This window comes from Paraburkholderia sabiae (assembly GCF_030412785.1).
GTDB lineage: Bacteria > Pseudomonadota > Gammaproteobacteria > Burkholderiales > Burkholderiaceae > Paraburkholderia > Paraburkholderia sabiae.
The window spans coordinates 975964-1091306 of record NZ_CP125296.1 but is presented as its reverse complement, the minus strand read 5'-3'; the positions used below and the strand labels follow the sequence as shown (position 1 = coordinate 1091306).

102 protein-coding genes and 2 pseudogenes (2 of these 104 only partly in view) are annotated in these 115343 nt (G+C 62.5%); 46 read left to right on the top strand and 58 right to left on the bottom strand.

All coding sequences use genetic code 11. The features are described from left to right. From QEN71_RS34655 to QEN71_RS34630, 6 genes and pseudogenes are all read left to right on the top strand, one after another. Positions 1-375 (top strand): annotated as a pseudogene (locus QEN71_RS34655) (cytochrome P450); it begins 1010 nt to the left of the window's first position. 308 nt (positions 376-683) lie between these two features. Continuing rightward, positions 684-1094, top strand: coding sequence for an IS66-like element accessory protein TnpA (gene tnpA, locus QEN71_RS34650; RefSeq protein WP_233471650.1), 411 nt, complete (start codon positions 684-686; stop codon positions 1092-1094). Beyond that, positions 1091-1432, top strand: a complete 342-nt coding sequence (gene tnpB, locus QEN71_RS34645) for an IS66 family insertion sequence element accessory protein TnpB (RefSeq protein WP_342965412.1) — start codon at positions 1091-1093, stop codon at positions 1430-1432. Before tnpA ends, tnpB begins: the two co-directional genes overlap by 4 nt. Positions 1433-1484: 52 nt before the next feature. Then, positions 1485-3077 (top strand): IS66 family transposase, encoded by a 1593-nt coding sequence (gene tnpC / locus QEN71_RS34640; RefSeq protein WP_201647896.1) that lies wholly within the window; start codon positions 1485-1487, stop codon positions 3075-3077. Between the two features lie 78 nt (positions 3078-3155). Beyond that, entirely contained in the window at positions 3156-3572 is a 417-nt protein-coding gene (locus QEN71_RS34635) for a helix-turn-helix domain-containing protein (RefSeq protein ID WP_201647893.1), read from the top strand. Positions 3573-3649: 77 nt separating this feature from the next. Next, positions 3650-3883: a SymE family type I addiction module toxin gene (locus QEN71_RS34630; RefSeq protein WP_201648099.1), complete on the top strand. Its 234-nt coding sequence runs from the start codon at positions 3650-3652 to the stop codon at positions 3881-3883. Positions 3884-3959: 76 nt separating this feature from the next. Here the strand turns inward: QEN71_RS34630 and QEN71_RS34625 are convergent, their stop codons facing one another. The 13 genes from QEN71_RS34625 to QEN71_RS34565 form a co-directional block, all read right to left on the bottom strand. Beyond that, the gene (locus QEN71_RS34625; protein WP_201647891.1) at positions 3960-4235 is read right to left on the bottom strand and encodes a DUF7710 domain-containing protein; all 276 of its coding nucleotides are present in this window, start codon (positions 4233-4235) and stop codon (positions 3960-3962) included. 15 nt (positions 4236-4250) lie between these two features. Then, a complete protein-coding gene (locus QEN71_RS34620; protein ID WP_201647889.1) occupies positions 4251-8639 on the bottom strand; it encodes an RHS repeat-associated core domain-containing protein in 4389 nt (1462 codons plus the stop codon). Continuing rightward, on the bottom strand, positions 8639-10012 hold the full coding sequence (locus tag QEN71_RS34615) for a tetratricopeptide repeat protein (protein WP_233471649.1): 1374 nt from the start codon (positions 10010-10012) through the stop codon (positions 8639-8641). The genes QEN71_RS34620 and QEN71_RS34615 overlap by 1 nt, the downstream gene beginning before the upstream one ends. 14 nt (positions 10013-10026) lie before the next feature. Continuing rightward, on the bottom strand, positions 10027-12267 hold the full coding sequence (locus QEN71_RS34610; protein ID WP_201647887.1) for a type VI secretion system Vgr family protein: 2241 nt from the start codon (positions 12265-12267) through the stop codon (positions 10027-10029). A 106-nt stretch (positions 12268-12373) separates the two neighbouring features. Next, positions 12374-12793, bottom strand: a complete 420-nt coding sequence (locus tag QEN71_RS34605) for a lysozyme inhibitor LprI family protein (RefSeq protein ID WP_233471648.1) — start codon at positions 12791-12793, stop codon at positions 12374-12376. After that, a complete protein-coding gene (locus tag QEN71_RS34600) occupies positions 12790-13290 on the bottom strand; it encodes a glycoside hydrolase family protein (protein WP_201647878.1) in 501 nt (166 codons plus the stop codon). Before QEN71_RS34600 ends, QEN71_RS34605 begins: the two co-directional genes overlap by 4 nt. Before the next feature lie 53 nt (positions 13291-13343). Continuing rightward, positions 13344-13757 carry a DUF3592 domain-containing protein gene (locus QEN71_RS34595; protein ID WP_201647876.1) on the bottom strand — a complete coding sequence of 138 codons (414 nt, stop codon included), beginning with the start codon at positions 13755-13757 and terminating at the stop codon, positions 13344-13346. A gap of 34 nt (positions 13758-13791) precedes the next feature. Then, complete coding sequence (locus QEN71_RS34590; RefSeq protein WP_201647874.1) at positions 13792-14901, bottom strand: type VI secretion system protein TssA; 1110 nt, start codon at positions 14899-14901, stop codon at positions 13792-13794. Beyond that, a complete protein-coding gene (gene tssG / locus QEN71_RS34585; protein ID WP_201647872.1) occupies positions 14894-15958 on the bottom strand; it encodes a type VI secretion system baseplate subunit TssG in 1065 nt (354 codons plus the stop codon). Before tssG ends, QEN71_RS34590 begins: the two co-directional genes overlap by 8 nt. Next, entirely contained in the window at positions 15958-17847 is a 1890-nt protein-coding gene (tssF, locus tag QEN71_RS34580) for a type VI secretion system baseplate subunit TssF (RefSeq protein ID WP_201647863.1), read from the bottom strand. Before tssF ends, tssG begins: the two co-directional genes overlap by 1 nt. Before the next feature lie 17 nt (positions 17848-17864). Next, entirely contained in the window at positions 17865-18401 is a 537-nt protein-coding gene (gene tssE, locus QEN71_RS34575; protein ID WP_233471647.1) for a type VI secretion system baseplate subunit TssE, read from the bottom strand. Further along, entirely contained in the window at positions 18398-19267 is an 870-nt protein-coding gene (locus QEN71_RS34570) for a type VI secretion system accessory protein TagJ (RefSeq protein ID WP_201647847.1), read from the bottom strand. The genes tssE and QEN71_RS34570 overlap by 4 nt, the downstream gene beginning before the upstream one ends. Next, entirely contained in the window at positions 19264-19911 is a 648-nt protein-coding gene (locus QEN71_RS34565; protein ID WP_201647845.1) for a TagK domain-containing protein, read from the bottom strand. Before QEN71_RS34565 ends, QEN71_RS34570 begins: the two co-directional genes overlap by 4 nt. A gap of 526 nt (positions 19912-20437) precedes the next feature. Between QEN71_RS34565 and tssH the strand changes: the two genes are divergently transcribed. From tssH to QEN71_RS34495, 14 genes and pseudogenes are all read left to right on the top strand, one after another. Continuing rightward, positions 20438-23164: a type VI secretion system ATPase TssH gene (gene tssH, locus QEN71_RS34560; RefSeq protein WP_201647843.1), complete on the top strand. Its 2727-nt coding sequence runs from the start codon at positions 20438-20440 to the stop codon at positions 23162-23164. Positions 23165-23201: 37 nt separating this feature from the next. After that, entirely contained in the window at positions 23202-23729 is a 528-nt protein-coding gene (gene tssB, locus QEN71_RS34555) for a type VI secretion system contractile sheath small subunit (protein ID WP_201647834.1), read from the top strand. Positions 23730-23790: 61 nt separating this feature from the next. Next, complete coding sequence (tssC, locus tag QEN71_RS34550; RefSeq protein ID WP_201647825.1) at positions 23791-25284, top strand: type VI secretion system contractile sheath large subunit; 1494 nt, start codon at positions 23791-23793, stop codon at positions 25282-25284. Positions 25285-25359: 75 nt separating this feature from the next. Continuing rightward, positions 25360-25722, top strand: coding sequence for a tlde1 domain-containing protein (locus QEN71_RS34545; protein ID WP_201647817.1), 363 nt, complete (start codon positions 25360-25362; stop codon positions 25720-25722). After that, positions 25719-26225 (top strand): hypothetical protein, encoded by a 507-nt coding sequence (locus tag QEN71_RS34540; RefSeq protein ID WP_201647815.1) that lies wholly within the window; start codon positions 25719-25721, stop codon positions 26223-26225. Before QEN71_RS34545 ends, QEN71_RS34540 begins: the two co-directional genes overlap by 4 nt. 93 nt (positions 26226-26318) lie before the next feature. After that, positions 26319-26801: an Hcp family type VI secretion system effector gene (locus tag QEN71_RS34535; RefSeq protein WP_201647813.1), complete on the top strand. Its 483-nt coding sequence runs from the start codon at positions 26319-26321 to the stop codon at positions 26799-26801. Positions 26802-26878: 77 nt separating this feature from the next. Next, on the top strand, positions 26879-27388 hold the full coding sequence (tssJ, locus tag QEN71_RS34530; protein ID WP_201647811.1) for a type VI secretion system lipoprotein TssJ: 510 nt from the start codon (positions 26879-26881) through the stop codon (positions 27386-27388). A 12-nt stretch (positions 27389-27400) separates the two neighbouring features. After that, positions 27401-28747 carry a type VI secretion system baseplate subunit TssK gene (tssK, locus tag QEN71_RS34525; RefSeq protein WP_201647803.1) on the top strand — a complete coding sequence of 449 codons (1347 nt, stop codon included), beginning with the start codon at positions 27401-27403 and terminating at the stop codon, positions 28745-28747. Between the two features lie 147 nt (positions 28748-28894). Further along, complete coding sequence (gene tssL / locus QEN71_RS34520; RefSeq protein ID WP_201647795.1) at positions 28895-30145, top strand: type VI secretion system protein TssL, long form; 1251 nt, start codon at positions 28895-28897, stop codon at positions 30143-30145. A gap of 24 nt (positions 30146-30169) precedes the next feature. Continuing rightward, entirely contained in the window at positions 30170-34180 is a 4011-nt protein-coding gene (gene tssM, locus QEN71_RS34515) for a type VI secretion system membrane subunit TssM (RefSeq protein ID WP_201647787.1), read from the top strand. Then, complete coding sequence (locus QEN71_RS34510) at positions 34180-34854, top strand: YdcF family protein (protein ID WP_201647783.1); 675 nt, start codon at positions 34180-34182, stop codon at positions 34852-34854. Before tssM ends, QEN71_RS34510 begins: the two co-directional genes overlap by 1 nt. A 74-nt stretch (positions 34855-34928) precedes the next feature. Then, positions 34929-35090: pseudogene (locus QEN71_RS34505) on the top strand (GNAT family N-acetyltransferase); the annotation flags it as partial. 117 nt (positions 35091-35207) lie between these two features. Beyond that, positions 35208-37028 (top strand): chloride channel protein, encoded by a 1821-nt coding sequence (locus tag QEN71_RS34500; protein ID WP_201647782.1) that lies wholly within the window; start codon positions 35208-35210, stop codon positions 37026-37028. Positions 37029-37055: 27 nt separating this feature from the next. Further along, positions 37056-37997 carry an SAM-dependent methyltransferase gene (locus QEN71_RS34495; RefSeq protein ID WP_201647781.1) on the top strand — a complete coding sequence of 314 codons (942 nt, stop codon included), beginning with the start codon at positions 37056-37058 and terminating at the stop codon, positions 37995-37997. Positions 37998-38026: 29 nt separating this feature from the next. On the opposite strand, the gene QEN71_RS34490 is transcribed toward QEN71_RS34495, so the two are convergent. The 8 genes from QEN71_RS34490 to QEN71_RS34455 form a co-directional block, all read right to left on the bottom strand. Beyond that, a complete protein-coding gene (locus QEN71_RS34490; RefSeq protein WP_201647779.1) occupies positions 38027-38395 on the bottom strand; it encodes a cupin domain-containing protein in 369 nt (122 codons plus the stop codon). Positions 38396-38425: 30 nt separating this feature from the next. Next, the gene (locus QEN71_RS34485; RefSeq protein WP_201647777.1) at positions 38426-39727 is read right to left on the bottom strand and encodes an NAD(P)/FAD-dependent oxidoreductase; all 1302 of its coding nucleotides are present in this window, start codon (positions 39725-39727) and stop codon (positions 38426-38428) included. A 184-nt stretch (positions 39728-39911) separates the two neighbouring features. Beyond that, entirely contained in the window at positions 39912-41126 is a 1215-nt protein-coding gene (locus QEN71_RS34480) for a porin (RefSeq protein ID WP_201647775.1), read from the bottom strand. Between the two features lie 162 nt (positions 41127-41288). Then, complete coding sequence (locus QEN71_RS34475; RefSeq protein WP_201647773.1) at positions 41289-42737, bottom strand: APC family permease; 1449 nt, start codon at positions 42735-42737, stop codon at positions 41289-41291. A gap of 249 nt (positions 42738-42986) precedes the next feature. Beyond that, a complete protein-coding gene (locus QEN71_RS34470; RefSeq protein ID WP_201647771.1) occupies positions 42987-43925 on the bottom strand; it encodes a helix-turn-helix domain-containing protein in 939 nt (312 codons plus the stop codon). Between the two features lie 147 nt (positions 43926-44072). Next, positions 44073-45572, bottom strand: coding sequence for an aldehyde dehydrogenase family protein (locus QEN71_RS34465; RefSeq protein WP_201647769.1), 1500 nt, complete (start codon positions 45570-45572; stop codon positions 44073-44075). Positions 45573-45736: 164 nt separating this feature from the next. Then, a complete protein-coding gene (locus QEN71_RS34460; protein WP_201647767.1) occupies positions 45737-46186 on the bottom strand; it encodes a hypothetical protein in 450 nt (149 codons plus the stop codon). A 15-nt stretch (positions 46187-46201) separates the two neighbouring features. Next, complete coding sequence (locus QEN71_RS34455; protein WP_233471667.1) at positions 46202-46903, bottom strand: helix-turn-helix transcriptional regulator; 702 nt, start codon at positions 46901-46903, stop codon at positions 46202-46204. A gap of 227 nt (positions 46904-47130) precedes the next feature. On the opposite strand from QEN71_RS34455, the gene QEN71_RS34450 reads away from it, so the two are divergent. Further along, positions 47131-47931: an SDR family NAD(P)-dependent oxidoreductase gene (locus QEN71_RS34450; protein ID WP_201647763.1), complete on the top strand. Its 801-nt coding sequence runs from the start codon at positions 47131-47133 to the stop codon at positions 47929-47931. A gap of 14 nt (positions 47932-47945) precedes the next feature. Here QEN71_RS34450 and QEN71_RS34445 read toward each other — a convergent pair whose 3' ends face one another. The 3 genes from QEN71_RS34445 to QEN71_RS34435 form a co-directional block, all read right to left on the bottom strand. After that, positions 47946-48749: an SDR family oxidoreductase gene (locus QEN71_RS34445; protein ID WP_201647761.1), complete on the bottom strand. Its 804-nt coding sequence runs from the start codon at positions 48747-48749 to the stop codon at positions 47946-47948. Further along, positions 48746-49612, bottom strand: a complete 867-nt coding sequence (locus QEN71_RS34440; protein ID WP_201647759.1) for a MoaF C-terminal domain-containing protein — start codon at positions 49610-49612, stop codon at positions 48746-48748. Before QEN71_RS34440 ends, QEN71_RS34445 begins: the two co-directional genes overlap by 4 nt. A gap of 135 nt (positions 49613-49747) precedes the next feature. Continuing rightward, positions 49748-50674 (bottom strand): LysR substrate-binding domain-containing protein, encoded by a 927-nt coding sequence (locus QEN71_RS34435; RefSeq protein WP_201647757.1) that lies wholly within the window; start codon positions 50672-50674, stop codon positions 49748-49750. A gap of 264 nt (positions 50675-50938) precedes the next feature. Here QEN71_RS34435 and QEN71_RS34430 point away from each other — a divergent pair, with 264 nt between their 5' ends. The 5 genes from QEN71_RS34430 (at position 50939) to QEN71_RS34410 (ending at position 56568) form a co-directional block, all read left to right on the top strand. Continuing rightward, positions 50939-52252, top strand: coding sequence for an MFS transporter (locus QEN71_RS34430; protein ID WP_201647755.1), 1314 nt, complete (start codon positions 50939-50941; stop codon positions 52250-52252). A 57-nt stretch (positions 52253-52309) separates the two neighbouring features. Beyond that, positions 52310-53773 carry an amidase gene (locus tag QEN71_RS34425; protein ID WP_201647753.1) on the top strand — a complete coding sequence of 488 codons (1464 nt, stop codon included), beginning with the start codon at positions 52310-52312 and terminating at the stop codon, positions 53771-53773. Between the two features lie 148 nt (positions 53774-53921). Beyond that, positions 53922-55124, top strand: coding sequence for a porin (locus QEN71_RS34420; protein WP_201647751.1), 1203 nt, complete (start codon positions 53922-53924; stop codon positions 55122-55124). 105 nt (positions 55125-55229) lie between these two features. Further along, positions 55230-55574, top strand: a complete 345-nt coding sequence (locus QEN71_RS34415) for a hypothetical protein (RefSeq protein WP_201647749.1) — start codon at positions 55230-55232, stop codon at positions 55572-55574. 10 nt (positions 55575-55584) lie between these two features. Beyond that, a complete protein-coding gene (locus tag QEN71_RS34410; protein ID WP_201647747.1) occupies positions 55585-56568 on the top strand; it encodes a helix-turn-helix domain-containing protein in 984 nt (327 codons plus the stop codon). Between the two features lie 21 nt (positions 56569-56589). Here the strand turns inward: QEN71_RS34410 and hpaI are convergent, their stop codons facing one another. The 9 genes from hpaI to QEN71_RS34365 all read right to left on the bottom strand — a co-directional run bounded on the left by hpaI (position 56590) and on the right by QEN71_RS34365 (position 65671). Then, entirely contained in the window at positions 56590-57393 is an 804-nt protein-coding gene (gene hpaI, locus QEN71_RS34405; protein ID WP_201647745.1) for a 4-hydroxy-2-oxoheptanedioate aldolase, read from the bottom strand. Positions 57394-57402: 9 nt separating this feature from the next. Further along, the gene (gene hpaH / locus QEN71_RS34400; protein WP_201647743.1) at positions 57403-58206 is read right to left on the bottom strand and encodes a 2-oxo-hept-4-ene-1,7-dioate hydratase; all 804 of its coding nucleotides are present in this window, start codon (positions 58204-58206) and stop codon (positions 57403-57405) included. 18 nt (positions 58207-58224) lie between these two features. After that, positions 58225-58623 carry a 5-carboxymethyl-2-hydroxymuconate Delta-isomerase gene (locus tag QEN71_RS34395; protein ID WP_201647741.1) on the bottom strand — a complete coding sequence of 133 codons (399 nt, stop codon included), beginning with the start codon at positions 58621-58623 and terminating at the stop codon, positions 58225-58227. 20 nt (positions 58624-58643) lie between these two features. Then, complete coding sequence (gene hpaD / locus QEN71_RS34390) at positions 58644-59507, bottom strand: 3,4-dihydroxyphenylacetate 2,3-dioxygenase (protein WP_201647740.1); 864 nt, start codon at positions 59505-59507, stop codon at positions 58644-58646. Between the two features lie 13 nt (positions 59508-59520). Then, entirely contained in the window at positions 59521-60978 is a 1458-nt protein-coding gene (gene hpaE / locus QEN71_RS34385; RefSeq protein ID WP_201647738.1) for a 5-carboxymethyl-2-hydroxymuconate semialdehyde dehydrogenase, read from the bottom strand. 17 nt (positions 60979-60995) lie between these two features. Continuing rightward, on the bottom strand, positions 60996-61754 hold the full coding sequence (locus QEN71_RS34380) for a fumarylacetoacetate hydrolase family protein (protein WP_201647735.1): 759 nt from the start codon (positions 61752-61754) through the stop codon (positions 60996-60998). Further along, positions 61751-62515: a fumarylacetoacetate hydrolase family protein gene (locus QEN71_RS34375; RefSeq protein ID WP_201647726.1), complete on the bottom strand. Its 765-nt coding sequence runs from the start codon at positions 62513-62515 to the stop codon at positions 61751-61753. Before QEN71_RS34375 ends, QEN71_RS34380 begins: the two co-directional genes overlap by 4 nt. A 187-nt stretch (positions 62516-62702) precedes the next feature. After that, complete coding sequence (locus tag QEN71_RS34370) at positions 62703-64037, bottom strand: MFS transporter (RefSeq protein ID WP_201647717.1); 1335 nt, start codon at positions 64035-64037, stop codon at positions 62703-62705. A gap of 62 nt (positions 64038-64099) precedes the next feature. Further along, a complete protein-coding gene (locus QEN71_RS34365; RefSeq protein ID WP_201647715.1) occupies positions 64100-65671 on the bottom strand; it encodes a sulfatase-like hydrolase/transferase in 1572 nt (523 codons plus the stop codon). Between the two features lie 146 nt (positions 65672-65817). On the opposite strand from QEN71_RS34365, the gene QEN71_RS34360 reads away from it, so the two are divergent. After that, positions 65818-66366 (top strand): MarR family winged helix-turn-helix transcriptional regulator, encoded by a 549-nt coding sequence (locus tag QEN71_RS34360; protein ID WP_233471646.1) that lies wholly within the window; start codon positions 65818-65820, stop codon positions 66364-66366. Positions 66367-66410: 44 nt separating this feature from the next. Here QEN71_RS34360 and QEN71_RS34355 read toward each other — a convergent pair whose 3' ends face one another. After that, the gene (locus tag QEN71_RS34355) at positions 66411-67751 is read right to left on the bottom strand and encodes an MFS transporter (RefSeq protein WP_201647713.1); all 1341 of its coding nucleotides are present in this window, start codon (positions 67749-67751) and stop codon (positions 66411-66413) included. A 45-nt stretch (positions 67752-67796) separates the two neighbouring features. Then, positions 67797-68765: a dipeptidase gene (locus tag QEN71_RS34350; RefSeq protein ID WP_201647711.1), complete on the bottom strand. Its 969-nt coding sequence runs from the start codon at positions 68763-68765 to the stop codon at positions 67797-67799. A gap of 160 nt (positions 68766-68925) precedes the next feature. Here QEN71_RS34350 and QEN71_RS34345 point away from each other — a divergent pair, with 160 nt between their 5' ends. Further along, the gene (locus tag QEN71_RS34345) at positions 68926-69489 is read left to right on the top strand and encodes a PAS and helix-turn-helix domain-containing protein (RefSeq protein ID WP_201647709.1); all 564 of its coding nucleotides are present in this window, start codon (positions 68926-68928) and stop codon (positions 69487-69489) included. A gap of 12 nt (positions 69490-69501) precedes the next feature. Here the strand turns inward: QEN71_RS34345 and QEN71_RS34340 are convergent, their stop codons facing one another. Further along, positions 69502-70227, bottom strand: a complete 726-nt coding sequence (locus QEN71_RS34340) for a haloacid dehalogenase type II (protein ID WP_201647707.1) — start codon at positions 70225-70227, stop codon at positions 69502-69504. 158 nt (positions 70228-70385) lie between these two features. Further along, positions 70386-71750 carry a purine-cytosine permease family protein gene (locus QEN71_RS34335; protein ID WP_201647698.1) on the bottom strand — a complete coding sequence of 455 codons (1365 nt, stop codon included), beginning with the start codon at positions 71748-71750 and terminating at the stop codon, positions 70386-70388. Positions 71751-72145: 395 nt separating this feature from the next. On the opposite strand from QEN71_RS34335, the gene QEN71_RS34330 reads away from it, so the two are divergent. Further along, positions 72146-73678, top strand: coding sequence for an amino acid permease (locus QEN71_RS34330; RefSeq protein WP_201647696.1), 1533 nt, complete (start codon positions 72146-72148; stop codon positions 73676-73678). A gap of 72 nt (positions 73679-73750) precedes the next feature. Here the strand turns inward: QEN71_RS34330 and QEN71_RS34325 are convergent, their stop codons facing one another. Further along, positions 73751-74530, bottom strand: coding sequence for an SDR family NAD(P)-dependent oxidoreductase (locus QEN71_RS34325; RefSeq protein ID WP_201647694.1), 780 nt, complete (start codon positions 74528-74530; stop codon positions 73751-73753). 187 nt (positions 74531-74717) lie between these two features. Between QEN71_RS34325 and QEN71_RS34320 the strand changes: the two genes are divergently transcribed. Beyond that, complete coding sequence (locus tag QEN71_RS34320) at positions 74718-75713, top strand: helix-turn-helix domain-containing protein (protein ID WP_201647692.1); 996 nt, start codon at positions 74718-74720, stop codon at positions 75711-75713. A 195-nt stretch (positions 75714-75908) separates the two neighbouring features. On the opposite strand, the gene glyA is transcribed toward QEN71_RS34320, so the two are convergent. The 14 genes from glyA to QEN71_RS34250 form a co-directional block, all read right to left on the bottom strand. After that, positions 75909-77159, bottom strand: coding sequence for a serine hydroxymethyltransferase (gene glyA, locus QEN71_RS34315; protein ID WP_201647690.1), 1251 nt, complete (start codon positions 77157-77159; stop codon positions 75909-75911). 289 nt (positions 77160-77448) lie between these two features. Continuing rightward, positions 77449-77763 carry a hypothetical protein gene (locus tag QEN71_RS34310; protein WP_201647688.1) on the bottom strand — a complete coding sequence of 105 codons (315 nt, stop codon included), beginning with the start codon at positions 77761-77763 and terminating at the stop codon, positions 77449-77451. A gap of 212 nt (positions 77764-77975) precedes the next feature. Further along, positions 77976-78683, bottom strand: coding sequence for a GntR family transcriptional regulator (locus QEN71_RS34305; RefSeq protein ID WP_028232493.1), 708 nt, complete (start codon positions 78681-78683; stop codon positions 77976-77978). A gap of 72 nt (positions 78684-78755) precedes the next feature. Then, a complete protein-coding gene (locus QEN71_RS34300) occupies positions 78756-79787 on the bottom strand; it encodes a proline racemase family protein (protein WP_201647686.1) in 1032 nt (343 codons plus the stop codon). Between the two features lie 12 nt (positions 79788-79799). Then, positions 79800-81281, bottom strand: coding sequence for an aldehyde dehydrogenase family protein (locus QEN71_RS34295; protein WP_201647684.1), 1482 nt, complete (start codon positions 81279-81281; stop codon positions 79800-79802). 2 nt (positions 81282-81283) lie between these two features. Next, positions 81284-82357, bottom strand: coding sequence for a proline racemase family protein (locus QEN71_RS34290; protein WP_201647682.1), 1074 nt, complete (start codon positions 82355-82357; stop codon positions 81284-81286). 22 nt (positions 82358-82379) lie between these two features. Continuing rightward, positions 82380-83669: an NAD(P)/FAD-dependent oxidoreductase gene (locus tag QEN71_RS34285; RefSeq protein WP_201647680.1), complete on the bottom strand. Its 1290-nt coding sequence runs from the start codon at positions 83667-83669 to the stop codon at positions 82380-82382. Beyond that, on the bottom strand, positions 83666-84682 hold the full coding sequence (locus tag QEN71_RS34280; RefSeq protein ID WP_201647679.1) for a 4-hydroxyproline epimerase: 1017 nt from the start codon (positions 84680-84682) through the stop codon (positions 83666-83668). Before QEN71_RS34280 ends, QEN71_RS34285 begins: the two co-directional genes overlap by 4 nt. A gap of 51 nt (positions 84683-84733) precedes the next feature. Continuing rightward, a complete protein-coding gene (locus QEN71_RS34275; protein ID WP_201647677.1) occupies positions 84734-85612 on the bottom strand; it encodes a dihydrodipicolinate synthase family protein in 879 nt (292 codons plus the stop codon). A 37-nt stretch (positions 85613-85649) separates the two neighbouring features. Next, positions 85650-86312 (bottom strand): amino acid ABC transporter permease, encoded by a 663-nt coding sequence (locus QEN71_RS34270; RefSeq protein WP_201647675.1) that lies wholly within the window; start codon positions 86310-86312, stop codon positions 85650-85652. 10 nt (positions 86313-86322) lie between these two features. Next, the gene (locus QEN71_RS34265; protein ID WP_201647673.1) at positions 86323-86994 is read right to left on the bottom strand and encodes an amino acid ABC transporter permease; all 672 of its coding nucleotides are present in this window, start codon (positions 86992-86994) and stop codon (positions 86323-86325) included. A gap of 8 nt (positions 86995-87002) precedes the next feature. Then, positions 87003-87836: an amino acid ABC transporter ATP-binding protein gene (locus QEN71_RS34260; RefSeq protein ID WP_201647671.1), complete on the bottom strand. Its 834-nt coding sequence runs from the start codon at positions 87834-87836 to the stop codon at positions 87003-87005. 160 nt (positions 87837-87996) lie between these two features. Continuing rightward, positions 87997-88719 (bottom strand): substrate-binding periplasmic protein, encoded by a 723-nt coding sequence (locus QEN71_RS34255; RefSeq protein ID WP_233471644.1) that lies wholly within the window; start codon positions 88717-88719, stop codon positions 87997-87999. Positions 88720-89259: 540 nt separating this feature from the next. Further along, complete coding sequence (locus QEN71_RS34250; protein WP_201647667.1) at positions 89260-89583, bottom strand: DUF4148 domain-containing protein; 324 nt, start codon at positions 89581-89583, stop codon at positions 89260-89262. 233 nt (positions 89584-89816) lie between these two features. Between QEN71_RS34250 and QEN71_RS34245 the strand changes: the two genes are divergently transcribed. The 9 genes from QEN71_RS34245 (at position 89817) to QEN71_RS34205 (ending at position 96885) form a co-directional block, all read left to right on the top strand. Next, entirely contained in the window at positions 89817-90152 is a 336-nt protein-coding gene (locus tag QEN71_RS34245; RefSeq protein WP_201647665.1) for a hypothetical protein, read from the top strand. Positions 90153-90274: 122 nt separating this feature from the next. Further along, positions 90275-90661, top strand: coding sequence for a hypothetical protein (locus tag QEN71_RS34240; protein ID WP_201647663.1), 387 nt, complete (start codon positions 90275-90277; stop codon positions 90659-90661). Then, the gene (locus tag QEN71_RS34235; RefSeq protein WP_201647661.1) at positions 90658-90798 is read left to right on the top strand and encodes a hypothetical protein; all 141 of its coding nucleotides are present in this window, start codon (positions 90658-90660) and stop codon (positions 90796-90798) included. Before QEN71_RS34240 ends, QEN71_RS34235 begins: the two co-directional genes overlap by 4 nt. 33 nt (positions 90799-90831) lie before the next feature. Beyond that, positions 90832-92226, top strand: a complete 1395-nt coding sequence (locus tag QEN71_RS34230) for an APC family permease (protein ID WP_201647659.1) — start codon at positions 90832-90834, stop codon at positions 92224-92226. 17 nt (positions 92227-92243) lie between these two features. Continuing rightward, positions 92244-92921, top strand: a complete 678-nt coding sequence (locus QEN71_RS34225) for a hypothetical protein (protein ID WP_201647657.1) — start codon at positions 92244-92246, stop codon at positions 92919-92921. Continuing rightward, entirely contained in the window at positions 92908-93195 is a 288-nt protein-coding gene (locus QEN71_RS34220) for a hypothetical protein (RefSeq protein ID WP_201647655.1), read from the top strand. The genes QEN71_RS34225 and QEN71_RS34220 overlap by 14 nt, the downstream gene beginning before the upstream one ends. 230 nt (positions 93196-93425) lie before the next feature. Continuing rightward, positions 93426-94556 carry an aminomethyltransferase family protein gene (locus QEN71_RS34215; RefSeq protein WP_201647653.1) on the top strand — a complete coding sequence of 377 codons (1131 nt, stop codon included), beginning with the start codon at positions 93426-93428 and terminating at the stop codon, positions 94554-94556. Positions 94557-94711: 155 nt separating this feature from the next. Beyond that, the gene (locus tag QEN71_RS34210; RefSeq protein WP_201647651.1) at positions 94712-96355 is read left to right on the top strand and encodes an APC family permease; all 1644 of its coding nucleotides are present in this window, start codon (positions 94712-94714) and stop codon (positions 96353-96355) included. Positions 96356-96396: 41 nt separating this feature from the next. Beyond that, positions 96397-96885, top strand: coding sequence for a hypothetical protein (locus QEN71_RS34205; protein WP_201647649.1), 489 nt, complete (start codon positions 96397-96399; stop codon positions 96883-96885). An 8-nt stretch (positions 96886-96893) separates the two neighbouring features. Here the strand turns inward: QEN71_RS34205 and QEN71_RS34200 are convergent, their stop codons facing one another. After that, entirely contained in the window at positions 96894-98765 is a 1872-nt protein-coding gene (locus QEN71_RS34200; RefSeq protein ID WP_201647647.1) for a sensor domain-containing diguanylate cyclase, read from the bottom strand. A gap of 66 nt (positions 98766-98831) precedes the next feature. Here QEN71_RS34200 and QEN71_RS34195 point away from each other — a divergent pair, with 66 nt between their 5' ends. Further along, positions 98832-100673, top strand: a complete 1842-nt coding sequence (locus QEN71_RS34195; RefSeq protein ID WP_201647639.1) for a histidine kinase — start codon at positions 98832-98834, stop codon at positions 100671-100673. Here QEN71_RS34195 and QEN71_RS34190 read toward each other — a convergent pair. The 5 genes from QEN71_RS34190 to QEN71_RS34170 all read right to left on the bottom strand — a co-directional run bounded on the left by QEN71_RS34190 (position 100670) and on the right by QEN71_RS34170 (position 106490). Continuing rightward, entirely contained in the window at positions 100670-101815 is a 1146-nt protein-coding gene (locus tag QEN71_RS34190) for a porin (protein ID WP_201647637.1), read from the bottom strand. The two genes, QEN71_RS34195 and QEN71_RS34190, sit on opposite strands and share 4 nt — an antisense overlap. Positions 101816-101950: 135 nt before the next feature. Further along, positions 101951-102544: a dimethylamine monooxygenase subunit DmmA family protein gene (locus tag QEN71_RS34185; RefSeq protein WP_201647635.1), complete on the bottom strand. Its 594-nt coding sequence runs from the start codon at positions 102542-102544 to the stop codon at positions 101951-101953. Between the two features lie 35 nt (positions 102545-102579). Next, complete coding sequence (locus tag QEN71_RS34180; RefSeq protein ID WP_201647633.1) at positions 102580-104259, bottom strand: APC family permease; 1680 nt, start codon at positions 104257-104259, stop codon at positions 102580-102582. Between the two features lie 188 nt (positions 104260-104447). Continuing rightward, on the bottom strand, positions 104448-105518 hold the full coding sequence (locus tag QEN71_RS34175; RefSeq protein WP_201647630.1) for a heme-dependent oxidative N-demethylase family protein: 1071 nt from the start codon (positions 105516-105518) through the stop codon (positions 104448-104450). Positions 105519-105533: 15 nt separating this feature from the next. Beyond that, a complete protein-coding gene (locus QEN71_RS34170; RefSeq protein WP_201647628.1) occupies positions 105534-106490 on the bottom strand; it encodes a PDR/VanB family oxidoreductase in 957 nt (318 codons plus the stop codon). A 501-nt stretch (positions 106491-106991) separates the two neighbouring features. Here QEN71_RS34170 and QEN71_RS34165 point away from each other — a divergent pair. From QEN71_RS34165 to QEN71_RS34140, 6 genes are all read left to right on the top strand, one after another. After that, complete coding sequence (locus QEN71_RS34165) at positions 106992-108104, top strand: aminomethyltransferase family protein (protein WP_201647626.1); 1113 nt, start codon at positions 106992-106994, stop codon at positions 108102-108104. A 188-nt stretch (positions 108105-108292) separates the two neighbouring features. Beyond that, positions 108293-110485: an oxidoreductase gene (locus QEN71_RS34160; protein ID WP_201647624.1), complete on the top strand. Its 2193-nt coding sequence runs from the start codon at positions 108293-108295 to the stop codon at positions 110483-110485. Positions 110486-110623: 138 nt separating this feature from the next. Continuing rightward, on the top strand, positions 110624-112786 hold the full coding sequence (locus QEN71_RS34155; RefSeq protein WP_201647622.1) for a heterodisulfide reductase-related iron-sulfur binding cluster: 2163 nt from the start codon (positions 110624-110626) through the stop codon (positions 112784-112786). Between the two features lie 21 nt (positions 112787-112807). Next, positions 112808-114364: a hypothetical protein gene (locus QEN71_RS34150; protein WP_201647619.1), complete on the top strand. Its 1557-nt coding sequence runs from the start codon at positions 112808-112810 to the stop codon at positions 114362-114364. Further along, a complete protein-coding gene (locus QEN71_RS34145; protein WP_201647617.1) occupies positions 114361-115161 on the top strand; it encodes an electron transfer flavoprotein subunit beta/FixA family protein in 801 nt (266 codons plus the stop codon). The genes QEN71_RS34150 and QEN71_RS34145 overlap by 4 nt, the downstream gene beginning before the upstream one ends. Beyond that, positions 115161-115343 carry the beginning of an electron transfer flavoprotein subunit alpha/FixB family protein gene (locus tag QEN71_RS34140; RefSeq protein WP_201647615.1) on the top strand. Its footprint extends 768 nt past the window's final position, so only the first 183 of its 951 coding nucleotides appear in the window; it begins with the start codon at positions 115161-115163; the stop codon falls past the right edge of the window. Before QEN71_RS34145 ends, QEN71_RS34140 begins: the two co-directional genes overlap by 1 nt.

The window sequence follows — 115343 nt, the reverse complement described above, 5'->3', positions numbered from 1 at the left end:
GATGAGCAGGGTCGCACGCGAAGACGATACGCTGGCTGGCGTGGCGATTCCTGCAGGAGCAATCGTCACGGTTGCGCCTTATGTGTTGCATCGTCACAAGACGCTCTGGAGCGACCCGTACGTCTTTGATCCCGAGCGATTCATGGGTGCGAGGCGCGAACGCATCGCGCGCCATGCCTATATCCCGTTCGGTGCGGGCGGGTGTGCATCGGGATGAGCTTTGCGATGACCGAGATGCTGGTGGTACTACGCTGCCTGCTCAGCCGGTTTCGCTTCGATCTGGCTCCCGGCCATTGCGTCGTGCCTCAGGTGCGCGTGGCAACGCGCCCGCAATACGGTATGAAGATGCATGTCTCTCTGCGCGAAGCTGTCTGACCTCGATGGCCAGCCCCACTCACCCTACCACGTTTGCTTTCTTTCCCGCTGGCGCTTCGTCTTCTGCCAGCGCATAGGTACGCTGTCGCAGTTCATCTATCAGTGCACGGTCGCTGCGGCATCCTGCGAGTTGCTCGAAAGACACTGGCGCGCCAATACTCGCAGTTACGGGCGAACCCATGCGTGCACCAACCTCGCGAAAGATCAGCGCAAGCTTGAGTGTCCGTAAGCAGTCAATGATTACCGTCTTGAAGGGATGACAGGCACTGGCCAGCATAGAGTCCGCCAAATAATTGGAGGACTCTAAAGTGGACGAACTGGACGAGGTGGTGACTGCGGCGCCCAAGCGCCCGAACTTTACGCCGGAGTTCCGGCAGTCGATTATCGAGATGATGCTCAAACCCGGGGCCTGCGTGGCGCAGATCGCGCGGGAACATGGGCTGAACGACAACATGCTGTTCAAATGGCGTCGGCGGTATCTTGAAGCACAGGCCCGGGGCACGGCGTCAGTGCCGACACTGACAGGCACGGTACAGGGCACGGACAGTACGTCGATGCTGCCGGTGAACATCATCGATATGCCGGTGTCGGCAAGCCAGCCTGCGGCCAGCGCCGCCGCCGTTTGCGAGGTGGAAGTCGAGGTGGGCAAGCGACGTGTGCGTATCCGGGGTGTGTCGCAGGAGTTCGCCGAGCGCTTCCTGAAGGACTGCTTGAAGTGATCCCTCCGAACACGCGCATCTGGATCGCGGCGGGTGTCACTGATATGCGCTGTGGCTTCAATTCTCTAGCCGCCAAGGTCGAGACGGTCCTGCGCAAAGATCCATACAGTGGCCACGTGTTCCTGTTCCGAGGCAAACGCGGCGATCTATTGAAGGCGCTTTATTGGTGCGATGGCGGGCTATGTCTTCTTGCGAAGCGTCTGGAGAAAGGCCGGTTTGCCTGGCCACGCTCCGACGGTGGTGTCGTTGCACTGACTACGGCCCAGCTCTCGCTCTTGCTTGAAGGTTTCGATTGGCGGCAACCAGTCGAAACCGTGCGGCCACACAGCGCTTTGTAAACGATGGTCAAGTGGCGTTCGCGCACAAGCAGAGTGCCCGTAAACTGCCTTCATGGAACCCCGCGCTACAGCCTTGCCCGACGACATCGACGCCCTCAAGGCGATGGTGTTCGCTCGCGACGAGCAGCTTCGCGAACGCGATGCGCGGGTTGCCGACCTGCAGGAGCAGCTCTCGTCGCGTGCTATCGAAATCGAACACCTGAAGCTGATGATCGCGAAGCTGCGCCGCATGCAGTTCGGGCGCAAGTCGGAGAAGCTAGATCGCCAGATCGAGCAACTTGAATTGCGGCTGGAGGATCTGCAGGCCGACGAGGGCGCTACCGACATGGCAGCGCCTCGCGCGGTACCCCGGCCACGGCGCGAAGGAGCCGGCCGAAAGCCGCTGCCTGATCATCTCGAACGTGAAGAGCGCGTGCATCTGCCGACGGACGACAACTGCCCGGATTGCGGCGGGCGGCTCAAGCCGTTGGGAGAAGACATCGCCGAGCAGCTCGAGTACGTGCGTGCGCACTTCCGCGTGATCCGTCACCGTCGTCCGAAACTCGCCTGCGCGTGCTGCGATTGCATTGTGCAGGCCGCGGCACCAAGCCGACCGGTTGACCGCGGCATCGCAGGCCCGGCACTGCTTGCGCATATCGCGGTGTCGAAGTTCGCTTACCACCTCCCTTTGCATCGTCAGGCCGTCATGTACGCGCGTGACGGCGTCGAGATCGATCCGGGCACGATGGGGTACTGGATGGGTAGCGTCTCGCAACTGCTCACGCCGCTGGTCGATGCCGTGCGCCGCTATGCGCTGGGTGGCTACAAGGTTCATGGGGACGATACGCCTCTGCCGGTACTGGCTCCAGGCAATGGCCGCACGAAGACAGGCCGTCTGTGGGTCTACGTTCGCGACGATCGGCCCTCCGGCTCCGAGGAGCCGGCGGCGGTCTGGTTCACCTACACGTCGGATCGGCGAGGCGAGCATCCGCAACAGCATCTGGCCAACTTCACCGGCGTGCTGCAGGCCGACGCGTTCGCCGGTTACGCCGAACTGTATCGCGGTGAGCGCATCCAGGAAGCGGCCTGTATGGCGCACGCGCGCCGAAAGATCCACGATCTGCACGCCGTGCGTCCCAATGCAGTGACTGAAGAGGCGCTGCGTCGCATTGGCGCGCTTTACCGGATCGAGGAGCAGATCCGCGGCAAGCCACCGGACGAACGCCGGCGCATGCGCCAGGCACAAGCGGTACCGCTGCTCGACGACATGAAGCGGTGGTTCGACGCGACGCTTGCCACGCTCTCTGCGAAGTCCGATACGACGAAGGCGATTCGCTATGCGCTCAATCGCTGGCCGGCGCTCGTCTATTACTGCACGGACGGTCGGGCCGAGATCGACAACCTGATCGCCGAGCGGGCGCTGCGCGGTGTGGCCCTCGGAAGGCGCAACTTCCTGTTCGTCGGTTCCGATTCCGGCGGCGAGCGCGCGGCGGCTATGTACAGTCTCATCGGCTCGGCGCGCCTGAACGGCCTCGATCCCGAGGCGTATCTCGCCTATGTGCTCGAGCGCATTGCCGATCACCCGGCTAACCGTGTCGAGGACCTGCTGCCGTGGAATGTTGCGCCGGCGCTGCCGTCCTCTGCACGTGTTGAACCCATCCGATAGCATTCCTCAGCTCCATCGTCAACGACCCGAGCTACGGTGATGCTTGGGCGCTTACATACAAATCGGAGGCTTACCATCATGGCGTCACTTCATGCCGGGTTCGCTACGATGAGTTTTTCTGCTCGCTTCATTGCGCTGCGCAAGGAGCGCGGCTTTACGCAGCAAAGTCTGGCCGAGGCCACCGGCATTCACGTCCAGCAGATCAAACGCTACGAAGCCGGTACCTCCGAGCCTTCCGCCGAAGTCCTGCGCAAGCTCGCCCGCACCTTCGCCGTCTCTACGGACTGGCTTCTTTTTGAGGAGGGAGAACGCGCCCCTTCCGACGACCTCGCCTTGCAGTTCGAAGCCGTTCAGCAACTCTCGGACGACGAGCGCGCCATCATCAAGGAAGTCGTGGAAAGCCTCATCATCAAGTACCAGACAAGGCGTTGGGATTCGGCCAGGTCGGCCGCACCCGCTGCAAAGAAAGCAGCCAAGGAAGGGAGAAGGAAGTAATGCAGTAAAGCGCGGGCCGCATGGGCGCCAACCCGCACGGCCCGCTGACCACCACCAGTTCAATGGAGGAACTGACTATGGCTGACGCCCATCTTAAAGCACGTCCACCCGTCACGGAACGATTCATGACCATTCAGCAGTCGCGACGATTCCAGCGTAACTGGCGCAAGCCTTGGCATCTGCGCACCGACCCGCCGCTTTTTCCGTGGTTCAAGCTTGCCGGACGGTGGATCGAGCAGGCGGGTTTCATGCCGGGACAACGGGTAAGGATTAACGTTGAACACGGGCGGCTTGTGATTACCGCCGAATAAAAACATAGGGCCGCTTTTCTGCGGCCCGGGCTACTTTCTTGACCTTAACGTTTTTAGAACGCTTTTCCGAATAAACTCACTCCTCTTTACCATCCTCGAAGTGAAGGTGCTCCATTGATGCGCAAGAGAACCTACCTATGAATTCAGGTGTCTTCTGAGCATCCTTAATTGGATCGAAGAATTGTTTTTCGATAGCCCACTCATAAACGCCAATGTTTATTGGATAGAGAGTAAGTACACCAGTCAGCCTATTACGCGCTATCCAGCCTTTTGCCTCTTCAAAATCCAAGAATACACCAGACGGAAAATTTCCTCCGGCACCGGAAAAAATCCATATCTTGTCAAGATTCACGATTCGCCTTCGAAATTAATATTTATTAAAAAACCGAAACCATCGTTGAATTTTATCCACAGCACGTTTTATCTTACATTTATTGGCAGACACAACCGCCTCTTGCTGAGAACTCAGCGGCGGTGACCCTTTGATTGGCTTTCCGTTCTGACCAATTTTCGTTTTTGGACCACCACCAGAAACGTGCAAGTGGGCGGGGCCGTGGTCGCCGCTTTTATAATTATGAACAATAGTTACGCCTCCCTGCTCTACCACTACTTTAGGTGGAAGCTTTACCTCGGTATATTTTCCGCCACCTTTTACGAGTAAATCGCCCGCCTCAACACTTAATCCAAGCGGATCAACCCATCCAAATACATTGAGCGCGAATTGGTAAGAATTCAAGCCACCCGCAAGCCCAATCGGATCTTGCGATATAAAGATGCCCGTCTGCGGATCGAAGTACCTGTACCGGTTGTAATGCAGGTTCGATTCTGCATCAAAGTACTGCCCCTGCATCCGAATAGGCTGTCCGACCCACTGCGCCTCTACATGATCGGCCTTACCAGTAACATTGTAATGCGCTTCCCAGGCAACGCTACCGGCGATTGACCGAAGCCTGACCGGTGCACCGTTCGGATCGTTCTGGTAATAGTACACCTGTGTTTCAGGTGCGACATTCTCATCATCGACGCGTGACAGCACCTGCATCGCGAGCGGCTCGAAGCTGTCCAGATGGTAGACAAAAAACTTTGCCTCGGCTGAAGGATCTGTCTGGCTGCGCGCAATATCATCGGCACAACTGCGCAGTTCGCCAACCAATGCATCGCCGTCCCATAAAAACCAGGTCTGCGCTCCACGCTCGCAATGCTCCACGCCAGGGATGCCACGCCGCACCTCGGCAGCTGCTTTCGCGAGCCGGCGGCCGAGGGCGTCGTAATGATACCGCCAGCACTCGTTGCGCGTGTTCTGGAAGCATTCGAGCCGACCAAACGCATCCCACTCAAGCCTCTGCACGCCCGTTTCACGACCTGTCCGCTCGACCAGTTGCCCAGCCTTGTCCAGGCGCCACTGCGCGCCATCGTCGTGCTGCAATACACGTCCCTGCGCGCTGGAATGCGAACTGAACCGGTCTCCGTGCGCGTCGTACGCAAAATGACGCAGACGTCCGGCCGGATCCGTGTGCGCGAGGATGCGGCCTAGCGGGTCGTACCGATACCGGTCCTCGCCCAGACGACTGTCGCTGCGAATGACCAGATTGCCGCTGGCATCGTAGTCATAGGCCGTGTGCCCATCCTGCCTGCCCGATCGGTGTGTCGCATGGCGGCTGAGTCGCCCCGCCGTGTCGTACCCGTACTGGTGCTCCAGTTCGGAACTCAGCTGCGCATGCGAGAGCCGGCCTGCAACGTCGTATGTAAAGCGGACCGGCTCATGATCGTCGATCTGCAGTGTCTTTGGCTGACCCAGGCCGTCGTAGGTATAGGCCACTGTCTGCCCGAAGCGCGCCGTACCCGTCAGGTCTTTCATCTGCCGGCGCTGCGTTTCGAGCCGCCCGGCCTTGTCGTAGACATAGTCCAGCGTCCCGGTGAGTCCGGGTTGATGCTGCGCTTCGGCAACCAGTCGCCCGTCGGCATCGTAGGTACGCTCAACCGTGCTGTGCGCGTTGCGGGCCCCGGTCAATTGACCACGCCGGTTGTACGCGTAGCGTTCTTCGCCTGCGAGCTCGTGCTGCGCGCCATCCTCTGCGCTGCTTCCTTCGAATTTCCGGCTGATGATCCGTCCCAGCGGATCGCACCTGACCGACAGCATCTGCCCGAGTGGATCGATCGTCCCGATCAGATGGCCCGCCGGATCGTACGTGTAGCGACGCGACTGCCCGTAGTAGTCGATTTCCTCCACGAGCTGACCGGCCGCATCGCGCTTGAGATGCCATGTCTGACCGAGCGGATTGGTGACGCCTGTCAGCTGCTCTTCGGTGTCGTAGTGATAGCGCGTGACACTGCCGTCGGGATCGACGCGGCTGGCTAGCTGTCCCTGTCCGTAGTAGCTGAAAGCGGTCGTATGGCCTGCCTCATCGTGATACCGCAGCAGGTTGTCTTCTGCGTCGTATTCGCAGCGCACATACCGCTCGCCTGGCAGCCGGCACGCCACGAGCCGGTCCTTTGCATCCCAGGTGTATGTTGCAGGTTCCTCGCCCGGCGCCTCACGCCGCACGAGGTTGCAGCGCGCGTCATGCGTGAAGCGGGTGGTACGACCGACCGCATCCGTCAGACTCGCCAGAAGGCCGAGAGGGTCATAGGACAGTGTGGTGATATGGCTGGCGGCATCCGTCACCTGCGCCAGTTGGCCGCGCGCGTCATATCCGAATTCCGTCGCGATGCCCAGCGGCGTGACCTGCCTGAGCAGGTTGCCGCGCGCATCCCACACCTGCTGCCAGACGCCTCCCTCAGGGTCAGTAATCGCGACTGGCCGGTGATGCTCGTCGTACTGCGTACGCACCGCACTGCGGTCCGGCAAAGTGTGGACCAGCAGATTCCCGTAATGGTCGTATTCCCACGTCGTCGTATTGCCGCCCGCATCCACTTCAGATTTCGTGCGCCCCTGACCATCGTACTGGTAGCTGCGCACCCCACCCAGCCCATCGATACGCGCAACCGGCAATTGCTGGTCGTTGTACTGGAGGATCGTCGTGTGACCGAGCGAATCGGTAAAGCGTGTCTCAAGGTGCTCGGTGTCGTACGTGAAGTGGTAGTCGTACAGCCCCCCGTCACCCCACGCGCGCTCGACCCGCCACACGCCGTCGTCGTGCCGGACGTGCTCGTAGTAGAACGACAGACCGTTGCGGTCCGTGTGCCGCACCATATGATGCGCACTCGCATATTCAAAGCTGTAGGGTTTGCCCAGGGCATCGAGGACAGCGACCAGCGCGCCGGTGCTGTCCTGCCGGTAGTGAGCGAGCGGATGACTAGCCCCCTGCGCATCGCGCAGGATGACCTTGCCAATGCATCCCTGTACATCGCCCGCAAAGCACTGGACGGCACGCCCCGTTTGTGCGCCGCTGGACCACTCGGTGAACTGCAGCACCGGCCCGGCCTGCCGGCCCTGGGAGTTGCGTTCGATCAGCCAGCCGTTGCCGTTCAGGTCGGACATCTGCGAGAGCGGCACGCTCAATGGATGTGCCTTGCCGACAGTCGGCACATGCTCACGCCACCTTTCCGGCAGCCTGAACCCGTACTCGATTCCCGAACGCGTTCGTACCACCAATATGGAGTCCTGAATGTAAAGAGCATGACCATGCTGGCGGTCGTAACGACGCTCTTCCCATCCGGACTGCACAGGCAGTTCATCGAACGCTGTCGCGTGATCCGGGAAGTAGACGGCCGCTCCAAACTGCTCACCATCGCGCACCAGTTCAATGCGAATATCGGCCGGAGACTGCCAGCCACGCCCGAGCGCACCGACGAACGTATCGTGGCTCGCGTAATAGCGGTCCCAGGTGAGGGGCAGGCGGCCCTCGACCGTAAAGTCATTCTGCTGGACGACGACTTCGCCGGTGATCGAGTTCACGGGCTCCGCGTCGAAAATCACGCACTTGATGTACCCCGACGGAAAGTTCTTGAACAGCTTTTTCGCGAGCTTCGAGCCCCGGAATGCCTTGAAGAGAGACGCGGCGACCGCCATCATGTTCATGATGGGCGGCCCGCCCACGAGTACCGGATTGCCGGCCGGGATCGGCAGCATGGTCGAGGTCGGCAGCGACAGATAGGAGCGGTTCGTGTGCGCGCTGTTGTGCCCCATCGGCTCCATCCCGACGAACCAGCAACTCAGCGCGGGCAGCGGGAGAAACGACATCGGATCGCCGTTGGCCAGCACGGTACGGCTACCCATGAACGACTCGGAATCCTGCGACGGTCCTGTTGCGTCGGTACCCGAGAACTCTGCCCCGAGCGGGAAGTGCAGACCGGGAACGTGATAGGTGTGCGTACCCGCGGTCGCCCGCATCAGTCCGTTGATCAGGATCGGGCGCCCGCCCCCACCATTGCCGACGTTGCCGCCCAGCGCGTCCGTCACGTTCTGCTGGACCTTGCTGACGGCGTTCATGGCGTCCATGCCCGTCTTGACGACGTCGCTGTTCATGACCGCGTGCACGGCGCCCGTCGCCGACTTCACGACGCTGCTGTTGGCAATCTTGTCGACATCGGCCTGATGGGCTTTCAGGAAGTCGGTAGCCTGCTCTTCGACAAAACTGAAGGCGATACTGCCGATCGCCGCCTTGGCTGCGCTGATGTATTCCTGCAGGTCCAGCACGAACCCGACATGCGGATGCGGCAGAGGAACGGGCGCCGGCGCCGGTGGAATGGTGATCACCTCATGCACATCGATGCCGATCACGGGCGTGAGGTGCGTGACTGCAAGCATTGTCATTATGTGTTTTCCTCACTGGTGCCGGCATGAACATCGGCGTTGTCACCAGCGGCGATCTGTCGCGACACGTCCTCCGCAGCCAGCGGCTTGATCGCCTCGGACCAGTTATCGCCATACAGCTGCTTCAGCCGCTGGATGAGTTCCGGGCGCCGCCCATGTGCACCCAAAAATCCCGTCTGATCGAGCATCCATTTCGTCACCAGCTGGAGATTGCTGTTCGCACGCAATGCCGGCTCGATCCACTCACCGCCATCCAGCGCTTTGAAACCCGCATCGAGGGCCTGCTCGTAACGACCTGCCTTGTCGAGACACCAGCCCTGCATGCGGCGCGCCTCGACGGTCAGGATGCCGTCCCGTTCCGCTTCCGTATAGAAAGAGGCTTCGCCGTAGCAGCGCGCGGCTTCGGCGTAATCACCCCGCATCAGGTGAACGCTTGCCTGACCAAAGAGACCGTTGACGACCAGTTTGCTGCCCGCGACGTGATCGATCTCCAGCGCCTGCTGGCCGCTGTGCGTGGCCTGCTGATACGCGTCGAGCGCCAGATTGTGCGATTGCCACTTGAGATAAGCCGCACCGGCGAGCAGATGAACGATGGCGCCCTGATCGAACCATTGCTGTTTCGTGGTGACTTCCAGCGCTGCGCGACGCAGAATTTCGAGCCGTTTCGGATCGTCGTGTGCAAGCGTCTCCGACAGTTCTGCGAAGAGTCGCCGGAACTGTCCCGAAGGCCCGCGTTCGCCCGATTGTGCGACCAGTTCACGCGGAACGGCGCGCATCTGGTACCGGCCGTGAACGACGCGAACGCGATCGGGCCACTGCGTGCGCAGCCACGCGAGCGGATCAGCGGCCGTGCCATACTGGACGAAGCGGAGCCGGTCAGAACGCCACGCGCCCTGATTCACTTCGGCGAGCAGCCTGTCGAGCCAGCGTTCAAAGTCCTGGTCCTTCGACACCGTCCCGGGCGCGAGGATCAGCACCATGCCGGGAAACACGTCCGGATGATGCGTCATCAGGCTATCTGTCAGCTTCAACAGATACTGCGTCGATGTTTCGGCACCCCGCCACGCTGGTGCCCAGTCAGCAGTCACGCCGCGAGCCGCAGAGCCCTCGCGACGGGCATCGTAAAAGTCGATCAGTTCCTTCGCCAGTGCACGTGAGTATTGCTCAGCGCTTTCGAAGGGAGAGGTCAGGCGAAGGACGGCGCTGGACAGTTCCTCCTGACTCTGGAAGTACGCCCTGACCAGTTCGATATCGGCTTCGTCCGTACGCCAGTAAAGCAGACGGGCACGCGGATTCTTTGCAAAGCGCAGCCAGTCTTCATGCGCCGTCATCAGGCGGCGCTCGACCGGATTGGTCGGTTGCCAGTTCTGCATGGATTGCGCACCTGTCATGGATTGAGCTTCAGGATTGCGCCCTGGACCGTGTTCTCGCCCGTGGCATTGCTGGTTACCGTTGAGCCATTGACGGTATGACTGGACGAGCCCGTGGACGTGACATTCACGCCAGTGATATTGATGTTGCCCGCCGCATCCATGACGATCTGCGAACTGCCGCAAACAAGGCTGATTTTTGTCGTCGAGGACACGACGACGTCGCCTGTGACATGCAACTCCTTCCCTTTGCCCACCTGAACCAGCTGGTGTCCCGTCACCATCACCGTATGATCGTTCAGCAGATTGGATGTCTTCGCCTGGTGGACCGTTTCCGTACCGGTACCCGTGACGGTTTCTTCCCGGAAGCCGGTGACACTCAGCGTGTCATTGCCGCCGACAATGCGGTCCCGGTTCGCCTTCACTTCATGGCGCTGGTTTCCCGTCACAGTCGTCGACTGGTTGGCGCCGATTTCGACCGTGTCGTTCGACGCGACTGAACGCGTGCGGTTGGCCTGCAGGGTAATGCTCTCGTCGCCTGTGACCGTTTCCGTCCTGGTTCCCTTGACGCTGGTCGTTTCGTTGCCGCCGACGGACTTGGTCCGGTTGGCCAGCACCGAATGTGACTCGTCGTTCTCGACCTCGGTGCGCATGTCCTTCTCGGCCTGCAGCCAGAGTTCTTCCGCGCCCGCCTTGTCCTCGAAACGGATGGCGTTCGCATTGCCCGCTCCGCCTTTCATCGAACGCGACAGCAGGCCGCTCTGTGTTGCACCACCAGGCAGTTCCCACGGCGGCATCGTCATCGCGTTATAAAGCCGGCCGACGACGATCGGCCTGTCCGGATCGCCGTTCTCGAAATCAACGATGACCTCGGTGCCGATACGCGGAATGTTCACGCCACCGAAACCGCCACCTGCCCACGGATACGACACACGTATCCAGCACGACGAGTTCTGGTCCATTACACCCGAGCGGTCCCAGTGAAAGCTCAGCTTCACGCGACCGTACTGGTCGGTCCAGATTTCCTGCCCGGCTGGCCCCGTCACCACGGCCGTCTGTGGACCGCTGGTGCGTGGCTTCGGATATCGCGTGCGAGACGGCCGAAACACCGTCGTCGCTGGCTGTACCACGAATGAACTATTGACTGAGTAGGCGCCCGAACCGCTGGTATCGCTAATCTCCGTCGCCGAAAACCAGGCGCTGATCACCAGGTATTCCTGGTTTGCCGCCTGATGAGGATAGCCCTCAAACTGGAAGGTCGTACCGCACACGACGTCGCGCACATTGCCGCTGCCAGACGCACGCTCACCGTGCGCGCGGACTTCTTCCATACGCAACTGCGCGAATGCTTCTCCATGCGACGGATCGGTGTAGTCCCCTGGCCACTCGTAGCGCTCGAAGTCGTTATGCGCTGTCTCCTGCGGCAGTTCGTTCTGCGCGATGAGTTGTGCCTTCGGCTTCTTGAAGTCGAAATCATTCGTTGTCCATCGACCTGACTGGAGACTGCCGCCCGTGTCGAACTGGCTGATGTATTCCTGATCGATCTTCTGACCCGGCGGGTAATATGGCAGCGTCTGGTAGGCAGCACTCTCAACCGGTTTGTGCGCACCCAGCTGATCGACCAGCACCATCCGGTGGAAGGTGTCCGAATGCTCGAAGAACCAGTAGATGCCATGCTCGGCCATCAGGCGCTGAATGAAGTAGTAGTCGGTCTCTCCATACTGGACCTGGTAGTCCAAGGCTGAGTACGTCCCGCTCAGACGCAGGTCGTAGGAATACATGTAGTTTCCGAACACCTCCTCGATAATTTCCACCACGGACTTGCGCTGGAATATTCTGAAGTCCGATCGCTGGTCAGCTAGCCAGATCCAGGGTTTCATCACCAGTTCGTAATTGCTCTGCCGGTTCGTCTGATCGACATAGCGCGCCTCTGTCACAATGCCGCTAATTTCCCGCGCGCCCGCCCCGATATTGGCCGCCCCCCCCATGCCCTGGATTCCAGCCATGAAGGTTCCCATGCCGTCCAGCTGGATCGTGACCGTGAGCTCCTTCCCGATCATCGATTTGAGATCGAGGTTGGCTGCGACCTCAGCGGGAATCTCGATCGGCGTCCGGCACGCCAGCGTGTACGCGTAGATTTCCGAAAGGGTTTCTTCGCCAGAGATACCCTTAAGTTCCAGGGCAGACCCGCCGAACGGCGATTCCGGCAACGCCGCACCGCTCATCGTTACCGTACGATTCGTTGAAAACATAAGCATAACTAAATGCACTCCATAGTCTTCTGACTGACACCACGACGCCTTCAGTGCGGCTATATCCTGATGCTGGTTCTGCGCACGATTCCGGAGAGATCCGGTACTCCGGCTACTGACAATGAAAGGCTTTTACCTTTCCTGTAATCCGTTGCGTTTCCTTCGTCACACAGATAGCCTGTGCCGCCTGATGTATCGATCCGTTCCCCCAGTCCTGTTGCGCTCCCTTCCGGCATGCAAGATCGCGCTGCCGCGTCCATCGGGCAGTCTGCTTTTCGAGGCGGCTCTTGCATGCCGGGAATTGCGTCGTCTTGTGCGATATCGCGAGCTGGAGATTCTGATCAGCCACCAGCTGGTCGCGCCATGCACAGAAGTTCATGCTGGTCTGGCTGACGTCGCAGTTCGTGAGCAGCGCAACGACCTCACTCGCGGGCAATCCGCTGCGTGTGGCAATTTCATCGACCGGGTTCATGGCGACTGCATTTAGCGATGTGCAGATCAGTCCGATGAAGAGCGCGATTGCGAGTTTCATCGGGCAGGCACCGGTGGCTGAAAGGGGGCTGCTTCTTCGCGACGCCTGTTGACCAGCCCCGCCGACCGGACAGGACGCAAACGCCGGCCATGCGCATCTCGCGGCACCACATTCACGTTCCGGTTCATGTGGGACACCACCTGGGCGTCCTGTCCGGCGTTTGCCGCCGAAAGCACCGGATGCGCACCTGTGGGCCCAGTGTTGTAGGTGTAGCTCACCAGCGCATCGAACTGATCCTGACTCAGTTCACGTCGCGGCACCTGCCGGCGTACCGCCGCCTCGGCACTCCGCACGCTGACCGCCAGCTGTGCATTGACGTCAGCAGCGTTCACGGGACGGCGCATTTCCTCGTCCGTGCACGGACCGTGATGCGCCAGTCCGCCCACGCCAAAAGTGCAGTTGTTCGCAATGTCGTTGTAGTAGTGAAGAACAGCTCCCTCTCGTGTTCGCAACGCGTTCAGGCCTGCCGCACTCATCTGTTTCGTCTCATTGGGCATCGCAGTTCACTCCTCTCTTTCCCATTGACCCGGCAACTTCGCCTGAATCGTTCTCACACCGTCCCCATACCGCTATCCGATGGACTGTTCCCGTTCTTCCTCGGCCAGCGAGTCAGGGCCGTCACGATGGCGCCACCGCCAATGGCTGCGAACGCGATTGTCGTTGACCAGATGGCGCCGAAAACATCGATGCGCGCGCTCGTGCGCGGGCGCGCTTCCTCGTAGCGCACGCTGACGCTCTCTCCCACCGTCATGCCGTAAATGAAGCCCCCCTGCGGATACGACACCGTCTCGCCTTGTCGTGTCACAAAGGTGATCCGGGGATGGCTGCCGCCAGCGTTCAGCGCGACGACCTTCCCGGGTACGGCCACCGACGCCTGCAGGAACGCGCGAGTGGATATCGCGCTGAACAGGGCGCCCAGAAGAAATGCAACACCAAGCGCGAATGTGAGGATGATTCTGAACATTGGACTCCTTTCGTTGCCAGCCCTTAAAGTCGTCTTATTCACCGTCCCACTGCACCAGCAGCTCTGGGGGAATAGTGTTCACCACTTCCGCGTACCGTTTGCCGACACACTGTTCGGCCCGCCGTAACAAAACGGGAATCGGACTGCTCGGTTCATGCTGTTCGAACCAGTGACGTGCTTCGCGGATGCGCTCCAGCGCCCCTTCCCGGCCAGTCACTGCTACGCTGGCGCGTGGGCTGCCTGTTACATCGACAGCTTGCTGTGGCACGTCGTGGCGGTCCGTAAGTGCATCGCCCGTCGACGCCCCCGCCGTTCCCGTATCGACGGACAACTCTTCCCCGATCTCCGGCACATCCAGCGTCGGCGCCACGCGAGGTCCATCGCCCACTACGCGTCGCAACAACCGCGTCAATGCGGACAGATCCGGCTGATACACACCCAGATGCGTCCTGCCCCATTCATCAATGGCCCCGAGACTCGCGAGCGCGCTGTCGAACCCGGCCAGCATCTCCGGCTGCTGTGTGCGCAGATCCTCGAGCTGCCGCGTGACCGATTCGGGCGCAAGTGCATCGCTCGGCCGCGGATGAGCGAAAGCACGCTCGATGTCGCGCACCTGGAGTCGTGCCGCCGTCGAGCGGGCAAGTGCAATCTCACGCACGTCCGACAGCAGTCCTTCCGTATCGGCCAGTGTCTGCAGTGCGTTCATGCGAATTTCCAGCGCCGCGTCGTGATCATCGTCGACACCCGGCTGCGGGTGAATCGTGTCGGGAAACGCGGTGAGCCATCCCGCGAGCAGACTGAGCCCTTCCGCAAGTCCGGCCGATGCGGCGAGCCTCGTGCGACCGCGCGCAAACAGCACACCAAGACGCATATCCTTGCTGCGTATCATCAGGCGCCGGCAATCGCGATCGACTTCGGTCCAGTTCACCGGCTCAGGCGAGCCGACGAAGTCGCCGTATTGCGCCGCGACCTTCGCCGCCATCTGCGACGACAGCACGACGAATTCCGGATCGTATTCAAGGTCGGCGCCGCACGGAGCGTTCTGATCGATGGGCGTCATCCAGTCGTGCGTCGCGGCCGCGGGTGAACCCGCTGTCGCCGCTTTTGGCGGCTTCGGCGCCCCCTGTTTCCTGCTGCTATTCATTGCCATCCTGCTCAAAATTGTTCACATACAGCTCGGGCTCGAAGCGCATGCCCGTAATCGGCTCACCGCTGGGCGAGCGGCCAAGCCATCCCGACCAGCCGAGCTGCTGCGGCCCGCCCATCACCGCGGGCGGTGCGCTTTGCGCGCGGATGCGCAGCTCGAGTTCCCAGTCGAATTCGCGACCGATGAAACTGCGTACCCAGTCGACCAGCTTCGGCAGATCCTCGCCGCGCGGCGTAAAGCGCAGGTACTCGTCGATATCGACCGGACCGATGACGATCCGGAAGCGATGCTGGCGGTCCGGCACCTTCTCGCCGAGCATCGCGCCGTCGCCCATCGTTGCGGCCTCACCCGCCTTGCCGAGATAGCTGTGATCCTCTTCCGCGACACCAATCCAGTGAAACACATACTCCTCGATCGCAACGGGTACACCGAAGAAGCGCTCGAGCGTCATGCGCAAGCCATCGGGTTCGCGTGCCTCGCGAACGAGATTGGCCGACGCTGCCAGCTGCGCATGGGCGGGCAGCGCACGCTGCGCGATCTCGGTCGTATCCTGCCCGCTCAGACTCGCGACGTAGAACGAAAACCGTTCACTGTCGGGCCCGGGGCGATCCAGCCCTGCCGTCGCCTGGGCGCTTGCCCACGCGCGGTACAGCAGCGTCAGATAACGATGGTGAAAGATGTCGAGAAAGTTAACCAGCGTCCGGTCGCGCCGGCTTTCTTCGCGCTCCCGCGCGATCTCCGTCATGTGAATGGGCAGCGCCCCGTTCGGCCCGAGCATGCCGAGCCCGAACAGGCGCACATGCAGGCGTCCGTCCAGTTCGCCCACGCTCGCGATCTCGCGCGGCGCAAAGGTTAGACTCGGTTTCTGTCCCAGCCGGAAGGGTTCGGCGCGCGGCCGCCGCGCGGCGCCGATCGGGTCGATACGCGTATCGGCGCCGATACGGCGCATCAGCGGAAAGAACCCGTACCGCCACGGCTCGGCCTGCAGGTGTTCGACCATTTCGGGCGACAGCGCTGCGTCGCGCAGCATCGACGTGAAAGGTGCCCGCTTCATCAGGCCACTCCGCGTGTGCCCATCCGCACGGGCCAGCGCATGACGCGGCCGCGCTGCATCGAGTGGAGTTCGGTCTGCGTGAACGAATTCATCGACACGTGCCGTGCGAGATAATGCTCGAGTATCAGGCCGAAGAGATACGGACTCGTGCCCGAAAACCCGTTCTCGTCGACGGTAAGCTGGCATTCGATGCCGCGCCCGAACACGAGCGGGCCGCCGCCGGGCAGCTTGCGTGCAACAGGCTTTGTCTTCACGCCCACGAGACTTTCGATCTGGCGCTGGTGCGTAGTGTCTTCAGCCGTGAGGAACAGGCGCAGCATGTCGCGCAGCCCCTGCCCGCCTTGCCGGTGATCAATGTCTTCGAGCGGCAGGTAGTTGAAGTTCAGTTGCCGGATCAGCCGCCACGCCGTCTCGCGCTCGGCGAACGGTGCACGCGGCGTGCTCGGCGCGCGGATCAGGCCGATACTGTCGACGGGCGTGTTCTCGATCGGCTTCAGATCTCTCACCCCGTTGCGCGGCACAAGGTTTGGCAGGTCTCGATTGGTGAGCCATGCGTCGACGGACAGGTAGCGCATGCCTTCGTGATAAGGCGCCTCGTGCTGATCGACCAGCGACACGAACACCTCGGTGCCGATATAGGGCGTGCGCGTACCGTAGCGGCGTGCCGAGTCCGATAACAGCCGCCGCTCGCGACGCAGCGAGAAATAGCGTCCGTGATTGCCTTCGTCATTGTTCAGGGTCTGATAGAGCGGCCGGAACTCGAGCCTCGTCGAATGCTCGCCTATCTGGCCATGCAGCGAATCGACCGCAAAGACCTCATAATCGAGCGGCTTAAGACGTTTCGGCAGCAGATGGAACTCGGTGCTGGCTTCCTTCAGTTCGATGCGCTCCGCCTTGCGCGGAAACAGGTTGATCACGGGTGTGCAGAACAGCGCGAAACGCGATGCGTCCACGAGCCCCGCCAGCCGGTCGGGCGACTGGTCGAGCAGGACGACGATCTCGACTTCGCGGCCCTTCGCTTTTTTCAGGCCCTCCGCGAGTCCCGTCAGGGTGAAGAAGTAGAAGCGGCTCGGGCACGCGAAGTATTCATGCAGCAGGTTGTGGCCGTGAAACTTCGACCACACGAGCGGCAACAGCCCCTGATCGGTACCCAGCCCCTCATGCACGACGGCATCGCGGGTGACGGCCGCGAAGGGCCGGTCAGCGTCGCCGAATGCGCCTGGCTCCCCCGTAATCGTGGCCACTCCGCCTGCGTGCAGCAACTCGAACAGGTGCGAGGCCACCTGTTCGTCACCAGCCAGATACACCGGAAGGCGATCCAGATTGCGCAGCTCGGAGATTTTCGCGTCTCCCGTCGCACGCAGGCGTAGACGCAACGCCCCACGCACCTGCGTGTGCGCCGGCACGTAGCGGTCAAGCATCGGAATATCCGGCGGGATACCCGTGAGCCGTGCATCGCTGATCTCGATCGGGTACAGCGTTACGTTCTGGCTGCTGCGAAACTCGCACTCCGTCTTTTCGCCAGGGGGTTCCCAGCTTTTTAGCGTGGAGTCCCGCGGCACCGTAAAACCCTCGACAAGATTGCCTTCCTTCGGGCTCGGGTAGAACCGTGCGACAGCCATCGACGGGGTCGGCGAAACATAGTTCGGAAAAATGACTTCGAGCAGTCGCCCAGTGAAACGCGGAAACTCCGCATCGAGCTTGAGCTGCATGCGCGCAGCCATGAGACCGAATGCCTCGATCAGCCGTTGCACGTACGGGTCGGCGACTTCACCCGCCTGCATGCCCAGACGCCGGGCGATCTTTGGATGTGCCTGTGCGAACTCGTCGCTGAGTTCGTACATGTAGATCAGTTCCCGGTTGTAGTAATCGAGTAGTCGCGGGTCCATGCGGGGTTCCTGTTTTCTCAGCGAGCGGTCGTCTGCAGACGGCTCGTTTCCAGATCAAGCGAGCTTTGCACCATGAATTCGAGCGGATACGGATCCATGCGGATCATTCCGTGAATCTCGAACGCGAGATGGTTGTAGTGGCCTTTGCCGTCGATCGCCGTTAACGGCACGACCCTTACGGAATCCGGAATCAGACGCGGCTCGAAATCGCCGATCGCGCGCCGGATGATCGTTTCAATGTCCCCCCAGTCGCGCGAGGCCGTGAAGGCTCCCGCAAGTGGCTGCACGCCGAAGTTGATCGTCGACGCCGCCGCGCGCGGATAACGCTTGCGGTCGATCTGGTCCTCGATGCTGGTGGCATTGAGCAGAAAGGCCAGATCACGCTGGATGATGTCGCGCATCTGCGAGCGCGTGACGGCGTATTCGCCCGGTGCCTCGGTCTGCCTGTGCGGCGCGTCATCACGCAGGCGGTCAAACAGGGTGGGCAGCAGATGTGTGTCGGCCCTGCGCGGAGCAGACGCTGGCTGATTCCGGTCATTGGGCTTGCGGCTCACAGCGATGCTCCCGACACAGGGTCGCCGTGTGTGCCCGCCACAGCTTCGGCATGCGAGGCAAATGAACAGTGAGCCAATTCGTACAGGTCGAAATCGCCGGCGCTGGTCGTCCATGTCTTGCGGCCTGAGGCAATCACGCCGGTGCGACCGAGCTCGCTCCATGTCGTACGTCGGGCCAGCAGTAGCGCATCCCGCTCGTGGCCATGCGCATCACTGCAGTCCGGATAACGTGCCGGCATAAATCCCCGGATATGCGTGCCATCGGTGAGTGTCAGCACGCACGGCGCCCAGATGAGATCGAGCAGGGTGTGAGGCCGTTCGATATGCCACGCGGTGATGTCCGCGAGCGACATCCATCGATAGCGCCCTGCCGTAATGAACTCGCAGACCGGCCCCAGCCGCGTATCGCTGTCGCCAATCCAGTCGAATGTAGTGTCGCCGCAGCCCCCAGCAACCAGTGGCGCCAGGTCGAGCGCGCGCAGCCGTGCGTCATCGGCCGCCTCAATCTGCCCTTGCCCTGCCAGACCCAACGCAGTCACTAACGCGCGCATCCACAGCGGCACGTCGTCCACCACAAAACCGGGCTGCTGCCCGCCTGCCATGACACGTGCACGGGTGCGCTCGGCACGCACGAGATCGCGACAGGCCTGCACCAGCGGTATCTGCGACGAATCCAGCTGCGCATATACCTGAAGCTGCTGTACTGCCCTTTCCCACTGACAGGTAATGCAAAGCCACTGGAACAGTCTCCAGCGGTGAACAACCTGAGCTGGTTGCTGGCGTACGGCGGCCTCTGCCGCTTCAAGCTCCCGTGCTGGGACGAGGGGTGCGTGTTTCGGCTCGTGCATGACTGACTGGACGCTCATTGATTTGTCTCGGGATACGCGATCGAAGCGGCGTCGCGCGCCACCATCGGGCTGTCGATCGCCAGCGTGTGATGTTCACGCCGCACCAGCGAAGGCGGCAGTGACGCAGGACGACGCAAGGCCGTCGCCTGAAATTCCGGTGGCGCGAACAGCAGGAGAATCTCGGGCATCGGCTCGGGCACCACCGGTTCCGGCGACTCGCCGTGACGAAGCGGGCCAAACGCTTCTTCCAGCTCCTCGATATCGGCGAGCAGATCGGAAATGGACCCGGTTGCGTTGTTATCGACGGCATGCTCTTCCCACGGCTGTCGCGCCTGGCCCTCTCCGGTCAGCAACCCTGAGTCGACCCACCGGTCCGTCAGCGAAAAGCGGGACGATGCGATCGCCTGGTAATACTGATCATTCAGACGACGGATGATGTCGTCGGGGGCCGTCGTTGCCGATGGTTCATCCTGAAAATGTGCTGCCCGATTGTGACCCGCATCGGATGGCGCGCCGAACAGTTCGTAGATGGCATCGCTTCCGCGCGGCGTCGTTACCTGTACGCCGGACCCAGTCGTTGCAGTCGCATCGGACTGCTGATCTGTATCGGCACCGACCCGGGTCTTGCTGAAAATTCTGGAGAGTTGAGCAGAGAAAGCCATGTTGCGACGCGAGTGTTATTGCCGGATTAACTCACGACCTGACACACCTGTCCATATTAAATTTGCTTCACCGCACCCCGGCTCTAGAGTGTTAATTCGAGATGCAATTTTCGCGTAGTAATACTCTTACATGCCACCTCCTGAATTGCGTGAGAATAATCCGATTTATCCTTATTTTCATTAATCTAGGCGGTTTCTGGACGAACGACAGTGATCTAACTATTTCCCTATAAATCAGCGGGTTGAGCAGAATTCATCCCTTCCACAAGCATCTGTTTCAGTACTGTGGAATTGATTTGTGTCAAGAATTGATTAATGCAAATTTAATATAAAACCGTATTGACGACTCTGGAGGAACTGACAATAATCCGAAGCGTTCGCAATAGAAAGACAGAAAATTCATTGGCAAGACCGGACCAGGAGTCGAGGACGGGATCTTCCGGAAACCAGACCAGACGGGGCTGCATCCAGGTGACTGTCAGGATATTGTTTCGTAGTCCACATCTGTACTTGTAGCCAACCGCTCATGACGATTTCCCGACAGGCACTGTTCGGCAAGCTCGGTGCCACCCTCTTTCGCAGCATCGAATCCGCGACCACGTTCTGCAAACTGCGTGGCAACCCCTATGTTGAACTGGTTCACTGGCTGCATCAGTTGATACAGTTGCCCGATAGCGATCTACACCGGATTGTCCGGCATGCAGGAATCGAGCAGGACACGCTCGAACGCGATCTCGCCCGCGCACTTGCCGCACTGCCTGCGGGCGCGAGCTCCATCAGCGATTTCTCGCATCACATCGAACTTGCGATTGAACGTGCCTGGGTGCTTGCCACCCTGGAGTTCGGCGACAGGCGCGTGCGAGGCGCGTGGCTGATAGCCGCGCTCGCCGGCACGCCGGAGCTGCGACGCATACTCCTTTCCATCTCGCCAGCGTTCGGACGTATCCCGGCAACCGGCATGGGCGAAGCGCTGACTGCATGGATCGAGGGTTCGCCAGAGTCCGCCGACATGCCTTATGACAACAGCGACTTTTCGCCCGCCGTACCGGGCGAAGCGTCGCAGGCCGTGCAGGTAGCGGGCAAAGGGTCGCTCCTCGACCAGTACTGCACGGATATGACGGCACGTGCGCGTGCCGGCGAGATCGACACCGTGACCGGTCGCGGGGCGGAGATCCGCGTGATGAGCGATATCCTGCAGCGTCGGCGTCAGAACAATCCACTGCTGACGGGTGAAGCGGGTGTCGGCAAGACGGCTGTCGTTGAAGGACTCGCGCTCGCCATTGCAGCGGGCGACGTGCCACCGACACTTGCCGGCGTACGGCTGATGTCGCTCGATGTCGGCGCCCTGCTCGCTGGCGCAAGCATGAAGGGCGAGTTCGAGTCACGGCTGAAGGGTGTGCTCGAGGCCGCCGTCAAATCGTCTGTACCTATCATCCTGTTCGTCGACGAAATCCATACGCTCGTCGGCGCGGGTGGCCAGGCTGGAACGGGAGACGCCGCCAACCTGCTCAAACCTGCGCTCGCGCGCGGTGCGGTACGCATGATCGGCGCGACGACATGGTCTGAATACAAGCGGCACATCGAGAAGGACCCTGCCCTCACCCGCCGCTTTCAGGTATTGCAGGTTCCCGAACCCGAGGAAGTGGCCGCCATCGACATGGTGCGCGGACTCGCCGCTGCGTTCTCGAAGCATCACGGCGTGGTGATTCTCGACGAGGCGATCCGCGCAGCCGTCACGCTGTCGCACCGCTACATTCCGTCGCGGCAATTGCCCGACAAGGCGATCAGTCTGCTCGACACCGCGTGCGCGCGCGTGGCGCTGTCGCAGCATACACCGCCTCGCGAACTCCAGAATGTACGTCAGCGCCTTCAGGCAGCGCACGTTGAACGCGAGCTGCTTGAACAGGAAGCACGCATCGGACTCGATGCAGACAAGGCAATGGCTGCGGTGCAGGCGCGCATCAGCACACTGTCGGCGCAGGAAGGTGCGATCGACGCGCGCTGGCAAACGCAGCTTGCCGCTGCCAGGGCACTTGCACGGGCCCGAGCGGCCGTTGCTGCTGGTGATGACGATGCGCCCTCGCTTGACACGCTGCGCAATCTCGAACGGATGCTTTGCGATCTGCAGGGCGACACACCACTGGTCTTTCCCGACGTGGACGCAGCGATCATCGCGGAAATCGTCTCCGACTGGACGGGCATTCCTGTCGGCCGCATGGTGACGGACGAAATCACCGCCGTGCGCACGCTGCCAGAAACACTTGGTGCCCGCGTGATCGGACAGTCCGATGCGTTGCACCAGATCAGCGAGCGGGTGCAGACCGCGCGTGCAGGGCTTGCCGATCCGAAAAAGCCGCTGGGCGTGTTTCTGCTTGCAGGCCCTTCCGGCGTCGGCAAGACGGAAACGGCGCTCGCGCTGGCCGAAGCGCTCTACGGCGGCGAGCAGAACCTGATCACGATCAACATGAGCGAGTATCAGGAAGCGCATACCGTCTCGGGCCTCAAGGGCGCGCCGCCGGGGTACGTCGGCTACGGCGAAGGCGGCGTACTGACGGAAGCGGTCCGTCGCCGCCCGTATTCGGTCGTGCTGCTCGACGAGATCGAAAAGGCGCATCACGACGTCCACGAAATGTTCTTCCAGGTGTTCGACAAGGGCTACATGGAAGACGGCGACGGACGCTACATCGACTTTCGCAACACGACGATCCTGCTTACGAGCAACGCCGCATCGGAACTAACTGCAAGCCTGTGCGCGGACGCGACGCTCGCCCCCGATCAGGACGGCCTGCGTGAGGCGCTCGCACCGGAACTGCTGAAGACGTTTCCTGCCGCCTTCATGGGTCGCGTCACTGTGGTGCCCTACCGGCCGCTCGCTCACGCATCGCTCGCAAGCATCGTGCGTCTGCATCTGAACCGCGTCGTGCGTCGCATGGCCGACGGTCACGACATCGCGCTTCGTTACAGCGAGCGCGTCGTCGACTACATCGTCGCCCGCTGCCTCGTGCAGGAAACGGGTGCACGTGTGCTGATCGGCTTTATCGAACAGCACATCCTGCCGCGGCTGTCAGCGCTCTGGCTCGATGCGTTCTCCTCGAAGCGCGCACTGACCGGCATCGGCGTCGACATCATCGATAGCGATGCGCCGCCATCCGCCGCGATCGTTTTCGAGCCTTCCGGCCACGACGTGCCCGATGTCGCGCCGGCGGTCGGTGCCGACACTGTTACCCCTGTTTCAATCGGCGAGACCCAATAAAGCTGCCGATCTTTTCCCACGCTCACGGAGTCCATGCATGTCCGTTTCAAACAGTTCGCAGAAGTTCATCGCGCGCAACCGTGCCCCGCGCGTCCAGATCGAGTACGACGTCGAGATCTACGGTTCCGAAAAGAAGGTGGAACTGCCGTTCGTGATGGGCGTGCTGGCCGATCTGTCCGGCAAGCCCGTTGAACCGCTGCCCGCCGTCGCCGACCGCCGCTTCCTCGATATCGATATCGACAACTTCGATGAGCGCATGAAGGCGATCAAGCCTCGCGTCGCGTTCGCCGTGCCGAACACGCTGACGGGCGAAGGCCAGCTGATGGTCGACATGACCTTCGAAAGCATCGAAGACTTCTCGCCGGCCGCCGTAGCAAGCAAGGTCGATTCGCTCCATCAGCTGCTGCAGGCCCGCACGCAACTCGCCAACCTGCAGACCTACATGGACGGCAAGTCGGGCGCTGAAGCGCTGGTCAACAGGCTGCTGGCCGATCCTGCCCTGCTGAAGTCGCTCGCGGCTTCGCCGAAGCCGAAAGCCGCCGACGAAACGACGACGTTGAACTAAGGACGGCCGATTCCTAAACGGCATCCCAACAGAACCGAATCAAGGAAGATAGAGGAACACCATGGCAACACAGCAGGTACAGGCAGCCAGCGCTGCGAAGCATGCGCAGGGCGATTTCGCGCAACTGCTCGAGCAGGAATTCCGCCCGAAGACCGATGAAGCCCGCGAGGCCGTCGAGTTCGCGGTCCAGACGCTCGCCGAGCAGGCGCTGCAGCAGTCCATCACGATCAGCGACGACGCGTACAAGAGCATCGAAGCGATCATCGCGCAGATCGATCACAAGCTCTCCGAGCAGATCAACCTGATCCTGCATCACAACGATTTCCAGAAGCTGGAATCGGCGTGGCGCGGTCTGCATCACCTCGTGTCGAACACCGAAACCGACGAGCGCCTGAAAATCCGCTTCATGGACGTATCGAAGGAAGAACTGCGTCGCACGATGAAGCGCTACAAGGGTCTTGCATGGGACCAGAGCCCGCTCTTCAAGCAGATCTACGAAGAGGAATACGGCCAGCTCGGCGGCGAACCGTACGGCTGTCTCGTCGCGGATTACTACTTCGACCACACGCCTCCCGATGTGGATCTGCTCGGCTCGATCGCGAAGATCTCGGCCGCTGCGCATACGCCGTTTATCTCGGGCGCATCGCCCTCGGTGCTGCAGATGGAGTCGTGGCAGGAACTCGCGAACCCGCGCGACCTCTCCAAGATTTTCGCGCAGAACCTCGAATATGCGCCGTGGAATTCGCTGCGCGCCACCGAAGACGCGCGCTACATCGGTCTGGCGATGCCGCGTTTCCTGTCGCGTCTGCCCTATGGCGCACAAACGAATCCTGTTGACGAGTTCGACTTCGAAGAAGACACGCAGGGCCCGGATCATCGCAACTACGCATGGGCCAATGCGGCGTACGCGATGGGCGTGAACATCAACCGCTCGTTCAAGCTGTATGGCTGGTGCTCGCTGATTCGCGGCGTCGAGTCGGGCGGTACCGTTGAAAACCTGCCGTGCCACACGTTCCCGACCGACGACGGCGGCATCGACATGAAGTGCCCGACCGAGATCGCGATTTCCGATCGTCGCGAAGCTGAACTGTCGAAGAACGGTTTCATTCCGCTGATCCACCGCAAGAACACCGACCACGCGACGTTCATCGGCGCGCAATCGCTGCAGAAACCGGCCGAGTACTACGACCCGGATGCGACGGCGAACGCGAACCTCTCCGCACGTCTGCCGTATCTGTTTGCATGCTCGCGCTTTGCGCATTACCTGAAGTGCATCGTGCGCGACAAGATCGGCACGTTCCGCGAGCGTGAAGACATGCAGCGCTGGCTCAACGAATGGATCATGAACTACGTCGACGCGGACCCCGCTAACTCGTCGCAGGAGACGAAGGCACGTCGCCCGCTGGCGGCCGCTGAAGTCGTCGTCGAGGATGTCGACGGGAATCCGGGCTACTACCAGGCGAAGTTCTTCCTGCGCCCGCATTTCCAGCTTGAAGGTCTCACTGTGTCGCTGCGACTCGTTGCGCAACTGCCGTCGGTAAAGGAAGCGGCCTGACCGGATTCAACTGCTGGCGCTACGTATCTGGATCTGTCGACGCGTCGACAGATCCTCCATCATGAAGGAGATGCAATGCCCTGGACGTACAACCAGAGAACGGGAACGCTCACCGCGCCCGATGGACAGATAGCGGCAACCGATGGCTATTCCGGAGCTGGACAAGGTCGAAATAATTCGACGATGGAAAGCCAGCCGAACGTCGGTCCGATCCCTCGCGGCACTTACCAGATCCGAAGTGCGCGGCACTCCGTTCATACCGGGCCCGTTTCGATGGATCTTGCACCGAACGCCAACACGCACACGTTCGGTCGCAGCGCGTTCCTGATTCACGGCGACAACCTCACGCATACGGCATCGCACGGTTGCATCATCCTGCGTCGCAATGTGCGGGAGCAGATCAATCAAAGCACCGACAGGGAACTGATCGTTCAATGAAGCGATATCTCGGCTACGCAGTTGTGCTCCTCGCTATCGCCGCTCCCGCTTTCGCGCAAACACTGACACCTTCGGTGATTTCGCGAGACATTCAGACGAAGGGCGCCCGCGCGACCGTGCAATCACTGAGTCGCAAAGGGAGTTTCGATGCAGTGCTGGACAAGATTGCATCGGGAAATACGGCTTGGGTGCGCATCTCCCGCGATCTGGCGACGGGCACCGACGCGGGCGACTCGACAGGTCTGAGCGTTGCGCTTGCCAAGGCCCTTCCTAAGAATCCGAAGGCAGTGCTCGCTGTTCTCGATGACGGTCCGGTGACGGGCGCATCCGTCGTATGCGGCGTTCCGTTCATCGAACCCACCCCGCGCGAGGTCAAGGACTATCTGAACCGCGCTATCCCCGCCGTCAGGCGAACGCCCGAATCAGAGCGTCTGCCGCAACGCGCGCCGTGTCTGCGTGCGTTGGAGCATATCGCCGAGCAAACGTCAGCGCATCGGTCGTAACGACTGACGTATCAGTCACTAATAGAGCATCACTGATGCGGCAACCGTGTCCGCAATACAGCGCAGTACGTTTTTTCACTCAAGGAGTTTTAGATGGCACAGGATATTTTCCTCAAGATCAACGGCATCGACGGGGAATCGCAGGACGCGGCACACAAGAATGAAATCGAAGTGCAAAGCTGGGGATGGCAGATCCAGCAGCAGTCGAGCATGCATGCCGGTTCCGGTGGCGGCGCCGGCAAGGCGACGGTCGAAGATCTGGCCTTTGAACATCTGCTCGACCGTGCAAGCCCGAACCTGATGAAGTACTGCCTGACCGGGAAGCACATCGATCAGGCCGTGCTGACGGTGCGCAAGGCCGGCGGCAATCCGCTCGAGTATCTGAAGATCACGATGAACGACGTGATCGTCACGCAGGTTCATCCTTCCGGCAGCAATGCCGACAACGGCATTCGTGAAAACGTCCGTCTGTCGTTTGCCAAGGTCAAGCAGGAATATGTCGTCCAGAACGCCCAGGGCGGTAGCGGCGGCGCCGTGACCGCGGGCTACGACATCAAGCTCAACAAGGAAGCGTAAGCCTCCTTGTCCAGTGGGGGCGGGCGGCGCATACGCCGCCCGCCCCCTTTCAATGCTCCAATTTCGCCTCAATGCCGATGCGCCCGTTCACTCATGTCGTTGCACTTGTCTGCGTGCTCGGACTCTCCGCATGCGCGAGCAGCGACCCCAAGGCTGTCCATGAACCCGTCAAACTCGACCTGACGGTGACGGCTTCATCCAGCGTCAACCCCGATGATCAGAAGCGCGCGGCACCCATCATCGTGCGCATCTATGAGCTGAAGAACGCCGACGCGTTCAATGCTGCCGATTTCTTCTCGCTGCAGGACAAGGACAAGACCGTGATCGCGGATGACCTTGTCGCGCGCGACCAGTTCCAGCTTCGTCCCGGCGAAAACAGGGCTATCAGGCGCAACGCCGATCAGGCCACCACGACACTGGGCGTAATCGCGGCCTATCGCGACCTGCCGAATTCCGTATGGCGGGCAACCTGGACGCTGCCGCCCGCACCGCCGGCCGGTTGGTACCGTTTCGCGCCCAAACTGAAACTGACGATCAACCTCGACACCAGTGCGATCCGCATCACCGACGCACAACAGAACAAGTAATGGACCACACGCATGAGCTGGTATAACAAGGTCACCTGGAGCGAAGGGCTTTTTCTGCGCCCGCAACTGTTCCAGCAGCAGGAGCGCTATCTCGAACATTTCGCGCACAAGCGCGCAGCGCCCCTCTCGCCCTTTTTCTTCGGGTTCTCCCACTACGCGATCGACGCCGAAGCGCTCGCGCTCGGCAAGGTGATCGTCAAATCCGCCAGCGGCGTGTTCGCCGATGGCACGCCATTCGACGCACCGGGCAACACCCCGCCGCCCGCGCCGCTGACGATCCGCTCCGAGCATCTGGACCAGGTCATCCATCTGGCTGTGCCGATCCGCGTGCCCAACGCTGAAGAGACCACGTTCGACGAGTCTCCCCATTCGCTCGCGCGTCATTCCGTCTTCGACACCGACCTGCGCGATACGAACTCGATCGGCCAGGGTCCGAAGACCGTGCAACTGTCGAATCTGCGTCTGCGGCTGTTGCCGCAGAAAGAGCTGACGGATGCGTGGATTGGACTGCCGCTCACGCGAGTCAAGACGCTGCGCGCAGACGGCAGCATTGAACTCGACGACACCCTGGTTCCGCCCGTTGCCGGATACGGCGCGAGCACACTGCTCTCCAGCTGGCTGGCGAAGGTCCACGATCTCACGCGGCTGCGCGCCGATGCGCTGGCCAGACGGCTGACGGGCAGCGACGGCCAGGCCGGCACGGTTGCCGAGGTGTCGGATTATCTGCTGCTGCAAACGCTCAATCGCTACGAGCCGCTGCTGCAACATCTGCGGCGCGTTCCGACGACGTCGCCCGCCGATGTCTACGCGCTGCTGCTCGGCATGGCTGGCGAACTCTCCACCTATGTGCGTCTCGAAACGCGCCGGCCGCTCGACTCCCATCCGCCGTACCAGCACATCGAACCGCATCTGTGCCTGAAGCCGCTCGTCGACGACACGCACTGGCTGCTCAATGCCGTGCTGATACGCAGCGCGCAAAGCATTCCGTTCGCCGAGGCGGGATACGGCATGCGCAACGCGGTGGTCGATCCCGCCGAGATGCGCAGTTTCAATTCGCTGGTCCTCGCGGTGTCGGCCCAGATGCCGCCCGACACCCTGGTCCAGCAGTTCGCGACGCAGGCGAAAGTGGGACCGTCCGAGCGCCTGCCCGATCTGGTGCGCTCGCACCTGCCGGGCATCGCGCTGCAGGCGCTGCCCGTGCCGCCGCGGCAGATTCCGTTCAACGCCGGATACGTCTACTACGAAGTCTCGCGTACGGGACCGTTGTGGGAAGCGGTTGCCCAGTACGGCGGCATTGCGCTGCACGTGGCGGGCGATTTCCCGGGGCTCAAGCTGGAACTGTGGGGCGTGCGCGGATAGAGCGCGCGCATGAAAGAAAGCGGGCGCTCTTCTCTCATCGGAAGCGCCCGCTCGTCATGACATCAGGGGAACACAGTGAATCCAGATCGAGGACTGCCCTCATTCGGCACCGCCTTCGTGCCCGACGATCGCGCCGGGCACGCTGGCATGCAAAGACCATCGGGTGACCTTACACCAGGTCCGAACCCGGCAGAGCCGCCGCTCACGCTGCTCGCGGGCATTCCGCCGGGCGAACCACAGGCAATCCGTCTTCACGCCATCGAAGAGGCAAAGAACCCGTTACTGGAGGCAGCGCGCCCGTTGCTGCGCGCACTCGCGGACATGCCCCGCGAGCTTGACCTGCAGGCTGTCGATCAGCTGCACCTGTTGCTCAAGCAGGAAGTGCGTGTATTCCAGCGGGTGTGCGAGCAGGCCAATATCCGGCGCGACCACATGATCGGCGCGCGCTACTGCCTGTGCACGGCGCTCGATGACGCCGCCACGCAAACGACCTGGGGCAAGCGCGAAACCGGCGTCGAGTGGATGCGTAAGGGCCTCGCCACCGAGTTCCAGGAGGACCGTCAGGGCGGCGACAAGGTCTATCTGCTGATCGGCCGGCTGATGAACGAGCCGCACGAACACCTCGACCTGCTCGAAGTGATCTACCGGATTCTGAGCCTTGGCTTCATGGGCCGTTACCGGCATGAAGCGGACGGTGCCCGCAAGCACGACGCCGTGCGCCAGCGCCTCTACAACGAGATCCAGACGCAGCGCGGTGTGGTGCCGATCGCGCTCTCTCCGCACGTGCAGTCCGATGCACGCGGACGGCGCATGTCTTTCTACGATTTCCCCGTCTGGATCACGTTCGTCGTGCTGGGGCTGATCGTGCTCGGTCTGTTCGGCTGGTTCAAGTACCAGTTGCTCAACCATGGCGCGGCCGTGGAAAAGCAGATCGCCGACATCGGCCATCTGACGCCGCCGCCTGCACCGCGGTTGCCGCACCTGAAAGAGCTGCTGAAGAACGAGATCGCGGCCGGCACGGTGAGTGTCGACGAGGATGCGCGTCATAGCTCGGTGACCTTCCGCGGCGACTCGATGTTCGCGCCTGGCGGCGTCAACGTGAAAGCATCGATCGGGCCGCTGGTTGCGAAGATCGCTAACGAAGTGGTGAAGGTGCCGGGCAAGGTCACGGTCACTGGCTACACCGACAACGTGCCGATCAAAAGCCGCCAGTTCGAATCGAACGATGCGCTCTCCGAAGAACGCGCCACCCAGGTCATGCAGATGCTGCAGACGGCAGGCGTGCCGGCCGCCCGGCTCGAGGCTATCGGCAAGGGAGAGGACGACCCCATCGGCGATAACGCCACGCCGCAGGGCCGCGCGCAGAACCGCCGTGTCGAGATCACGGTCACGCCCTGACCCTACCCCCATCGGAATTCAAGCATGAAGAAGTTGTCGTTTCTGGTATCGCGCTGGTTCCTCGCGTTCCTCGCGCTGGTGGTCCTCGGACTGGTGATCTGGTTTCTCGGACCGTTTGTCGCATTCGGCGGGCTGAAGCCGCTCGCGAGCGCAGGCATGCGCGTGCTCGCAATCGCGCTGCTGCTCGTTGGCGTGCTGCTCTGGCTCAACGGCCGGTCGACCGTCGCCGTCTTCGTTGCACTGCTGTGCCTGCTCGTCTGGTATGCCGGGCCGCTGCTCAGTTTCGGGCATGTCGAGCCGCTGGCGTCTGTCGCGGGACGTGTCATCGGCATTGCATCGATCATCGCGGTCTTCGCAGTATTCGGCCTGTACTGGCTTTTTCTGCGAATGCGCGATGACGAGGACTTCCTCAAGAAGGCACTCGCATTCGGTAGCAGGAAGGAAGCATCCCCGGCCGCAGGCAGACTGAAGGACATCGAGACCCGCTTCAACGCTGTGCTCGCGCGCCTGAAGTCCATGCGCACCGGCGCGCGCGGCATCGGTCGACTGTTCCAGGGCACCCGCTATCTGTACGAACTGCCGTGGTATATCGCACTCGGTTCAGCGGCTTCCGGCAAAACGAGCGCCCTGCTGAACGCGGGACTCGCGTTTCCTGTCGGTGGATCTGCACCGCGGCCAGCAGAAACTTCGCTCGGCACGCGGAACGTCGACTGGTGGCTGACCAACGATGCGGTATTGATCGACACCGCCGGGTACTACACCCGCCATGGCGCGTCGATGCAACCGCTGGCCGCGGCTGTTGACAGACATGACGGCGAAGGGAAGGCAACAGATCGTGCGCAAGAACGCGCGTCGGGCAGTTCAGGCACTTCCCCGGGCAATGAGGCAGACTGGCGCCGACGCGTCGATGAAGACGAATGGCGCGGTTTCCTTGGTCTGCTGCGCCGCCACCGTCCGCGTGCGCCGATCAATGGTGCCGTGCTGGCAATCAACGTCGACGTTCTCACCGCGCCCGATCCTGCCGTACGCGCCGCCGAAGCCGATGCGCTGCGCGATCGGCTCGCGGACCTGCGCAACGTGCTTGGCATCCGCTTCCCGGTCTATCTGCTGATCACGCAGATGGACCGTCTGCCCGGCTTCGCGGATTACTTCGGTTCGCTGACCGAGGAACATCGCGCGCAGATGTGGGGCTTTACGCTGCCCGTCAACGGTCAGGCCGCGCAAGGCGATCTCGCCACCCGCTTCGACAATGAACTCACACAGCTCGCGACGCGACTCGCCAGTGGCGTGAACACACGACTGGAAGACGAGTACGACGTCGACCGGCGCCGGCGGCTCGCCGTCCTGCCCGAAGCATTTGCGGCGCTCACCGCGCCGCTGGCCGAATTGCTTGCGCAACTCGTGCTCGACTCGCGTTACGACGATACCCAGTCCCGGATGGCATTGCGGGGCGTCTACTTCACGAGCGCCTTGCAGCACGGCGAGAAGGTCACGGCGGAACCACGTACGATCGTCCAGCGTCTGGCGACCGGCCTGAAGCGTTCGGTGGCCCACGCCGCCAGCGAATCGGACAGCCACCAGGGCTATTTCCTGCATGACCTGTTTACCCGGGTGGTGTTTCCCGAAGCGCATCTGGTGCGTCCGAACCTGCGCTGGGAATATCGCTTTCGCCTGCTGCGTCTGCTCGGTCATGCGCTCGCCCTGCTGCTGTTCGTATGGCTCGCGATCGGCTTGCGTATGAGTTTCGGCAACAACAGTGACTATCTGGACGCCATCGCGCGCAAGACGCAGGCGCTTGCCGCGAAGGTCGCGCAGCTCTATCGTGATCCGAAGCCGGAGGCCGTGCCTGATACGCTCAGCGAGGCACGCTATCTGCCGACCTGGCGGGGCCTCGATCTGTCCGACCCCGACAGCGCTTTCCGGTACGGTCTGTACAGCGCGCCGGGCGTGGTCGATGCGAGCCGCGAAACGTATCGCGCGCTCGAAGACAACCTGCTGCTGCCGTCGATCGTCCATCGACTGGAGGACGTCATTGCGCAGTCGATGGCGAACAAGGATGCGAAGGGCACCTACGACGCGTTACGCGTCTACCTGATGCTTCACGACAAGGCGAAGTTCAACGCAACCGACATCAAGGCATGGGTGCTCGACGACTGGGCGAAGAATGACAGCGCATCGATTTTCGGCGGCCGCGCGTCGATGATCGAACACGTCGAGCAGCTGTTTTCGGGCGAGCGTGTCGTGCAGTCGCCGCTGATCCGTAACGATGCGCTGATCCAGCAGGCTCGGGCCTTTCTCGATGCCAGCAATGCGACGCAGCGCCTTTACGACCGTGCCAAAGCGGACATGCAGAAGGAAGCGCCCGACGAGTTCACGCTGTTGCGCGCGGTTGGCCCGCAGGCGGGCACGGTGTTCACGCGGGCGAGCGGCGCCCCGCTTTCGCGTGGCGTGCCGGGTCTCTTCACGTTCGACGGTTATCGCAATCTGTTCGACAAGCGCCTGCCCGAGTTCGTCCAGGCAGCACGTGACGACGATGCGTGGGTGATGGGACGTTCGTATCTGGGCAGTTTGTCCGATTCGGCTCAAAAAAAAACGGCTGACATCGTGAGCACGGTGACGGGCGCGGACGATCCACTGACGGAAGCGATCCGCCGGCTCTATCTCACGGAATATGCGCAGCAGTGGGATGCGTTCCTCGGCGACATCCGCACCGTCGCGGGCACGAGCCTCGCTTTCAACCTGCAGGTGCTGCGCCAGTTCGCAGCACCCGATTCGCCTCTCGCTCGCGTCGCACGCGCGGCCGTGCATGAAACGACGCTCACGCAATCGTTGGCGACCAGCGATGGCTCGCTCCTGCAGAAGACCACGGACCAGCTCAGCCAGAAGGCGGACAAGGCGCTGGGCATCCGCGCGGAAGAACGTATCGAGCGGGAACTGGTCGACGGCCATTTCGCCGCGCTGCGCGAGATGGTGACAGGCAACGGCGACACATCGACAGCGAACCAGCCCGCGAACGCGCAGGCCGGCAAGACCGGACTCGATGGCGTGACGAGTCTGCTCAACGACTACTACACGGCGCTGACTGTTGCCGACAACGCAATCGCGAACAACAGCATGCCGCCTGCGAGCGACGCCGCGGCGAAGCTGAAAATGGCGGCCAACACGATGCCCGCGCCCTTCCGTGAGGTGCTGCTCGGACTTTCGGTGCAAGGCTCGCACGAGGTCAATCAGGGCATTGGCCAGTTGCTGTCGCGCCAGATGCAGGCCGTGGTCAGCGATACGTGCCGCTTGACCGTCGAGGGCAACTATCCCTTCGCAGCAGATAGTACGCGGGACGTGAGCATCGACGACTTCACGCGCGTGTTTGCGCAAGGCGGCGTGATCGACGATTTCTTCACGAAGAATCTCGCGCCGTTCGTCGATACATCCGCCAAACCGTGGCGCTACAAGACGCTGCCCGGTGCAACCGAGCCGGTCCAGGGACCGGACCTCGAACCGTTCCAGCACGCGAAGCAGATCCGCGATGTGTTCTTCGGCGATCAGGGCAAGCAGCTCCAGTGGAAAGCCGATATCCGCGTGCCCGAACTCGATCCGACTGTGACGACGCTTGCGATCGACATCGATGGTCAGAGCATGCAGTACCAGCATGGCCCCGTCGCTCCGTTTCCGGTGAACTGGCCAGGCCCGCGCGGCGGTGTGCATGCGGAGCTGACCGCGAATCCGCGTATCCATGTCGACACGTCGACGATCGCGACGGATGGTCCGTGGGCACTGATGCGTCTGTTGCGTAAAGGGCAAGTCATCCAGACCGCCACGCCCGGCCGCACGCGTGTTGCCTTCGACTTGGATGGACGCAAGGCCGTGCTCGATATTGCGAGCGCCGGAAGCGTCGCCAATCCGCTTACAGGTGATGTGCTGAGTACTTTCCGCTGCCCGAATTCGATGCCGGTGTTCGGTCTTCCTGACAGCGGTCCGCCGCCGGGTTTGCCGTCAGCAGGACATGCCGCTGCAATGCCGTCGAATAGCAGTCAGTGATGCCCGTACGACAACTGATCACTGCTAGCGTTACCGGCCGCCGTCGTTTGCTGACCATCGGCATCCTCGTCGCACTCGCATGGACGACTGCTGCGATCTGTCTTTGCATCCGCGGCTTGACGATGCCGACAGGCCAGGCTGACCTCGCCGTAGTCTTCGGCAATGCACTTGCCGAGAACGGTACACCCAAGCCAATCCTCCGCGCTCGCCTCGACGTTGCTTCTCAATGCTACCGATCCGGCGGATGTCCCACGGTCCTTGTCAGCGGCAGTATCGACGGCCCGGGGCTTGACGAGGCCGCCGCCATGCGCGAGTACCTGCTGACACAAGGCGTGCCGGACGATCGCATCGTCGTCGATCGTGCAGGCGACAACACGCTGGCTACGGCTCGCAACGCTGTCGCCTACATGCGAGCGAACGACCTCTCGCGCGTCCTGCTGGTCACGCAGTACTACCACCTGGCTCGCGCCCGCTACGCATTCGAACGGACGGGGGCATCACAGGTCTGTGGCGCCTGGCCGCACGCCTTTCGCGTGATGGATCTCTATTCGAGCTGGCGCGAAGTCCCCGCGTTCGTGATCTATCACGTCCGTCTTGGCCTGGACCCGGACGCTCGTCCGGTTTCCTTCCGCCCGATGCTGTTTTTATACAGGCTCATATTCGGACGAATCTGAAGCATTCAGGCCATATCCCAGCTCCATCCCGTAATGCTCTCCTCTCAACCGGTCCTTGATGCCACCTCTTGGCCATGACTATCGCTTTCGAGTCACCCGATCAGCCTGAAGTGATCGCCCTCATTGCCGATCTGGACGCATACCAGAACACCTTGTATCCACCCGAGAGCCGGCATGCCCTCGATCTCGCGTCGTTACAGCAACCCAATGCCCTGTTCGCCGTTGCGCGGGACAGCAAGCGATCGCACGCCGCTACCCGCCCGCGAGAACGTTCGACACGCAGCACATTACCTCACACTATGATATAAATAACCCTCGACGCTGCAGATCTTCGGCTACCAGACAAGGTAATCATGAGTGAGCAAAGCGAGCACAAAGGCGACTTCGCGACGGACGTCCGGCTTCTGCGAATCAGTGCCATCGCGGCTGTCGGCGGCGTGCTGAGCACCGTCGCGGCGGACTTCCTGTTGCATCTCATCCGCTTCTTCACCAACCTGTTTTTCTTCCAGACGGCGTCGACGGCAAACCATTCTCCGTCGCAGAACACGCTCGGGCTCGCCGTTATTGCCGTGCCCGTGATCGGCGGCCTGCTGGTCGGATTGATCGCGCGGTTTGGTTCGGAGCAGATTCGCGGCCACGGCATACCCGAGGCGATCGAAGCGATTCTGTTCGGCAAGAGCAAGATGTCCCCCAAAGTAGCGATCCTCAAGCCGCTCGCTTCAGCGATTGCTATCGGAAGCGGCGGGCCTTTCGGCGCCGAAGGGCCGATCATCATGACGGGCGGCGCAATCGGTTCACTCGTCGCGCAGTACTTTCACCTCTCGAGCGCCGAACGCAAGGCGCTGCTGGTGGCGGGCGCGGTAGCCGGCATGACCGCCGTATTCGGCACACCTGTCGCCGCCGTGCTGCTGGCAATCGAGTTGCTGCTTTTCGAGTTGCGTCCTCGCAGCCTCCTGCCCGTTGCTATCGCGTGTGCCGTGGCGGGCTTTACGCGGCCGCTGCTTCTGGGCAGCGGTCCACTTTTCCCCTTGCAGACGCTTCCGCTCGGCCCGCTCGGCATGGTTTCGTCGGCCGTCGCGGGATTGATCGCCGGTGCACTTTCATGGGGTCTGTCGACGTGGCTCTACAAAGTGGAAGATCTCTTCGGCAGACTGCCCATCCATTGGATGTGGTGGCCGGCGCTGGGCGCGGTCGCTGTCGGGATCGGCGGATACTGCCAGCCGCGCACGCTCGGCGTCGGATACGACGTTATCGGTGATCTGCTGCAAAACCACCTTGCCGTGCAGGCTGTTATCTCGATCGTCCTCGTCAAGGCCGTGATCTGGGTGATCGCGCTCGCCTCGGGCACGTCGGGCGGTGTGCTCGCGCCATTGCTGATGATGGGCGCCGGCGTGGGCGCGCTTGCCGCGCCCTATATGCCGGGCGGCGAACCTGCCGTGTGGCCGCTCATTTTCATGGCTGCCGCGCTCGGCGGCATGATGCGCGCGCCCGTGATGGCAGCCGTGTTCGCGTTCGAACTGACTGGCGATGCCAACGCCCTGCTCCCGCTGCTGGCGGCTTCGGCCGTCGCCTACGGCTTTACCGTCCTGTTCATGCGGCGCTCGATCCTCACGGAAAAGATTGCTCGCCGCGGCTATCACATCTATCGCGAATACAGCATCGACCCGCTCGAACGACACTATGTCGACGAGGTCATGACACGTGCCGTCCAGACCATCGATGCAAACGTAAGCGTTGCGGATGCGCTTCGCCATCATTTCGGCCCGGGCCAGAAGTATCGCGCCTATCCTGTTGTTGCTTCCGGTCTTCTTGTCGGCATGGCGGATCGCGCACTCCTTGACGCGGTATCGGCCGCGAGAGGCGATATGCAGCTCGGCATGCTCTTCGCGCATGCGAAGCTCGAAATTGCACTGCCCGGTGAGACATGCAGAAACGTGGCCGCGCGACTCGCCATCACCGGCCTTGACCGCGTTCCCGTCGTCGAAAGCGAGAAAACGCATCGCCTGCTCGGCATTGTTTCCCGACACGATCTGGTCAAACCATCACTCTCCGTGTTCGCCGAGGAACGCGAGCTCGAGCAATTTCGCCGTGTGTGGGTTCCGCGAAGCGAGCGTTTTGCACCGACCAACAAGCGTCAGGATGCACCGGGCGAGCATGCCGACGTGGAGCACTGAAGCATTTATCCCGCTGGAGACAGACAGATGTACGAAAACGGAAAGATCACGCGATGGGTCAACGAGGTTCGTGCGCGCATAAACGTTTCCGCACAGCGAGCGCAGCCATCGGAACGCGAGCGCCATCTGCTCGACGTTCCCAACGACTACTACGCGATGTGGCTTGACCCTCGAATGGTCTATTCGTGCGCCCGGTTTGAAAACGGCGATGAAGACCTCGCCACCGCGCAACTGAAAAAGATCGATCATGTCCTGAGCAGAATCGGTCTGCAGCCAGGCCACCGGCTGCTCGACATCGATTGCGGTTGGGGTGCACTCGTCATCCGCGCCGCCGAAAAATTCGGCGCGCGCTGCGTTGGCATCACGCTGTCGAAAAACCAGTTCGACTGGGCCACCGAGTGCGTGAAAGCGGCTGGCCTGATGGATAGCGTCGAGATACGGCTGCAGGCCTACCCGGAAGTCGAAGGCCGGTTCGATCGGGTCACGAGTCTGGGCATGTTCGAATACGAAGGCCGTAGCGATCTGGCCGAATACATCGCTGCCTTGCAGGAGCGCCTCGAAACGGATGGCGTGCTGATCAGTCACGGCATCATGTCGAGTGGTCCAGGCGGCGGCGGACCGACGATCGACGACACCGCATTTTCCAGCCGATACGTGTTCCCCGACGATGAACTGCCCGACCTCGGCTACGCGTTGACGGCAATGCGCGAAGGCGGCCTCGAAGTGTCATGCATCGAGAACCTGCGACAGCATTGCGTACGGACGATGCATTTGTGGGAAGCCAACTTCAGGGCGAAAGAGGCGGCGCTGCGGCAGCTTGTGGACGAGCGGAGCTTTCAGACCTGGTCCAGATACTTGCGCGACTGGGCGAAAGCATTCGAGCACGACGAGGCGTCGATCTATGAGATCGTTGGACGCAAGGCGGGCACGCGCGCGAGCGCGCTGCCCTGGCCGGCCTGCACGTCCTGATCCATTCGGGGCAGGCTGGCCCCAAAGCCTCAACTCACAGCCAGATAGTGCTTCACGAATCCATCGCTCAGCACGTCCCACACCGTCGACGTGCCCTTCTTGACGAACCACGAATCGCCGGCCTTGAAGTGACGCGTATCGCCCGTCGACTCATCGGTAATCTTCACTTCGCCGCTGACGATTACCGCCTGCTCGTCAAACGGATAGACGAGGCGGAACCGGCCCTTCGACGTGCCGAAGTAAGCGGCCGAAACAGGCTCGGTGGGCGCGCCGTGCGTGAGCTTGCCGTACGCCTGCACATCGCCGCCTTCCAGGATCTCGCCGCCGATGCCCGACAGGCTTCCCCAGGAATCCAGCTCGGATATTGCAATACCAGGTTTGATTGCAGTAAGACTCATGTTGCTACTCCATAAAATAAAAACGATGTGTTAACGACGTCCGTGCCAGTAACCGGACGTCTGATGCATGACCTTGCCGAGCGACACGAGCAGCGCGCGATACTTGTCCTTGCCGGAAATCGACGCGCGCGGAATCGAACTGACGAGCCTGTAACGCTCCGATCCGCCGAGCACCCCTTCCGCGAGAATCTTGCAGATGATCTGACTCGGCGTGACGCCGAAGCCCGAGTAGCCCTGCACGAAAAACGCATTCGGACGATCCGGCAGCGTGCCGATCTGCGGAAACAGGTTGAGCGTCGAGGCCATCGGTCCACCCCACGCGAGATCGATCTTGACGTTCTCGAGATACGGAAACACTTCCACCATCAGCCGTCGATTCCACTCCTTGAGGTCGGACGGAATGTGCTCGACCAGCGACGTCGACGAGCCGAACAGCAACCGGTTCTCGTTCGTCACACGGTAGTAGTTGATCACGGGACGGATGTCGCTATACGCGCCGTGGATCGGGCTGATTCGCCGGATCAGTTCGGGGCTCAACGGCTCCGTCATCGAGTTGTACGCATACACGTTGATCGTGCTGCGATGCAGTTCGGGTTCGATGCCGTTGTTGAAGCCGTCGCAAGCCCACACGATGCGGCGCGCCACGACGCTGCCTTTGGCCGTGCGCACGCGAATGCGATCGCCATACGTGATATCCAGCGCGGGGCTGTATTCGAAGATGCGCACGCCGTAGATCTCCGACACGGCCTTCGCTTCGCCGAGCAGCAGATTCAGCGAGTGCACATGACCGCCGCCCATATGCAGCAGCCCCGCACGATACACCTCCGTGCCGATGATCTGCTGCACATCCTTCCCTTCGACATAGCGGATCTCGTACGGCGAGCCCAGCGACTTGAAGTCCTTCTCCCAGCTGCGCAGCGTCTTCGCCTGGCGCTCGTTGTACGCCATGTAGCCGTAGCCGCTGCAAAAATCGGCGTCGATGTTGTACTTCGCGATCCGCTCGCGCATGATCTGCGGGCCGAGGTCGCTGAGCGCGAAGATCGCCTGCAGGCCCTCTTCGCCGACATCCTTTTTGATCGCATCGAGATCGTGACCGATGCCTGCCATCACCTGTCCGCCGTTGCGACCCGTGCCGCCGTAGCCGAGATAACGCGCTTCGAGAACCACGACATCCGTGACGCCGTTTTCAGCGAGTTCGAGGGCCGTGTGAATCCCCGAAAAGCCGCCGCCGATGATGACCACTTCGGCCTGAATGTCGTCTTCGAGAGACGGAAAGCTCAACTCGTACTTCTTGGTGGCCGTGTAGTAGGTCGCTGTTTCATCCGCATGCATGCTCTTGCCCCTGGTTTGCCGCGACAATCCGAAAACGGACTTCGCTGCGTTAAAGCCCTGCCTTGAAGCTCTGCCGGCGCAGTGTCGCCGAGGTTGTCGATGAGTCATTCTGCGGCGACATATATCGGGCAGTGAGCACAAATCGGCAAAACAACCTGCGCTTGCAGTCACGTCGCTTTCGAAATCAGAAGTTCGTCCGAATGCCCGCCATGATGGCGAGCTGACGATCGGAATTGCTGTTCACGAGATTGGGAATCTGCGCGTAATTGGCTGCGGCGCCCGTCGAGGGATCGATGCCGAGCCCCGCGCCCGACGCCTTCTGCGCAATCGCAACGGCATACAGCGCGGTGCGCTTCGACAGCGAGTAGTTAGCGCCGAGGTTCAGCTGATGAAAACGCGTCGAACTGCCGCCGCTCGGCTTCGCGCTGTTGAAGATGTAGGCGGCGCCGAGCGTCCATGCAGGCGTCAGCGTATAGACCGTGTTCAGTTCCGCGATATCGAACGACACGTCGCGCCCTGCTTGCGCCGCCGTGGCGAAATACGCGCTGTTTTCGAGCCGCGTGTGCGTGTACACCACGGCGACCGTCGCCTGGCCGATATTCACCGAGCCGCCCGCGCCCCACGCCTTGATGGCCGCCGCGTTCTGCAACTGGCAATAGCTCGCCGCCGCGTTGGCGCACGAGAAGTCGCCGATGTAGCCGCTGCTGCCGCCCAATGCGGCATCGAGCGGATTGTCGAGCGTCATGTAGCCGGCGCTCAACGAGATCGGTCCGTTGTTGTAGGCAGCCGCTAGCGCATAGCCGCGCTTCGCCGAAAAATCGCCCGCCTGTCCGCCGAAGCTGAATGTGCCGCCGAACGTGAAGCCCGCGAAGTCGGCGCTCGTGAACTTCACCGCGTTGTTCATGTTGAAGGCTTCGTTGAGGTTATCGACGTCGCCGAAATGCGAGCCGTACAGCGTCGCCCATGCATTGCTCGACGCATAGACGCCGAGAAAATCCGAATACGAGTCGTATTGGCGACCAAAACTAAGCGTGCCGAAACGGTCGTCGCGCAAGCCGACCCACGCTTGCCGGTTGAACAGCGAGCCGCTTTGCAGCATTGCACCCGTGCCCGTCAGAAACTGGTTTTCGAGCGCGAACGTGGTCTTGAGTCCGCCGCCGAGGTCTTCCGTGCCCATGAAGCCCCAACGCGACGGCACCAGATTGCCGCCGCCCAGTTGCACGGCATGGCCGCCGTGCACCGAGCCGTCGGCGGCCGTCACCTGCTGGTTGGTCGAATAGATGACGCCGGCATCGACCGTGCCGTACAGCGTCACGCTGCTTTGCGCGTGCGCGTTCTGCATGCCTGCGCCGAGCACGCTGGTGGACAACAACGTCGACAGAAGTAGTTGCTTTTTCATAGTCAGGCCGATGTGAAGTCGAACGCCAGGACGAACGCCACCCTTACCGCGATGAATCGTCATCCGGCGTGTCGAAATAGAAAAAAGAAGGAGATGCGTTAGAAGCCGATGCCGCGCGTGTCGCTGCCCGCTATCGCGCAGCCGTCGCGTTTTGACGCATGTTCAGAGCCGCGAACTGCCGAGTCGCTCGTAAGCCGTGCGGTCGCGCCGCCGCAGACGCCGCGCCGTCACGACACCGGCGATCGCGAAGATGGGCAGAAGCGCCGTCAGCGCATACGACAGCCCCGCGCCCGCCCCTGTCAGCAGCGGAAAATTCGCGATCGCGAGCACCAGCACAGCCGCGAGCGCCACGCCCGACACCACCGGAAACACCGCCACACGCAACGCACTTTCGTGACGCGTGCCGATGCGCCTGAAGAACGCGAACACGGCCGCCGACGACAGCGTCATCAACGCGATGATGCACAGCGTCGCGACGTTAGTGAGCCAGGAGAACAGCGTGAGCACGGGGTCCGCGCGCATCACAATGAAGACGATCACGACCGCGGCCGCTATGCCCGATTGCCACAGGGAACCGATGTGCGGGCTGCTATGCAACGGATGCGTGCGTCCCATCGACTTCGGCAGCAAGCCTTCGCGACCGCTCGCGTAGAAGTAGCGCGACGCCGAGTTGTGAAACGCCAGCAGTCCCGCATAGACGCTCGTGATGAACAGCACGCTCATCGCGGCAGTCAGCGTGCGGTTCGCGTAGTGATCGGACAGCGTGTAGAGAAACGTGGTCGGATCGGACAGCGCCGTCAGTGTCTTGACGATGTCGCCCGCACCCGCGCCGATCACCATGCACCACACGGAGAACGCATAGAACCCGCCGATCAGCAGGACCGAGATATACGTGGCGAGCGGCACGGTGCGCTGCGGGTCCTTGGCTTCCTCGCTGTAGATCGTCGTCGCCTCGAAGCCGATGAAGCTCGCGAAGCAGAACAGGAAGCCGATCGCCGGCGTGCCGCTCAGGAATACGCGCGGCGTGAACGAGGCGGCGTCGATGCCGTGCGCGCCGCCGCTGCGCAGAATTGCCAGATCGAGAATCAGCACCACCACGTATTCGCCCAGCACGAGCAGCGACAGCACCTTGGCGGACAGATCGATTTGCCGGTATCCGAGCACGGCAACGCTTGCCATCGCGACCAGCGAGCAGACCCACCACGGCGCGTTCACACCGAAGTGCGTCGCGAGAAAGCCCGACGACACCGCGCCGAACATCCCGTACAGGCCAATCTGCATCGTGTTGTAGCCGAGCAGCGCGAGCAACGCGGCCGCGCCGCCCGCCGTGCCGCCGAGGCCGCGCGCAGTGAACGCGTAGAAACCGCCCGCATTCGTGATGTGGCGCGCCATCGCCGTGTAGCCCGCTGCGAACAGCAGCAGGATCACGACGGTGGCGATCAGCAGCGCAGGCGTGCCCGCGCCGTTGCCGAGCATGATGCCGATCGGAAAGCCGCCCGCAATTGCGACCAGCGGGCCCGCTGCCGAAATGACGAAGAAGACGATGAACCCCAGCCCGAGCGCGCCTTTGCGGAGCTCGGTCGAGGGCGTTGGTTCTGCAGCGACATTCATGAGGTCTCGCTCCATTCGAGGATAGCCTTGTGCTTCAATCGGGGCGTCGCATCGGACCTTGCACACTGCACGCCAACGCGCCGCCGTCGAGTGCAATGTAGGAAACCAAAATAGAAGACCGGCAGCACAAATTGGCAACCCGCGTGCTGAATGGACTCAACCAGGGTATTTGCCGAGACGCGCACTTGTACAGCGTACGGGTTAACGCGATCAGAAGGCGATTAGCGATCGATAGACGAAAGGCGAACGTCAGCTCTTGCGCAAGGTCTGCGAAGGCAGTTCGCCGAACAGGTCGCGATATTCGCGGGCGAAGTAGCTGAGATGCGTGAAGCCGAGGCGCGCGGCGGCATCACCGATCAGCAGTTCTTCGGCGTTCGTCGAGCGCAATAGCCTGTGCACGGCGTTCAAACGCAGCGAGCGCAGATACTCGACGGGCGTCATGTTCGTCACGCGCTGGAAGCTGGTTTGCAACGTGCGCCGGCTGCACCGCAACTCCTGGCAAAGATCGAGTACGGTGACGGGCTCCAGCGTGTTCTCCTGCGCGATGCGTTCGCAGCGCCGCACGATATCGCTGTACGTGGTGTGAGTGAGGTCGCGGTGCGAGTTCGTTGCGCCTTCCAGCAGGCCGAACAGCACGCTCAGCACTTCGTCCTGGAAGCGCTTGATGGAGGCGGGATGCGCGAATGTTTCGGCGTCGCGCTCGGCGGCATCGAGGAACGGTACGAGGCGACTCTGGAGGGCAGCCGCTGCTTCGGCGGGAAACGGCAACACGTTGTGCTTCAGCAGACGCGCCGCTTCTTCGCTGACGGTCACGGCGACGAGTTCCGTCATTGTTTCGACAGGCAGGCTCACGCCGACGTAGTGCATCGCTTCGGGCGTGTAGAAGCGGAATTCCTCGCCGGAGCCGAGCATCATCAGCGCATAGCCGTCGACCTTGCGGCCCTGGAAGGTGCCGAGCAGCGGCGCGTAAAGCGGCACCGCGATCGACGCGAAACCGGCGGGCGACACGCCCGCCTGCACGACGCGGCGGTTGGTCGACTCGCGGAAGAAATAGAACTCCGCCGATGTCGCCTGAACGAGCTTGCTCTCGAAGCGTCCCGGCGTCATCTGCCGGTAGACCTGCTCCCAGCCGTTGAGCGCAAGCGAATGATCATGCACGTCGGCGAGCGCGCTGACCCTGAAATCCATCTCCCCTCTCCTGTCGGTCAGCGCCGCCGCGTGCGCGGCGGGCACTGAGTCCGTGCAACTGCGTGCTGCATGATCCGGCTATCTTAATCCAGCACGAGGGATCAGGCCCGGCCCGTCAAAATTCCGCCCGACGAGCGGCCGTCCGGTTCAGTGCGCGATGCACACCGATTTCGTTTCGGTGAAGCCTTCGACGGCGTACTTGCCGAATTCGCGGCCGATGCCCGACTGCTTGTAGCCGCCGAACGGCATCGACGGATCCAGCGGCACATGGCAATTCACCCACACGGTGCCCGCGTCGATCTGCGGCACGAGATTCATCACGGCGCGCAGGTCGTTGCTCCACAAACTCGCTGCGAGGCCATAAGGCGAATCGTTGGCGAGACGCAGGGCTTCGGCGGGATCGTCGAACGGAATCAGTGCGAGCACAGGGCCGAACACTTCGTCGCGCACGATCGACGCATCGTGCGGCACGTCGGCGATCACCGTGGGGTTCACGTAAAAGCCGGCGCGCTCGACGCGCGTGCCGCCTGCCAGAAAGCGCAGGCCTTCTGCCTTCGCCTGCGCGATATGCTGCTCGACGCGCTCGCGATGATGCGCCGACACGAGCGGATTGATCTGCGCGGTGGGATCGAGGCCGGGACCGAGCGTCATCGAGCGCGCGACGTCGGCGAGTCCGTCCGCGATCTGCCTGTACTTGCTCCGATGCACGTAGATGCGCGACACGGCCGCGCACACCTGCCCCTGGTTCAGAAAGCCGCCCGCGAGCGCGCCCTGCACGGCCTGATCGACGTCGACGTCGGCGAGCATCACGGCGGGGTTCTTGCCGCCCAGTTCGAGCGAGAAGCGCGTCATGTTCTGCACGGCAGCCGTGCCAATCAACTTGCCTGTCGGCGTCGAACCTGTGAACGAAATCTTGCTGATGCCGGGATGCGATGCGAGCGCCGCGCCGCATTCGCGTCCGCCCGTCACGACGTTGAAGACGCCGGGCGGGATGCCAGCTTCGACGGCGAGTTCGACGAGCCGCAGCGCCGTCAGCGGCGTTTCCGGCGACGGCTTGATGACGATCGTGCAGCCTGCGGCGAGCGCGGGAATCAGCTTCCAGACGGCGATCATCAACGGGAAATTCCACGGCACGATGCCCGCGACCACGCCGACGGGTTCCTTGCGCGTGAACGCCGTATAGCGTGTGCCGGGCGGAAAGGGAATCGACACGTCGAGCGTCTCACCCGTGATTTTGGTCGCCCAGCCCGCCATATAGCGCACGTATTCGACCGTCGCGCCCACTTCGATCGCGCGCGAGATGTTGATCGACTTGCCCTGATTCAGCGTCTCGAGTTGCGCGAGGCCTTCGGCGTTCGCTTCGATCACATCCGCGAGCCGCAGCAGGATGCGTTCGCGATCGGCGGGACGCAGGCCGCTCCAGACGCGCTGCTCAAAGGCTTCGCGCGCGTTCGTCACGGCGCGGTCGACGTCCGTCGCGTCGGCGTCCGGCACCGTCGTCAGCACTTCGCCCGTAGCGGGATCGAAGACGTTCAGCCGTTGCGCCGAATGCGCGGGCTGCGGGCCGCCCTGGATGAACAGACCCAGTTCGCGGCCGATGAACGCGCGCACGCTTTCGTTGATCAGGACTTTTGCATCGCTACTCATGAATATGTCTCGCAGTGGGCATTGAGGTCGGGCGTTGCGTGACGAATGGGCTCGCCGCGCAGCCATGTCGGATCGACTGTAGGGACGCCTTTTGCCGGGCGTTAGCGCAAATTGGCAGTTCGACGACGGCTTGCGGGTAAACATCAATGCGCGACGACGCACGTTCAGGGACAGGACACCGCGCCGTCAGGCCACACGCAGCGCTCGAAACAGGCGCGCTTGCGAAAGATGCGCTCGGGCATCAGCACGGCCTCGGCGGCGTTCACCTGCATCAGCATCACGTAGCGCGTGCCGTCGTCGTGCGCGACGATGGCGAAGGCAGTCTCGTCGAAACCGCGGTTGAAGCGCGGGTCGCCCGTGAGAATGTCTGTGTCGTCGTGCAGGCCGCGGCAACGCGCGGCGTCGGCGATGTTCCAGCAGTTCGGCAGACGCAGCAGTACATCGGATACATCTTCTTCGCGCGAGATCACGGCGGCGCCCCGCTGCGGCACGCGACGGAACCAGCCAGGTGCGCCCGCCGGCTCGACGGGAACGGCCGCGACCGCATACAGCAGCAGACCGCTGTCGGCCGGCGATTCGGCGGACGGTTGCGCGGCGAGAACGATATCGGTCATCGCAGCCGTCTCTACTCAATGAAACAGCGCGCCGATCAGCTCGGTGCGGCTCGACACGCCGAGCTTGCGGAACATGCGCAGCAGATGCGTCTTGACGGTCGGCTGCGCAAGCGCAAGATCACGCGCAATCGCCTTGTTCGAGAGCCCGTTGCGCACGAGTCTCGCGATCTGTTCCTCGCGATGCGTCAGACGCGCGGCACGCCCAGGCGCATTCGCCGCACGCTCCCGAAGGCTCAACGCCGGCTCGCGACGCAGGCTTGCAGTCAGCGCGACTTCGAGCAGCGGCGCGAGCGCGTTCGCGCTTTCGATCTCCTGCTGCGAAAACGGCGCATCGGGCGCGAAGCGCATCAGAGAAAACGCGCCCGCGATACGCCCGTCATCGCGTAACAGCACTTCCATCACGTCGATCACCCGATGAGGCCGCAAAAACCGCTGCCAGTAGACGGACTGGCTGCGCAGCGTCTCGGGCAGTTCGCCCGCGAGCGTCAGCACGCTGCCGCATTGCTGGACATAGCGCGAAGGATGCAGCGGATCGAGCAGGCAATAGCGCTGCAGGTACGTGCGATGCATCACTTCGGCGAGCCCGAACAGTTCGAACCCTGACGGCTGACAGTCGCTGCCGATCCGATAGAACACGGTCGCGCCGGGTCGCACGAATCTGGCGAGCGTGGCGACGGCGGCCTCGAGCGCAGGGTCGTCGCGCGTGGTGTGCCGCATGTCGCCGTGTGTCCGAACACAGGGTTCGCAGAGCATGACGTCTCCTTCATGAGCCGGTCGAGGCTCGACCCGACCGATGGTACTCACGCGCATCGCGACGCCGTGAGCCTGAATCGGCAAATCCACGCTGCGTTGTCATCCTTTTGCCCGATGGTGCGTGATCTGTCTCGTGCCTAGACTCGTCTGACACTCATCGACTCTCATCGACACACGCACGAGGAACGGGCATGGAAGAAACGAATCAGTCGACGCCGCGCAGCGTCGTCATCACGGGCGCGGGCACGGGCATCGGCCAGGCTTGTGCCGAACTGTTCGCGGCACAGGGCGCGCGCGTCGCGCTGGTCGGCCGCCGCCGCGCACCGCTCGAACGGGTCGCGGCGCGAACGGGTGGTCTGGTGCTCGAAGGCGATGCGGCCAGCGCCGCCGACTGGACGCGCTTCATTGCGCGACTCGATGAAGCGCACGGCGGCGTCGACACGCTGATCGCCTGCGCGGGCGGTCTCGGCGCAGGCACGGCGGGAGCGACCGACGACCACGTATGGTCCGCCGCGATGCGTGCGAATCTCGACACCGCGTTCGTCAGCGCGCGCGCCTGTCTGCCGCAACTGATCGCACGACGCGGATCGATCGTGCTCGTCGCGTCGATTGCGTCGCTGGCGGCAGGGCCCGCCGTGTGCGGCTACACGACGGCCAAGCATGCGCTGCTCGGTCTCATGAAGTCGCTCGCACGCGACTACGGCCCCCATGGCGTGCGCGTGAACGCCGTATGTCCGGGCTGGGTGCGCACGCCGATGGCCGACGAAGAGATGCAGCCACTGATGCAGCACCACGGCGACACGCTCGACGAAGCGTATTCGCGCGTCTGCGCCGACGTGCCGCTGCGGCGCGCCGCCCATGCCGACGAGATCGCGCAGGTGTGTGCGTTCCTCGCGTCACCGGCGGCGTCGATCGTGACGGGCGCGACGCTCGTCGCGGATGGCGGGTCGTCGATCGTCGATGTGCCTACTCTGGCTTTCGATCGTCTCTGAACCCACCATCTTCGCTACCGCGAGGCGGCAAACGCGGCGGACGCTTCGGGCAGCGTCGCGCCGCCGTCGACGACGATGGTCTGCCCCGTCACGTACGACGCGCCCGCCGATGCGAGATACAGCATCGCCGCAGCGATATCGGCGGGCTCGCCGAGACGCCCGAGCGGCACGGCGCCCGCGATGCGCGCGCTGAGCGCGGCGTCGCCGAGATTGTCCATCGCGGGCGTGCGGATCATGCCCGGCTCGACGCCGTTCACCGTGATGCCGAGCGGCGCGAGTTCGAGCGCGGCGGCGCGAATGAAACCGTTGACGCCCGCTTTCGACGCCGCATAGTGCGCAAGACCCGGATACGCGACACGCGGCCCTGTCACCGACGACGTGACGAGCACCCGCCCGCCGCCCTGCTTCACGAACAGCGGCGTCGCCGCCTGCGTGAGCCAGAACAGCGCGGACAGATTGACGGCCAGCGTGCGTTCGAGCAACGGCGGCGTGATCTGCGCAAACGGCGTCAATGGAAAATACGCAGCGTTGTGCACCAGCACGTCGAGGCGGCCGTAGTCGGCTTCGATCTGCGCAATCAGACGCACGATAGCGCCGTGCGTGGCGAGGTCGGCGTCGTAGGCGCGGTGCGTCTGCACGTCATGCGGGCGAGACGCGCTTGCCAGCCAGGCACGCGCGGCATTCGCATCGATATCCGCGACGGCAACGGACGCGCCCTGCGCCGCGAACGCCTCCGCAATGCCGCGCCCGATGCCTTGCGCGCCGCCCGTGACCAGCACGACCTTGCCCGCGAATGGCAACCCAAGCGCCGCGCTCATTGCGGATGCCGCGTCACGTTGAGCACTTGCGCGTGCGCGCCGACCGGAAAGTTCGACAGCGCGTCGAAACGGCTTCCCTGATAGCCGAAAATCTTGCCGTCCGTCTTCATCCTTTCGAGATCGATCATCACGACGCCGAGCGTCGGCACGATCTTCTCGCGCCACACGAACAGATACAGCTTCTCGTCGATGCCGATCATGTGGCAACGGTCCACATCGGCGAGACCTGCTTCGACGCCCGACAGACATTGCCATGCGTAGAAGTGGTCGCTCAGGTAGATATGCTCGTAGCGTTCGGTCGCGCTATACGTGTACAGGTTGCGCATGCCGATCAGTTCGTTGGTCGGCTGATGCAGCGGCGCGTCGACGTTCCCCGCATCGCCGCAGATGCGGCCATGGCGTATCCGCGCCTGCACGCCCGTCAGTTCCAGACCCCGCTCAACGCGTGTGAACGCGTCGATGCGCGTTTCCTTCTCGCCCGGCAGCACGCCCGTCACCACCGTGCAAAGCTGCCTGTGCACATCGAGCACATAACTCGTGCTCGCCGCGCGCGGCTGGCCCTCTTCGTCCACGAGCGCTTCATCCGCACCGATGTAATCGACGAAATAGATGCCTTCGCGCACCGAGGTCACGCGGCACGCATGACGCTCGCGCGGTTGCGCGGGGCGTGTCGCTCCCGCCGCAATGCGTTCGACATCGACCGTTTGCGCAACGGCAAAATGCAGCGTATCGACGTCGCCGTCTGCAAAGGTCAACACGAACGTGCGGCCTTCCAGATCGCCGACGGGCGCAAGAATATGGCTGTCGGGCGCAAAGCCGTCGGCGAGCGCGCCGACCTGGATGAACTTCGGTTGAGACGTCATGATGGACTGGACTCCTGTGATCGAGGGTGATGAACACGCGTCGCGCGGATTCGCGGCGACGCATGCATCCACTCTACGAACAGGGCCCCGCGCAGGGCATCGACCAGAAGGATGACAACGCGGCAAGCTACCGCTTCAGGCCGGCGCGGCGGTGTCGTGATCGAACGCGGGCGCCGACGCCACGGCATCGGCGAAACAGTCGATCAGATAGTCGCAGGCCGCCGTATTGAGCGCATCGCGCCGCGAGATGATGCCGACGGATACGCGTGGCAGCGGCTCGCGCACAGGCAGCGCGATCACGTGCTGGCGAAACCATTCGGATTCGAGAAAGCTCTTCGGGCAGCAAGACAGATAGTTGCTGTTCGACGACAGCGAGAAACTCGCGCTGAACGAACTGCATTCGACCACGACACGCGGCGCGGCCGCGCCCACGCTGACGAAATAGTCCTGCAGCACGCGGCCGATGCTCTCAGGCGTCGTGTTCAGCACCCACTCTGCGCCCTCCAGCTCCGCGATGGACTGCGCTTTCGCAAGCGGATGCCCTTTGCGCGCCGAGATGATCAGCTCCGCTTCCAGCAGCGGACGAAACTGGAATTCGCCCGTGATCTTCGAGTCGTCGACGATCGCGATCGCGAAGTCGAGCGTGCCGTCGCGCAGACCCGCGAGCGCCGAACTCAAGAAGCCTTCCTGCACCGACAGACGCGTCTTCGGCATGCGCAGCCGGAAGGTGTGAATCGCGCGAGGCAGGTACTTGAGCGAAACGAGCGGCGTGACGGCACACGACACCGTGCCGCCCTCGAAGCCCGATAGCTGGATCACGTCTTCGCGCGCGTGCTGCATCTCCGCAAGGATCAGCTTCGCGCGCGCGTAGATCGCCTGACCGAACTGCGTGAGTTGCGCGCCGCGGGCATTGCGCGCGACGAGCGGCACGCCGAGATCCTGTTCCAGTTCGCGGATCGCCTTCGTGAGCGCGGGTTGCGACAGACAGACCGTGCGCGCGGCGGCACGCAGACTGCCGTGCTCGGCAATCGCGACGAGTGCGCGTAGCTGGTTGTGTTTCAAGCGCGTCAGCCGGTTGTGGTGATGAGATAACCCATCCTACCTCGACATCATCGCCGCCGACATGAGGCTTACCCCGCATAGGCGGCGCCGGCGATAACCACTCGTTATCGCGATAAGAAAAAGCAACTCCGTCGTGTTTTTTTGTCTCTCTAGACTTGCCCTGTCGTCATGCAGTTTTCATCGGCGTCAGCAGGTGGCTTACCTGCACGACGCCTCCGACGCGCCGTTTCGACGAACGATTCACTTTCGACAGGGATGCCGTTCATGAAGTCACCGTCACTCAGTTCCGCCGCCGCGACCTCATCGGCGGCACGCACGAAACCGATCTCCACGCGCACGCTGATCGTCGCGACGACGATCGGCAATGCATTCGAGTTCTTCGACCTGACCGTCTACAGCTTCTTCGCCGTGCTGCTCGGCAAGCTGTTCTTTCCGGCAGCATCCGCGCAACAGCAATTGCTGCTTTCCGTCGGCACGTTCGGCGTCGGCTTTATCGCGCGACCCATCGGCGGCGTGATGTTCGGACTGCTCGCCGACCGCTTCGGGCGCGTCGCCGCGATGAACCTCACGCTGCTGACGATGGCGCTCGGCACGGGCTTGATCGGCCTCACGCCGACGTATGCGCAGATCGGCATGACGGCGCCCATCATCGTGTTGATCGCGCGGCTGTTGCAGGGCTTTTCCGCGGGCGGTGAAGTGGGTGTCGCGACCACGCTGCTCGCCGAGCGCGCATCGGCGCAGCGACGCGGGTTCGTCACGAGCTGGCAGTTCGCGAGCCAGGGCGCGGCTGCGCTCGCGGGATCGCTGGTCGGCTTTCTGCTTTCGCACTTTCTCGATACCGCGTCGCTCGAAAGCTGGGGCTGGCGCGTGCCGTTTCTCGCAGGCGTGCTGATCGCGCCGCTCGGCCTGTATCTGCGGGCTCGCATCGGCGAAGAAGAACATGGCGCGCGCAACGCGGCGCCATCCGGAAGCGGCGTGCTCAAGACGGTCTTCGCACGCGACGGCAAGCTGTTGTTGCTCGCGTTCCTGCTGGTGATCGGCGGCACGTCCGCGCATTTCATCGTGCTGTATTACATGTCCACGTACGCGATCAAGGTGCTGCATCTGCCGATGGATGCGGCCATGTGGTGCGGCATTCTCTCCGGCGCGGTGATGCTCGTGGTGTCGCCCATCGGCGGCCTGTGGTCCGACCGCTTTGGACGCAAGCGCGTGACGTTCATCTCGCGCCTGCTGCTTACGCTGCTGATCCTGCCGGGCTTTTACGCGATCGCACACAGCCCGACCGTGACGACGCTGTATCTCGTCGTCTGCGGGTTGGCCGCCTTGCATTCGATCAATGCGGGCGCAACGGGACCGCTGCTTCCCGAGATGTTTCCGCGCAGCACGCGCGCCACGGGCCTGTCCATTTCCTATGCGGCGGGCGTGTCGATTTTCGGCGGCTTCGCGCAGTTCGTCGTGACGTGGCTGATCGGCGCGACGGGCAATGCCGCTGCGCCTGCGTGGTACGTGATCGCGTGCGGCGTGGCGTCGCTGATCGCGCTGGCCTTCATCACCGACCGCACACGCGATGAAATCTGATCGTCCGATATGTGCTGAATACACCTCGAATCACCGAATCAATTGAAGAGTTCCGACATGGCTGACTATCTGCACCTCGATCCGAATCCCGTCTCCACCGACTCGCTGTGCGACGCATCCGCACTCACGCTGCTGGACCTGCAACACAAGCGCGAAGTGAGCGCGCTCGACATCCTCGACGCGCATCTCGCGCGCATCGACGCCGTGAATCCGCATGTCAACGCGCTGGTGACGCTCAACGACACGGACGCGCTTCGGCAGCGCGCCCGCGAAATCGACGGTCTCTGGATGCGCGGCGAATGGCAAGGTCCGTTGCATGGCTTGCCCGTTTCGCAGAAGGACCTGACGCTGACGCGCGGCGTGCGGACCACGTTCGGCTCCAAAGCGTTCGAGCATCATGTGCCCGCTCAGGACGCGCTGATCGTCCGCCGCTGCCACGCTGCGGGCGCGCTGATGATCGGCAAGTCGAACACGCCGGAGTTCGGCGCGGGCTCGCATACGTTCAACGACGTGTTCGGTGTGACGCGCAATCCCTGGGACCTGAGCCGTTCGGCGGGCGGCAGCAGCGGCGGCGCGGCGGCGTCGGTGGCATGCGGGATGAACCCGCTCGCGTGCGGCAGCGACATGGGCGGCTCGTTGCGCAATCCGGCCGCGTGGAACGGCGTGGTCGGCTTGCGTCCGTCGCCGGGACGCGTGCCGCGCGCGCCCGACACGAACGGCTGGGGCACGCTGGGCGTCGATGGCCCGATGGCGCGCAACGTCGCGGACACGGCCCTGCTGCTCAGCGCGATCGCCGGCCCGAGCGGCGAGATCGCGACGGAACTCGGCGACCCCGGCGCACTCTTCGCGCGCCCCTTGCAGCGCGATTTTCGCGGCGTGCGCGTGGCCATATCGACGGGGCTCGCGGGCCTGCCCGTCGATCCGGAAATCCAGCGCACGGTGCAGGCGCAGGCGCGCGTGTTCGAAGCGCTTGGCTGTGAAGTCGTGTTCGCCGATCCCGATCTGGCCGATGCCGAAGATGTGTTCCGTATGGAGCGCGCCTGGATGATCGGCACGCTCGTGCAACAGCTCGGCGATGACGCGCGCGCGCAGCTGAAGCCTGAAATCGAGGACGAGTGCAGGCTGCATCGCTCGCTCAGCGCCGCCGACATCGGGCAGATGTTCGTGCGCAAGACCGCGCTGTTTCAGCGCATGCGCAGCTTCATGAACGATCACGCGTTCTACGTGCTGCCCGCAACGCAGATGCTGCCGTTCGACGCCAGTTTGCGCTGGCCTACGTCGTTCATGGGCCAGACGTACACGTCGTATATCGACTGGATGCGCATCTGCTGGTATCTGTCGTCGACGGAGGCGCCCGTGCTGGCCGTGCCTTGCGGTTTCAGCGTGTCGGGGCTTCCCATCGGCCTGCAGATCGCCGGGCGTTATCGCGACGACTGGGGCGTACTGCAACTCGGCCACGCCTACGAACAGGCCGCGGCACACAGCGTGCCCCGTGCGCCCGTCATCGACGCGCACTGCTGACGCCACTCTTCGCCTTTCGCTGATTGCCGTATCGAAGCCGCTCCCGCGTGGAGCGGCGGGACACGCTCGCGCCTTCGTCGCGCGGCGGCGTCACGCTCTGCCCGTTCAAAGACATCCTTAACCGCAAGTCAACCGAGCGTCAGACAACATGAAGAAAGCGCTTTTCGCCGCCTGCGTCGCGGCCGCCGCACCCGTGTGCGCCCATGCACAAAGCTTCGTCACGCTGTACGGCATCATCGATGAAGGTATCAGCTATTTCAGCAATGCCGCGACCGTCAATGCGAACGGCAGCGTATCGGGACACAGTGCGGTGCGGCTCCTCAGCGGCGTCATGCAGCAAAGCCGCTGGGGCCTGCGCGGTTCCGAAGATCTCGGCGGCGGACTGAAAGCGATCTTCGTCCTCGAAAACGGCTTCGATGCGAGTACGGGCAAGGCCGGTCAGGGAGGACTGCTGTTCGGCAAGAAAGCGTTCGTCGGCATGTCGGGGCCGTTCGGAACGGTCACGCTCGGACGCCAGTACGACACGAACGTCGACATCATCGGGCCGATGGAGGCAGGCGGGCAATGGGGCGGCTATATGGCCGCGCACCCCGGCGATCTCGACAACATCAACAACACGAATTCGACCAACAACGCGATCAAGTTCACCAGCAACAACTATGGCGGACTGACGCTGGAAGGGATGTTCGGCTTCGGCGGCGTCGCGGGCAACTTCGCGCGCAATCGAATCTGGTCGGTGACGGCAGGTTACGTCAACGGACCGTTGATGCTCGGCGCGGGTTATCTGGATGTCGCGAATCCGAACACCTCGTTCTTTGGCAGCGGCGGCAGTCCCGCGACGACCGTCAATGGCGTGCCCGGCAACAACATGCTGTCGCCCGTGTATTCGGGCTATGCATCAGCGCGGTCGATGAGCGTCATCGACGCGGCTGCGGCCTATGTGATCGGGTCGGCGACGGTGGGCGCAGTCTGGTCGAACACGCGTTACCACGATCTCGGCGATCTGTCGTCAGGTCCGAATCCACTCGGTCTGAGCGGCACCACGACCTTGAACAATGCCGAAATCAACTTCCGCTATCAGTTCACGCCCGCGCTGCTGGCAGGCTTTGCATACGACTACACGAAAAGCAGTTCGGTCGCGGGCAAGACGGGCGCCACTTATCACCAGTTCGGCGCAGGCGTCGACTACCTGCTTTCGAAACGCAGCGACGTGTATCTGATCGCGGTGTATCAGAAGGCATCGGGAACGGACTCGACGGGTAAGGAAGCCGTTGCGGCCATCAACGGACCATCGGCGTCCGCGACCGACAAGCAGGCCGTCGTTCGTGTCGGACTTCGTCACAAGTTCTAGTCGAACCCACAAGTTGCGAGACGCGCTCGTGCGAATCACGCATGGGCGCCAACGCGCAGCGTGCAAGCGGAGGTGCGGAAAATGCTGCTCTATGCAGTGGCAGCGATGAGAGTACGCCCGACGGCCAACCCTGGCTGGTTCGTGCGATGCGACGACACTCAGGCGTCGGTCATTTCGACATCGGAAGATGTGCTCGATGTATTGTTACGTCTGCCGCAGGCGTGGAACGTCGTCGAACGTGCGTATCTGGCGGGCGTACACGACGACACCGACATCGTGGAAGACGACGTGCGGTTTGCGAACGGAGATGACAGAAGCGTGTTTGCGATCGTCAGCCATGACGACGGACGCCGTTACGTCGCATTGCTGCAGATCAACGCGGTCGAAGCCGTGCTCCTGCGCAAATGCCTGTTCGATCGCGGTGAAGATATCGACGCGTGCGTCGACTGAGATTACACACATGGACCTCAATCCGATTTCCATCGACGCCCGCCTCGAACGTTTCAACGACGCCGACGCGCACGCAGCCGCGCTGCACGGCTGGGATCAGGAGTACGTGCAGGTTGGATGCGGCCGCTTTAGCAGCACGGTCAAACAGGCATCCGTCGACGATATTCACGTTTTCCACGAGTCGGCCAATGCTCGCATCGTGCAACGCGGACGTTTGCCACCAGCGCGAACGATCGTCGGCATTCCACTGACGGGAAAAGGCTCCTTCACCTTTCGTCGATCTTTACTGGGTCCCGGCCGCCTGGTCTGCTGTTCGGACGGAAAAGAGTTCGACCTGCATGCGCCCGATGACATGCTGTTGATCGGCGTCGTCATTGCCCCCGTCATGCTCCAAAACATTGCGGAAGCAGCGGGTTTCGATGCAAGCACCTTCAGTCGACAAATGGACGTGCTCGAAGTGCCCAAGCCCGCGCTGTCACGCACAGGCTTGCGGATCGCGACGACGCTCGAGTGTGCACTTCAGACGGGTGCAACCGGCAACAGCGCACAAAGTCGCGAACTGGCCGGTGAAATCGAGGACGCGCTAGCCGACCTGTTCACGTACCATGTCGCACACGACAAGTCCCGCGAACTGACGCATGCATGTCATGCCGATATCGTGCGACGCTGCCACGACTATGTGCTGGCATCCGGAGACGAGTCCATCGATATCCATTCGCTGTCTGCAACCTTGGGTGTGAGCAGGCGCACGATTCAGAACAGTTTCCGCGCCGTCACGCAAACCAGTCCTCTCGTCTATCTGAGAGCGGTGCGACTTGCGCAGGTGCGACGCCTGCTAACGTCGACACCAGCGGATGCGCTCTCCATCAGTGACGCAGCAGGCAGATGGGGCTTTCAGCATCTCGGCCACTTCGCGCAATCGTACAAGGCGCAGTTCGGAGAATTGCCGTCGCACACGCCTCGTTTGTCTGAAGTCGCCCGCCGGTCGCATTGAAGGCGGGCAGGCAGCGATGTATCAGTAGCCGCCCCGCTCCGTCTTCGCTGTGACGTCCTGCTTTTTAAACGACGCGGCCAGTTGCGCGGCGGCCGAGGTCAGAAGCCCCGTGTCCGTTCCAACGGCGACAAACGTCGCCCCTGCCGCCATGTACTCGTCCGCGAAAGCACGATCCGGCGCAAGCACGCCCGCCGCTTTGCCTGCATTCCGGACGAGCCGGATACCGTTGCAAATGGCCTCGCGCACTTCGGGCGCACCTGGCTTGCCTAGATACCCCATCGACGCGCTCAAGTCGGCAGGCCCGAAAAAGACGCCGTCCACGCCGTCAACCCGCGCTATCCCGTCGAGGTTGTTCATCCCTGTGACGGTTTCCACCTGCACCAGCACACAGAGTTCACGCGCCGCCGTGGCCAGATAGTCCGGCACACGATTCCATCGCGACGCTCTCGCCAGTGCGCTACCGACGCCGCGTATCCCTTCGGGCGGATAACGCGTCGCCGCTACGGCGTCACGCGCCTGATCGGCGGAGTCGATCATCGGCAACAACAACGTCTGCGCGCCGATATCGAGCAGTTGCTTGATCACCGCCGCATCCGCTTTCACCGGCCGCACGACGGGATGCGACGAATACGCCGCGAGCACCTGGAGTTGCGCGAGCGTACTGCGCACGTCGTTGGGTGCGTGCTCGTTGTCGATCAGCAGCCAGTCGAAACCGGCCGTCGCAATCGCTTCCGTCACATAGGCATCGGCAAATGCAGCCCACAGGCCGAATTGCGTCCTGCCATCGGCGAGTGCCTGTTTGAAGGTGTTTTTAACAGGTTCCATTCGCAATGGTCACACGAAGTTGAGGGCGATGCCGCCGAGCGGGCCGTAATCGACATGAAACGTATCGCCTGCACGCGCGGCAATCGGCGCGGTAAATGAGCCGCTGAGAATCACGTCGTTTGCATTCAGCGCTTCGTCGTAGGGCGCGATCTTGTTCGCGAGCCACGCGACGCCCGTCGCCGGATGATTCAGTACCGCAGCGGCAAGACCGCTCTCTTCGACGGCGCCGTTCTTGTACAGCAGCGCGCCGACCCAGCGCAGGTCGACATCCATCGGACGCACAGGACGGCCGCCCATCACGATGCCCGCATTGGCCGCGAAATCGGAGATCGTATCGAAGACCTTGCGCGGCGCTTTGGTGTCGCGGTCGAACTGTTCGATACGCGCATCGATGATTTCGACGGCAGGCGTCACGTACGCAGTTGCATCGAGCACGTCGAACAGCGTGACGTTCGGGCCTTTGAGCGGCTTCGCGAGAATGAACGCCAGCTCTACTTCGACTCGCGGAGCAATGAAACGGTCCGCGCGAATGTCACGCCCGCTTTCGATGAACATGCTGTCCAGAAGCGGCGCATAGTCCGGCTCATCAATCTGCGACGAACGCTGCATCGCACGCGACGTCAAACCGATCTTGCGCCCTTTGATCACGTGTCCTTCAGCGAGCTTCATCTTCACCCATTCGCGCTGAATCGCGTAACCGTCTTCGATCGTCATCTCGGGATACGCCGCAGAAAAATGGCGCAATTGCGTGCGCGTCTTTTCAGCGTGATCGAGTTTCGCGGCGAGTTCGCGAATGATCTTCTCGTCCAGCATGATCCTTTCCTCCCGTGCTCAGCCCTTCAGGCGCGCATGCAGATTGTTATGTTTCCAGGTGCCCGCTTCGCTGAATTCGCCGATTTCGAGCGATAACGCCAGCCCATGTTTTTCGAATGCTTCCGCGAAATGCTGTTTGATGACGTCGAACAATGCATCGCCGGTTGCTTTCTTCACGCTCTCCGAGCGACCCGCGCCGATCTTCAGGTTCGCATGCAGAAACGCGGCATCCCGTCTTCCATCGGCGATGCAGAACTCTTCGCAGCGCAACGCGCGCACGCGTATGCCGCCCAGCGGATAGACGCGCTGGTCGTTATCGCGTTGCGCATCGAGACATTGCGCGAGCTTCTTGCAAAGCGCGCCGATGCTGTCTTCATTCGCCAGATTGGCGCTGTATTCGAGCGTGAGATGCGGCACGTCAACTCTCCTTTGATCGATCAGGCCGGCAGCGGCGTAACGGGGAAAATCGCATTGATCTGTCCCGTCCCCGAACTGCCGAAGTACGGCGTCACCACTTCGGCCTTGCCCTCATAACGATCCCAGCCGAGCGCACCCAGCAGCATCGCCGTATCGTGCATGCCGCCCTCGCCCCAGCATTTCTCGTTGTACAGCGGCAGCATGCCGCAAAAGGTCTTCCAGTCGCCCTTCTCCCACAGCGACACGACATGCCGGTCCGTCTGTTCGAGAAACGGATCCCACACCTTGTGCATGAACTGCTCCGCCGTGCCGTTGTTCGCGAAGTGATGACTGAGCGAGCCGCTCGCGAGAATCGCCACTGTTCCCTCGTAGCGCTCTTCAATCGCCTTCCGTACTGCCAGCCCGAAACGCGCACTCGTCGGCAGGTCGTGCCACATGCACCAGCCCGCAATCGATACGACCTTGAAGCGCTGGTCCGCATTCATGTAGCGCATCGGCACCAGCGTGCCGTATTCGAGTTCGAGCGAAGTCTCGCTATGCGCGCGGCTTTTCACGCCCATTTCATTGGCGACGTCTGCGATCAGCTTGCCTAGCTGCACGTTGCCCGGATACGCATACGCCATGTTGTTGATGAAATGCGGCAGTTCGTTGCTCGTATAGATGCCTTCGAACTTCGGCGCGCAATTGATGTGATATTCGCTATTGACGAGCCAATGCACATCGAACACGACGATCGTATCGACGCCCAGTTCGCGGCAACGTCGGCCGATTTCATGATGTCCGTCGATCGCCGCCTGACGGCATCCCTTATGCGGCCCATCCAGTTCCGACAGATAAAGCGAAGGCACGTGAGTCACTTTCGCGGCCAATGCGAGCTTGCCCATTGCGATCTCCCGTTCAGACGCCCCAGCGCGGAATGTGATGCGAACCGAGCGACACGCACACGTTCTTCGGTTCGAGGAACACTTCATAGCTCCACGTGCCGCCTTCGCGCCCGACACCCGACGCCTTCGTACCGCCGAACGGCTGACGCAGATCGCGCACGTTCTGGCTGTTCACAAAGCACATGCCCGCTTCGATGGCGGCCGCAACGCGATGCGCGCGACCTGTGTTCTCGGTCCACACGTAGCTGGAGAGACCGTATGAAATATCGTTGGCGAGGCGAATCGCTTCGGCTTCGTCGTCGAAAGGAATCAGGCAGGCTACTGGCCCGAAGATCTCTTCCTGCGCAATGCGCATGCGATTGTCGACATCGACGAATACGGTCGGCGTCACGAAATTGCCTTGTTTCAGGGCCTCGGGAAGCGTCGGCGCATCCAGACCGCCGCATGCGAGCGTCGCGCCTTCCTTCGGTCCCAGTTCGATGTAGCTGCGTACTTTCGCCAGGTGCGCCTGGCTGATCATCGGTCCGATGATCGTGCTCTCGCTCAATGGATCGCCAACGGTCAAACGCTTTGCACGCTCGATAAAGCGTTCCGCGAATTTCGCATAGATCGATTTCTGCACCAGAATCCGCGAGCCCGCCGTGCAGCGCTCACCATTGTTCGAGAAGATCATGAACACGGCGGCATCGAGCGCACGTTCGAAATCGGCGTCGTCGAAAATGACGAACGGCGACTTGCCGCCCAGTTCCATCGAGAACTTCTTCAGGCCCGCTGTCTGCACGATGCGATTACCCGTTGCCGTCGACCCGGTGAACGAAATCGCGTGCACATCGGGATGCGCGACGAGCGGCTCGCCCGCGTCCTTGCCGTAGCCATGCACGACATTCAGCACGCCGGCGGGAATACCCGCTTCCAACGCGAGAGTGCCGAGCATCGAAGCCGTGAGCGGCGACAGTTCGCTCATCTTCAACACCGCCGTATTGCCGAACGCGAGACAAGGCGCGACCTTCCACGTCGCCGTCATGAACGGCACATTCCACGGCGAAATCAGCGCGCACACGCCGACGGGATGAAACAGCGTGTAGTTCAGATGCGAATCGGTGGGATACGTGTGGCCGTCGACGCGCGTGCACATCTCCGCGAAATACGTGAAGTTGTCGGCGGCACGCGGCACGAGTTGCTTGCGCGTTTGCGAAATGGTCTGCCCCGTATCGCGCGTTTCCGTGTCGGAGAGTTCCGGCACGTTCTTCGCGATCAGTTCGCCGAGTTTGCGCACGAGCTTCGCGCGCTCACTCGCGGGCTTCGCGGCCCACGCGGGAAACGCTTCTTTTGCAGCCTGTACGGCAGCGTCGATGTCCTCGGCTGTACCGCTCGCGACTTCGGCAAGTACTTCCTGTGTCGCCGGATTCACTGTTTCGAAGTACTCGCGTGCAGCCTTCGGCTTGCCGTTGATCAGATGTTCGATTCGCATTGGCATGTCCTGAATGGTCAGTCGCGGTTGAAGTCCGCGTCGGAAGCAATCACGTTGGAAAGTCGGCCCAGGCCGTCGATCTCGCAGACGACTTCGTCGCCCGCATTCACATTGACGACGCCTTCTGGCGTTCCCGTCAGAATGATGTCGCCCGGCGCGAGCGTCATGAAGCTGCTCAGATATTCGATCAGCGCGGGCACGTCCGTCACCAGATCGCGCGTATTGCCCTTCTGATGCAGCGTGCCGTTCACCCAGGTGCGCAATTCGAGTTGCGCGACGTCGGCGATATCGGCGGCATCGACGAACCACGGTCCGAGCACCGTGCCGCCGTCGCGGTTCTTCACGCGCAGATTCGGCCGGTAGTAGTTCTCCAGGTAGTCGCGGATCGCGTAGTCGTTGGCGATCATGTAGCCCGCAACGTACTGCATGGCTTCGCCGCGCGACACCTCTTTTGCCGGACGGCCGATCACGACGGCAAGCTCGCACTCGTAGTGCATGAACGTCACGTCGGACGGTCGACGCGTCACACCGCGATGGCCCATCACGCTGCCCGGTCCCTTGAGAAACACGAGCGGCTCTTCCTGCTTCGAGAATTGCAGTTCTTTCGCGTGCTCTGCATAGTTGAGTCCGAGCGCGAAGATCGTGCCCGTCTCGATCGGCGCGAGCCACACGACTTCTTCCTCGCGACACACGCGGCCATCGGCGAGACGAACGCCCCGTTCGTGCGGATACGCTTCATGAATCGCGCCTGCGTAGGCAACACGGCCGCGCATCATCGTTCGGCTCCTTCTTGTGCTTTCATCGAGAAACGCAGCGGCGGCATATCGCCGATTGCAATGCTGATCGCGTCGCCTGCGTGCGCAACCGGCGCACCGTGCGGCACGCCCATCGTCAGCACGTCGCCGGGCGAGAGCGTCATGAAGTCAGTGACGTCGGCGATCAGACGCGCGACGCTTCGGATCGACGTTGCCGTGCTGGCGTTGAACTGCGCCTGGCCTTCGACATCGATCGCAATGTTCAGCGCGTCCGGATCGGCCACATGCCGACGCGCAACAAGCGCCGGTCCCATCACGCAAAACCCGTCACGCGCGCGAAACCGCACCGAAGGCCGATATACGCTTTCGTGCGGCACGCACAGATCCGCGACGACCGTGTAGCCCGCGACATGTTCCAGCGCGTTATCCGCGCTCACACGGCACGCCGTGCGCCCGATCACGATGCCGAGCGAACCGCCGATCTGCACGCCCTCGTCATCGTCCGGCACGACGATATGCGCGCGATGACCGGCAAACGTATTGCGCGGCTTCACGTAGAGCACGGGGGCTTTCGGCGGCGCCTTGTAGGGCGCGGCGTGAACGGCATCGCCGAGCGCGTCGAGCGCGGCGCGATCGTTCAGCAACGTTCCGTAGACCGCGCCCGACACAGGCGGCCTGCATGCCGCGCCGTTCGCGAGCAACACACCGACGCTTTGCGCATCGATATCGCGTGCGAGCGGCTCCCCTTCCAGATGAATTCGATGATCGGCAAGTACAAACATCCGAGTGCGCCTTTTCAGATTTACTCACATGTTAGTATTATTTCGCTTGCTGTGATCCGACGTCAAGATTTAATGAATCACTACGGGTTTCCCCGGAGACGACGCGGTCGCTGACCACTGCCTGGGGACTCACGGAACAGCGTGACGCAATCATTCCATCGCGGTCTGCTGCGCTCGGATCAGACCGTCAGCGATTCGCCAACGCATCCGCGGCAGGCGCTGCCTCGCGCAACGGCGTGCGCAGGATCCACAGCAGCGTCAGCATGCCGAGCGCAAGCAACACGCCGATTGCGGCAAGCCCGGTGTAGAGGCTGCCCGTTTGCGTCTTCATCGTCCCGACCAGCCACGGACTCACCGCACCGCCAATCGCGCCGATGGCCGTGATCGTCGCAATGCCGCCCGCGGCCGCGCTGCCGCGAAGATACGCAGTGGGAATCGTCCAGAACAGCGACAAAACCGCATAGATGCCGACCGACGCGACGATCAGTAACGCGACGGTCAACGCGATGCTATGCGCCGTCAAAGGCAGCAGCAGAAAACTCGCGGCGACTGCGAAGCCGCAGCCCGCGACGTGCCAGCGCCGCTCCATGCGTCGGTCCGAATGCCGTCCGATCAATACGATGCCGATTGCCGTGCACACCGAGATCCCGCCGCTGATCCAGCCGATATCGCTAATGTGATGCACGCCGACCTGACGCAGCAGTGTCGGAATCCAGAAGCCGATTGCGTTCAGCGCCATGAACACGCTGAAGTAGATCGCCGACAGCACATAGATGCGCGGATTTGCCAGCACCTCGGCAAGCCTCGTGTGCGTATGCGCGCCCGCCGGTTGCTGGGCGCGACCCTCGCTGAGCGCCGCCGCGATCTGCGCCTTCTCGCTATCGCTGAGCCAGCGCGCATCGGCGGGACGATCGTCGAGTACGAAGCAGGCAGCGAGACCGAGCGCGATCGCGGGAATCCCTTCGATCAGAAACAGCCACTGCCAGCCAGCGAGTCCGAGCGCGCCGTGCAGCCCGCTCATGATCGAACCTGACAGCGGGCCGCCGACAATGCCCGCCAAAGGCACGGCCATGACGAACTGACTGATGATCCGCCCGCGCCGCCTGTCGGGAAACCAGTAAGTCAGGTACAGAATGACGCCCGGAAAGAAGCCCGCTTCCGCAGCGCCGAGAAGAAAGCGCAGCACGTAGAGCGAATGTGCGCCGCGCACGAACATCAGCAGCACCGTCAGCGCGCCCCACAGGACCATGATCCGCAGCAACGTCTTGCGCACGCCGATGCGCGCCGCAAGCAGATTGCTCGGCAATTCGAAGATCACGTAGCCGACAAAGAACATCCCCGCCGCGATGCCGAACACGGCATCGTCGAGCTTCAGGTCCTGAAGAAACTGGAGCTTCGCAAAGCCGATATTCACGCGGTCGATAAAGTTGACCACGTAGCAGATGAAAATGAACGGGATGATGCGCCGCGCGACTTTGCCGAATACGGCGTCGTCGGCGGAGTTGCCGGAAGCGTCGATCATGGTGTCTCCTGTGTGCCTTTGTCGAAGGTCTATTTCTCTATTTGTCGTTCGGGTATCGACCGTCACCACTCGCCGAAGAACACACCCCAGTCCTTGTGCGTATCCGTGCGGCTGGCGACACCCGCATCGTCCATCGTCACACGCTGCTTGAGCGACGCGTGCCAGTCGACGAGTTTTGCATGCATCTGCGCGCGCACGGCTTCATGCGTGCGGTCGCCGCCAAGATCGACGAACTCGTTCGGGTCCGCTTCGAGATCGAACAACTGCGGACGATAGCCGAGCCAGTGCACGTATTTCCAGCGCGCATCGCGCACCATCCAGCCACGGCATTCATCCGGTTCCCGACCAAGCGTCAGACGCGCGCCGCGAAAACTGTAGTCGAGTTCGGACACGACATAGTCGCGCCAGCCGCCTTCGCGCAGCGGAGCGTTGCGTGTGAGCGGCAGCAGCGATCTGCCTTCGATCCGCTCTTTGTACGCGGGTAGCCCGAGCGCTTCGAGCACCGTCGGCACGACGTCGATGCATGACGTGAAGCGGGCGTCCGCCGTTCCGCGCGTCGCGTGCGCATCGGGCGACGGATCATAGACGATCATCGGCACGCGCTGCACGGTATCGTAAAACTGCTCTTTTTCGCCGAGCCAGTGATCGCCGAGAAAATCGCCGTGGTCGGCGGTGAAGACGATCAGCGTGTCCTGCCAGCGGCCCAGCTTGTCGAGCGCCTCCCAGACGCGCCCGAGATGATCGTCGATCTGCTGGATGAGCCCCTGATAGACGGGCCGCACCGTGTTCGATACTTCGTCGCGCGAGAAATTGATGCTCTCCTCGTGCTGCCGGTAAGCGGCCGTCACAGGGTGTGCGTTATCGAGTTCCGCCGTGCGCCGCACGGGCGGCAGGCATTGGTCGAGCGAATACATGTCGTGATAGGGACGAGGGGCGACATACGGCCAGTGGGGCTTCACATACGACAGATGCAGCGCCCAGGGCTCGTCGCCCTGCTGCTCGATATAGCGGATCGCCTGATCTGTCATGTACGCCGTTTCGGAGTGCGGTTCGGCGACGCGCGACGGCCAGCCCACATTGCGCATCTGCCAGCCGGAGCGCACGTTGCCGGCGTCGTCTTCGACGCTGATCACGTAATCGCTCCACGGCCGCTCGCTTTCGTACCCTTGAGCGCGCAACCACGCGGGATAGCCGCTCTCGCTACCCGGCTCGTGATGTCCGTCGTAGCGGTCGAGTTCGACAAACGAGCCCGCCGAGAGCCGCAAACCAACCGCACTGTTGCGCTCGATGTCGAGCCGCTCCATGCCTGACGCGTCCACCTGAACGTGCGTCTTGCCGGCAAGCGCGAGCGAGCGCCCATGACGGCGCAGATATTCTCCGAGCGTGATCTCGCCGATCGACAGCGGCACGCGGTTCCAGTTCGCACCGTGGCTCGTCATCGTGCGGCCGGTGTAATAGGACATGCGCGATGGTCCGCAAACGCCCGAACTGACGTACGCGTTATCGAAACGCACGCCGCGTGCGGCGAGCGCGTCGATATTTCGTGTGCGCAAATACGGGTGCCCGTAGCAGCCGAGGTGATCGCGCCTCAACTGGTCGCACATGATGAAAAGGATGTTTCGGATGGCTGTCATGGAATCGCGCCTGGATCGTCGAAAGCGGGTATGGCGTCGATGCTAGACAAGCCGCGAACGATTGACCTAGTCAAACGTATGTGCGGTTGCACAATCACGCATAATGGCTGCTTGCCCCCAGGACGAACAGCCCAGGACGAACGACCGTGCCGCGCTCATCCACCACCCCTTCCGCAGCCTCTGCGCCAACCGTGCCGCCCTTGAAGCAGCCGGGCCATATCGACCAGTTTCTGCTTTACCGGATGCACAATCTGACGCGCGTCGCGGTGCAAGGTGTAGGGCTGATGTTTCGACGCGAAATCGGCATTAGCCGCCGAGACTGGCGCATCCTCGCGTTCGTCGGCCAGTTCCCCGATCTGAACCTGACGCGGCTCGCGGAACTCACCGCACTGGATACGGTGATCGCGAGCCGGTGTGTGACGCAACTCGTGCGGCGCGGGCTGCTGGCGAACACCCGTCAACCGACGAACAAGCGTGTATCCGCGCTACGACTCACGGAAACGGGCAAAGCCGTCTATGAGCAGGCGCGTGCGGCCGGCCAGCAGTACAACGTCGAATTCGCCGCGTGCCTGAGCGATGACGAAGCGCGTCAACTCGAAACGCTGATGGACAAGCTGGAAGCCCGCGCGCACGAACTGACGAAGCGCGAAATCGAACGGAGCGGAGGCGCCGAAGACAGTGCAGGTGACGAATAGCGTCAGCGTGGCTGCGCTCGCGCACGTCAGTATTGGGCCGTGATTCAGCTGCGCGCGCTCGGAGTCGACCGGGGAGCGAATATCAGCAGAATGATTGCTCCCAGCAGCAAGACCGCCGTGACAACGTAGAGCCCGGTAGTCAGTGAGCCCGTCACGGTTTTCAGCCAACCCATCATGAACGGACTCGCAAATCCACCGACAAGCCCGAGGCTGTTTATCAGGGCGATGGCAACGGCTGCCGAAGACGTACCCGCGAAGTAGTCTGTCGCAATCGACCAGAACAACGGCATCGTCGCGAAGATTCCGGTTGCAGCCACCGTTAGCAGGACAATCGTCACGGAAACGTTCGCCGGAACGTGAGGAAGCAACGCGAGCGCAACGGCTCCCGCAATCGCGGCAAGCGACGTGTGCCAACGGCGCTCCATCGTGCGGTCAGAGTTTCGGCATAACCAGACCATGCCCACCGCGCTGATTCCGTACGGGATCGCCGAATACCAGCCAATCTGCGCGACGTCCGTCACGCCGCTCGACTTGAGCACGGTCGGCAGCCAGAAGCTCACTGCATACGTACCGCAAATGAAAGCGAAGTAAGCGAATGCCAATGCATAGAGCCGCACGCTGGTCATTGCGCGTCGCAAGCTCGCGTCGGTTCGTGAGGAGTTTCTTTCCGACTCTGCCACCAGTGCAAGCGTGAGCCGGTCCCGTTCTCCGGGCGTCAGCCACTTTGCATCCCTGGCGTTGTCGTCGAGATACGCGAGTGCAACGATGCCAAGCAGCACGGCCGGCGCAGCTTCGATCACATAAAGCCATTGCCAGCCCTGCATTCCGAAGCCGCTCAAGCTCGACATCGCCCACCCCGACACGGGTCCGCCGAACAGCCCGGCGATAGGGATTCCCGTCATGAAGATGCCAAGCATGTGGCCGCGTCTTGCTTCTGGAAACCAGCATCCGAGATAGTAGACCACGCCGGGAAAGAAGCCTGCTTCGAATGCACCGAGCAGGAACCGCAGCACATAGAAACCCGTCGGCGTCGACACATGCGCCAGCAGGCATCCGGTGATACCCCAGCAAATCATGATTCGCGCAATCGTTCGCTTTGCGCCAATGCGTTCCAGGATCATGTTGCTCGGCACTTCGAAGAGGAAGTAGCCGATAAAAAAGATCCCTGCGCCCAGCCCGTACACGGTGTCGCTGAAACCGAGCGCATCCTGCATCTGCAGCTTCGCGAAGCCAACGTTGATCCGATCGAGGTATGCAACGACATAGCAGATGAAGAGCAATGGTATGAGGCGCAACGCAACCTTTTTGTAGAGCTTCGCGTCGCCCTCCGCGTCTGACGATGCGTAATCAAGTTCGCCCGCCAGCGGCTGTATCTTTTCGTACATATCTCCTCCGTACTTCGCTTGTACTTTCCCAGTCAATCGCGTGGATCAAACCGACCACACCTCGTGCAGAACACGAAGCCAGTTTTCGCCGAGAACTTTCTCGATGACGCGCTCCGGCATCCCTGCCGCCTGCATCGCCCGCGTGAGGTTCGGAAATTCGCCGATCGTCCTGATGCCGAGCGGATTCAACACCGTTCCGAAATCGGTCAATCTGCGATAGGCGCCTTTGTCATGGCTGATCCAGTCGTAGAACCCTTTGTCGTAACCCTGCGTGAAGTCCGTTCCGATTCCGACCGCATCTTCGCCAACGACGTTGATCACGTACTGAATGGCCTCGACGTAGTCTTCAACCGTCGAGTTCGGTCCCTTCCTGAGAAAAGGCGAAAACATCGTGACGCCGACGAATCCACCGCGATCCACGATGAAGCGCAGTTCTTCATCCGTTTTGTTGCGAGGATGTTCCTTGAGGCCCGCCGGAAGACAGTGTGAGTAGCAAACGGGTTTGTTCGAAGCGAGAATCGCTTCTCGCGACGTATTCGGTCCGACGTGCGACAGATCGACCAGCATGCCGACGCGGTTCATTTCTTCGACGATCTCGTGTCCGAAGCCCGACAGTCCTCCGTCGCGCTCGTAGCAGCCCGTGCCGATGAGATTCTGCGTGTTGTACGCAAGCTGGGAGATGCCGACGCCGAGTTCCTTGAACAGAGCGACATATTCGATGCGATCCTCGAAAGCGTGGCTGTTCTGAAACCCGAGAATGATCGCTGTCTTGCCCGCCTGCTTCGCCGAGCGGATGTCGTCGACTGATCTGGCGAGGATAGCCAGCTCGCTATTCTCCCTCACCAGCTTTTTCATTTCGATGATGTTGTCCACGGTGCCCGAAAAATCTTCCCAGATGGAAACCGTGCAGTTCGCCGCGGTCAGTCCGCCGCGATTCATGTCCTCGAAAATAGACCTGTCCCACTTCGAGACGATGAGACCGTCCATCACGATGCAGCGCTCATGCAGTGTCATTTCTCTCCTCGCTCCTGTCTGTTCGTGCCTCTATGGAGAGAAATGTAGGTGGTATCATTACGTAGGTCTATACGTATCAAATACCTAGGTAATCGCGGGTTGGCCGTGGCTCATTTAATGCAGTGCGCCAACGTCGCGACCATGGAACCACCATCTCAAGATGAGTCCGTCAGCCCTCACGCTCGATTACCAGGAGATTTTTCTCAAACTGCCCACTGCCGTGATCGTGGCCCGCGAGCGCATCATGATCGACTGCAACGACAGGGCGCTGGCGCTATTCCGGGCAACACGTGACGACATCGTCGATCAGTCGTTCGCGGTGCTCTATCCTGCCCAGAAAGACTTTGCGAACACAGGTCGCCGAATCGCTCCGTTGATTGCAAAGAGAGCCGTGTTCAGCGATGACCGCATCATGCGTCGCATCGACGGTAGCCACTTCTGGGTCACCGTATGCGGCTTCGGCTTCAATCCGAAACGCCCTTATGAGTTGGCGCTGTGGACATTTGCGGATCTGTCGATCAACGACAAGCACTCGGACGTCGCGAGCCTGCTGACGGCGCGCGAGCGCGATGTGGCCGCCCTCGTCGTACATGGGATGACGAGCAAGGAGATCGGCAAGGAACTGGAGATCAGCCCGCGGACGGTCGACATCCATCGGGCCAGCCTGCTACGCAAATACGATGTGAAAACGACCCAGGAGCTGATCAAGCGATTGCTGGCGTAAAGGGCTTGCCCCTCATCCTCTCGAAAGAGTCTCACGGTGCGCGGCCACCAGATCGGCCATGCTGTCGAAGCGAAAGTCGATGCGCGGCTGCATACCCGGATCCATCGTCGCACCGAAGCCTTGCTGTGCATGACGTCGATAAATCCAGCACGAAGCGAGCCCCGCCTCATTTGCAGGCTTGTGATCGTGAAAGAGGCTTTCGGCCGTATGGAGGATTTTCTCCTTGCGCACACCGAAGCCCGCGAGCTTGTCGAGCATGTACTGGAAGTTACGCGGCGACGGCTTGTACGATCCGATATCTTCTGCCGTGATGACCGCGTCGAACGGAACCCGCAACTTGCTGTTGCTATAGGTGAAGCTTTCGTTGTCCACATTCGACAGGATGACCAGCCTGTAATGCTGCGCGAGATATTCCAGTGCGTCGGCCGAATCCGGAAACGCGGGCCAGTCGCGAATCGACCTGCCGTATGTCACGCACTCCTCATGCGAGTGAACGACGCCCCACTCTTCCGCGAGCCGCTTGTACACGATAGCCAGCACCTCCTGATAACGCTTGCCCGGCGTGTATAACTGTTGCGATGACTCGTGCCGCGCATGGGCTTCGAGAACCTGATCGCGCGTAAGCGCAGGCTCGACACGGTCCAGCAGCGGACGAAGGCCCTCGAAAATGCCCGTTTCCCAATCGATCAGCGTGCCGTAGCAGTCGAATGTCAGGGTATCGAAGTCGGTCAGTTGCACGGCGATCCTCTTTGTCAAATGGGTCAGAGAGATTGCAGTGTACTGCTTGCCGGTGCATTGGCGCCTACGTCCGCTAGCCAGAAGTGCGCTGTTTCACGCGTCGAGAATGCAACGCTTGATGAGAGAAAAAAGCAGCGCACTTCACAGCCCCCTCCGATCTAGTTGATCACGGCTTCAGATTCCATCGCCACTGCGCGGTTCGCGAAATAATAGAGAACGCCAGGCACGAGGAGACTCGGAATCCAGCTCACATCCGCGCCGATCATTCTCGCGAAGTAGCTGTGATAGAACGACAGGTCCATGAACGGGAGCGTGCTCGCAATTCCCAGGCAGTAGATCGCCAGCGTCGGCATGTTGAATCGGCCATACCGTCCACGCGAGTCGTACATCTCCGTGACTGAGTACTCGCCCTTGCGAACGAGATAATAGTCGACCAGGTTAATCGAACTCCATGGCACGAGAACGTAGATCTGGGCGTTGAGAATATCCGCAAAATAGTCGTTGAAGTGATACTGCGTGCCGATCGCGATGATAGTGGCAACGGCGGCGGTAATCGACAGAACAAGAAACTTCACAAGCCCGCCGACACGCGTCATCTTGCGGAATCCACTGAAGATGGTCACCGTCGACATATAGGCGCTGTAAAGACTCAGCACGTTGAACTCCAGCACGCCGAGCACGATGATGACGAGTGCCGGACGCGACCATGTGCCGAACATCGACGCGATGCCGGTGCCCGGATCATTCGTGATCGACGGAATCGCAGCGGCGAGAAACGCGCCCAGCATCATGACGAGCAACGAACCCAGCAGCCCGCCGAGGTACGTGTACCAGAACGTCGCCTTCGTCTTGACGTTGGCGGGCAGGTAACGCGAATAGTCCGCGACGTACGGACCGAACCCCAAGGTCCACGATGCCGCCTGCGCCACCACCAGATTGAACGCGCCAGCCGAGAAGCCACGCTTCGCATGATGAACGTTCGCGAGCAGTTCGGGCTTCGAAAACACGATACCGGCCGACGCGAAAAAGATCACGCATGAAAGCAGCGTCATGAACGCACCCATCTTGTGGATCAGTTCATAGCCGATATAGCTGATGATGAACGTCAACACGCCGAACAGAACGATGGCCGCGTTGTCACTCATCGGATAGATCGCCTTGATCGAGTCGCGCATCACGACGCCGCCCGCCGCGACGAACAGGATGTACGCGAGCACGACGATGCCGAGCGGCATCGCCGCACCGAACACGCCGAACTGCGCCCGGCTCTGGATCATCTGCGGGATGCCGAGATGCGGTCCTTGCGCCGAGTGCGCGGCCATGAAGATCGTACCGATGACATTGCCGAGAACCAGCCCGACGATGGTCCAGAACAGGTCCAGTCCCGCGACGATGCCGAGCGTCCCGATGACGAGCGCCGTCACCTGCATGTTGGCGCTGAACCAGATCGTGAACAGGCGTTTCGGCGTGCCATATCGCTCGCCAAGCGGGATGAACTCGATACTTCGCTTTTCCACATCCATCGTGAGTCTCCAAAGTGGGTGTACTGGCATTGCTCGTCGCGCATCGAATCGCGGCGCGGGTTGATGCCACTCTAGGAGGCCGTATTTCTGGAAACTATCTGATTTCGGCAACTACGGGACATCCCTGAGTCCGCAGCCATTTCTCCGGATTTGCGTGCGCGGCATGCATCAGAAGCGTGCACGCTGCACTTCGTTGATGCGGTGCTTGCGCTCATCGCGCGGCTCGCGTTCCTCTTTGCCGAAATCTGATAGTGCTGAGCTTTTTGGCCTACTACCGTCTAACCACCGGAACTGGCGCATTGCATCCGGCGAGCGCTCGCATGAGCCTCATCAGTTGTGATTTCCCACCGCAATCGAGCCCGTGCTGCGCGGGCCGCCCAACCGACGGAGTGGACATGGATGCAAATCACAGTTCTCAAGCTGGCCACGACAGCGACGTCAGCCTGTTGCACAAGATGGGCTACGCTCAGGAGCTTTCGCGGCGAATGAGCGGGTTCTCCAACTTCGCTGTGTCGTTCTCCGTTATCTGCATTCTCTCGGGCGGCATCACCGCTTTCCAGCTGGCCTTTTCGGCGGCGGGCGGTGCTTCCGTCGGGCTCGGATGGCCGCTCGGCGCGCTCTTCGCGCTGATCGTGGCGGTGTCGATGTCGCAGATTGCTTCGGCCTTCCCGACAGCAGGCGGGTTGTATCACTGGGGCTCGATTCTGGGCGGCAAGAAGTGGGGGTGGATGACCGCGTGGATCAATCTGATCGGGCTGATCTTCGTGATCAGCGCGATCAACTTCGGCACTTACGATCCGTTCTTCAAGACGCTGATCGCGCCGCTCTTCGGCGTGCAGCCGGAGAGTCTCGGCTGGTGGCATCAGACGATCTTCATCGCCGTCATCACCATCTCGCAGGCCGTACTGAACGAACGAGGCATACGGATTGCCAGCAAGATCACCGATCTCTCGGGCTACCTGATCTTCATCGTCACGATCCTTCTGATCGGCGCACTTCTCTACTATTCGAGCGTACCCGTCGACTTTCATCGGCTCATCACCTTCACCAACTTCACAGGCACCGACGGCAGCGCATGGCCGAAGCAGGCCACGCCGCTCGCTTTCCTCTCCGGTCTTCTGCTCGTCACGTACACCATCACCGGGTTCGATGCGTCCGCGCACACGTCCGAGGAGACTCACAACGCCGCGCGCAACGTGCCGCGCGGCATCATCGGCTCTGTGTTCTGGTCGGCGATTTTCGGCTACGCGATGGTCGCGAGTTTCGTGCTCGTGATGCCCGATCTGACCGCCAGCATGAAGCAAGGCACGGGATTCTTCGAAGCGATACTTGCACCGATCCCGACGACATTCCGTATCTGCCTCGAACTGGCGATGTTCTTCATCAACTATGTCTGCGGGCTCGCTGCCGTCATGTCGACGTCTCGCATGATGTATGCGTTCGCACGCGACGGCGGTCTTCCCTGCTCGCGGATTCTCCGCAGTGTGAATCAGAAGCACAGGACGCCAGGCGCATCGATCTGGACGTGCGCGATTCTCGCGATCGTCGTCACGCTGTACGGTGATGCGTTCTCCGTATTGAGCGCGGGCAGCGCCGTGTTCCTCTACATTTCCTACGCGATGCCGATCGCATCGGGCATGCTCGCGGAAGGCAACACGTGGACGGAGAAAGGCCCTTTCCAGCTCGGCATCTGGTCGAAGCCGTGTGCGCTTCTCGCCGTGATCGGCGCATTCGTGCTTGCGTATGTAGGCATTCAGCCGCCGAACGAAAAGGTTCTGTATATGCTCGTCGGATTCATCGCCGCGTTGCTGGTGATCTGGTACGGGTTCGGTGTGCGCAAGTCATTCGCCGGACCGCCGTCGCTCACATCGGGCGTCGATGACGAACGCTTCCAGCGAATCGAAGCGGATATCGATCAGACGACGTGAAAAAAGAGCGAAGGTTCGCATCGCTGCAGAACCTTCGCTCAACCCTTGGACTGGATTTTTGGTGCCGGTGCGTCAGACCGCGGAGAAGCCGTTGTCCACGAAGAGATGCGTCCCGTTCACGAAGCTCGATTCGTCCGATGCCAGGAACAGCGCCGCTGCCGCAACTTCGGATGGTTCGCACAAACGCCCTTGCTGCAAGGCGATCGCTTCTTCCGTGGCATCGACGCCCATCGCCTGCAGATCTTTCAGCTCGCGGATGCCATGCGGCGTGCGAATGAAGCCCGGCGCGATCGCGTTACAGCGGATTCCTCTGTCCCGGTACTCCACGGCGATCGCACGCGCGAACATGTGGCAGGCGCCCTTCGTTGCGTCATACAGCACTTCACCGGGCGTCGCGCAGACGGCGGAAATCGACGACGTACAGACGATGCTTCCGCGGCCCTTTTCGAGCATTTGCGGCAACACGGCCCTGGTCATCAGGAACATGCTCTTCACGTTGACGCCCATCAGCCAGTCCCACTCCGTCTCTTCGATTTCAAGAAACGGTTTGACGATGAGCGTGCCTGCGTGATTGAACAGGATATCGGTATTGCCGAACCGTTCTCGCGCCGCGCTAACGGCGCTTTGCACCGCGCTCTGATTCGACACGTCTGCGCCGATGCCGATCGCTTCCAGGCCTTTGTCGCGCAGCGCACTGGCGAGCGTCTCGGCGGCATCGCCGTTACGGTCGATGATGGCGACCTTCGCGCCCTGCGCCGCGAACAGTTCTGAAGCAGCAGCGCCGCACCCGCCCGCGCCGCCACTGACGATAGCGACTTTGCCTGCGAGGCGGCCGTCAATCTTTATACTCATTGCACGTTCTCCGGATCGATAGGAATGGAGCCTGTCGAACTCAAAGTTAAGGTGACAAAAAGCGGCTCACTATCGGATTTCGGCAACTCAGGGTTTCTGCGGACATCGGCCTCGCCGCTTTTTTGGCACGTTATGCTCTGGAAGCAGTTCGAGCTATTCAAGCAATGCGGCAATCAGGTTTTTCTCGATGAGCACTACCCCCGTTTCGACAACCTCTTCTGGCGCACGTCTTTTCGCGCGCACAGTCGCCTTTTGCTCATTCACCGACGTGGACGAGCAGGCGCGCGCATTCGACGGCTGGAGCCTGCATTACACGCAGATCTCGGGCGGTCTTTTCCACGGATCGTCGTCGACGGTTTCGCTCGGTGGAATCCGGCTGCTCGTCGAACATCTGGACAAGGTCATCTTGCAGCAGGGCTCGGTGCCCTCCGACAGACTCGCGGTCGCCGTCCCGCTGGAACTGGAAGGCCATGCAAGGATGTGCGGAGAAAAGAGCGACCGGGACAGCCTGCATGTCTTCTCCGGCGCGCCGGAGTTCGAGTTCTTCTCGCCGGACCGCCATGTGCTCGTGAACGTCGAAATCGAGCCGGAGAAGTTATCGGCGGATTCGATGCGCGTGCTGGGTACGTCATTGCTTACCCGGCCTACTGGACCACTGGTTCCGATGGCAGCCGAAGTCGCGAACAATCTTCGCGATCTTCTCAAGCAGACACTTGCCGCGGCCGCGCAATCGTCGCCTGGCGAACAGGCCGACACCGATGATCGCGTTCAACTTCTCGAACGCACGATTCTCTATGCGATTTCCGAAGTCATCTCGGTTGCGCGAGACGCGGCCGCCAATAGCCGGCCGACGAAATACTGGTCGCTTGTGAATTCGGTGCAGGAAAAGCTTCAGGATCCCGCTTGCTGCCCGCTCTCGATCGCCGAGCTATGCGTTCAGCTCGGCGTGAGCAGAAGGACGCTGCAATACGCCTTCCAGGAAGCGCTCAATCTGAATCCGATTGCGTACCTTCGGGCGGTGCGGCTGAACCATGTGCGTCGGGAATTGCGGCTCGCTGAGTCGGTCACGACGGCCGCAACGAAATGGGGCTTCTGGCATCTCAGCAGTTTCGCGCACGACTATCGCGTCATGTTCGGCGAATTGCCGTCTGTCACGGCGAAGCGTGCGTCGCGCCGTGATTGAGAAATCGCGCAACCGCATCCCCGACTCGGCTTGAGCGACGAGAACCCGATGGTCGTGGAAGTGCTGACAGGCGTCGCGCATTGAACATGCTCATTCGCCTCTCTCTGTCTCTACTCGTGGCACCGGTTGTCGGACCCGGCACCACGAGCACTCATACCAGCGACCGATCGCCGACATGGCCAGGGTGCGTCTCGCTCACCTGCCGTAGACGGGGAACCGGCTCGTCAGCGCGGCCACTTCGGCCTTCACACGATTGCGAGTCTCTTCGTCCTCGGGACCTTCGAGTACATCGGCGATAAGGTTGCCGACCAGTTCCGCTTCCTTCACGCCGAAGCCGCGCGTGGTCATCGCGGGCGAGCCGAGGCGCACGCCGCTCGTCACGAACGGCTTTTCCGGATCGTTGGGAATTGCGTTCTTGTTGACCGTGATATGCGCGGCGCCGAGTGCCGCTTCCGCAGCCTTGCCCGTGATCTTCTTCGCGCGAAGATCGACGAGCATCACGTGGCTCTCGGTGCGTCCCGAGACGATGCGAAGTCCGCGCTTCACCAGCGTTTCTGCCAGCACACGCGCATTGTCGACCACACGCTGCTGATACTCCTTGAATTCCGGCGACAACGCTTCCTTGAAAGCCACGGCCTTGGCCGCGATCACATGCATCAGCGGACCGCCCTGAATGCCCGGGAAGATCGCCGAATTGATCTGCTTTTCGTACTCGGCCTTCATCAGGATCACGCCGCCGCGCGGGCCGCGCAGGCTCTTGTGAGTCGTCGTCGTGACGAAGTCCGCGTGCGGCACCGGGTTCGGATAGAGACCCGCTGCGATGAGACCTGCGTAGTGCGCCATGTCGACCATCAGATACGCGCCGACGCTTTTTGCGATCTTCGCGAGGCGCTCGAAGTCGATTCGCAGCGCGAACGCCGATGCGCCCGCCACGATCAGCCGCGGCTTGTGCTCGGCGGCGAGCGCTTCAGCCTTTTCATAGTCGATATCTTCGTTTTCGTTCAGACCGTAACTGACGACGTTGAACCATTTGCCCGACATGTTCACGGGCGAACCGTGAGTCAGGTGACCGCCTTCGGCGAGGCTCATGCCCATGATCGTGTCGCCCGGCTTGAGCATCGCGAAGAACACGCCCTGGTTGGCCTGCGAGCCGGAGTTCGGCTGCACGTTCGCAGCTTCGGCGCCGAACAGTTGCTTCACGCGGTCGATCGCCAGTTGCTCGACGACGTCGACGTGCTCGCAGCCGCCGTAATAGCGCTTGCCCGGGTAGCCTTCAGCGTATTTGTTCGTGAGCTGCGAACCCTGCGCAGCCATGACAGCGGGACTCGTGTAGTTTTCCGATGCGATCAGTTCGATGTGATCTTCCTGACGACGGTTCTCGTCCTCAATCGCGCGCCAGAGTTCCGGGTCGACATTCGATACAGTGCTAGCAGAATATTCAAACATGTGCTGTCCGTGCTGAGTGAGTAGTGGGCCGATCCGTGTCCGGGTCGGTCGTCTTGTCGGTCTTTGGCGCGCCGGCCAAACTCGGCGTCGCAAAGCGGCTTGCCATGCCAATCATGACGCCGCAACGAACCCAGGGGCTAGGATAATCTCGCCAACCTTCGTGTATAAGCCCGTCAGCACGGCAACCGCGTCACCGCACCCGCCTCGCTGGAATTGATTCCGGACCGTAATGCACGAGTCGATACGCTGATCCACGCGTTCAATGCGGGAACACGGTTTCAACAGAGGTTTAACGGAACAGGACAGCCAGGCCGGAGGCGCACCAGTGACGGAAAGCTGTTGCCCGGCCATAGTCGATCAGATATCCGACCGCGACGACAGCCCGATGACTCAACATGCATTTGGAGCGGTCGGATGATCTGACGTCCTTCGCAGGCTCGATGTCGCCAGTCGTGCCTGCTTGCTGAAGCAGCTTGGCGGCCTGCTGAGCGCTCATTCCGAACAGATGCGCCACCTGGTTGAATTCGAACCAGGCTGTGCTCTCGTCGAGGCGACCATCCAGTTTCCTGCTGCTCGACGCGCAAATATATTTCACGGACCTCATCGTGCACGCTCCTTCCCGTAGTCACATCGTCCGCAAGACGGCCGGTATGCTGTGATCGGCAGTTCCTGGTTGGACCTTGCCTCTATTTGACAGGGATCGCGTGCTCTTCCGATAGAACAAATTCGCCGATGAGAATGAATCGGGCCGCCAACGCCCCGGATTGGCGAACGGCGCCGGGATAGCCGGAAGCGCAGCTGCGCGTCTCGCGCCGCTTACAACAGCGCCATTGATTCCGTCATGTTCTGACGCATGTAGTCGAGGAAGCGCTTCTGGAACAACATCGTGTGCTCGTGCGCAAGCCGTTCCGCCGCCTCAGCGTCCTTGCGTGCAATCGCGTCGATCAATTCCGCGTGATCACGCCCGAGCTTCGTCGCGGTCGGTGACGTTACCGTGTAGTCGAAATGCAGATGCAGCAGCCGTTGCCCCTCGCCGAGCAGACGCTCGTAATAGCCCACGAAGTACGGATTGTTCGCGGCATGCGCGATGGCCATGTGCAATGCCTTGTTTGTTTCCGACATCGCCTGGAAGTCGCCGCTATCGACCGCCTGCATGTAGACGTCGTCGGCTTTCTGGATGCGTGCAAGGTCCGCGTCCGTGCGGTGCTGGGCGGCAAGCCGGGTTACCGCGCGCTGGATCAGGTCCAGCGCGGAGATGTACTTCGGGAATTCTTCGATTTCGAACGGTGTGACGAGTGTCGTCCGGTTGGGCAGGATGGTCACGAGACCTTCGCTGATCAGCCTGGCGAGCGCATCGCGCACGGGTGAACGCGACAGGCCGAACTGCGCGGCCAGCGACACTTCGTCCAGCGGCGCACCCGGCTTGAGCTGCAGCGTCAGGATCTGCTTTCGCAACTCTTCGTAGATGTACCGTCCGCCGTGCCGGCGACCCTGTGTCTCTGTCTCGCTCGTACCTTTGCTCATCGTTTCACCGCAGTCGTCGTGGGCCCGGAAAGACGGGCGCGCGGTCAAGTTTACCATCGCGCGCATCTCCCCTCAGACCTTCGGAAAACCCGAGCCCCACGTGTCGCTGAGCATGAAACCGGCTGCCAGCGGATCGTCGGGATCGACTCCAATCTGCTGGATGCCATATATCCACGCGCGGCCGCGTACTCGCGGGAGCACCGCCGGCCTGCCTCCCACCTCGGTTTTCCCCAGCAGTTCGATGTCGAACTCGCCGCCGATCGTCGAGCGCGACTTCAGCCGGCTGCCGATGTCCGCCAGGCCGCGCGCCGCGAGCGTCGCGAGGTTGGCCGAGCTGCCCGTCCCGCACGGCGACCGGTCGACGCGTCCTGGCGGCAGCGTCGTGCAGGTCTGGTACAGCGTGTCGCTGAGCCGGTTGCGGAACATCACGTACGCGACCTCGTTGATCTGCGGATACAGCGGATGCTGGATCCGGATCTGCCGGTTGATCACGTCCTTGAACGCAACACCAAGCTCGGCGAGTGCGCGTGCGTTTTCGGGTGCGATGGTGAGCCCTGTTTGCGCCACGTCGATCAGCGCGTAATAGACCCCGCCAAAGGCAACGTCCGCCTTGACGGCCCCGAATTGCGATGTCTCGAAAGCGAAGTCCAGTTGTTCGACGAACGCGGGCACCATATCGAGCGACACGCTCACGCAACGTCCATCCGCGCACGTTGCACGAGCGGTGACCAGACCCGCCGGCGTATCGAGCACCACAGTCGTTTCCGGCTCCTGCATCTCGACCATGCCGAGTTCGAGCAGCGCCGTGACCACGCAGATCGCGTTGCTACCGGACATCGGATGCGCCTTGTCCGCCTGCAACACGATGAAGCCGGCGTGCGCCTCGGGACGCGTCGGCGGCAGCAGCAGATTGACCGACATCTGCAGGCAGCCGCGCGGTTCGAGCACGACGAGTCTGCGCAGGCTGTCGTCGACCTCGTTGATGTAATTCATCTTGTCGAGCATGGTCGCACCGGGAATGCCGACGACGCCTCCCGTAATGACCTTGCCGATCTCGCCCTCGCAATGCACGTCGACGAGTTGCAGCGTTTTCTTCCAGCGCATGATCGCCTCGACTTACTTGATGTACCAGCCCCACGGCTTGTCACTGTTGAAACGCGTGATCTGTTTGGTCTCGAGATAATTGTTCAAGCCCCACACGCCCAGTTCGCGTCCGATGCCGCTCTGCTTGTAGCCGCCCCAGGGCGCTTCCGTGAACGTGGGCTGCGAGCAGTTGATCCACACGATGCCCGCGCGCAGCGCTCGCGCAACGCGTTCGCAGCGCGCGTCGTCGCGCGACATGACGGCTGCGGCAAGACCGAAGCGCGAGTCGTTCGCGGATTGCACTGCTTCGTCTTCGGTATCGAACGGCCGTACGCACACCACGGGTCCGAAAATCTCTTCGCGCCAGATCCAGCTGTCTTCGGGCACGTCTGCGAACACGACGGGCTCCATGAAGTAGCCCGTGTCGAGATGCGCGGGCCGCGCGCCGCCCGTCACCAGACGCGCGCCTTCCTGCTTGCCGCGCTCGACCGCTTCGCGCACCTTGTCGTACTGCCCCTCGCTGACGATCGGCCCAAGCAGCACGCCGTCATCGAGCCCGTTGCCAATGGTGATTTTGCGCGTTTCCTCTTCGAGCCGCTCAATGAGCCGCGCGTAAATGCCACGCTGTACCAGCACGCGCGACGTCGCCGAACACACCTCGCCCTGGTTCCAGAAAATGCCGAACATGATCCATTCGACGGCCGCGTCGATATCGCTGTCGTCGAAGACGATGAACGGCGACTTGCCGCCCAGTTCGAGGCTGACGTTCTTGATGTCCCGCGCGGCCGCCTGCATGATGCGGCTACCCGTCGGCACGCTGCCCGTGAACGCGAGCTTGTCGATGCCGGGATGTTCGCTGAGCGGCGCGCCCGCGTCCTTGCCGAAGCCCGTGACGACGTTGAGCACACCGGGCGGCAGGTCCGCCGCCGCCGCAATCCCGGCGAGTTCGAGCGCCGTCAGCGGCGTCAACTCGGAAGGCTTCAGGACCATCGTGCATCCCGCCGCCAGCGCCGGCGCGACCTTCCACGCCGCCATCAGCATCGGGAAATTCCACGGAATGATCGCGCCCGCCACGCCGATCGGCTCCTTGCGCACGACGGACGTGAAACGGTCGTCGGATAGCGCGACGGGTTGCTCGGCATTGTCGTCGAGTGTTTCCGCGAGGTTCGCGTAGAACTCGAAGCAGCCTGCCGCGTCGCCGAGATCCCACAGCGCTTCGGGCAGCGGCTTGCCGTTGTCGCGCACTTCGATTTCGGCGAGTTCGTGCAGACGGTCGCGAATGCCCTTGCCGATCCGCCGCAACACAGCGGCCCGCTCGGCGCCGCGCATGCGCGGCCACGGACCTGCGTCGAACGCCTTGCGCGCCGCCTGCACGGCGAGGTCGATATCCTCTGCCGTCGCAGCGGCCACTTTGGCGAGTACCAGCTCGCTGCTGGGGTCGATGGTGTCGAAGCTGCCGTTGTGGACGGGCGCGACCCAGCGGCCGTCGATGAAAAGTCGATCGTAGGATTTCATGTTCAGTTTGAAGTTGATTGACGCGATTTGATGAGCTTGTCGTCGACTGCTTCCAGCCATGTGTCGGCCACGGTGAAACCCGTCTGGAAGCGGTCCGTCGGATCGACTCCGATCTGCGAAATGGCAGTGATCCACGCCTGACCGGACACGACGGGCACCACGGCCGCGTAATTGCCGACCTTCGTTGTCGCAGCGACGCGGCTTTCGAATCGCGATCCCGTGATCGATTCATGGACGAAGGTTTCTCCGACGTCGATCAGACCGCGCGCGTGCAAGACCGCGAGGCGCGCCGACGTTCCCGTGCCGCACGGAGAACGGTCGCAACGCCCCGGCGACACGACGACGGTGTTGCGTGCAAACAGCTTGCCGTTTTCCCGCCGCAACGGGCCCATGAACTGCGTATTCGTGACGCCCTTGATCAGAGGATTGAGCGGATGCGAGAAAGGCAACTGCTCGACGGCGGCCGCCTTGATTTTCTGGCCGAGTTCGCAAAGGTCTCGCGCTTCATCGGGAGCGATATCGAAGCCGAGCGCCTGCGCGTCGACCAGGGCATACGTCATGCCGCCGTATGCAACATCTATCGCGGTGCTGCCGACGCCGGGCACCTCGACATACGCATCCCGATGCGCGACGAAAGCGGGCTGGTTCGTGAACTCGACGCGCGTCACTTTGCCATTCGAGCACTCGCATCTCACATGAATGAGTCCGGCGGGCGCTTCCAGCACCAGCTCCGTGACGGGCTCGCGCATCGGCAGAATGCCCGTTTCGAGCAGCACAGTGGCGACGCACATCGTGTTCGAGCCGGACATCGCCACGTACTCCGTCGATTCACCGATCACATAACCCATCTGCGCACGAGGATCTGTGGCGGGCAATATGAAGTTGACGTTGTGATTCACCGAGCCGCGAGGCTCGAAGAGACATATCCTGCGCAGCTCGTCTGCGTGCTCTTCGAGATACAGCATCTTCTCGAACATCGTGCTGCCCGGCACGTCGATCAGCCCTCCCGTTACGACGTTGCCGACTTCACCTTCGGCATGGCATCCGACCATCGTGAACGTCCTGTTCCAACGCATCGTGTTCTCCGTGATGGTGACTCTAGAAGCGGTAAGCACTGAACGGCGCGAGGTCCTGTTTCGTCGGCCGTCCCGCGACCAGATCGGCAATCAGTCGTCCCGTCGTTGCGCCGAGCGTGAGACCGAGTTGCCCGTGACCGAATGCCATGAACACGTTCGACAGTCTGCGCGAACGGTCGATGATCGGCTTCGTGTCCGGCAAAAACGGGCGATAGCCGACGCCGTATTCGACATGCGACGTGCGCATTTCGGGCAACACGCGTTTCGCCTTGTCGAGAATGATGTCCGCGCGCCTGAAGTCCGGTTTGGCGCCGTGGCCCGCGAACTCGATCGTGCCGCCGATCTGCAGACCGCGCGTCATCGGCGTGAAGCAGAAGCCGCCGTCCGCATAGATCGTCGAGTGGCGGATTTCCACGCCCGGGTCCGAGACGACGGCCTGATATCCGGCGATACCCGTCAGCGGCACGTCGATCCCCAGTGAACGGAAGAAGCGCCGCGCGCCCGTGCCCGCGGCGACGATCACATGCCGGGCGGCAATGCGCTCGCCGTTGGCCAGCGTGACGCCCGTCGCCTGGCCATTCGATTCGTCGATGCGATCCGCTTCCGTACGAATCCGGCGGCCGCCCTGCGCGATGAAACTCGCCGTGAGCGCCGCGATGAAGCCCATCGTGTCGCTCACTGCACGCCAGTCCGGAAACATCAGCCCGTGTGAGAACCTGCCTGCGAACGCCGGTTCCAGATCGCCGATTTCCTTCGCGTTCAGCCGTTGTGACTTGAAGCCGAGCGACTCGCGCAGATCCAGATGCGGCTGCTCGTGCACGAGCGCGCTGGGATCGTCGAATACTTCGAGGATCGGCCGCTCGCCCATCAGCGTCTTGTCGTCACAGGCGTCGAGCAGCGGCGCGAAGTCTGCGTAGACGTCGTGCGTCAGCGTCGCCATCGACTGCGCAATCTCGACGATCTTCGCGTGCCGCGCGCACATCAGAAAGCGCACGAACCACGGGACGATGCCCGGCAACGCGCTGGGACGAAGCGACAGCGGTCCCTTCCGGTCGAACAGCCAGCCGGGCACTTTCATCAGCACGCCGGGCTTCGACAGCGGAATGACTTCGCTCACGGCCATCTGGCCGCAACTCCACTTCGCCGTGCTGTTGCCGGGCGCTTCCGGGTCGATCAGCGTGACGGCGTATCCGGCGCGCTGCAGATAGAGCGCGCAGCACACGCCCACGATGCCACCGCCGATCACGACGGCGGATTCCCGGTTCGAAGGCAGCGTGTCACGCGAAACAGTGTCGCGAGGAACGGCGTTCAATTCGCGTACTCCTGCAGGCTGAAACCATGAGCATAGGGCTGGGCATCGTCCACATAGTATTCTGCCCGCCCGGTGATCCACGCACGTCCTTCGACGCTCGGGAACACCGCGTCCAGACCGTTCCCGAGTCTCGTCGTGCTTTCCACGCGGCCCGTAAAGCAACTGCCGATCAGGCTCTGATGCCGGAAAGCTTCACGTTGCGCGAGCATTCCGCGTGCGTAGCGCTGCGCAACGCGGGCGGAGGTGCCCGTGCCGCATGGCGAGCGGTCGATCAGACTGTCGCCCGCGATCACGACCGCGCGCGCATCGGCGTCATCCGAGATGGGCGCGCCCGTCCACATCGCGTGTCTGATGCCGCGTATGGCCGGGTCGTCCGGATGGACCACGTCGAGCGTTTCGTTCACCGCCTGTTGCAGCTGGCGACCCCACATAAGCAGTTGCTCCGGCGAGAAGTGTTCGCAGCCGGGAAAGTTGGGCTGGACTTCGACGATCGGATAGAAGTTTCCGCCATATGCGATATCGAGCGTGAGTCGTCCGAAATGCGGGTGCGCGATCTCGACATCGCGATGCAGCAGAAAGCTCGGCACATTCGTGAAGCGCACCGACGCTACCCGCTCGCCGTCCATCTCGTAGCGCGCGTGAAGCTTGCCCGCAGGCACGTCCACGACGACGGTGCCGGGCGACTTCGGCCGCACGAGTCCCGCTTCGAGCGCGAACGAGATCGAGCCGATCGACGCATGGCCGCACATCGGCAGACAGCCTGAAGTTTCGATAAACAGCAGGCTCATATCCGCGTCGGCGGAAACGGGCGGATACAGCAGCGTCCCGGACATATGTGCATGTCCGCGTGGTTCGAGCATCAGCGCGCGACGAATCCAGTCGTGGCTTTCGACGAACGCCTTGCGGCGCGCTGCCATCGTCGCCCCTTCGAGGGCCGGCGGGCCGTCGATCAACATGCGCACGGGCATACCTTCCGTATGCCCTTCGATGCTCACGAAACGGTGTCTGCTCATTCGATTGTCCCGAAAGAGGAAAGCCGGCGGCCTGATCCGCCGGCACGGTCGTCAGGCCTGTACGGCTTCGAAGACAGCACGGAAGTCGGCCTTTTCTTCGTCGGTCAGCGGCTTCAGCGGCATGCGCGCAGCGCCGACCTTGAAGCCGGCCAGCTCGCAGCCATACTTCACCTTCTGCACGAACTTGCCTGCTTCCATCGTCGCCATGACCGGGAACAGCGTGCGCATCACGTTCTGCGCGCCGCGAATATCGTCGGCAGCGAACCTGTTATAGAACTCCACGACCTGCTTCACGAAGCAGTTTGCGGGACCGCAAATCCAGCTCGTTGCGCCCCACAGGAAGAAGTCGAGTGCCTGATCGTCGGAACCGCACGACAGCTGGTAGTTACCCTTGTACTTCTCGCCGATCTCGATGGCACGCAGCAGATTGCCGCTGCTTTCCTTGATACCCACCACGCGCGGATGGTCCTTGAACGCATCGAGCACGCCGAAGCCCACTTCGACGTTGGTGCGCACCGGATAGTTGTAGAGGATCACGTTGACGTCGGGCACCGCTTCGAGAATCGCCTCGTAATGGCCGATCAGTTCTTCCTGCGACGGCAGCGCGTAGTACGGCGGCGCGATGAGCACGTTCGTGTAGCCCGCATCGCGCACCAGACGTGTCTGCTCGATCACTTCGCGTGTGCTCGAACCGTTCGCGCCGCCGATCAGCGTGCCGCGTCCGCCGACCACTTCGCGCACGGTCTTCAGGATCGCGCGGCGTTCGTCGTGCGTCAGTGCATAGTATTCGCCCGTCGAACCCAACGGCACGAAGCCCGTCACGCCCGCCTTGAGCTGGAATTCGAGGATGTTGGCAAGGGTGTCGTGATCGACGGCGCCCGAGGCATTGAACGGCGTCACGAGTGCGGGCAGGATTCCCTTCATCTGCATGATTGTTTCTCCACTTAACGATGGACTGGTTGGGGTATCAGGCAAAACGCGAAAGCAGGCGTGTCTCGACCACGCCGACGAGACGCGTCAGCGGGAATGCGACAAGGAAATAAATGATCGCGACGGTGGTGAGAAACTCGACCGGCCGCGCGGTACTGGTCGATATGCTCTGACCGACGAACATCAGGTCGGCGACGCCGACGGACGAAATCAACGCGCTCTCCTTGAACAGACTCACGATGTTCGACAGCAGCGGCGGAATCGCGCGCAGCAGCGCCTGCGGAAAAATCACGTAGAGAATCTTCGCGTGCGCCGACAGACTCAACGCGATGCAGGCGTCATGCTGCTCGGCCGAAATCGACTTCAGCGCGCCGCGGAATGTTTCGCTGGTGATAGCCGCCATGTACAGCGTCAGCGAGATCACAACCGACAGATACGGCGGAATCTCCACGCGGAAAACCACGGGGAAGCAGAAATACACCCAGAACAGCTGGATCAGCAAAGGCGTGCCGCGAAAGAACTCGACATAGAGCGACGTCGCTGCTTTCATCCAGCGCGAAGGCGACATTCTCAACAGGCTCAGAACGAAGCCCGCGAGGCTTCCGATCACCGCGCAACTGCTCGTGAATGCAACCGTGAGCGCGAGCCCTTTGAGCAATACCAGCCAGTACGGCAGCACGGCGGAAAATTCGAGGTGCATGGTCTTCTCCTCAACGGCGGACGGCGAGGTCCTGACGACGCTCGATCACATGCACCAGCCTGGCTATCGGCAGTGAGAGCGCGAAGTAAATGAGTGCGACCAGCGTGTACGTTTCGAGCGGACGATACGCTTGCGTCGCGAGGCTCTTGCCGACATACATCAGGTCCGCGACGGCCACGATGGCCACCAGCGCGCTCTGCTGCAGGCTGCCGATGCCGTTGGTCATCAGCACGGGCATCGCACTGCGCAGCGCCTGCGGCAGCACCACATAAAAGGTGCGCTGCCAGGGCTTCAGTCCGAGCGCGATGCAGGCATCGAGATGCTCTTTCGGGACTGCCTGCACACCGGCTCGATACGCCTCGGCGTTGAAGGCCGTCAGGTTCAGGCCGAGCGCGAGCACGCCCATCATGATCGGATCGATGAAAACGTCGACCATCATCGGAATGCAGTAGAAGAACCAGACGATCTGCAGCAGCGCCGGCGTGCATCGAAAGAACTCGATAAAGAGTTGAGCGGGCCAGCGAACCGCGGGCCACCGGCTCATCGCGAGCAGACACAGGAAGAAGCCCAGCACGAGCCCCATCGCGTTGGAGGCGATGGCCAGTTCGAGCGTGACCTTGAGCCCGGCGAGCAACGCGTCCGCGCTTCCCGCCAGAAAACCGAAATCGAAGTGGTAGTTCATCGCGGGCCTCAGTCGAGATGCAGCACTTTCTCGAGGAATTCGCGGGTGCGTGCTTCCTTGGGGCACCTGAACATGTCGGCGGGTGCGCCCTGCTCCACGATTTTTCCGCTCGCGCAAAACACCACGCGCGTAGCGATATCGCGGGCGAAATGCATGTCGTGCGTCACGATGATCATCGCCATCTTCTGTTCGGCGAGTTGCAGCATCACGTTCTGCACTTCGATGACCATTTCCGGGTCGAGTGCCGACGTCACTTCGTCGAACAACATCAGCTTCGGCTCGAGCATCAGCGCACGCGCGATCGCCACACGCTGCTTCTGCCCGCCCGAAAGCTGGCTCGGATACGCATGCAGCTTGCTCTCCAGACCCAGCCGCGCGAGATACATGCGGGCCCGCTCGGTGGCCTGCGCTTTGGACAGTCCGCCGACCTTCATCGGCGCGAGCACGAGATTGCCCAGCACGGACAGATGCGGAAACAGCGTGTAGTGCTGGAACACCATGCCGATCTGCTTTTGCAGCCTGGCGTCGATGCGCTTCGAGCGGCCCGAGTCCGCACCGTAGATATACGGCTTGCCCTGGAAGCCGATCCGTCCGCCCTGAATGCCTTCCAGTCCCATCATCACGCGCAGCAGCGAGCTTTTGCCGCTTCCGCTCGGGCCGATGATGACGAGCCGGTCGTCGGCGCGCATGTCGAGATTCATGTGGTCCATGACCACCAGGTTCTCGCCGTAGGACTTGTACACATCCTCGAATTGCACGAAGTCGCCCATCGTGGACGGCGTGAAGTCCATCACGGCCGGCGGCGTCTGAGATTGGGCAACCATGGTTTGCGATGACAGCATGAAGTCTCTCCAGCGGAACGCGCCTTACGCGCGCGAAGGTGAATCGAACCCTGCGACCGTCGATGTGCCGATGTCTATGCGTCGGGAACCGGCCACAAAAACGCACGCTGCGACGCCTGCCGCGAGCGAGCGAACGATCGCTCGCGACTGGCAGCAACCGTCACTTGTTCGAAGCGAGCATGGATTGAACGGACGTCTTGATGAGGCGATTGACCGCGCCGGAGCTGACCTGCTCGCTCACGTACTTGTTGAGCATCGCGATGTCCGCGGCAGGCGTGTCCTTCCTGATACCGAACGCGACTTCCTGCTGCGCGAGCGGCGGATTCGGCTGAATGGCGACGGCCCAGTCGGGATGCGCCTCCGTCAGCAGCATGTTCGTGATGTTGGCGTCGGCGAGAAGGTCGGCGCGTTTGGACATCAGCGCGAGGCGGGTTTCGTCGTTACCCGGCAAGCGCATGATTTGCGCCTGTTTGAAGACGGTCGTGATCGCCTTGTCCTGCGCGGAACCCGACATCACCGCGACCGTCACGCCCGGCTTGTCGATGTCGGCGATGGAATGCGCGCCCTTCGCGATCTTCGGGTTGTTCCTGTTGTAGACGAACGAAACGTTGTAATCCGTTGCGGGCGCGGAAAACGAGATCGCTTTTTCCCGCTCCGGCGTGTCGTTGAGCGCCATCGACAGGTCCCATTTGTTCGATTGCAGACCCGCGACGATGTTGTCCCACGTGGTATCGACGAACTCGACTTTCACTTTGAGCACATTTTGCCCGAAGTTACGACACAACTCCGAGAAGAAGCCGCTGTATTCGCCCGTCTTCGGGTCGCGCATGACGTACGGCGGCGCGACGGCAGCGCCGCAACGCAAGACGCCGGCCTTCTTCACACTTTCCCAGCCAGCTGGTCCTTCGGCATGCGCCGGCGCGCTGGCAACGACGCAGACCACTGCTACGAAAGACAGGAACGTTTGACGGACAAAACAGGACAGCCGAACCATGGTGACCTCTCCAATAAGGGTAATTCCGAGGACGGAACACGCGTGCCACACAAATCTGTGTATTTGATTGTGTGCAGCGATGTATGCATCCTAGAAAATCATAAAGGGAGCTGTCAACCAGGAAATTGCCCTGGTCGAAACTTCATGCGCTGCGTGGCGGTTTTCGTCTGAAGACGGGGAGGCCTTCCTGGCGGCGATGTGCGCGAGGATGAACTGCGGAAGGGGCAAAGCGGACCGGGACGTCGAAAAGACGCTCGTGATCGGACAATTACGCGCGGACCTGGACGGTGCCGGTCCGGCGATGCTGATGCAGTGTCAAAGGAGGTGGGTTGGGGGTGTCAGACCATTCAGCGAGCGCGCGCAGGCCACCCGCCGATGTAGCGGCGAATGAGCCCTCGCATATTCGATGTCCAAATTGCGACTGTCTGCTCAACCAGGCTGAGAATGCTGGCACTCCGTCTTAAACCAGTAGTCGACCAGTTGCTGCGCCGCTTGCAGATCCTCCGGATAGTACGGGTCATACCACGGCGACGGGTCGTAGCCCGCTTTTCTCAGCGCAGCCAGTTCGCTGTGATGTTCCGCCATCGTCGGGGGCGCGTTTGTCCTGAGCGCCGCCAGGTCGCGGCACTCTGTTGGCGTGAGGTGCGGACCCGCAGCAGGCACGCCGCCACCGACACCAACGCCAACAGCACAGCCGGCGAGCGAGAACACCAGAGCGGCAAGTATCGACAATGTTCCTGACGGCTTTCGCATGGCATGAAATGGAGTGTTCGGTGCGTCGACAACTCGCACAAGAAGTGAGCGACCCGCGTCCATTATCGCTCTCTTTCACTTCCCGCCTGCCCCTACCCACCAAACCGCATTGACAATCGCGCGTCGACCAACAAATACTGTCAGGAAACTTTGTTGATCAGAGTGAATTCGCAAACGAAGCTGGATCATCGACCTTCGCCGGCAGCGCCGGCACGTCCCAGGGAGTGGCCGACATGGAACACGCGATTCGCAAGCGCATCAATCAGATGTTCTCCCGCGACCGACGTATGGCGCAGATCGCCCTTCTGCTGCTCTGGGTGACGTTGGGCTATGTGTATTTCGCGGTCACTTCGCAGACAAGCGATCTTTTCGTTCGCATCGCGCTCACCATCGGTGCGGGCGCCGTGCTCGTTTTCAACTCTGCGTCGATTCTCGCCATGATCCGTCATTACCAGGAAGACAAGGATCACATCTACGGGCTCGACATCCGTCACCTCGATGAGAATCGCGCCGCCAAGGCCGCGCTCTCCGGCAGCGACGACGAAGCGCTCAGCCCAGCCGTCGATTAAGCGCTCCGCATCCCGTTTCAATCCGTCCGATGTGCTCACCCGGCGTCCTGCACGCACCGGGCGGCTGTCGCATTGCACTCGCTCCTGCAAACCGCAAAGCCTTTATCAGAATGGAGACCCCAATGGAAACCGATTACGTCCCTCCCGTTCAGAAAGGCGTGGGCCAGTTTATCGACAGCATCTTCCTGCTGGTGCTCGTCTACTGCAGCCTGCTCGCGCCGTTATTGCTCAAGACACCCGACAAACCGCCCGAAGCGCAAGCTGCCAAAACACAAGTGTCCTGGCGAGAGCTCGGACAAACGCCTGCGATGGAAGCGCAATGGCGCAAGCTCGGCTATGACGCGCAGCAGGCGAAGCCGATCATCACGACGCGCTTCGATTACCAGATCGAACCTGTCTCGCTGATCGTGACGGCGCTCGTGATCGCGGGGTATTTCGTCTTCGTGCTGCGTGTGTCGGACCGGCAATACCGTCAGGTGATCGCCGAAAAATTCGGGGAGACGTCATGAACTTCTGGCAATGGCTGAGCAACGCCGCATGGGGTCTTTCGATCCTCATCTTCGCGTGGATTCTGATCGATGCGTTCAGGGTTCATCGCGACTACGACGACGACTTCCTGATGAGTTCGACGGAAGGCAAAGAGTAATCCGACAGTCATCATGTCGCAAAGGAGCAGCTCATGAGTGACGCAGCAGGCGTAGCGCAGCAAGGCGAGCGGATCGCGTTGCTGAAAGTGTTGGGTCCGATTCACGTGTGGGCGCTCGGCGTCGGCATCGTGCTCGTCGGGGAATTCATGGGCTGGAATTTCTCGGTCGCGAAAGGCGGTGCGTATGGATCGCTGATCGCGTGCTGGATCATCGGCCTGCTCTATACGTGCGTCGCGATGATCGACTCTGAAGTGACATCGACCGTCGCGGCCGCGGGCGGCCAGTACACGCAGGCCAAGCACATCATCGGACCGTTGATGGCGTTCAACGTGGGCCTGTATCTGGTGATGGCCTACACGATGCTTGAAGCCGCCGATGCACTGGTGGTCGGCGATCTGATCAAGGCCGTCGCCGCCGACTCGGGCTACGCGAATTTTGACTCGCGTCCATTCACGCTGGTGACGATCGCGTTTCTCGCGCTGCTGAACTATCGCGGCGTGTTCGTGACGTTGACGGTCAACTTCGTGATCACGGCCGTCGCGTTCATCGCGATCGTCGTGCTGTTTCTCGGCGTCGCGCCGTGGCATCCCGGACAGACACTCATTCATCGCGAGCTTCTCACTCAACTGCCCTATGGGTGGCTTGGCGTGGTCGCCGCGTTGCAGTTCGGCATGTGGTATTACCTCGGCATAGAAGGCACCTGTCAGGCTGCCGAAGAGGTTCGCTCGGCGGGCCGCTCCATTCCGCTCGGAACGATGTGCGGGATGATCACGCTGCTCATTGCAGCCGCCATGACCTGGTACGTCGCCACGGGCCTGATGCCGTGGGAATATCTTGGCCAGGCCGTGACGCCGCTATATGACGCCGCCCGCCTGTCCGGCAGCAAGAGCTTGCAGACGTTGCTTTTCGTGGGCACGTTGTTCTCTGCGGTAGCCTCGGCGAATGGCTGCATCAACGACGCATCGCGTGCATGGTTCTCGATGTCGCGCGACCGCTATATGCCGATGTGGTTCGGCGCGGTGCATCCGCGTTACCGAACGCCCTATCGCGCGATCATCTTTCTCGTGCCGATCGCCATTTCGTTCGCGTTCACAGGGCTGCTCGATCAGGTGATCACGTTCTCGATCCTCTCGGGGCTGCTCGGCTATACGTTCATGTCGATCAACATCATCAAGTTTCGCCGCCAGTGGCCGCTCGGCAGCATCAATCGCGGCTACATCCATCCGTTCCATCCCATTCCGGCGATCGTGCTGGCGGTGCTGTGCACCGCGACCTACTTCGCGACGTATCTCGGCTACGGCACGTCGCTGCTGTCGATCATGGCGTTCTACATCATGGCGTCGATCTGGTTCGCGCTGCATCGATACAAATACGTGAAGCGCGGCGATCAGTTCACGATGGACTGGCCGCGTCCCAAGAACTATTGAAGCGAGGCGCATCCGATATGCAATCAGCGGGAATCGTGCTGGCGGTCCTGTTCGCGGTCGCGCTGGTGCTGATGCACCGGCGCGACCGCCATGCATTGAGAACGGAGCGCGGCAAGCTGTTCGACGCGTGCCTTGCTCTCTTCGAAGGCCATCGCGTTACGCAGGATGCCGTCGCCTGGCCCGTGCTGGCGGGAACGTATGGCGGATACGAGGTGCACATTGCGCCACTCGTCGACGACGTCGTGTTTCGCAAGGTGCCGTCGCTGTGGCTGCTCGTCACGGTGAAGCGCAAGCTGCCCATCGCGGGCAGGGTCGATATGCTCGCTCGCGCGCAGAACACAGAGTTCTATTCGCCCGCCGACGGTTTGCCCGTTCGCATCGCCACGCCGCATGAATGGCCGCGACAGATGACGATCAAGGCCGACCGGCCTGCTGCCGAGTTGCCCTTCGCCGCGCTCGATCCTCACGTGCGCGCATTCTTCGCAGACCCTCGCGCGAAGGAGATGCTCGTGACCCGCGAGGGTGTCAGGATCGTCTATCAGGCACATGGCGCGGATCGCAGCGAGTATCTCGTGTTGCGGCGCGCCGTGTTCCGTGACGCGCGGTTGCCGGCGGCGCTCGTCGGCTCGCTGCTCGATCAGGCCGTGCAGGTATGCGCCGCTGTGATGAAGGGAGGCGTTCATGGGCAAGCTTAAGGCCACACGGCCGGTGCATCCGTACATCGTGCTGATGGCAGCCGTTCTGCTGCCTGGCGCGGGACAGGTGATCAACCGGATGCCGACGCGAGCGCTCATCATGCTGTTCTTCATGCTCTCGCTCGGGTTCGTGACGATGCAGCTTGCCCCGCCCGGGCGATCGTTCATCGGCAGCCATGCAGGCGGCGTGTTCGTCTACGCGATCGCCGTGATGGACGCGTATATGATCGCGCGCTATCGATGGGAAATGTTCCGCAGTCGCGCTGCCGCCTGATGAACGTTTCCGGGTGAATCGCCCGCCGGCGTCCTCACGCCCGTACGCTTCACAAAAATCAAATAAAAAAGTTGTCGCCGCAATCGCGGCCTGCCCCCTCTCCCCGTTTCGTCTACCTCATTAGTCGTACCCCGACTAACGGATTGAGCATTTGTCGCCGATAAGAAACGATCTCACCTGTAGAGACAGCGACATGCATGAATCCCATCATCGACCTAACGGAGTGTTCTATGGCAAATTCCTGGCGCATCTCGGCGCTCGCAGAGCGTCACCGTGCCCTGGGTTCCAGTCTCGAAGACTGGAACGGTATGGGCACGGCGTGGACCTATTCGACGGACCTCGCCGACCATCACGAGGCGATCCGCACGAAAGCCGGACTGATGGACGTATCCGGCCTGAAAAAAGTCCATTACGTGGGCCCGCACGCCGAAAGCCTGCTCGACTGGGCGACGACGCGCGACATCGGCAAGCTGTATCCCGGCAAGTCGGCATACGCCGCGATCCTGAACGAGGAAGGCAAGTTCATCGACGACTGCATCGTGTACCGCACGGGGCCCAATGCCTTCATGGTCGTGCACGGCGCGGGCGCGGGCTACGAGCGCCTCGTGCGCTCCGCGCAGGGTCGCCAGGTGGCCGTGCTGTTCGACGACGATCTGCACGACCTGTCGCTGCAGGGACCGCACGCGGTGGATTTCCTCGCGGAACACGTGCCCGGCATCCGCGATCTGCCCTATTTCCATCACACGCAGACGCGTCTGTTCGGGCGGCCCGTGATGATCTCGCGCACGGGTTATACGGGCGAGCGCGGCTACGAGATCTTCTGCAAGGCCGCTGACGCGCCGCTCATCTGGGACACGATCCTCGCCAAAGGCGCGGGCTTCGGCATCGTGCCATGCGCGTTCCTCGCGCTCGACTGGTTGCGCGTGGAGAGCTATCTGCTGTTCTACCCGTACGACAACTCGGAGATGTACCCGTTCGCGGACGAAAAGGCGGGCGACACCTTGTGGGAACTCGGTCTCGACTTTACCGTGTCACCCGGCAAGACCGAGTTCTGCGGCGCGCGCGAACATTTCCGGCTCGCGGGGAAAGAGCGCTTCAGGATTTACGGTGTCGACATTGCGACGTCCAAGGCCGCGTCCGCGGGCGACACGCTGTGGCGTGACGGAGAACAGGTCGGCGTGATCACGTGCGGCATGGTTTCGCGCCTGACGGGCCGCTCGCTCGCCATAGCCCGCATGAATGTCGAGCACGCCCGCGACGGCGTCGCGCTGGAAGTACGAGGCAGTATCGATGCACGCGCAACAGCGGCGGCGTTGCCATTCGACGATCCGGAAAAGAAGAAGCGCACGGCGATCGGCTAACCACATTCTGGCTGGCATGCACCGGCGGTCTTACCTACCCCGAGGTATTGTGACCGGCCGCTTGCGCATTGCACCATGAATTCCTGCCTTGTTCTTCGATATCGACAGATCACGGCCGCGACGCGTTGTCGGGCACGTGATCGAGGAGACGTAAATTGAGTGCAACCGAAGAGATTCACCGTCTGGAGGGACTGGCCGACGACGGCGTGCGGTCGACCCTCAAACGCTCGCTGACATGGAAAGACGCATTCTGGGTGGCGAGCGGCTCGCCGGCGTTCGTCCTCTTCACGCTGGGCGCGATTGCCGCAACGGTCGGTCAGCCCGCGTGGATCATCTGGATCGCGTCCATCTCCATTGGCTTTATCCAGTGCTTCACGTACGCCGAAATCTCCGGGCTGTTTCCGCACAAATCGGGCGGCGCATCGATTTACGGCGCTATCGCGTGGGTCCGGTATTCCAAGTTTCTTGCGCCCGTGTCGGTATGGTGCAACTGGTTCGCGTGGTCGCCCGTGCTGGCGCTCGGTACGGGCCTCGGCGCGAGCTACATTCTCTCCACGCTGTTTCCCGCCGATGCCGCCATCAACACATGGTCGTTCACGTTGCTGAAGCTCGACTTCATCAAGGACGGCCTGAACCTGCGCATCAACTCGACGTTCATCCTCGGTGCATCCCTGCTGCTGCTGACGTTCTTCATCCAGCACCACGGCGCCGAGCGAGCCGCAAAGCTGCAGAAGTACATGGGCATCATTGCATTGATTCCGCTGACCGTCTTCGGTCTCGAACCGCTGCTCACGGGCACGGTCCACATGAGCAACTGGTTTCCGCTGCTGCCGCTTGCGCACGACGCCAAGGGCAACGTCGTGCCGGGGACATGGAATGCCGCCGGCTGGACGCTGATGATGGGCGGACTCTTCGTCGCGGGATGGTCGACCTTCGGGTTCGAGACGGCCGTCTGCTACACCCGCGAGTTCAAGAATCCGAAAACCGATACCTTCAAGGCAATCTTCTATTCGGGCTTGCTGTGCCTCGCCGTGTACATCCTCGTGCCGCTGTCGTTCCAGGGTGCAATGGGACTCAAGGGGCTGCTCGCGCCGGAAATCTACGACGGCACGGGTGTCGCGGCTGCGATGGCGAGAATCATCGGCGGCGGCGCGGCGATCTTCTACCTGATCGTCGTGATGCTCGTCTTCACGCTGCTGCTGTCGGTGATGACCTCGATGATGGGCTCGTCCCGAACGTTGTATCAGGCCTCCGTCGACGGCTGGCTGCCGCGCTATCTGTCGCACGTGAATGAACACGGCGCGCCCACGCGCGCCATGTGGACCGACCTCTGCTTCAACCTGATCCTGCTGATGATGTCGGATAACGTCGCGGTGCTCGCGATGTCCAACGTCTGCTATTTCGCGTTCGTGTTCCTGAACCTTCAGGCGGGCTGGATTCACCGGCTCGATCGTCCGACCTGGGCGCGGCCGTTCAAATGTCCGAACTGGCTGCTGGCGCTCGGCGCACTGTGCGGTTTCATCGATCTGGTATGCATCGGCGCGGGCGCGGACATCTGGGGACCGGGCACCTTGCGCAATGGACTCGTGGCGATCGCGCTGATCATCCCCGTCTTCATTTATCGCCACTACGTGCAGGACAAAGGCCGCTTCCCCGACGCCATGCTCGACGACCTCGAACTGCGGCCGGATGACGGCACGACCCGCCGCCGCGCGGCTGGCTGGCTTCCGTATCTGACGCTGGTGGCGACCGTGCTCGTGGTCTGGTTGTCCCATCACTTCGCCGTGTTTCCGGCGTAACGGTTGCGTTCGCAGACCGCGCTGCTCAAGGAGTCTCGCAAGTGGACAGAACCGCATACATCGCCAGCATCAAGGCGGCCTACGAAGGCGAGCTATACGGCGAGGCGTGGTTCGCCGCGATGGCCCGCGAAGCGCAGGCGCCCGATCGTCAGCGCAAGCTCGCTGCAATGGCGCGGCTCGAAGCACAGACGGCCGCGCGCATGATGCCGCTGGTGAAGCGCCTCGGCATCACGGGCATCGACGAGTCCGTACAACGCGAAAAGGGCATTCGTCTTGCGCAACAGCACGTCGGACAGTCGTGGCCCGCTTTTATCGCGTGGTTCATCGACGAGATCGGCCGGTTCGTCACGCTGTACGACGAACTGGCGCGCAACAGTGCCCCGGAAGACGCGGCGATCCTGGCCGAACTCGCCCGCCATGAACGGGCGTTGCTCGAATTCGCCCGCCTCGAAGCGCAAGGCAAGCCGGACCAATCACTCGAACCCGTGCTCGCGCTGCTCGACACGCGCAGCAGCATGAGCACGCTCTGAAACGGCGCTCACGCGTCGCCAGCCGCCTCCCAACCGGATGCCGCGAGTACATGGTCGAGCACGTTCTTCGGATCGCTCTTGCCATGACCGATCGACGCGCAGCCGATGCGCGTCGGCACGCTGAACTCATGGCCTTCGATACGGACGGGCGCTTCGAGCAGGCCGCGCAAGCTGTCCTGAAGCTCGTCGAGCACGGCATCGGGATTCGCCGCCGCGCGTTGCGCGAGCTGCTGCACGTCGTCGCCGCACCACGCGAGCGCGTCCGCGCTGAAATCGACCACCATCACCACGAACACATGCGGGTCGAGCAGCGCCGCGCAATTGAGTTGCCCTTGCGTCGCTTCGAGCCGCCTGCCGAGGTCGATCATCACGCGGTCGGCGTAGTCCTGGCCGAAGCGCGCCGCGACGTGTTCGAGTTCGCCCACGTTGATCGCGAAGATCGCGCACGGCAGCGCGGTCCGCGCCGAGATGGCCGCCGAAAACTCCATCCGGTCGATAAAGGTCGACGCGCTCGCAAGCCCTGTCGAATGTTCGAACGACAGCCTGCGGCGGGCGTTTTCCTCGACCATCTGCCTGCGCGCCACTTCGACGATGAAGCCTTCGAGGCCCATCAGCTCGTCGCGCGCCGAATAGACGCCGCAGCCCTGATCCCAGACCCACTTGGTCTGTCCCGAGCGATCGACGATCCGATAGGTCAGTTCATAGGGCTCACGGGCGACGATACGCGCCTGCACTTCGTTCCAGACAAACTCGCGATCGTCGGGGTGGATCAGCGAGCGGAATGCGAGGCGGCTTTCGTCGATCAGTTCGAACGCCTCGTAGCCCGTCAGATCGAAGCACCCTTCGCTGACGAACTCCATCGACCAGTCGCGGTTGTTCTGCCCGCGATAGATCATCGCCCGCAGGTTGGACAACAACGTGCGCAGACTGCGCCGGCTCGCGCGCAGCGCTTCTTCGTTGCGGCGGCGATTGGAGATGTCCGTCGCGAGACCGACCGCGCCGTCCAGAACACCTTCGTCGTCGGTCACGGCATCGAGGCGCAGTTCGACGTGTGCCGTCGTGTTGTCGGCGCGGATGAGACGTGCTTCCGTCACCAGTTCGCTCAGTTGCCCGTCGAGCAGCGCCTTCAGGCGTGCATTCAGCGTCTCGGCGTCTTCGGGATGAAAGAACGACGAGAACGGCCGAAGCTCGGCATCGCTGCCGACCGCGCGCATCAGGTTGCGCCATGCAGGATTCGAAAAGATCAGACGTAACTCGCGGTCGACGCGGAACAGCGCCTGAGGCAATTGCAGCACGGCGTCCTTGCAGTGTTGCATCAGTTGAAGCTCGCTGCGCTGCGCATCGACGCTGGTATGAGGCGCGGGAAATTGCAGCAGCGTCATGCGCGAGCCGCGCGCGCGCAACGCCGTGACGGGATGCAGGCGGAAACTGCCGTCGCCATACGCGATGCGCAGCGACCCGGCGGTCCGCTCTTCGCCGTCGCGCGATTGCGTGAGCAATGCCGTCAGATCGAGCAGCGACTGCGGATGAACGAGATTGCTGAACGGCATTCCGACGATTTCATCGGCGTACGACTCCCAGCGCGCGTGCTTGAGAAACGCGCTGTTGACGAACACGAGGGCGTCGTTGTCGAGCAGCACGGCGGGTGTGGAAAGATTGGCGGCGAATGCGCCCAGCTCCGGCGACTCGGCCGCGCGCACGATGCGCGGCGCCGTGCGGCGCGCGCCGTAGGCCATGCTGAGCAGAAATGTCGCAAGGCACCCTGCCAGCCCGATCGAGACATACAATAGATCATTGTTGTCAGGGCTGTATCCGAGTCTGGGAATCACCAGTGCAGCCACTGCAGCCAGCAGCACCGTGGCGAACAGATAAACCGACATGACGTTCTCGCTTCAAAAAACAGGATAACTGATCGCCAACGCCGCGCGAACTCACACTACCCGCTCATGAACATCAACCAGTCTGCGCGCATTCACCGCTATCCGCTGTACGCGAAAGTCTGTTTGCTGCTCGCCTGTATCGTCGCCCTGATCACCGTGCTTTATCTGGGCGCGTTCATGCAGACACGAGGCAGCGAAGGCTTCCGGCAGACGCTGTTCTCCCTCGACGAAGCCATGCGGCTGGAACACAAGGCGGCGAGCCTGCAGGCAGATTCGCCCGATACCGCGCGGGCCCTGAGGGAACTGGCCGACTCGCTTGTCCGCAACGATACGCTACTGATGGACTGGAGGCAACGCGGTGCGCCCACGCCGGAAATCGGCGGCGCACTGGCGGCAGCGAGTGCGTCCGCTGCCACGGAACGCACGGCAAAACCGGACGCGAGCGTCGGTGTAAAACCCGATACGAAGCTCGCGGCGCTCGGCGCGCTGCGCTCGCAGGTCGCGTATCAGAGCGAGGTGCACGCCGCCGTGCTCGGGCTGCTGCAGGCCTGCACCGTGTGTCTGCTGATCTTCGGCGTGGTGTCGCTCGCATGGGGCACGCGGCGCACGCTCGTCGCGCGGCCGAACGCGGCATTGCAGGCGCTCGTCGAAACGGGACTGATGGCGCCGCAAGGCCGCGACGAAATCGACCGGCTGCTGAAGCTGCAAGCCCAGCTCGCCGTGCGGCTGCGCACGGAGCAAGACGAGTCCGTGCGGCTCAAGCGCATCGTCGAGGACTACATTACGTTCGCCGACCAGTCGCTCGAACTGCTGCATCACATCTGCGCGCAGCTTGCCGAGGAAGAACCGTCCGGCCGCACGCTCGAAGCGCTGCTGCAACGCCTCGTCGGTGTGCTGCGCGCGCGGCGTATCGCGCTGGTGGTCACGGAATCGACGGCCCAGCTGCTCGACATCGATCCCGTCGTGTCGCCCAATGGCGACGTGCCGTCCATCGTGCGCGCACGCGTGACGAACGAACTGATGACGCTCGCCGGCATACACACGTTCTCGCGGCTCGACGACGGCCAGGTGCCGCCGCCCGTGCTGGCCGCGCCCGTGCGCGTGCCGCTTGCGAGCTACGGCGTGCTGATCGCGGAAGGCGAGCCGGAGACGCGCTTCGAGCTGCGTCACCTGTATCTGATGGAGACCATCGCGAGCGTGCTGGCCCACGCGATCTCCAACCTGAGCCGCGACGTGCGCGACCGGCGCATGGCGCTGTTCGAAGAGCGCAATGCCATCGCGCGCGAACTGCACGACTCGCTCGCGCAATCGCTGTCGTACATGAAGATCCAGCTGGCGCGCCTTCAGGCCGTGCTGCCGCCCGAACTCTCGCAGAGCGACATCGCCGAAATCGCGCGCGGCATTCGCGAAGGTATCGACAGCGCGTACCGGCAGTTGCGCGAACTGCTCACCACGTTCCGTTCGCCGATGCACGCACACGGCCTCGCGTCGACGCTCGAAGAACTCGCCGAGGAGTTCGGCTCGCGCAGCGAAGTGCAGATCTCGATCGACAACCGGGTGCCGCGCATGCGTCTGTCCGTCAACGAGGAAATGCACGTCGCGCAGATCGTGCGCGAGGCGTTGACCAATGTCCTCCGTCACGCGCGCGCGACGACGGCCCAGGTGCAACTGATGTCGGACGGCCACACGATGACCGTGTCGATCGACGACGACGGCCGCGGCATCAGCCGCACCGAGGGCGACGAACATCACTTCGGCCTGTCGATCATGCGCGAGCGCGCCCGCAGCCTCGGCGGACGGCTCGAAGTGAAACCGGCCGAACGGGGCTCGCGCGTGGTGCTCACATTCGTGCCCTCCGCGCTCGCCGGATACAAGGCGCGCGCGACCAGCGGGGCCGGCGTGCGCTAGAACTTGTGCGACATCGCCAGGCGCGCAACGACCTGGTTTCCGCTCGACGACAGCCCGCTCGACCCGACGATATGCGCGCCATCGAGATCGGTGCCCGTATTCGCATTGGTGTGTTGCCACGCGCCCTGCACGTAGACCGAGGTTCGCTTGCTGAGGCTGTAGTTCAGCATCAGCGCAACCTGATGCCAGTTCGGGCTGTCGCTGCCGGCGGTGGATTCGAGCTTGCCGTGCGTGAACGTGTAGGCGCCGATCAGCGAGAGATCGGGTTGGAAATAATACTGTCCGTTGACCTCGATGTTGTCGAATTTCCATGACGTCCAGGTCTGCGTGCCGATGTCCGGCGCGTAGCCGTTACCCGTGGGCGACCTGACGTCGACGTGCGAATACGCGAGCGCAATATTGGCGTTGTTGGAGAACGTCCATTTCACGCCCGCGTCGATGTTCTGCTGCCTCGTCGCAACGAACACGGCATCGGAGGTCACGGCGCCGTCCGTGCCGCTGCCCGCACCGTTCAGATGCAGATAGGCAACCGCCACGGACAACGGACCCGTACTGTAAGTCACGCCCGCGCTGTACGCGCGGTTCGACGAGAAGTTGGTCGCGTTGCTGAAGCCATACACGCCTTCGAGCTGGAAGCCGGCCAGTGTCGGCGAGACGTACTTCACCGAGTTGTTGAGCCGGAAGTCGAAGTCCGCGTTGTCGTTATCGAACGGATGCGCGGCCAGATCGCCGATCGAGCTTCCTGCGGCGGTGAACGGACTCCACATGTCGATCGTTGCGTCGTATTGCCGCCCGAACGTGAGCGTGCCCGCCGGTTCCGACGACAGGCCGACGAAGGCTTGCCGCCCGAACAGCCGGCCGCCTTCGTTGAGCTGGCCGTTGTTCAGGTTGACACCGTTTTCGAGCGTGAAGATCGCGCTCAGTCCGCCGCCGAGATCTTCCGTTCCCTTCAGTCCGAAGCTCGTTTCGGCCGTATCGCCGCTGACCATCGCGAAAGCATGGTGGCCGCCGGCGTTGCTGGTGTAGTTCAGGCCGTCGTCGAGCACGCCGTAGAGCGTGACGGAGCTTTGCGCATAGCTGGTTCCGCTGGTTCCACACAGGCACAAGGCCATAAGCGCTGCATAGCGAGGTAAGTCATTCATCGAAGTCTCTTTGTATTGGCTGGCAGTGATGTGACGGGACATCGCGCAGAACGCCGCGATGCGCGCGTACTCACCGCGCCGCGGAAGCAGCGCGATGAGCGTCTCGATCAGACTCGTGGGAAGAACGACAGCGAACTACAGATAGGGCTGTGAGATGGCAGGCAGTTCGCCGGCTACTTCGGCATCCGCCTGCACGCCCATGAACGCCGCGAGGCGCCGTGAAAAATGATCGCGCACGAGGAGTTGCAGTCCGCAACCGTTGCACGTCACGACGTTCCGTGTCACGGCATCATTGAACGCGTGACAGTGAATGCAGTAGACGCGGCGCTGCAGCGTGCCGCTGTGCTGCACCTGGACGGCTTCCGACGCGAGCGCGTAATGATCCGCGATGCGCCGGACCGACCAGATGAACGGCTCGCTGCCGAGCACGTAGAGACGCAGGCCGACGGTCGCCACGGCGGGATCGCGCAACGCCTCGTCGAGCGCGGCAAACAGTGAGGCGTCGTCGGCGAAGGTGCGTTCTCTCGCCTCGTGGAACGTGACACCCGCGCCGTGCCGCTTTGGATCCTGCACCTCCCACACTTCCATCGGCGCGAGCCCGGCGAGCGCGAGGCTCGCGCGGACGCAATCCTCGGCGCTCGCGCCGTTCGTGATGAACCAGTGGCGCGTGCCGTGCAGATCGGGAGCCAGCCGCACGTACTCGGGCCGGCTCTTGTTGGTCGACATCATGGTAGTTTCATCCATTCGATGCGAGGTTCCGAGGTTCAGTAGATGGCGAGACTATGCGTGACCGCAACCACCATGATGCCCGCCGCGACCGTCACGTAAGGCAGGATGCCTGCGCGCCGCGCGACGCGTTGCGAGCCGACGAGCTGCATGTCTTCCTTCATCGCATCGGGGAAATGCCCCTTGTCGGTCACGTAGTGGCGGAACAGGAACACGGGCAGGATCAGCGCCGCGAAGCACAGGCCCGAGATCAGCGTGCCGGAACCCCAGATATCCGCACCCATGCCGAGCAGCGCCAGATTGACGAACGAGAACAGCGTACCGAGCGCGAGCAGCCAGTTCGGCGCGCGGAACGGCCGGCTCCAGTCCGGGCGGTCCATGCGGTGAATCCACGCTGAATTCAGGTTCAGGAAGTTGAAGATGATGTAGCCGACATTCGACATCGCCAGCACGAACACATAGTCGGACATCAACAGCAGGACCAGGTTGAAGCACAGGTCCGTCCACATCGCGCGGGTCGGCGCGCCGTGTTCGTTGACGTGCGACAGGTACTTCGGCAGCCAGCCGTCGACGGACGCCTGATACAGCGTGCGCGACGAACCCGCCATCGACGTCATGATGGCCAGCACGAGCGCCAGCACCAGCATCACGATCAGCACGCGCTCGACCAGCAGGCCGCCGTGGATCATCGGCGCCATCGCTTTCGCGACGCCCATGCCGCTGTAGATATCGGGCGACAGCATGCCGTCGTACACGGCGGGCGTGACGATATTGCCCGCAGCATCCTTGACGGCGGGCGTGACCATGTGGCCGAGACCCAGCACGCCCTGGAACGCCAGCGGCACGATCGTGAACACGAAGATGCACAGAAGCCCGGAATACAGAATCGCCTTGAACGTATCGACCTTCGGATCGCGGAATTCACGCGTGTAGCAGACGGCCGTTTCGAAACCGTACGTGGACCACGCCGCAATGAACAGCCCGCCCGCCATCAGCGTGATGCCTGCGCGATCCCAGGTGCCGTCGACGATCTGTCCGGCGCTGTCCTTCGCGAACGGCACGAGCGGAAACAGATTGTGCAGCGGCAGATCACCACTGAAGAGCGGCACCGTGCCGACGAGAATCAGCGGCACCAGTGCGGCCACGCCGAGTATCGTCTGGATGCGCGCCGCATTCAGAATGCCGCGGTGCTGGATCGCGAACGTGATCAGCAACACGACCGCGCCGAGTATGAAGGTCGAATTGATCCGCAGGCTCAGGCCCGAACGGATCCAGTCGAGACTCACCAGCGTGACCTGCCATGTGTTGATCGCGGCGTCGGCGGGGAACAGCACGGAGAGAATGTAGCCCGCCGCGAGCCCCGATCCGATCGCCAGCACGGGCGACCACGCGAACCAGTTGCACCAGACCGACAGGGGCGCGAACAGCTTCGAATAGCGAACCCACGCGATCGCGCCGTACACCGACGCCCCACCCGACTTGTGAGGAAAGAGACCGGCGATCTCGGCATACGAGAACGACTGGATGAAGCCCAGACCGATCGAGACGATCCACACCGCCCACGACAGCTTGCCGACCGTCGCCGCGATCGAGCCGATCGAAAAGAGCACGAGCGCGGGCACGCCGCTCGCCACCCAGAATGCACCCGTCCAGCTGATCTTTCGATGCAAGGTACCGTCCGCTGCCTCGGCAACGTAGTCTTCGGAAACCGCACTCATAACTGTCGTCCTTTTTCCGGTGGAATACCGATTGTGGGAATCGTTCCGCGTGAAAGCACCCGCCCCGCGCCTCGACGGCGCGAACGCGGGAAGGAAACACTGCAACAGCTTGTGGTTGCTTTTGTGGTTGCTTTTTGCTTGTTTAACGGCGTAGATCGTTTAACGCGTATGCCCCTCGCAAACTTCGTCTAGTCGACTTCCACCCCGAGCCGCTCGACCTCGGGATGCGTGCCCTTCGACAGCGCGCTGCCATCGTCGAGCGGCGCAAGGTATTCGATGGCCGTCTGCCGGTAGCGCGTGATGCCCTTGTAATCGGCAAGCTCCGGCGGCAGCGTCGACAGCACACGATGCAGGCGCTTGCCCCACTTCGGCACGCGCGCCAGTTCGCCGACACCGATCAGATAGCAGCGCACGCAAAAGAGAATTGCGTTGCTGCGCGGCAGGCGGAACAGCGTCTGCAATTCCACGCGCAGATGCAGCTTGTCGCCGACGTTCTCCGGCGTCACGCTCGCGCGGTCGCGGCCCCATTCGTGGTAATGCTCAGGCGACGTATCGAGGCGCGGATTCACCGTCATCGTCCAGTTCAGGCGGCGCACGGGCGCGCCCAGTTGCAGGCGCAGCAGGAACTTCAGCGCGCGCTCGAAGATGCCTGCCTGATGCGCGAGGGGCACCGGGCCGTGCCATTCCATGAAGTTCATGCCGAGATCGAAGTCGAGCGACCAGTCCGCCTGGGTCGTGACCATGCCGCCGTCCATGAACAGGTTGTCGTCGCGCTGATCGATCAGCACGTAGTCGCCCTGCGCCTGACGCGTGACATATTCGAACGGTGAACACGGCAGCGTGCTCGCATCGCCGAACGTGAAGGTCTGTTCGAGACCGAGCGGACGGTTGATCCACGTCCATTGATCGCCGTTACGTGTCAGCGAAAAATGCTCGGGGTAGTCTTCCGCGAGACTTTCCATGATCAGTTCGAGCGTGTCCCATTGCGCCGGCCCCATGTGGTCCAGCACCTGACAGCGCAACGGATCGCGTTCGAGCGTCAGCGCGCGGTCGCGGCACTCGGCCACGTAGTGCTCGTCGATGTCGAAAGTCGACAGGAACACGGGCGAGTTGCCTTCCTTCACATGCGGCTCGATATTGATCGAGTACATGTACGCGTCTTCGGGGAACGGAAACGGAAAACGCAGGATCGCCTCGTCGCTGTTGCGAAACGTGAAGGTGTCGCGGAAGGTTTCATCCGTCTTGAAGTCGATTGCCATGAGGTCCCCCTAGTGTTAGATGTTCAGCACGAGGCGTTCGCCCCGCGCACGCGACACACAGGGCAGCATCTGACAACCCGTGGCCCGCTCGGCCTCGCCGAGACAGAAGTCGCGATGATCGGGCTCGCCTTCGAGCACGTCGAGCGCGCAGGTGCCGCATGCGCCGCCGCGGCACATGTACGGGGCGTCCACGCCTTCGCGCTCCAGCGCTTCGAGCAGGCTTTCGTCGCTGCGCACCTTGACCTCGCGCCCGCTTTGCGCGAGCACGGCCGTAAAGGGCGCGCCGTGCGAGCCGCCGCCGAAGCTCTCCTGATGGAAATGACTCGCGGGCCAGCCCAGCGCGCGGGCCGTGCTCGCGACGCCGCTCATCAGGCCTTCCGGTCCGCAGGTATAGAGATGCGTGCCCGCCGGCTGCGCGGCGAGCATCGCGCCGAAGCGCTCGTTCGCGTCGCACAGGTCGGTGTAGATGGCGATACCGCCCGTCGTACGATTGGCGACCAGTTCGCCGAACGACGCCTCGTCTTCAGGACGGCAGCACAGATGCATCTCGACGCGCGCGCCCGTCTGCGCCAGCTCGGGCAGCATCGACAGGAACGGCGTGAGGCCGATGCCGCCCGCGATCATCACGTGCTTCGCGCCGCGTCGCGCGATCGGGAAGAAGTTCGACGGCATCGAAATGTCGAGTTCGCTGCCTTCGCGCACTTCGCTGTGCATGAAGGCCGAACCGCCGCGCGACTGGGGCACGCGCCGCACCATGATCTGATACGCGTCGCGCGCACCGGCGGGCGTCGTGAGCGAATAGGCGTTGCGCCAGACGCGCTCCTTGCCGCGCATCGTCACGACGACATGGCTGCCCGCCGAATACGCGGGAAGCCGTCCTCCATTCGCGCATTCGAGCGTAAAGCGTCGCACATCCTGCGTCACCGGTTCGACGCGTGCGACTCGCACGGGGATCGTTCTCGAAGCATTCATGCCGTCGACACCTCCATGAGTCTCAGCTGTGGGCGTGAGTGACAGGCGCTGCCTGTCCTTCGCGTCGTTGCATTCATGGGAGTAGCATCGGCCTGCAAAAAACGCTTATCAATGATTCGGTGTGGGTAGTCCCCCGGCAGTAATGGTTGGCGCGCACGACGCTGCCCGCCACGTCATTCCGCGCTTCGCAAAGGCCTCGCTCGCGCAGCCGCGAGCCGCGCCGGCATTGGCGCTCCCGCCTCTTTTACCGACGCCTTTCGGCAAACGTACAGTCTCGCATCGGCCCTCGCGGGCTTCGATTTCTTCTCACGCCGGCGCAGCCGGAGTACCCGCGCCTACCCACCGGGAGGTAGTGCCACCGGGCGATTGTGGGGCGAAATTGAACGGCAGAGACTTGCGCTCATCGACGCTGGTGCACCCAGTCCGTCCGATATCACCGCCTTCGCATCACCAGACGCGCAGTCATTGCCCAGCAAAGGGTCCTACTTTCGGGAAAACATCATGACAAGGCAATCCATTCTCAACGCCCGTCATCGCGAGCTCGGTTCGAAGCTCGATGGCGACTCCTGGAACGACATGCCGATTCCCTGGTACTACTCGGGCGATCCGTATGACGACGTGGTGGCCGTGCGCACGGCAGCGGGCCTCTACGACATCAGCGCGCTCAACATCGTGCGCGTGTCGGGCCCCGATGCGGCCGCCGTGATCGACAGCATCTGCGCCGTCGACGTGAGCCGCATGAAGCCGGGCACCGCGCGGCTCGCCGCCGAAGTCGACGAGCGCGGCGGCGTCTGCGACGACCTGATGGTGATCTACGACGCTCCGCAGCATTTCAGGCTTTCGCATGGCGGCGGCACCACGCAGACGCTGCTCGAACGCGCCGCGCACAAGCGCAACGTCGAATGGCGCCAGGACTTCGACGTTCACATGCTGTCGCTGCAAGGTCCGCGTTCGACCGACATTCTCCAGCCGCACATCGGCATCGAACTGAACAAGCTGCCCTACTTCGCGCACGTCGAGACGCAACTGTTCGGCCGCAAGATCATCGTGTCGCGCGGCGGCTATTCGGGTGAACAGGGCTTCGAAGTGTCGTGCGCCGCCGCCGACGCCGTCGCGCTGTGGGACGGCATTCTCGAAGCGGGCAAGCCGCACGGCGCCGTGCCTGCGTCGTGGATGTCGCTGGAAATCGCACGCATCGAAGCCGCGCTGCTGTTCTATCCGTTCGACATGCCCGAAGGCGACACCACGCCGTGGGAGCTGAATCTCGACTGGATGGTCGACGTCGACAAGGCAGGCGACTACGTCGGCAAGCAGGCCTTGCTCGCGGCGCGCGGCAAGGAACGCGTGAAGCAGGCAGGCGTGGTGGTCAAGCACGACGCGGCTGTGAGCGCCGGTTCGCCGATCTATATCGGCGACGAGCAGGTCGGCGTCGTGACGAGTTCGATTTTCAGCCGCTATCTGATGCAATCGCTCGCGATGGTGCACCTGAAGCCGTATCACACGGCGCTCGGCACCAAGGTCGAGATTCGCGACGCGGCCGGCAAGTTCAGCGGCGTCGTCAGCAAGACGCCGTTCTACGACCCGATGCGCCTGCGCACCCGCGTCGCCGCCTGACCCGCAGTCCTTACCGCATTCGTTATCGCATTACCCACGATACGGCGGCACGCGCAAACAAAAGCGCGCGTGCCGTCACCACGAGAAAGACAAAGGCAGAGCGAAGTACAAGAACTGTCCGGGGTTCGACGGTCGATGACCGGCCCCCGCCTTTGTCCCGGTAGTCCTTATTAAAGGAGACGTTTCCCATGCCCCGCGATCCCCGTCATGACGTGCTGTTCCAGCCGATCCAGATTGGCCCCAAGACCCTGCGCAACCGCTTCTATCAGGTTCCGCACTGCATCGGCGCAGGCAGCAACCTGCCGGGCTTTCAGGCCGCCCACCGCTCGATGAAAGCCGAAGGCGGCTGGGGCGCGATGAACACCGAGTACTGCTCGATCCACCCCGAATCCGACGACACGCACCGTCTGTCCGCCCGCATCTGGGACGAAGGCGACGTGCGCAACCTGCGCGCGATGACGGAAGAGGTGCACAAATACGGCGCGCTGGCAGGCATCGAAATGTGGTACGGCGGCGCGCACGCGCCGTGTATGGAGAGCCGCGCGACGCCTCGCGGTCCGAGCCAGTACGCGTCCGAGTTCGAGACGCTGACCTACTGCAAGGAGATGGATCTCGACGACATCCGCGACGTGCAGCAGTTCTATGTCGATGCCGCGCTGCGCGCCCGCGACGCCGGTTTCGACATCGTCTATGTGTACGGCGCGCACTCGTATCTGCCGCTGCAGTTCCTGTCGCCGTACTACAACAAGCGCACCGACGGCTACGGCGGCTCGCTTGAAAACCGCGCGCGTTTCTGGCTCGAAACGCTGGAGAAAGTGCGTCGCGCCGTCGGCAGCGATTGCGCGATCGCCACGCGCTTCGCCGTCGATTCGCTGTACGGCAGCGGCGGCATCGAAGTCGAGAAGGACGGCATGAAGTTCGTCGAGATGGCCGATTCGCTCGTCGATCTGTGGGACGTCGACGTCGGCGACATCGCCGAATGGGGTGAAGACGCGGGCCCGTCGCGCTTCTATCTGCAGGGTCATCAGGTGCCGTGGACGCGCTTCATCAAGGAAGTCTCGAAGAAGCCCGTGCTCGGTGTCGGCCGCTTCACCGATCCCGAGAAGATGACGGAGATCGTCACGAAGGGTATCGCCGACATCATCGGCGCGGCGCGTCCGTCGATTGCCGATCCGTTCCTGCCGAAGAAGATCGACGAAGGCCGCGTCGACGATATTCGCGTGTGTATCGGCTGCAACGTCTGTATTTCGCGCTGGGAAATCGGCGGCCCGCCGATGATCTGCACGCAGAACGCGACAGCCGGTGAAGAATACCGCCGCGGCTGGCACCCGGAAAAGTTCGCCGAATGCGGCTCGAACGATTCGGTGCTCGTGGTTGGCGCAGGCCCATCGGGTTCGGAGTGCGCGCGCGTGCTGATGCAACGCGGCTACACGGTGCACCTCGTCGACCAGGCGGAGAAGATCGGCGGCCATCTGAATAGCGTGGTCACGTTGCCGGGCCTCGGCGAATGGGGCTATCACCGCGACTATCGCGAAACGCAGATCACGAAGCTGCTGAAGAAGAATCGCCATAGCCAGCTCGCGCTCGGTCAGAAGCCGCTCACGGCCGACGACGTGCTCGACTACGGCGCCGAGAAAGTCGTGATTGCGACGGGTTCGCACTGGGTCGGCGACGGCACCAACTGCCTGACGCACGACCCCATTCCGGGCGCCGACGCAACGCAACCGGACCAGCTGACGCCGGAACAGGTGCTGTCGGGCAAGAAGGCGATCGGCAAGCGCGTTGTGATCCTGAATGCCGACACGTACTTCATGGCGCCGAGCCTCGCGGAAAAACTCGCGGCGGCCGGTCACGAAGTGACGATCGTCAGCGGCGTGCATCTCGCGAACTACATGCACTTCACGCTCGAGTATCCGAACATGATGCGCCGCCTGCACGAACTGGGCGTGCATGAACTCGGCGATCACTTCGCTAGCCGCATCGAGCCGGGCCGCATCCAGATCTACAACATCTGGGGCGATGGTTCGCGCCGCACGTACAAGGGCGCCGGCCAGTTGCCGCGCGACGAGAACAAGACGCACCGCTGGCTCGAATTCGATTCGCTCGTGCTCGTGACGGCCCGCCGCTCGAACGACGGTCTGTATCGCGAACTGAAGGCGCGCGAGAGCGAATGGGACGGCAAGGGCATCAAGTCGGTGTATCTGATCGGCGATGCCGAAGCGCCGCGACTGATCGCCGATGCGACCTTCACGGGCCACCGCCTCGCGCGAGAAATCGAAGAGAAGAACGCCCAGTTCCCGCTGCCGTACAAGCGTGAAGTGGCCGTCTGGGGCACGCCGCACAAACCCGGCGGCACCTTCGAGATCGTCTACAAGAAGTAGCGCGGCCGAAGCCGCACCCGCAGGCACGGAGGCCGGCGAGCCCGCCGGCTTCCTCCGCCCTTCCCTGCAAGCAGGACGCCACGCGCATCGCAGATGCCGCGGCGGGGGCCCCTTTTTACTCATTCAACGGACGAGCCCATGTCGAGCGCAGCGAACTTCGACCCCGTCAACGTCACCCGGATCCTCTTCGAGGGCTTCCCCACGTTCGCGATCGTACTGTTCTATCTGGCAGGCGTCGGCGCGATGGCCGCGTTCGCGTGGGGCGTCTACATTCAGGTGCGCAAGTACCGGCGCGGCAAGCCCGTGGCGGGCCCGATCGATCTGCGCAAGCAAATCGGCGCGATGGTGCAGGTCGTGCTGAGCCATCGCACGATCGCGCGTCGCGATCCGGCCGCCGGTCGCGCGCACCGCTTCATTTTCTATGGCTTCGCAGTGCTGTTCCTCGGCACGGCGACCGTCACCGTCGACTACGACATCACCGCGCGCTTTCTCGGCTTCCACTTCTGGAACGGCAACTTCTATCTGTTCTTCAAGCTGGCGATGAACCTCGCCGGTCTGTCGCTGGTGGGCGGCCTGATCTACATGATGGTGCGGCGCGGCTGGATCAAGCCGCCGAAGCTCGATTACGCGCGCCCCGATCGCAAGCCCGGCGACCCCGACTACGACCGCAGCGGTTATCGGCGCGAAGACTGGGCGTTCCTGTGGTCGCTCGTGCTGATCGGCATCACAGGCTTCGTGCTGAGCGGATTGCGCCTCGTGTGGTTGCAGGACCGCGCCGTGGTCTGGGATACGCGCTGGTGGTCGCCTGTCGCTGCGCTGCTCGCCGAAATCCTGCGCGGCGCGGGACTCACGGCATCGGCCGCGTACGTGTTGCGCACGGGCCTGTGGTGGTTTCACGGCGCGCTCGCACTGACGTTCATCGCGCTGATTCCGTACACGAAGGTCAAGCACATCTTCACGGCAAGCGGCTCGCTGCTGATGCGCGATCCGCTCGCGGCGCAGCGCCTGCCGAAAGTCGACGCCGACGCGCCGCGCGCCGGCTACAAGACGATCACCGACTTCACGTGGAAGCACTTGCTCAATCTCGACGCCTGCACGAAATGCGGCCGCTGCCATGAGGCGTGCCCCGCCCGCGCGGTCGGCGCGCCGCTGTCGCCGCGCGACGTGATTCTGTCGCTGCGCGAATTCGCCAACGATGCGCTGGAAAAAAACACGCTGCCCGAAGAGGTCAAGCTCGACGTGCACGGCAAGGATATCGGCCAGGTCTTCATGGAAACGGTCTGGTCGTGCCGGACCTGCATGGCGTGCGTGGAGATTTGCCCCGTCGCCGTCGAGCACGTGCCCATCATCGTGCAGCTGCGCCGCAATCTCGTCGAAGATGGCCAGATGGAGCCGCAGGTGCAAAAGACCTTGCAGGCCATTCACAAGAACGGCAACTCGTTCAACGAATCGAAGCGCAAGCGCGCCGCGTGGACCAAGTCGCTGCCCTTCCCGATCAAGGATGCGCGCAAGGAGCCCGTCGATCTGCTGTGGTTCGTCGGCGACTATGCATCGTTCGATCCGCGCAACCAGCGTGTCACGCAGACGTTCGCGACGCTGCTGCACGATATGGATGTCGATTTCGGCCTGCTGTTCGAAGGCGAAGCGAACGCGGGCAACGATGTGCGGCGCGTCGGCGAAGAAGGCCTGTACGAAGTGCTCGCGACGCAGAACATCGCGACGCTCGGCTCGTCGCAATTCCGCCGCATCGTCACCACCGACCCGCACTCGTACAACACGATCCGCAACGAGTACCCGGACTTCGGCGGCCACTTCGAGATCGAGCACTACACGAGTCTTGTCGCTCGCATGCTCGCCGATGGCCGGTTGCGCCCGAAGCGCAAGCTCGGCTATCGCGTGACCTTCCACGATCCGTGTCACCTCGGACGCTTCAACAAGGGCTACGACGCGCCGCGCCAGATCATCGAAGCGCTCGGCTGCGAACTGGTCGACATGAAGCGCTCGCGCGACAACTCGTTCTGCTGCGGCGCGGGCGGCGGCCGTATCTGGATGAACGATCCCGTCGGACAGGAAAAGCCGTCGCAGAACCGCATGAAGGAAGCGGCGGGCATCGAAGGTCTGGAAGTGTTCGTCGTGTCCTGCCCGAAAGACCTGACGATGTTCGAAGACGCGCTGAAGACGAGCGGCTACGAAGGACGCTTCGTCGTGCGCGAGCTGATCGAGCTGATCGCCGAGAGCCTCGTCGATGTCGATGGCGACGCGCCGCCCGCGGACGATGTCCGCGTCACGGCCGACGCCTGAGCAACACTACCTATAAGCGCCATGACGAACCCCGCCCGTCACGCCGACAGCCCGCCGCACGCAGCGAATGCTGCGCGCGACGGCGCGCGGCTGCGTCGCCACTGGCGGGAACTCGTGCGGCTCGCACTCGACGCGCCCGACGCACTCGCGTGCGCGATGCTCTATCCGCACGCAGGCGGCGCGGAACGCAAACGGCTCGAAGCGCGCATGTTCGGGGCGCGCAGCGAGCGGCTCGCGCTCGCGGCGTGCCCGTATGCGCCGCCTGCCGTGCTCGCGCGGCTTTGCACGCTCGCCACCGCCGACGCGGACAGCACGCTCGCGACGCGTCTCGCCCGCAATGCCGCCACGCCCGCCGAAGGGCTGCAAACGCTCGCGGCATCGCTCGAAGCGGCCATGCCCGAACAGAACGCGCAACGCTTCGCGCAACTGATCGCGCGACACCCGCTTGCGCCGCCCGCGCTGCTGGCGAAGATCGCAGCGCACACCGACAGCCTCGAAACTTTGCGCTCGCTGTGCGAAAACGTCGGCGTACAAGCCGATTTGCTGGCGCAACTGGCGGGCCGTGGCATCGCGCCATTACAACGGCTGCTCGCGATTCACTTCGCAACCGACGCCCGCACGCTGCACCAGCTTTGGCAAAACACGCACGAAAGCGCCGTGCGCGCTCAGGTGCTGCGTCATCGCGCGTGTCCGAACGAACTGTTGCGCACGGTCCCGGCGTCGGGCGCGGAGCGGCGCAGCCTTGCTTCGAACGTGCGCACGACGGGCGAAATCCTGACCGCGCTCGCACGCGACGACGACCCGGTCGTGCGTCGCGCGGCCGCCACCAATCCGGCGACACCCGCAGGCGCGCTGATCCTGCTGTGCTTCGACGCGGATACGCTCGTCAGGCGCGCGGTCGCCGTGCGCGACGATCTTCCCCTCAAGGTCGTGGAGTGGCTCGCCAGCGACGGCGACGTGTGGGTGCGCAGCAGTCTCGCGCGCAACCGCGCCTGTCCGCGCAGCTGGCTCGACCGGCTCGCCCGCGACCGCGAGGCCGACGTGCGCCGCTCGGTCACGCGACATCCGGCTTGTCCGATGACGCTCGTCACGCTGCTGGCAAACGACGCGGTAGCGTGGGTCCGCGCAGGCGTCGCGTTGCGCGACGAACTGCCCGGCGCCGTGCTGCACCGGCTCTTGCAGGACGCCGATATCGACGTGCTGGCGGCCGTCGCGCGCCATCGCTGCACGCCGCAGGCGACGCTCGCGCGCCTCGCACAACATGCATCGCCCGATGTGCGGCGCGCCGTCATCCTCAATCGTCATGCGCAGCGGCGCGTGTTGCTGCCGTTGCGCGACGAGTCGTATCCGCTGCATCGCGTGCTGGTGTTCATGCATCAAAGCCTGACCGACGCGGACCGCTGGCGCATGCGCTTCGAGCCGGACATGGAAGCGCGCGCCCGCATGGTCGGTCATCTCGCCGGGACGCTCGCCGCCGCGCGCGAGCGGGAGCGCCAGCAACGGCGCGCCGCTGACGACGCGGCATCACCTGAACCAGACACACATCAACTGACCACATCAGTGGAGGAGGCAGGATGAAGATACTCGTCACCATCAAGCAGGTCACGTCGCTCGACGAAGATTTCGAGCTGCGTGATGACGATCGCGATGTCGAAGCGGACTTTCATGTCTTCGACCTCAACGAATGGGATCACTACGCGCTCGAAGAAGCGCTGCGGCTCAAGGAAGGCGCCAATGGCGACGGCATCGAAGTCGTCGTCGTCACCGTCGGCCCGGAGCACGCCGACGAAGAACTGCGCAAGTGCCTCGCCAAAGGCGCCGACCGCGCGATCCGCATCTGGAGCGACGAACTGGAAGACGCCGACCCCGTCGGCGTCGCGCGCGCGCTCGCCGCGCTTGCACGCCGCGAAGCGCCCGACATGATCTTCGCCGGCGTGCAGGCGTCCGACCACGCGTACGGCGCAACGGGGATGGCGCTCGCGGGTCTGCTCGACTGGCCGCACGCGGCCGTCGTCGCGGGTCTCGAATACGCGCCCGGCGCGGGCACGGCGAGCGCGCGCCGCGAACTGGAAGGCGGCGCCTATGCGAACGTCACCGTGCAATGCCCCGCCGTGCTCACGCTGCAACTGGGCATCAACACGCCGCGCTACGCGTCGCTGCGCGGCATCAAGCAGGCCGCGTCGCGGCCCATCGAAGCCGTGACGCCGGACGCACTCGGCCTGCCTGCCGAGCAAACGGGAGCACGCGGCTCGCTGTCGCGTATCCGGCGCGTGTATGTGCCCGAACTCGGCCGCGCGCAGATGATCGACGGCACGCCCGCCGAACAGGCCGCCCGCCTCGCGGGCATCATCAAGGAACTTCGGGGAGAAGCGTAATGAGCGGGATTCTGGTTATTGCTGAACATCGTCAGGGGCAACTGCGCCCTGTGAGCACCGAACTGATCGGCGCGGCGCGCGAAGCGGGCGGCGAGCGCGTGACGGTCGCCGTGCTGGGCGCAACGCCCGCTGCATTCGTCGATGCACTCAAGCTGGCGGGTGTCGACGAAATCGTCACCGTG

Excerpts from the sequence above, each read along its gene's own strand:
- QEN71_RS34150 (WP_201647619.1), top strand. The coding sequence starts at position 112,808 with ATGACGAACCCCGCCCGTCACGCCGACAGCCCGCCGCACGCAGCGAAT.
- hpaE (WP_201647738.1), bottom strand. The coding sequence starts at position 60,978 with ATGCGAATCGAACATCTGATCAACGGCAAGCCGAAGGCTGCACGCGAG.
- QEN71_RS34465 (WP_201647769.1), bottom strand. The coding sequence starts at position 45,572 with ATGAGTAGCGATGCAAAAGTCCTGATCAACGAAAGCGTGCGCGCGTTC.
- QEN71_RS34635 (WP_201647893.1), top strand. The coding sequence starts at position 3,156 with ATGGCGTCACTTCATGCCGGGTTCGCTACGATGAGTTTTTCTGCTCGC.
- QEN71_RS34380 (WP_201647735.1), bottom strand. The coding sequence starts at position 61,754 with ATGATGCGCGGCCGTGTTGCCTACGCAGGCGCGATTCATGAAGCGTAT.
- QEN71_RS34425 (WP_201647753.1), top strand. The coding sequence starts at position 52,310 with ATGGCTGACTATCTGCACCTCGATCCGAATCCCGTCTCCACCGACTCG.
- QEN71_RS34345 (WP_201647709.1), top strand. The coding sequence starts at position 68,926 with ATGAGTCCGTCAGCCCTCACGCTCGATTACCAGGAGATTTTTCTCAAA.
- tnpC (WP_201647896.1), top strand. The coding sequence starts at position 1,485 with ATGGAACCCCGCGCTACAGCCTTGCCCGACGACATCGACGCCCTCAAG.
- QEN71_RS34605 (WP_233471648.1), bottom strand. The coding sequence starts at position 12,793 with ATGAAACTCGCAATCGCGCTCTTCATCGGACTGATCTGCACATCGCTA.
- QEN71_RS34310 (WP_201647688.1), bottom strand. The coding sequence starts at position 77,763 with ATGAGGTCCGTGAAATATATTTGCGCGTCGAGCAGCAGGAAACTGGAT.
- QEN71_RS34270 (WP_201647675.1), bottom strand. The coding sequence starts at position 86,312 with ATGCACCTCGAATTTTCCGCCGTGCTGCCGTACTGGCTGGTATTGCTC.
- tssL (WP_201647795.1), top strand. The coding sequence starts at position 28,895 with ATGCAAAGACCATCGGGTGACCTTACACCAGGTCCGAACCCGGCAGAG.
- tssB (WP_201647834.1), top strand. The coding sequence starts at position 23,202 with ATGTCCGTTTCAAACAGTTCGCAGAAGTTCATCGCGCGCAACCGTGCC.
- QEN71_RS34180 (WP_201647633.1), bottom strand. The coding sequence starts at position 104,259 with ATGAGTGCGGTTTCCGAAGACTACGTTGCCGAGGCAGCGGACGGTACC.
- QEN71_RS34300 (WP_201647686.1), bottom strand. The coding sequence starts at position 79,787 with ATGCGCTGGAAGAAAACGCTGCAACTCGTCGACGTGCATTGCGAGGGC.
- QEN71_RS34245 (WP_201647665.1), top strand. The coding sequence starts at position 89,817 with ATGGAACACGCGATTCGCAAGCGCATCAATCAGATGTTCTCCCGCGAC.
- tssK (WP_201647803.1), top strand. The coding sequence starts at position 27,401 with ATGAGCTGGTATAACAAGGTCACCTGGAGCGAAGGGCTTTTTCTGCGC.
- QEN71_RS34185 (WP_201647635.1), bottom strand. The coding sequence starts at position 102,544 with ATGATGTCGACCAACAAGAGCCGGCCCGAGTACGTGCGGCTGGCTCCC.
- QEN71_RS34420 (WP_201647751.1), top strand. The coding sequence starts at position 53,922 with ATGAAGAAAGCGCTTTTCGCCGCCTGCGTCGCGGCCGCCGCACCCGTG.
- QEN71_RS34200 (WP_201647647.1), bottom strand. The coding sequence starts at position 98,765 with ATGTCGGTTTATCTGTTCGCCACGGTGCTGCTGGCTGCAGTGGCTGCA.
- QEN71_RS34620 (WP_201647889.1), bottom strand. The coding sequence starts at position 8,639 with ATGACAATGCTTGCAGTCACGCACCTCACGCCCGTGATCGGCATCGAT.
- QEN71_RS34615 (WP_233471649.1), bottom strand. The coding sequence starts at position 10,012 with ATGCAGAACTGGCAACCGACCAATCCGGTCGAGCGCCGCCTGATGACG.
- QEN71_RS34365 (WP_201647715.1), bottom strand. The coding sequence starts at position 65,671 with ATGACAGCCATCCGAAACATCCTTTTCATCATGTGCGACCAGTTGAGG.
- QEN71_RS34250 (WP_201647667.1), bottom strand. The coding sequence starts at position 89,583 with ATGCGAAAGCCGTCAGGAACATTGTCGATACTTGCCGCTCTGGTGTTC.
- hpaD (WP_201647740.1), bottom strand. The coding sequence starts at position 59,507 with ATGGGCAAGCTCGCATTGGCCGCGAAAGTGACTCACGTGCCTTCGCTT.
- QEN71_RS34330 (WP_201647696.1), top strand. The coding sequence starts at position 72,146 with ATGGATGCAAATCACAGTTCTCAAGCTGGCCACGACAGCGACGTCAGC.
- QEN71_RS34275 (WP_201647677.1), bottom strand. The coding sequence starts at position 85,612 with ATGCAGATGAAGGGAATCCTGCCCGCACTCGTGACGCCGTTCAATGCC.
- QEN71_RS34535 (WP_201647813.1), top strand. The coding sequence starts at position 26,319 with ATGGCACAGGATATTTTCCTCAAGATCAACGGCATCGACGGGGAATCG.
- QEN71_RS34475 (WP_201647773.1), bottom strand. The coding sequence starts at position 42,737 with ATGAATGTCGCTGCAGAACCAACGCCCTCGACCGAGCTCCGCAAAGGC.
- QEN71_RS34490 (WP_201647779.1), bottom strand. The coding sequence starts at position 38,395 with ATGAGTCTTACTGCAATCAAACCTGGTATTGCAATATCCGAGCTGGAT.
- QEN71_RS34195 (WP_201647639.1), top strand. The coding sequence starts at position 98,832 with ATGAACATCAACCAGTCTGCGCGCATTCACCGCTATCCGCTGTACGCG.
- QEN71_RS34445 (WP_201647761.1), bottom strand. The coding sequence starts at position 48,749 with ATGAGCGCGGCGCTTGGGTTGCCATTCGCGGGCAAGGTCGTGCTGGTC.
- tssM (WP_201647787.1), top strand. The coding sequence starts at position 30,170 with ATGAAGAAGTTGTCGTTTCTGGTATCGCGCTGGTTCCTCGCGTTCCTC.
- QEN71_RS34600 (WP_201647878.1), bottom strand. The coding sequence starts at position 13,290 with ATGCCCAATGAGACGAAACAGATGAGTGCGGCAGGCCTGAACGCGTTG.
- QEN71_RS34415 (WP_201647749.1), top strand. The coding sequence starts at position 55,230 with ATGAGAGTACGCCCGACGGCCAACCCTGGCTGGTTCGTGCGATGCGAC.
- tssF (WP_201647863.1), bottom strand. The coding sequence starts at position 17,847 with ATGGACCCGCGACTACTCGATTACTACAACCGGGAACTGATCTACATG.
- tssJ (WP_201647811.1), top strand. The coding sequence starts at position 26,879 with ATGCGCCCGTTCACTCATGTCGTTGCACTTGTCTGCGTGCTCGGACTC.
- tssG (WP_201647872.1), bottom strand. The coding sequence starts at position 15,958 with ATGAAGCGGGCACCTTTCACGTCGATGCTGCGCGACGCAGCGCTGTCG.
- QEN71_RS34230 (WP_201647659.1), top strand. The coding sequence starts at position 90,832 with ATGAGTGACGCAGCAGGCGTAGCGCAGCAAGGCGAGCGGATCGCGTTG.
- hpaI (WP_201647745.1), bottom strand. The coding sequence starts at position 57,393 with ATGGAACCTGTTAAAAACACCTTCAAACAGGCACTCGCCGATGGCAGG.
- QEN71_RS34320 (WP_201647692.1), top strand. The coding sequence starts at position 74,718 with ATGAGCACTACCCCCGTTTCGACAACCTCTTCTGGCGCACGTCTTTTC.
- QEN71_RS34220 (WP_201647655.1), top strand. The coding sequence starts at position 92,908 with ATGGGCAAGCTTAAGGCCACACGGCCGGTGCATCCGTACATCGTGCTG.
- tssC (WP_201647825.1), top strand. The coding sequence starts at position 23,791 with ATGGCAACACAGCAGGTACAGGCAGCCAGCGCTGCGAAGCATGCGCAG.
- QEN71_RS34455 (WP_233471667.1), bottom strand. The coding sequence starts at position 46,903 with ATGCGGCACACCACGCGCGACGACCCTGCGCTCGAGGCCGCCGTCGCC.
- QEN71_RS34265 (WP_201647673.1), bottom strand. The coding sequence starts at position 86,994 with ATGAACTACCACTTCGATTTCGGTTTTCTGGCGGGAAGCGCGGACGCG.
- QEN71_RS34450 (WP_201647763.1), top strand. The coding sequence starts at position 47,131 with ATGGAAGAAACGAATCAGTCGACGCCGCGCAGCGTCGTCATCACGGGC.
- QEN71_RS34325 (WP_201647694.1), bottom strand. The coding sequence starts at position 74,530 with ATGAGTATAAAGATTGACGGCCGCCTCGCAGGCAAAGTCGCTATCGTC.
- QEN71_RS34540 (WP_201647815.1), top strand. The coding sequence starts at position 25,719 with ATGAAGCGATATCTCGGCTACGCAGTTGTGCTCCTCGCTATCGCCGCT.
- QEN71_RS34430 (WP_201647755.1), top strand. The coding sequence starts at position 50,939 with ATGAAGTCACCGTCACTCAGTTCCGCCGCCGCGACCTCATCGGCGGCA.
- QEN71_RS34610 (WP_201647887.1), bottom strand. The coding sequence starts at position 12,267 with ATGCTTATGTTTTCAACGAATCGTACGGTAACGATGAGCGGTGCGGCG.
- tssH (WP_201647843.1), top strand. The coding sequence starts at position 20,438 with ATGACGATTTCCCGACAGGCACTGTTCGGCAAGCTCGGTGCCACCCTC.
- QEN71_RS34155 (WP_201647622.1), top strand. The coding sequence starts at position 110,624 with ATGTCGAGCGCAGCGAACTTCGACCCCGTCAACGTCACCCGGATCCTC.
- QEN71_RS34470 (WP_201647771.1), bottom strand. The coding sequence starts at position 43,925 with ATGGATTTCAGGGTCAGCGCGCTCGCCGACGTGCATGATCATTCGCTT.
- QEN71_RS34355 (WP_201647713.1), bottom strand. The coding sequence starts at position 67,751 with ATGTACGAAAAGATACAGCCGCTGGCGGGCGAACTTGATTACGCATCG.
- QEN71_RS34565 (WP_201647845.1), bottom strand. The coding sequence starts at position 19,911 with ATGGCTTTCTCTGCTCAACTCTCCAGAATTTTCAGCAAGACCCGGGTC.
- hpaH (WP_201647743.1), bottom strand. The coding sequence starts at position 58,206 with ATGCTGGACGAGAAGATCATTCGCGAACTCGCCGCGAAACTCGATCAC.
- QEN71_RS34595 (WP_201647876.1), bottom strand. The coding sequence starts at position 13,757 with ATGTTCAGAATCATCCTCACATTCGCGCTTGGTGTTGCATTTCTTCTG.
- QEN71_RS34335 (WP_201647698.1), bottom strand. The coding sequence starts at position 71,750 with ATGGATGTGGAAAAGCGAAGTATCGAGTTCATCCCGCTTGGCGAGCGA.
- QEN71_RS34295 (WP_201647684.1), bottom strand. The coding sequence starts at position 81,281 with ATGAAATCCTACGATCGACTTTTCATCGACGGCCGCTGGGTCGCGCCC.
- QEN71_RS34170 (WP_201647628.1), bottom strand. The coding sequence starts at position 106,490 with ATGAATGCTTCGAGAACGATCCCCGTGCGAGTCGCACGCGTCGAACCG.
- QEN71_RS34145 (WP_201647617.1), top strand. The coding sequence starts at position 114,361 with ATGAAGATACTCGTCACCATCAAGCAGGTCACGTCGCTCGACGAAGAT.
- QEN71_RS34290 (WP_201647682.1), bottom strand. The coding sequence starts at position 82,357 with ATGCGTTGGAACAGGACGTTCACGATGGTCGGATGCCATGCCGAAGGT.
- QEN71_RS34510 (WP_201647783.1), top strand. The coding sequence starts at position 34,180 with ATGCCCGTACGACAACTGATCACTGCTAGCGTTACCGGCCGCCGTCGT.
- QEN71_RS34225 (WP_201647657.1), top strand. The coding sequence starts at position 92,244 with ATGCAATCAGCGGGAATCGTGCTGGCGGTCCTGTTCGCGGTCGCGCTG.
- QEN71_RS34495 (WP_201647781.1), top strand. The coding sequence starts at position 37,056 with ATGTACGAAAACGGAAAGATCACGCGATGGGTCAACGAGGTTCGTGCG.
- QEN71_RS34480 (WP_201647775.1), bottom strand. The coding sequence starts at position 41,126 with ATGAAAAAGCAACTACTTCTGTCGACGTTGTTGTCCACCAGCGTGCTC.
- QEN71_RS34500 (WP_201647782.1), top strand. The coding sequence starts at position 35,208 with ATGAGTGAGCAAAGCGAGCACAAAGGCGACTTCGCGACGGACGTCCGG.
- QEN71_RS34570 (WP_201647847.1), bottom strand. The coding sequence starts at position 19,267 with ATGAGCGTCCAGTCAGTCATGCACGAGCCGAAACACGCACCCCTCGTC.
- QEN71_RS34260 (WP_201647671.1), bottom strand. The coding sequence starts at position 87,836 with ATGCTGTCATCGCAAACCATGGTTGCCCAATCTCAGACGCCGCCGGCC.
- QEN71_RS34630 (WP_201648099.1), top strand. The coding sequence starts at position 3,650 with ATGGCTGACGCCCATCTTAAAGCACGTCCACCCGTCACGGAACGATTC.
- QEN71_RS34440 (WP_201647759.1), bottom strand. The coding sequence starts at position 49,612 with ATGACGTCTCAACCGAAGTTCATCCAGGTCGGCGCGCTCGCCGACGGC.
- QEN71_RS34545 (WP_201647817.1), top strand. The coding sequence starts at position 25,360 with ATGCCCTGGACGTACAACCAGAGAACGGGAACGCTCACCGCGCCCGAT.
- QEN71_RS34305 (WP_028232493.1), bottom strand. The coding sequence starts at position 78,683 with ATGAGCAAAGGTACGAGCGAGACAGAGACACAGGGTCGCCGGCACGGC.
- QEN71_RS34240 (WP_201647663.1), top strand. The coding sequence starts at position 90,275 with ATGGAAACCGATTACGTCCCTCCCGTTCAGAAAGGCGTGGGCCAGTTT.
- QEN71_RS34350 (WP_201647711.1), bottom strand. The coding sequence starts at position 68,765 with ATGACACTGCATGAGCGCTGCATCGTGATGGACGGTCTCATCGTCTCG.
- glyA (WP_201647690.1), bottom strand. The coding sequence starts at position 77,159 with ATGTTTGAATATTCTGCTAGCACTGTATCGAATGTCGACCCGGAACTC.
- QEN71_RS34410 (WP_201647747.1), top strand. The coding sequence starts at position 55,585 with ATGGACCTCAATCCGATTTCCATCGACGCCCGCCTCGAACGTTTCAAC.
- QEN71_RS34370 (WP_201647717.1), bottom strand. The coding sequence starts at position 64,037 with ATGATCGACGCTTCCGGCAACTCCGCCGACGACGCCGTATTCGGCAAA.
- QEN71_RS34215 (WP_201647653.1), top strand. The coding sequence starts at position 93,426 with ATGGCAAATTCCTGGCGCATCTCGGCGCTCGCAGAGCGTCACCGTGCC.
- QEN71_RS34590 (WP_201647874.1), bottom strand. The coding sequence starts at position 14,901 with ATGAATAGCAGCAGGAAACAGGGGGCGCCGAAGCCGCCAAAAGCGGCG.
- QEN71_RS34485 (WP_201647777.1), bottom strand. The coding sequence starts at position 39,727 with ATGCATGCGGATGAAACAGCGACCTACTACACGGCCACCAAGAAGTAC.
- QEN71_RS34375 (WP_201647726.1), bottom strand. The coding sequence starts at position 62,515 with ATGTTTGTACTTGCCGATCATCGAATTCATCTGGAAGGGGAGCCGCTC.
- QEN71_RS34175 (WP_201647630.1), bottom strand. The coding sequence starts at position 105,518 with ATGGCAATCGACTTCAAGACGGATGAAACCTTCCGCGACACCTTCACG.
- QEN71_RS34160 (WP_201647624.1), top strand. The coding sequence starts at position 108,293 with ATGCCCCGCGATCCCCGTCATGACGTGCTGTTCCAGCCGATCCAGATT.
- QEN71_RS34165 (WP_201647626.1), top strand. The coding sequence starts at position 106,992 with ATGACAAGGCAATCCATTCTCAACGCCCGTCATCGCGAGCTCGGTTCG.
- QEN71_RS34460 (WP_201647767.1), bottom strand. The coding sequence starts at position 46,186 with ATGACCGATATCGTTCTCGCCGCGCAACCGTCCGCCGAATCGCCGGCC.
- QEN71_RS34235 (WP_201647661.1), top strand. The coding sequence starts at position 90,658 with ATGAACTTCTGGCAATGGCTGAGCAACGCCGCATGGGGTCTTTCGATC.
- QEN71_RS34190 (WP_201647637.1), bottom strand. The coding sequence starts at position 101,815 with ATGAATGACTTACCTCGCTATGCAGCGCTTATGGCCTTGTGCCTGTGT.
- QEN71_RS34280 (WP_201647679.1), bottom strand. The coding sequence starts at position 84,682 with ATGAGCAGACACCGTTTCGTGAGCATCGAAGGGCATACGGAAGGTATG.